This is a genomic window from Blautia caccae (assembly GCF_040095955.1).
In the GTDB taxonomy this organism is placed as follows: Bacteria; Bacillota; Clostridia; order Lachnospirales; family Lachnospiraceae; genus Blautia; species Blautia celeris.
This window is the reverse complement of record NZ_JBBMFP010000004.1, coordinates 1-115343: the sequence shown is the minus strand read 5'-3', so window position 1 is coordinate 115343 and position 115343 is coordinate 1. Positions and strand designations below refer to the sequence as shown.

General features: G+C 48.3%; 111 protein-coding genes and 1 riboswitch (1 of these 112 running past the window's edge). Of the genes, 90 read left to right on the top strand and 21 right to left on the bottom strand.

Annotated features, from left to right (window positions below; all coding sequences use genetic code 11):
* From WMO65_RS05700 to WMO65_RS05585, 24 genes are all read left to right on the top strand, one after another.
* On the top strand, positions 1-785 hold the 3' portion of the coding sequence (locus WMO65_RS05700) for an arylamine N-acetyltransferase family protein (protein ID WP_187370571.1). It extends 1 nt beyond the left edge of the window; only the last 785 of its 786 coding nucleotides appear in the window; the start codon is cut by the window's left edge — 2 of its three bases fall inside, at positions 1-2; it ends in the stop codon at positions 783-785.
* A gap of 175 nt (positions 786-960) precedes the next feature.
* Positions 961-1926, top strand: coding sequence for a serine/threonine protein kinase (locus WMO65_RS05695; protein ID WP_148392314.1), 966 nt, complete (start codon positions 961-963; stop codon positions 1924-1926).
* A gap of 12 nt (positions 1927-1938) precedes the next feature.
* The gene (locus WMO65_RS05690) at positions 1939-4845 is read left to right on the top strand and encodes a protein kinase domain-containing protein (RefSeq protein ID WP_349063823.1); all 2907 of its coding nucleotides are present in this window, start codon (positions 1939-1941) and stop codon (positions 4843-4845) included.
* 254 nt (positions 4846-5099) lie between these two features.
* Positions 5100-5633 carry a phosphatase PAP2 family protein gene (locus tag WMO65_RS05685; protein WP_103732213.1) on the top strand — a complete coding sequence of 178 codons (534 nt, stop codon included), beginning with the start codon at positions 5100-5102 and terminating at the stop codon, positions 5631-5633.
* A gap of 13 nt (positions 5634-5646) precedes the next feature.
* On the top strand, positions 5647-6474 hold the full coding sequence (locus tag WMO65_RS05680; protein WP_148392315.1) for a Cof-type HAD-IIB family hydrolase: 828 nt from the start codon (positions 5647-5649) through the stop codon (positions 6472-6474).
* Between the two features lie 15 nt (positions 6475-6489).
* Positions 6490-8412, top strand: coding sequence for a DNA gyrase/topoisomerase IV subunit B (locus tag WMO65_RS05675; protein WP_103732210.1), 1923 nt, complete (start codon positions 6490-6492; stop codon positions 8410-8412).
* Between the two features lie 10 nt (positions 8413-8422).
* Positions 8423-10669, top strand: coding sequence for a DNA gyrase/topoisomerase IV subunit A (locus WMO65_RS05670; protein ID WP_148392316.1), 2247 nt, complete (start codon positions 8423-8425; stop codon positions 10667-10669).
* Positions 10670-10714: 45 nt separating this feature from the next.
* On the top strand, positions 10715-11635 hold the full coding sequence (locus WMO65_RS05665) for a magnesium transporter CorA family protein (RefSeq protein ID WP_054352795.1): 921 nt from the start codon (positions 10715-10717) through the stop codon (positions 11633-11635).
* A 12-nt stretch (positions 11636-11647) separates the two neighbouring features.
* Complete coding sequence (locus WMO65_RS05660) at positions 11648-12871, top strand: transglutaminase domain-containing protein (RefSeq protein ID WP_054352796.1); 1224 nt, start codon at positions 11648-11650, stop codon at positions 12869-12871.
* A gap of 194 nt (positions 12872-13065) precedes the next feature.
* Entirely contained in the window at positions 13066-13530 is a 465-nt protein-coding gene (gene rimP / locus WMO65_RS05655) for a ribosome maturation factor RimP (protein ID WP_033143299.1), read from the top strand.
* A gap of 45 nt (positions 13531-13575) precedes the next feature.
* On the top strand, positions 13576-14757 hold the full coding sequence (gene nusA, locus WMO65_RS05650; protein ID WP_033143298.1) for a transcription termination factor NusA: 1182 nt from the start codon (positions 13576-13578) through the stop codon (positions 14755-14757).
* An 8-nt stretch (positions 14758-14765) separates the two neighbouring features.
* The gene (rnpM, locus tag WMO65_RS05645) at positions 14766-15044 is read left to right on the top strand and encodes an RNase P modulator RnpM (RefSeq protein WP_033143297.1); all 279 of its coding nucleotides are present in this window, start codon (positions 14766-14768) and stop codon (positions 15042-15044) included.
* Entirely contained in the window at positions 15001-15345 is a 345-nt protein-coding gene (locus tag WMO65_RS05640) for a L7Ae/L30e/S12e/Gadd45 family ribosomal protein (protein ID WP_390424989.1), read from the top strand. Before rnpM ends, WMO65_RS05640 begins: the two co-directional genes overlap by 44 nt.
* A 15-nt stretch (positions 15346-15360) precedes the next feature.
* Complete coding sequence (gene infB, locus WMO65_RS05635) at positions 15361-18405, top strand: translation initiation factor IF-2 (protein ID WP_349063817.1); 3045 nt, start codon at positions 15361-15363, stop codon at positions 18403-18405.
* A 10-nt stretch (positions 18406-18415) separates the two neighbouring features.
* On the top strand, positions 18416-18811 hold the full coding sequence (gene rbfA, locus WMO65_RS05630) for a 30S ribosome-binding factor RbfA (RefSeq protein ID WP_033143294.1): 396 nt from the start codon (positions 18416-18418) through the stop codon (positions 18809-18811).
* Positions 18792-19757 carry a DHH family phosphoesterase gene (locus WMO65_RS05625; protein ID WP_033143293.1) on the top strand — a complete coding sequence of 322 codons (966 nt, stop codon included), beginning with the start codon at positions 18792-18794 and terminating at the stop codon, positions 19755-19757. The genes rbfA and WMO65_RS05625 overlap by 20 nt, the downstream gene beginning before the upstream one ends.
* Positions 19750-20670: a tRNA pseudouridine(55) synthase TruB gene (gene truB / locus WMO65_RS05620; RefSeq protein WP_033143292.1), complete on the top strand. Its 921-nt coding sequence runs from the start codon at positions 19750-19752 to the stop codon at positions 20668-20670. Before WMO65_RS05625 ends, truB begins: the two co-directional genes overlap by 8 nt.
* Positions 20667-21593, top strand: coding sequence for a bifunctional riboflavin kinase/FAD synthetase (locus WMO65_RS05615; RefSeq protein ID WP_033143291.1), 927 nt, complete (start codon positions 20667-20669; stop codon positions 21591-21593). Before truB ends, WMO65_RS05615 begins: the two co-directional genes overlap by 4 nt.
* Before the next feature lie 66 nt (positions 21594-21659).
* The gene (locus WMO65_RS05610; protein WP_349063813.1) at positions 21660-23318 is read left to right on the top strand and encodes a Na/Pi cotransporter family protein; all 1659 of its coding nucleotides are present in this window, start codon (positions 21660-21662) and stop codon (positions 23316-23318) included.
* 167 nt (positions 23319-23485) lie between these two features.
* A complete protein-coding gene (locus tag WMO65_RS05605; RefSeq protein WP_033143289.1) occupies positions 23486-24238 on the top strand; it encodes a C40 family peptidase in 753 nt (250 codons plus the stop codon).
* A 133-nt stretch (positions 24239-24371) separates the two neighbouring features.
* Entirely contained in the window at positions 24372-24638 is a 267-nt protein-coding gene (rpsO, locus tag WMO65_RS05600; RefSeq protein ID WP_033143288.1) for a 30S ribosomal protein S15, read from the top strand.
* A gap of 153 nt (positions 24639-24791) precedes the next feature.
* Entirely contained in the window at positions 24792-26888 is a 2097-nt protein-coding gene (locus WMO65_RS05595; protein WP_033143287.1) for a polyribonucleotide nucleotidyltransferase, read from the top strand.
* Between the two features lie 103 nt (positions 26889-26991).
* Positions 26992-27483 (top strand): anaerobic ribonucleoside-triphosphate reductase activating protein, encoded by a 492-nt coding sequence (gene nrdG / locus WMO65_RS05590; RefSeq protein ID WP_033143286.1) that lies wholly within the window; start codon positions 26992-26994, stop codon positions 27481-27483.
* A 25-nt stretch (positions 27484-27508) separates the two neighbouring features.
* Positions 27509-28021, top strand: coding sequence for a dCTP deaminase/dUTPase family protein (locus WMO65_RS05585; protein WP_033143311.1), 513 nt, complete (start codon positions 27509-27511; stop codon positions 28019-28021).
* A 90-nt stretch (positions 28022-28111) separates the two neighbouring features.
* On the opposite strand, the gene WMO65_RS05580 is transcribed toward WMO65_RS05585, so the two are convergent.
* The 3 genes from WMO65_RS05580 to WMO65_RS05570 all read right to left on the bottom strand — a co-directional run bounded on the left by WMO65_RS05580 (position 28112) and on the right by WMO65_RS05570 (position 31083).
* Positions 28112-29485 (bottom strand): GGDEF domain-containing protein, encoded by a 1374-nt coding sequence (locus WMO65_RS05580; protein WP_033143285.1) that lies wholly within the window; start codon positions 29483-29485, stop codon positions 28112-28114.
* 243 nt (positions 29486-29728) lie between these two features.
* Positions 29729-30493 carry a nucleoside phosphorylase gene (locus WMO65_RS05575; RefSeq protein WP_148392321.1) on the bottom strand — a complete coding sequence of 255 codons (765 nt, stop codon included), beginning with the start codon at positions 30491-30493 and terminating at the stop codon, positions 29729-29731.
* A complete protein-coding gene (locus WMO65_RS05570) occupies positions 30490-31083 on the bottom strand; it encodes a TetR/AcrR family transcriptional regulator (RefSeq protein WP_148392323.1) in 594 nt (197 codons plus the stop codon). Before WMO65_RS05570 ends, WMO65_RS05575 begins: the two co-directional genes overlap by 4 nt.
* Before the next feature lie 206 nt (positions 31084-31289).
* Here WMO65_RS05570 and fabV point away from each other — a divergent pair, with 206 nt between their 5' ends.
* Positions 31290-32468, top strand: coding sequence for an enoyl-ACP reductase FabV (gene fabV, locus WMO65_RS05565; RefSeq protein ID WP_033143282.1), 1179 nt, complete (start codon positions 31290-31292; stop codon positions 32466-32468).
* Between the two features lie 486 nt (positions 32469-32954).
* Complete coding sequence (locus WMO65_RS05560) at positions 32955-33845, top strand: hypothetical protein (protein WP_148392325.1); 891 nt, start codon at positions 32955-32957, stop codon at positions 33843-33845.
* 293 nt (positions 33846-34138) lie between these two features.
* On the opposite strand, the gene WMO65_RS05555 is transcribed toward WMO65_RS05560, so the two are convergent.
* Together WMO65_RS05555 and WMO65_RS05550 are read right to left on the bottom strand one after the other, a co-directional pair.
* On the bottom strand, positions 34139-35032 hold the full coding sequence (locus WMO65_RS05555; RefSeq protein WP_052099679.1) for an amidohydrolase family protein: 894 nt from the start codon (positions 35030-35032) through the stop codon (positions 34139-34141).
* Between the two features lie 43 nt (positions 35033-35075).
* Positions 35076-35471, bottom strand: coding sequence for a DUF1292 domain-containing protein (locus tag WMO65_RS05550; protein WP_033143280.1), 396 nt, complete (start codon positions 35469-35471; stop codon positions 35076-35078).
* A gap of 204 nt (positions 35472-35675) precedes the next feature.
* Between WMO65_RS05550 and WMO65_RS05545 the strand changes: the two genes are divergently transcribed.
* The 7 genes from WMO65_RS05545 to WMO65_RS05515 all read left to right on the top strand — a co-directional run bounded on the left by WMO65_RS05545 (position 35676) and on the right by WMO65_RS05515 (position 43464).
* Positions 35676-37250 carry a ClC family H(+)/Cl(-) exchange transporter gene (locus tag WMO65_RS05545; protein ID WP_148392326.1) on the top strand — a complete coding sequence of 525 codons (1575 nt, stop codon included), beginning with the start codon at positions 35676-35678 and terminating at the stop codon, positions 37248-37250.
* Positions 37251-37260: 10 nt separating this feature from the next.
* Positions 37261-39162: a glycogen operon protein GlgX gene (locus tag WMO65_RS05540; protein ID WP_243128801.1), complete on the top strand. Its 1902-nt coding sequence runs from the start codon at positions 37261-37263 to the stop codon at positions 39160-39162.
* A complete protein-coding gene (locus tag WMO65_RS05535) occupies positions 39162-39716 on the top strand; it encodes a DUF5662 family protein (protein WP_033143277.1) in 555 nt (184 codons plus the stop codon). The genes WMO65_RS05540 and WMO65_RS05535 overlap by 1 nt, the downstream gene beginning before the upstream one ends.
* A gap of 87 nt (positions 39717-39803) precedes the next feature.
* Positions 39804-40808, top strand: coding sequence for a TMEM198/TM7SF3 family protein (locus WMO65_RS05530; protein ID WP_256139114.1), 1005 nt, complete (start codon positions 39804-39806; stop codon positions 40806-40808).
* Positions 40809-41011: 203 nt separating this feature from the next.
* On the top strand, positions 41012-41974 hold the full coding sequence (locus tag WMO65_RS05525) for a beta-ketoacyl-ACP synthase III (RefSeq protein ID WP_148392330.1): 963 nt from the start codon (positions 41012-41014) through the stop codon (positions 41972-41974).
* 127 nt (positions 41975-42101) lie between these two features.
* Positions 42102-42581 (top strand): LURP-one-related/scramblase family protein, encoded by a 480-nt coding sequence (locus tag WMO65_RS05520; RefSeq protein WP_033143274.1) that lies wholly within the window; start codon positions 42102-42104, stop codon positions 42579-42581.
* A 31-nt stretch (positions 42582-42612) separates the two neighbouring features.
* Positions 42613-43464, top strand: coding sequence for a class I SAM-dependent methyltransferase (locus WMO65_RS05515; protein WP_349063806.1), 852 nt, complete (start codon positions 42613-42615; stop codon positions 43462-43464).
* Positions 43465-43607: 143 nt separating this feature from the next.
* On the opposite strand, the gene WMO65_RS05510 is transcribed toward WMO65_RS05515, so the two are convergent.
* Both WMO65_RS05510 and WMO65_RS05505 read right to left on the bottom strand, forming a co-directional pair.
* Positions 43608-45107 (bottom strand): tagaturonate reductase, encoded by a 1500-nt coding sequence (locus WMO65_RS05510; RefSeq protein WP_349063805.1) that lies wholly within the window; start codon positions 45105-45107, stop codon positions 43608-43610.
* 63 nt (positions 45108-45170) lie between these two features.
* Positions 45171-46652 (bottom strand): UxaA family hydrolase, encoded by a 1482-nt coding sequence (locus WMO65_RS05505; protein WP_349063803.1) that lies wholly within the window; start codon positions 46650-46652, stop codon positions 45171-45173.
* Positions 46653-46930: 278 nt separating this feature from the next.
* Between WMO65_RS05505 and WMO65_RS05500 the strand changes: the two genes are divergently transcribed.
* From WMO65_RS05500 to uraA, 6 genes are all read left to right on the top strand, one after another.
* On the top strand, positions 46931-47932 hold the full coding sequence (locus WMO65_RS05500) for a LacI family DNA-binding transcriptional regulator (RefSeq protein ID WP_148392338.1): 1002 nt from the start codon (positions 46931-46933) through the stop codon (positions 47930-47932).
* A 76-nt stretch (positions 47933-48008) separates the two neighbouring features.
* Complete coding sequence (locus WMO65_RS05495) at positions 48009-49031, top strand: TRAP transporter substrate-binding protein (protein ID WP_148392340.1); 1023 nt, start codon at positions 48009-48011, stop codon at positions 49029-49031.
* Positions 49032-49535: a TRAP transporter small permease gene (locus tag WMO65_RS05490; RefSeq protein ID WP_148392341.1), complete on the top strand. Its 504-nt coding sequence runs from the start codon at positions 49032-49034 to the stop codon at positions 49533-49535. It begins immediately after the preceding gene.
* Positions 49536-49558: 23 nt separating this feature from the next.
* A complete protein-coding gene (locus WMO65_RS05485) occupies positions 49559-50866 on the top strand; it encodes a TRAP transporter large permease (RefSeq protein WP_103732854.1) in 1308 nt (435 codons plus the stop codon).
* Positions 50867-50887: 21 nt separating this feature from the next.
* Positions 50888-52303: a glucuronate isomerase gene (uxaC, locus tag WMO65_RS05480; protein WP_148393774.1), complete on the top strand. Its 1416-nt coding sequence runs from the start codon at positions 50888-50890 to the stop codon at positions 52301-52303.
* Between the two features lie 1227 nt (positions 52304-53530).
* On the top strand, positions 53531-54793 hold the full coding sequence (uraA, locus tag WMO65_RS05475) for a uracil permease (protein WP_148393772.1): 1263 nt from the start codon (positions 53531-53533) through the stop codon (positions 54791-54793).
* A 63-nt stretch (positions 54794-54856) separates the two neighbouring features.
* Here uraA and WMO65_RS05470 read toward each other — a convergent pair whose 3' ends face one another.
* Positions 54857-55315, bottom strand: coding sequence for a GNAT family N-acetyltransferase (locus tag WMO65_RS05470; RefSeq protein WP_148393766.1), 459 nt, complete (start codon positions 55313-55315; stop codon positions 54857-54859).
* A 259-nt stretch (positions 55316-55574) separates the two neighbouring features.
* On the opposite strand from WMO65_RS05470, the gene WMO65_RS05465 reads away from it, so the two are divergent.
* A complete protein-coding gene (locus tag WMO65_RS05465; RefSeq protein ID WP_148393765.1) occupies positions 55575-56024 on the top strand; it encodes a hypothetical protein in 450 nt (149 codons plus the stop codon).
* On the opposite strand, the gene WMO65_RS05460 is transcribed toward WMO65_RS05465, so the two are convergent.
* Genes WMO65_RS05460 through WMO65_RS05445 form a run of 4 tightly spaced genes read right to left on the bottom strand, consistent with a single transcriptional unit; the run spans position 56025 to position 59076 of the window.
* Positions 56025-56780, bottom strand: a complete 756-nt coding sequence (locus tag WMO65_RS05460; protein WP_148393764.1) for an ABC transporter permease — start codon at positions 56778-56780, stop codon at positions 56025-56027. It lies immediately after the preceding gene.
* Positions 56777-57745 (bottom strand): ABC transporter ATP-binding protein, encoded by a 969-nt coding sequence (locus WMO65_RS05455; protein WP_148393763.1) that lies wholly within the window; start codon positions 57743-57745, stop codon positions 56777-56779. Before WMO65_RS05455 ends, WMO65_RS05460 begins: the two co-directional genes overlap by 4 nt.
* 6 nt (positions 57746-57751) lie before the next feature.
* Complete coding sequence (locus WMO65_RS05450) at positions 57752-58207, bottom strand: GyrI-like domain-containing protein (protein WP_033140923.1); 456 nt, start codon at positions 58205-58207, stop codon at positions 57752-57754.
* 2 nt (positions 58208-58209) lie between these two features.
* On the bottom strand, positions 58210-59076 hold the full coding sequence (locus tag WMO65_RS05445) for an AraC family transcriptional regulator (RefSeq protein WP_148393762.1): 867 nt from the start codon (positions 59074-59076) through the stop codon (positions 58210-58212).
* 501 nt (positions 59077-59577) lie between these two features.
* Between WMO65_RS05445 and WMO65_RS05440 the strand changes: the two genes are divergently transcribed.
* The 11 genes from WMO65_RS05440 to WMO65_RS05390 all read left to right on the top strand — a co-directional run bounded on the left by WMO65_RS05440 (position 59578) and on the right by WMO65_RS05390 (position 70977).
* Positions 59578-60618 carry a CapA family protein gene (locus WMO65_RS05440; protein ID WP_148393761.1) on the top strand — a complete coding sequence of 347 codons (1041 nt, stop codon included), beginning with the start codon at positions 59578-59580 and terminating at the stop codon, positions 60616-60618.
* A 37-nt stretch (positions 60619-60655) separates the two neighbouring features.
* Positions 60656-61342 carry a hypothetical protein gene (locus WMO65_RS05435; RefSeq protein ID WP_054352907.1) on the top strand — a complete coding sequence of 229 codons (687 nt, stop codon included), beginning with the start codon at positions 60656-60658 and terminating at the stop codon, positions 61340-61342.
* Between the two features lie 129 nt (positions 61343-61471).
* Positions 61472-62146, top strand: a complete 675-nt coding sequence (locus tag WMO65_RS05430; protein ID WP_148393760.1) for a response regulator transcription factor — start codon at positions 61472-61474, stop codon at positions 62144-62146.
* A 17-nt stretch (positions 62147-62163) separates the two neighbouring features.
* Entirely contained in the window at positions 62164-63657 is a 1494-nt protein-coding gene (locus WMO65_RS05425) for a sensor histidine kinase (protein ID WP_148393759.1), read from the top strand.
* Positions 63658-63801: 144 nt separating this feature from the next.
* Positions 63802-64530 (top strand): polyphosphate polymerase domain-containing protein, encoded by a 729-nt coding sequence (locus WMO65_RS05420; RefSeq protein ID WP_148393758.1) that lies wholly within the window; start codon positions 63802-63804, stop codon positions 64528-64530.
* Positions 64523-65212 carry a DUF4956 domain-containing protein gene (locus WMO65_RS05415; RefSeq protein ID WP_103731276.1) on the top strand — a complete coding sequence of 230 codons (690 nt, stop codon included), beginning with the start codon at positions 64523-64525 and terminating at the stop codon, positions 65210-65212. Before WMO65_RS05420 ends, WMO65_RS05415 begins: the two co-directional genes overlap by 8 nt.
* A gap of 5 nt (positions 65213-65217) precedes the next feature.
* Positions 65218-66996, top strand: a complete 1779-nt coding sequence (locus tag WMO65_RS05410; protein WP_148393757.1) for a carbohydrate-binding domain-containing protein — start codon at positions 65218-65220, stop codon at positions 66994-66996.
* A gap of 138 nt (positions 66997-67134) precedes the next feature.
* Positions 67135-68073 (top strand): cysteine synthase A, encoded by a 939-nt coding sequence (cysK, locus tag WMO65_RS05405; protein ID WP_033140929.1) that lies wholly within the window; start codon positions 67135-67137, stop codon positions 68071-68073.
* Positions 68074-68101: 28 nt separating this feature from the next.
* Entirely contained in the window at positions 68102-69409 is a 1308-nt protein-coding gene (locus tag WMO65_RS05400) for an O-acetylhomoserine aminocarboxypropyltransferase/cysteine synthase family protein (RefSeq protein WP_148393756.1), read from the top strand.
* 65 nt (positions 69410-69474) lie between these two features.
* Positions 69475-69909 carry an RrF2 family transcriptional regulator gene (locus WMO65_RS05395; protein WP_033140931.1) on the top strand — a complete coding sequence of 145 codons (435 nt, stop codon included), beginning with the start codon at positions 69475-69477 and terminating at the stop codon, positions 69907-69909.
* A gap of 189 nt (positions 69910-70098) precedes the next feature.
* Entirely contained in the window at positions 70099-70977 is an 879-nt protein-coding gene (locus tag WMO65_RS05390) for a helix-turn-helix transcriptional regulator (RefSeq protein ID WP_148393755.1), read from the top strand.
* A 13-nt stretch (positions 70978-70990) separates the two neighbouring features.
* Here the strand turns inward: WMO65_RS05390 and WMO65_RS05385 are convergent, their stop codons facing one another.
* Together WMO65_RS05385 and WMO65_RS05380 are read right to left on the bottom strand one after the other, a co-directional pair.
* Positions 70991-72010 (bottom strand): WYL domain-containing protein, encoded by a 1020-nt coding sequence (locus WMO65_RS05385; RefSeq protein ID WP_148393754.1) that lies wholly within the window; start codon positions 72008-72010, stop codon positions 70991-70993.
* 12 nt (positions 72011-72022) lie between these two features.
* Positions 72023-73282 carry a WYL domain-containing protein gene (locus tag WMO65_RS05380; RefSeq protein ID WP_148393753.1) on the bottom strand — a complete coding sequence of 420 codons (1260 nt, stop codon included), beginning with the start codon at positions 73280-73282 and terminating at the stop codon, positions 72023-72025.
* Between the two features lie 514 nt (positions 73283-73796).
* On the opposite strand from WMO65_RS05380, the gene WMO65_RS05375 reads away from it, so the two are divergent.
* The 4 genes from WMO65_RS05375 (at position 73797) to WMO65_RS05360 (ending at position 76168) form a co-directional block, all read left to right on the top strand.
* Entirely contained in the window at positions 73797-74891 is a 1095-nt protein-coding gene (locus tag WMO65_RS05375; protein WP_033140936.1) for a slipin family protein, read from the top strand.
* Between the two features lie 198 nt (positions 74892-75089).
* Positions 75090-75446, top strand: a complete 357-nt coding sequence (locus tag WMO65_RS05370; protein WP_148393752.1) for a DUF2089 domain-containing protein — start codon at positions 75090-75092, stop codon at positions 75444-75446.
* A gap of 37 nt (positions 75447-75483) precedes the next feature.
* A complete protein-coding gene (locus tag WMO65_RS05365) occupies positions 75484-75888 on the top strand; it encodes an SHOCT-like domain-containing protein (protein WP_033140938.1) in 405 nt (134 codons plus the stop codon).
* A gap of 16 nt (positions 75889-75904) precedes the next feature.
* Positions 75905-76168: a hypothetical protein gene (locus WMO65_RS05360; protein WP_033140939.1), complete on the top strand. Its 264-nt coding sequence runs from the start codon at positions 75905-75907 to the stop codon at positions 76166-76168.
* A 41-nt stretch (positions 76169-76209) separates the two neighbouring features.
* Here WMO65_RS05360 and WMO65_RS05355 read toward each other — a convergent pair whose 3' ends face one another.
* Positions 76210-76806 (bottom strand): cytidylate kinase-like family protein, encoded by a 597-nt coding sequence (locus WMO65_RS05355; RefSeq protein ID WP_148393751.1) that lies wholly within the window; start codon positions 76804-76806, stop codon positions 76210-76212.
* Between the two features lie 678 nt (positions 76807-77484).
* Positions 77485-77655: riboswitch (Lysine riboswitch) on the top strand.
* A 136-nt stretch (positions 77656-77791) separates the two neighbouring features.
* On the opposite strand from WMO65_RS05355, the gene WMO65_RS05350 reads away from it, so the two are divergent.
* Positions 77792-79405, top strand: a complete 1614-nt coding sequence (locus tag WMO65_RS05350) for a Na+/H+ antiporter NhaC family protein (protein WP_033140942.1) — start codon at positions 77792-77794, stop codon at positions 79403-79405.
* A gap of 265 nt (positions 79406-79670) precedes the next feature.
* Complete coding sequence (gene gnpA, locus WMO65_RS05345) at positions 79671-81839, top strand: 1,3-beta-galactosyl-N-acetylhexosamine phosphorylase (protein WP_033140943.1); 2169 nt, start codon at positions 79671-79673, stop codon at positions 81837-81839.
* 185 nt (positions 81840-82024) lie between these two features.
* On the opposite strand, the gene WMO65_RS05340 is transcribed toward gnpA, so the two are convergent.
* Entirely contained in the window at positions 82025-83056 is a 1032-nt protein-coding gene (locus WMO65_RS05340) for an ABC transporter substrate-binding protein (RefSeq protein ID WP_349063791.1), read from the bottom strand.
* Between the two features lie 183 nt (positions 83057-83239).
* Between WMO65_RS05340 and WMO65_RS05335 the strand changes: the two genes are divergently transcribed.
* Positions 83240-84109 (top strand): helix-turn-helix domain-containing protein, encoded by an 870-nt coding sequence (locus WMO65_RS05335; protein ID WP_033140984.1) that lies wholly within the window; start codon positions 83240-83242, stop codon positions 84107-84109.
* A gap of 52 nt (positions 84110-84161) precedes the next feature.
* Here the strand turns inward: WMO65_RS05335 and WMO65_RS05330 are convergent, their stop codons facing one another.
* Entirely contained in the window at positions 84162-84500 is a 339-nt protein-coding gene (locus WMO65_RS05330) for a helix-turn-helix domain-containing protein (protein WP_349063789.1), read from the bottom strand.
* Between the two features lie 162 nt (positions 84501-84662).
* Here WMO65_RS05330 and WMO65_RS05325 point away from each other — a divergent pair, with 162 nt between their 5' ends.
* Positions 84663-84875: a hypothetical protein gene (locus WMO65_RS05325; protein ID WP_033140946.1), complete on the top strand. Its 213-nt coding sequence runs from the start codon at positions 84663-84665 to the stop codon at positions 84873-84875.
* Between the two features lie 75 nt (positions 84876-84950).
* Here the strand turns inward: WMO65_RS05325 and WMO65_RS05320 are convergent, their stop codons facing one another.
* Together WMO65_RS05320 and WMO65_RS05315 are read right to left on the bottom strand one after the other, a co-directional pair.
* Positions 84951-85211: a hypothetical protein gene (locus WMO65_RS05320; RefSeq protein WP_033140947.1), complete on the bottom strand. Its 261-nt coding sequence runs from the start codon at positions 85209-85211 to the stop codon at positions 84951-84953.
* A gap of 101 nt (positions 85212-85312) precedes the next feature.
* Positions 85313-85798 carry a DUF6512 family protein gene (locus WMO65_RS05315; protein ID WP_033140948.1) on the bottom strand — a complete coding sequence of 162 codons (486 nt, stop codon included), beginning with the start codon at positions 85796-85798 and terminating at the stop codon, positions 85313-85315.
* Between the two features lie 169 nt (positions 85799-85967).
* Here WMO65_RS05315 and proC point away from each other — a divergent pair, with 169 nt between their 5' ends.
* A complete protein-coding gene (gene proC / locus WMO65_RS05310) occupies positions 85968-86762 on the top strand; it encodes a pyrroline-5-carboxylate reductase (RefSeq protein ID WP_148393957.1) in 795 nt (264 codons plus the stop codon).
* Between the two features lie 126 nt (positions 86763-86888).
* A complete protein-coding gene (locus WMO65_RS05305) occupies positions 86889-87098 on the top strand; it encodes a hypothetical protein (RefSeq protein WP_033140950.1) in 210 nt (69 codons plus the stop codon).
* 22 nt (positions 87099-87120) lie between these two features.
* Here WMO65_RS05305 and WMO65_RS05300 read toward each other — a convergent pair whose 3' ends face one another.
* Positions 87121-87579, bottom strand: coding sequence for a CYTH domain-containing protein (locus WMO65_RS05300; protein WP_148393958.1), 459 nt, complete (start codon positions 87577-87579; stop codon positions 87121-87123).
* A gap of 156 nt (positions 87580-87735) precedes the next feature.
* On the opposite strand from WMO65_RS05300, the gene WMO65_RS05295 reads away from it, so the two are divergent.
* The 17 genes from WMO65_RS05295 to WMO65_RS05215 all read left to right on the top strand — a co-directional run bounded on the left by WMO65_RS05295 (position 87736) and on the right by WMO65_RS05215 (position 104713).
* Complete coding sequence (locus WMO65_RS05295; RefSeq protein WP_148393730.1) at positions 87736-88281, top strand: DJ-1 family glyoxalase III; 546 nt, start codon at positions 87736-87738, stop codon at positions 88279-88281.
* A 140-nt stretch (positions 88282-88421) separates the two neighbouring features.
* Positions 88422-89732 carry a trigger factor gene (gene tig / locus WMO65_RS05290; RefSeq protein WP_148393731.1) on the top strand — a complete coding sequence of 437 codons (1311 nt, stop codon included), beginning with the start codon at positions 88422-88424 and terminating at the stop codon, positions 89730-89732.
* Between the two features lie 51 nt (positions 89733-89783).
* A complete protein-coding gene (clpP, locus tag WMO65_RS05285) occupies positions 89784-90365 on the top strand; it encodes an ATP-dependent Clp endopeptidase proteolytic subunit ClpP (protein ID WP_033140954.1) in 582 nt (193 codons plus the stop codon).
* 80 nt (positions 90366-90445) lie between these two features.
* Complete coding sequence (gene clpX, locus WMO65_RS05280) at positions 90446-91741, top strand: ATP-dependent Clp protease ATP-binding subunit ClpX (protein WP_148393732.1); 1296 nt, start codon at positions 90446-90448, stop codon at positions 91739-91741.
* Positions 91742-91770: 29 nt separating this feature from the next.
* A complete protein-coding gene (gene lon / locus WMO65_RS05275; RefSeq protein ID WP_033140956.1) occupies positions 91771-94086 on the top strand; it encodes an endopeptidase La in 2316 nt (771 codons plus the stop codon).
* A gap of 22 nt (positions 94087-94108) precedes the next feature.
* Positions 94109-94702, top strand: coding sequence for a ribosome biogenesis GTP-binding protein YihA/YsxC (gene yihA / locus WMO65_RS05270; RefSeq protein WP_148393733.1), 594 nt, complete (start codon positions 94109-94111; stop codon positions 94700-94702).
* Between the two features lie 118 nt (positions 94703-94820).
* Positions 94821-96005 (top strand): GNAT family N-acetyltransferase, encoded by a 1185-nt coding sequence (locus tag WMO65_RS05265; RefSeq protein WP_148393734.1) that lies wholly within the window; start codon positions 94821-94823, stop codon positions 96003-96005.
* Between the two features lie 67 nt (positions 96006-96072).
* Positions 96073-96918, top strand: a complete 846-nt coding sequence (locus WMO65_RS05260) for an energy-coupling factor transporter ATPase (RefSeq protein WP_033140959.1) — start codon at positions 96073-96075, stop codon at positions 96916-96918.
* Positions 96909-97766, top strand: coding sequence for an energy-coupling factor transporter ATPase (locus tag WMO65_RS05255; protein ID WP_054352918.1), 858 nt, complete (start codon positions 96909-96911; stop codon positions 97764-97766). Before WMO65_RS05260 ends, WMO65_RS05255 begins: the two co-directional genes overlap by 10 nt.
* The gene (locus WMO65_RS05250; RefSeq protein ID WP_103731917.1) at positions 97763-98563 is read left to right on the top strand and encodes an energy-coupling factor transporter transmembrane component T family protein; all 801 of its coding nucleotides are present in this window, start codon (positions 97763-97765) and stop codon (positions 98561-98563) included. The genes WMO65_RS05255 and WMO65_RS05250 overlap by 4 nt, the downstream gene beginning before the upstream one ends.
* Positions 98564-98573: 10 nt before the next feature.
* Complete coding sequence (truA, locus tag WMO65_RS05245; RefSeq protein WP_033140962.1) at positions 98574-99332, top strand: tRNA pseudouridine(38-40) synthase TruA; 759 nt, start codon at positions 98574-98576, stop codon at positions 99330-99332.
* Position 99333: 1 nt separating this feature from the next.
* On the top strand, positions 99334-100815 hold the full coding sequence (gene malQ, locus WMO65_RS05240; protein WP_033140963.1) for a 4-alpha-glucanotransferase: 1482 nt from the start codon (positions 99334-99336) through the stop codon (positions 100813-100815).
* Between the two features lie 60 nt (positions 100816-100875).
* The gene (locus WMO65_RS05235) at positions 100876-101385 is read left to right on the top strand and encodes a flavin reductase family protein (protein WP_033140964.1); all 510 of its coding nucleotides are present in this window, start codon (positions 100876-100878) and stop codon (positions 101383-101385) included.
* Positions 101386-101390: 5 nt separating this feature from the next.
* Complete coding sequence (locus WMO65_RS05230; protein WP_148393735.1) at positions 101391-102335, top strand: AEC family transporter; 945 nt, start codon at positions 101391-101393, stop codon at positions 102333-102335.
* Positions 102336-102354: 19 nt separating this feature from the next.
* Positions 102355-102576: a hypothetical protein gene (locus WMO65_RS05225; protein ID WP_033140966.1), complete on the top strand. Its 222-nt coding sequence runs from the start codon at positions 102355-102357 to the stop codon at positions 102574-102576.
* Between the two features lie 67 nt (positions 102577-102643).
* Positions 102644-102904 carry a hypothetical protein gene (locus WMO65_RS05220; protein ID WP_054352920.1) on the top strand — a complete coding sequence of 87 codons (261 nt, stop codon included), beginning with the start codon at positions 102644-102646 and terminating at the stop codon, positions 102902-102904.
* Positions 102905-103042: 138 nt separating this feature from the next.
* Positions 103043-104713, top strand: coding sequence for a sensor domain-containing diguanylate cyclase (locus WMO65_RS05215; protein WP_187370697.1), 1671 nt, complete (start codon positions 103043-103045; stop codon positions 104711-104713).
* Between the two features lie 63 nt (positions 104714-104776).
* On the opposite strand, the gene WMO65_RS05210 is transcribed toward WMO65_RS05215, so the two are convergent.
* A complete protein-coding gene (locus tag WMO65_RS05210; RefSeq protein ID WP_018596689.1) occupies positions 104777-104977 on the bottom strand; it encodes a cold-shock protein in 201 nt (66 codons plus the stop codon).
* Between the two features lie 335 nt (positions 104978-105312).
* Here WMO65_RS05210 and WMO65_RS05205 point away from each other — a divergent pair, with 335 nt between their 5' ends.
* From WMO65_RS05205 to purE, 12 genes are all read left to right on the top strand, one after another.
* A complete protein-coding gene (locus tag WMO65_RS05205) occupies positions 105313-106611 on the top strand; it encodes a dihydroorotase (RefSeq protein WP_148393737.1) in 1299 nt (432 codons plus the stop codon).
* Between the two features lie 27 nt (positions 106612-106638).
* Positions 106639-107568, top strand: a complete 930-nt coding sequence (gene pyrF / locus WMO65_RS05200) for an orotidine-5'-phosphate decarboxylase (protein WP_033140970.1) — start codon at positions 106639-106641, stop codon at positions 107566-107568.
* A 10-nt stretch (positions 107569-107578) separates the two neighbouring features.
* Complete coding sequence (locus WMO65_RS05195; protein ID WP_103732413.1) at positions 107579-108355, top strand: dihydroorotate dehydrogenase electron transfer subunit; 777 nt, start codon at positions 107579-107581, stop codon at positions 108353-108355.
* Positions 108355-109257 (top strand): dihydroorotate dehydrogenase, encoded by a 903-nt coding sequence (locus WMO65_RS05190; protein WP_181014480.1) that lies wholly within the window; start codon positions 108355-108357, stop codon positions 109255-109257. Before WMO65_RS05195 ends, WMO65_RS05190 begins: the two co-directional genes overlap by 1 nt.
* A 29-nt stretch (positions 109258-109286) precedes the next feature.
* The gene (gene pyrE / locus WMO65_RS05185) at positions 109287-109964 is read left to right on the top strand and encodes an orotate phosphoribosyltransferase (protein ID WP_103733261.1); all 678 of its coding nucleotides are present in this window, start codon (positions 109287-109289) and stop codon (positions 109962-109964) included.
* A gap of 44 nt (positions 109965-110008) precedes the next feature.
* Entirely contained in the window at positions 110009-110161 is a 153-nt protein-coding gene (locus tag WMO65_RS05180) for a hypothetical protein (RefSeq protein WP_181014597.1), read from the top strand.
* 93 nt (positions 110162-110254) lie between these two features.
* Positions 110255-110743, top strand: a complete 489-nt coding sequence (locus WMO65_RS05175; RefSeq protein ID WP_118743540.1) for a VanZ family protein — start codon at positions 110255-110257, stop codon at positions 110741-110743.
* Entirely contained in the window at positions 110724-111044 is a 321-nt protein-coding gene (locus WMO65_RS05170; RefSeq protein WP_033140976.1) for a DUF6142 family protein, read from the top strand. The genes WMO65_RS05175 and WMO65_RS05170 overlap by 20 nt, the downstream gene beginning before the upstream one ends.
* A gap of 9 nt (positions 111045-111053) precedes the next feature.
* Positions 111054-111644, top strand: coding sequence for an HD domain-containing protein (locus WMO65_RS05165; RefSeq protein ID WP_148393738.1), 591 nt, complete (start codon positions 111054-111056; stop codon positions 111642-111644).
* Positions 111637-113688: an aminopeptidase gene (locus WMO65_RS05160; RefSeq protein ID WP_148393739.1), complete on the top strand. Its 2052-nt coding sequence runs from the start codon at positions 111637-111639 to the stop codon at positions 113686-113688. The genes WMO65_RS05165 and WMO65_RS05160 overlap by 8 nt, the downstream gene beginning before the upstream one ends.
* A 196-nt stretch (positions 113689-113884) precedes the next feature.
* On the top strand, positions 113885-114466 hold the full coding sequence (locus WMO65_RS05155) for a hypothetical protein (RefSeq protein ID WP_146051786.1): 582 nt from the start codon (positions 113885-113887) through the stop codon (positions 114464-114466).
* 290 nt (positions 114467-114756) lie between these two features.
* Positions 114757-115257, top strand: a complete 501-nt coding sequence (gene purE, locus WMO65_RS05150) for a 5-(carboxyamino)imidazole ribonucleotide mutase (RefSeq protein WP_033140980.1) — start codon at positions 114757-114759, stop codon at positions 115255-115257.
* The last annotated feature ends 86 nt before the right edge of the window (positions 115258-115343 follow it).

The following is a 115343-nucleotide window of genomic DNA, read 5'->3' as shown; positions in this document are numbered from 1 at the left end:
TGTATGAAGCACTGTATGCGTCTGTTCCCGATGCAGACGCCTATCTGAAACGGATTCAGCGAAAGCGCAGGGATGTGCTCACAAAGGAATACCTGGATGACCTGATCTACGGGCATCAGCTCCATGTGCCGTTTGAAAATCTGGATGTCTGGATGTTTCAAAAGGACATTCCGTTGGACATTGAAGCAATCTATGAAAAGGTGGTGACAAAGCACAGAGGCGGCTACTGTTTTGAACTGAATGCCCTGTTTACCGCCCTATTAAAGGACCTGGGGTTCCATGCCAGCTCCTGTATGTGCCGGATTACCAGGAATAAGAATTATGTGCCGCTTGTGCTTCACAGGGGAATTATTGTGGAGCTGGATGGCATAAAGTATTTCTGCGACGTGGGCTACGGCGGTCCCATGCCCCCGGGAGCAGTACCGGTGCAGGACGGAGCAGTGGCGGATATGAGGGGAGAGCGGTACTATATGTATAAGGATGAAGTCCCCTGGTGGACCATGAAGAGAAGGACCGGCAGCGGGGAGATTGAGTCCATGCTGCAGTTCTATACCATGCCCCAGGAAGCTGTGGATTATATCCCCATGAATGAATACTGCTCCAAGAACGAAAATTCCGTGTTCCGTCAGAGGCTTTATCTGAATAAGAGGACAGAGCGTGGGAGTGTGTCGGTGATAGGGAATCGGTTTACGGAAGTGGAGAATGGGGTAGTGGTGCAGGAGATGGAGATTGGGGAGGAGGAGATGAAAGGGGTTTTGGAGAGGTATTTTGAGATTGTTGTATAGAGTGGTCTTCATCTGTTAGAAGTTCGTTTACAAGAAATATGAGAGGAAATTATGGTGGAATTCTTTATGTGAATTTTTAGTTGACATTATCATTAGTTGATAATTGCATAATGTTGAGAAATAGATAAGATATATGAATAAAATATAAATTCTGCCAGATTACAGGTGAATATCTATGCTTGAGATTGGTTCTTTAGTAGATGGCAAATATAAAATTTTAGCAGAGATTGGCCGAGGGGGTATGAGTGTAGTATGGCTGGCGATTAACGAAAGGCTTAATTTGATTGTAGCAATTAAGGAGATTAGATATACAGGGACTGCACGTGATGAAATTTTAAGAAGAAGTTTTAGAATGGAAGTCGATATGCTGAAGAACCTGAATCATCCTGGCTTGCCAATGATCTTTGATGTAATCGCTGAGGATGATACGTTTCTTGTAGTGATGACATATGTTGATGGAGAAACACTTAGCGAACTCTTAAAGAAGCAGGGAGCACAATCGCAGGAATTGGTAATTGAATGGGGAAAACAGCTTTGCGATATTTTGATCTTTCTTCACAGCAGAATACAGCCAATTGTATATGGAGATATAAAACCCGCCAATATTATGTTACGACCGGATGGACAACTGGTGTTGATTGATTTCGGTATTGCTGGTGGATGCAAGTTAAATGATATGTTAGCTTTAGGTACCAGGGGTTATGCTGCTCCAGAACAGTATTCAGCAGGTGCTCAGATTGATGCTAGAACTGATATTTACGCACTGGGCGTAACACTGTATCAACTGGTAACGGGAGAGAATCCGGCCAAGCCGTCTTATGAATTAAAGCCCATACGACAAATTGATCCAACATTATCTTCAGGTTTAGAACAGATTATTGAAAAATGTACGAATATAAATCCTGACCAGCGGTTTCAATCGGCACAGGAACTAAAAAATGCATTAAATGCATATTGTACGATGGCACGCTCTTCAACTGGTACACGTATTAGGAATTCTTTTAATGTGTGGAAAAAAAAGTGGATTTTTGCGAAGGAAAGCGAAACCATATCATATACAACAGAGAATATGGAAATGATTTACTACAATGCGGAGTTACTGATACATCTGTACAGCAATTTAGAAGATACAGAGATATAGAGGAGTGTCCCTATGACTATAAACAAGAAAAAAGTATTAGAAGAACTTTCTTATCGAAGACTTCATCTCTATTCTGACTATAGAATAGTCAATTCCAATCATATTTTTGGGCAGGGGACGCTTCCATATATTGGTCATAGACCCTATCGCAAGCAGTTGGAAGCATTTCTATCCAACTCTGATGGCGGTGCAGTCTTGATTACCGGATTCCGGGGTGTGGGAAAATCGACAATGGTACATAATGCAGTTTCTACGTTAAATCGGAATGGTTTGTTTAGAATCATCCCAATTTCTGTAGTCCTGCCGGCGGAGAAGACGTATGGTCAAGTGTTAGTTGAAATTATTCGCAAGCTTTATGAAACTCTGTCCAAAGAAACATTTTGGAACAAGTTGAAGATTGAAACACAAGAGCGTATCTGTCTTGCTTATAATCGTACTATGTTGAATATTAAGCATTCAAGTAATATGTCAGCAGAGTCAGAACTTTCTATACAAAATCCATTAGGGTGGCTGCCTGCCTTCAAGACAAAGAGTGGCGTGCAAGAGGCAGTAGAGAGGAGTTATCTGGCTTTTTCAGAGCATGATGTTGAATACGAACTTATACAGTGTATCGAGGCACTGTATGAATCAGACGTTAGGAACAAAATTGTTATCATAGTAGATGAAATAGATAAGATAACAGCTACACAAGAGGGGATGTGTTGTTTTGATAATCTGTTGGAACGGATGAAAAACATCATTAGTTCAAGTAATGCATTATTTGTATTTGTTGCGGGGATTGACATATATATGCGTTGGGAGAGTGATAGTCAAAAAATCAATGGTTTATATGATAGTTTGTTTGATCATCATATCTATTTGCCCTGTATATGGGATTCTGTTGAGGAGTTATTTGATGTAATTAATGATAAAAAGTATGTGTATAAACCTATAAAACATGAATTCCTGAGTTTGGTAGAAACAGGATATACAACAATTTTAGAGGAATCGTTCCGGATGATTGAGGATTATATTCTATTCAAGGGTAAGGGATTGCCTCGAAGGATTTTAGGCACTTTTAATGATTTTGTAGTATGGGATGATAAACAGCCATGTTTTCTACTGACAGAAAACCGAATACAGGCAATTCTATTGGTTGGCAAACTACTCGAAAAATTTCGTAGTTATATTTTTTCGGCTAAAATCACAACGATATATGAACGGGATATTTATTACACATTGTTCTTTTCTATGCTGGAATTTCTATTGTTCCAGGGAAATACAACATTTACGAACGGGCAAATTAAAAATATCCTTTTAAAAGAGCAGGGCACCTTGGGGTTGTATTTTGATAATGCTTTGGATGAGCTTCTTGGCGAATTTGAGAAATTGGCTTTCATTAAAAAAACGGGAGCAGGTTATGAAGTAATTGATGATACGCTTTTGAAGCAAGATCAGTCTTTAAGAATACTGGATCAAGATTTGCTGCTTAGTACCCAAAGTATTGGTCAATTACCAGATCGAAATGATGCTTCTATAGATGAACGGTTTCATGATCAAATTAATCTGCTGCACAATGCAGAATTAACGGATTTCTGGAATGACTATAAGGCGATGCAGGTAATTGCTAATTCAAAACGAATGATGATGTTCAGCGTCATGCTCAAGCGTTTTGGTTTGAAAAGATTTGCCATAGTCTATAAAGATAAAAAACAAATAGATATAGAAGGCGGTAGCAGAGTAATATCTGATAACTTGTACTCAGTTGGCTCATATCAGTTCAGTGGGCCATATTTTTTAGACACAGTAGATTATATTGAGAACGGTATACCAGTGACTTCTCTTCGTACCGCAGCAGATGGATATGCATTAGTACATTTAATTGAAGCAAAATTAAAGAATATAGCAATCTACCAGATTATCTGTCAAGTTTTGTCTTTACTAGATTATCTGCATAAAAGAGGATTTGGAAATATCAGACTGAAGCCTGATAATATTATGATCTGCAAGAATGCAGCAATCAAAGTTCTGGATTTAAAGCATATATGCAGACTGGGAAAAGATAAGAGGCCTTGTGTGACCCGTATTTATTCAGCCCCTGAAGTTTATCTATCAGTATGCAGTGCAGCAACAGATTATTATTCTGCAGGTATCCTGCTGACAGAAATGGTTGTTGGTAAATCATTGAGCAGATACTATACTGAACGGCATATTGATGTAAAAACCGTTATGGCAAATTTGCCATGTTCAAAGAAATTGAAGAATATACTTGTGAAAGCAACTGCTTTTGATCCGGAAGATCGTTATACACAAGGAAGCGATTTGATAAATTCGCTAGATAAATGCCCGGAATTTTGGAGAATGAAAAAAATTCCGATTCCAAAAGGTAAGGATGGTACAGTGATTGGAAGCAATATTAAAAATATGATGTCAGTGATACAAGCTGATACTATTGATGATAACGTGGAGGAAACAATTAAATCAGATACAGTATCCAAAGCGAAAAAGGATGTTAGATCTAAGAATCCGTATTTGGCATCTCCGAATCTTGAAGATATAGATGTTGCGCATACAGGAATCCTTGGAGGGGCATATTTTGATGATAAACATTCAGGGATACTCTCGGATTATACGGAACGATGGGTAATAGAGGCATATTTAGTCCGTCTGAGCAATAACGAACGGATTGTTTTAAAAAAGCCTGTGTTTCGAGTTGGTAGAGATGAAACAAAGGTAGATTACTGCATTAATAATACAGGTGTAAGTTTAATACATATTGAATTTAGACAAATTGATGAGAAATTTTATGTTAAGGATTTGAATAGTACGAATGGAACTTATATCAATTCCGAAAGAATTGAATCTGATATGTTTTATAAAATCATACACGGGGATTTTATTAGGATTGCAAATGAGGAATTTGTTTTTAATGAGCGTTAAGTTTAGCAATAGCCTGATTATAAGCAGGGAAGATAGTTTTGGGTTTTAAATAGTATAAGCTCTGCGATAGAAAGAGGGTTATTGTAGAGTCATATACCTTATAGTGAAAGATTTGAAGAACCTCTGCTCCCATCCCGGGAGCCGGAGGTTTTTTGCCGTCACCCCACATATTTACCGAATTACAGAATAGATTTGAAAAAATCCCCAAAATAAGTTATGATATAGGACGAATCCGAAACAGAAAGGAAAAAGATATGGGTTGGGAATTTACGATATTGGATGCTTTGCAGCAGATACATACCCCTCTGCTGGACAAAATTTTAGTATTTATCACATCCCTTGGAAACGCAGGATGGTTCTGGATCGTACTTGGTCTGGTGCTGCTCTGTGTGAAGAAATACAGAAAGTATGGCGTTCTTGTGCTGGGGGCGCTGATATTATCCGCTTTGTTTGGAAATATTATATTAAAGCCGCTGGTGGCCAGGCAGCGTCCCTGCTGGATCAACGACACCGTGGAGCTGCTGATCCGGGTGCCGAAGGACTATTCCTTTCCGTCAGGTCACACGCAGGCCTCCTTTGCCGCGGCCACAGCGCTGTTTACGGGCAATAAAAAGGCCGGCATCTGCGCCTATGTGCTGGCGGCCCTGATCGCCTTTTCACGCCTGTACCTGTATGTGCATTTCCCTACAGATGTAATGGCGGGCATTGTCATCGGCATCTGCTGCGGGCTGCTGTCTGCGTATGTATTTGGCTGTGTGAAAAGCCGTCGAATGAATCCGAACAAATAACAGGAGAACCAAGATGAGAAAAGATTTAAAAATGATAGCCATTGACCTGGACGGTACGCTCCTTCGGGACGACTGCACCATCTCAGAGAGGACCAGGGAAGCTGTGGAGGAAGCGGGAAGAAAAGGATACCTGATCGTGCCCACAACAGGCCGCTCCTACCGCAATGCCCGGTTTGTTTTAAAAGATTTCAGGGAAATTTCCTATTTCATAAACGGTAACGGCTCCGTTATCACCGACGGCAGGACAGGAGATGTCCTGTATTTTCATGAAATGGATATGGACAATGTCAGGAAGATCTGCGAGCTTGCGGCACAGTATGATACATATGTGGAAATCTATGCGGGACAGGATGCCTATATGGATGCAAAGGGGCAGGAAGTTATAAGAAGGTGCGGTCTTCCGGCAGAATACTGCGACCAGCTTCTTGCCACCAACAAAATGACAGCAGACTACAGGCAGCTTCTTGCAGAGGATGGAATCCGTGTGGGAAAGGTACATATTTTAGTATCCAAAATGGAAGAAAAGGATAAGCTGATAAGGGAAATAGATATGCTCCCCGGTGTACATCCCATTTCCGTCATCCCCAATAATATAGAAGTGGTGCACGGAAGATGGAGCAAATGGAATGCCATTGTAAAGCTGGCCGACATGATCGGGGTCAGACAGGAAGAGATCATGGCAGTCGGTGACAGCAATAATGATTATGAAATGCTTTTAAATGCCGGATACTCTGTGGCTATGGGCAATGCCTGCAGCAGAGTGAAGGAGATCAGCAGCGCAGTGACAGACACCAATGAGAATGACGGTGCTGCAAAAGCGATTGAGAGTATACTGAAATAGAAAGGACGAACAGGAATGGCAAAAAAAACAACCTATGATGCCAGCAGCATCACAGTTCTGGAGGGACTGGAGGCTGTAAGGAAACGGCCCGGTATGTATATCGGCAGTGTTTCCCGGAAGGGTTTGAACCATTTGATTTATGAGATTGTAGACAACGCGGTGGATGAGCATCTGGCCGGATTCTGTACGGATATCCGCGTGACGCTGGAGCGGGACGGCTCTGCCACTGTGGAGGATAACGGACGTGGAATCCCTGTGGGCATGCATGAAAAGGGGATGTCAGCCGAGAGGCTTGTATTCACCACACTGCATGCAGGCGGAAAGTTTGATGACTCCGCGTATAAGACAAGCGGAGGCCTTCATGGTGTCGGCTCCTCTGTGGTCAACGCTCTGTCCACATATCTGGATATCAAGATCAGCCGGGAGGGGTATATCCATCACGACCACTATGAGCGGGGAATCCCCACCATTGAGCTGGAGGAGGGCCTGCTTCCGAAGCTCGGAAGGACAAAAGCCACAGGTACGCTGGTGAATTTCCTGCCGGATGCGGAGATTTTCGAGAAGACACGATTCTCTGCCACGGAGGTGAAGAGCCGTCTTCACGAGACTGCCTATCTGAATCCTGAGCTGACCATTGTATTTGAGGATAAGAGAGGGGACGAACCGGAGAGCATCACCTTCCATGAGCCGGAAGGTATCGTGGGCTTTATCAAGGATCTGAACAAAAAATGTGAGATCCTCCATGAGCCTGTCTATTTTAAGGGAGAATCCGAGGGCATCACCGTGGAGGTTGCCTTCCAGTATATCAATGAATTTCGGGAAAATGTGCTGGGCTTCTGCAACAACATCTACAATGCAGAGGGCGGCACCCATCTGACCGGTTTTAAGACCACATTCACTTCGGTGATGAACAACTATGCCAGGGAACTCGGTGTCTTGAAGGAAAAAGACCCCAACTTCACAGGGGCGGACATCCGAAACGGAATGACGGCGGTGGTGTCCATCAAGCATCCCTCCCCCCGGTTTGAGGGACAGACCAAGACTAAGCTGGACAACCAGGATGCGGCAAAGGCAACCGGAAAAGTGACAGGGGAAGAAGTTGTCTTATTTATGGACAGAAATCTGGACACCCTGAAGAACATTCTGTCCTGCGCGGAGAAGTCCGCAAAGATCAGAAAGACGGAGGAGAAGGCCAAGACCAATCTGCTGACCAGGCAGAAATACTCCTTTGACTCCAACGGCAAGCTGGCAAACTGTGAAAAAAGAGACCCTTCTCTGTGTGAGATCTTCATTGTGGAGGGAGATTCCGCCGGGGGAAGTGCCAAGACAGCCAGGGACAGAAGCTTCCAGGCCATCCTTCCCATCCGCGGTAAGATCCTCAACGTGGAGAAAGCCACCATTGACAAGGTGCTGGCAAATGCGGAGATCAAAACCATGATCAATGCCTTCGGCTGCGGATTTTCCGAGGGATACGGCAATGACTTTGACATCAGCAAGCTGCGCTATGATAAGATCATCATCATGGCCGATGCCGACGTGGACGGTGCCCACATTTCCACCCTGCTTCTGACTTTGTTCTACCGGTTCATGCCGGAACTGATCTATGAGGGACACGTGTACATTGCCATGCCGCCCCTCTATAAAGCCATGCCCGCAAAAGGGAAAGAGGAATACCTCTATGACGACAAGGCTCTGGAACGTTACAGAAAAAGGCACAAAGGCCCCTTCACCCTGCAGCGGTACAAAGGTCTCGGTGAGATGGACGCGCAGCAGCTCTGGGAGACAACCCTGAACCCGGAGACCAGGCTTTTGAAGCTGGTGGAGATCGAGGATGCGCGTATGGCATCCGACGTGACAGAGGTACTGATGGGAACGGAAGTGCCTCCCCGGAAAGCATTCATCTACGAGCACGCCCAGGATGCGGAATTAGACATATAGGAGGAGCAAAATGGCGAACGTACAGGATAATATTATCAGAACAGAATATTCGGAGATCATGCAGAAGTCTTATATTGACTATGCCATGAGTGTTATCGTCGCCCGCGCCCTTCCGGATGTGCGGGACGGCTTAAAGCCGGTGCAGAGGAGAACCCTTTACGATATGTATGAGCTGGGGATCCGTTATGACAGGCCATACAGGAAATGTGCCCGTATCGTAGGCGATACCATGGGTAAATACCATCCCCACGGAGACAGTTCAATCTATGAATCCCTGGTGGTCATGGCCCAGGAGTTTAAAAAAGGCCAGACCCTGGTGGACGGCCACGGCAACTTCGGCTCCATAGAAGGGGACGGGGCGGCTGCCATGAGGTACACAGAGGCCCGTCTGGAGAAAATAACCCAGGAGGTATATCTGGCAGACCTTGACAAGAATGTGGTGGATTTTGTTCCCAACTTTGATGAGACGGAAAAAGAGCCTGCAGTGCTTCCCGTGAAGGTCCCGAACCTGTTGTTAAACGGAGCGGACGGCATCGCCGTAGGTATGGCGACCAGTATTCCTCCCCACAACTTAAACGAAGTCATTGACGGTGTCATCGCCTATATGAAGGATAACACCATCACCACCCAGGGTCTGATGAAATACATCAAAGGCCCTGATTTCCCCACAGGCGGAATCGTGGTCAACAAGGATGACCTTCCCGCCATCTATGAGAGCGGGAGCGGCAAGATCAAGCTCCGCGGCAAGGTGGAGGTGGAGAAGGGAAAAGCAGGAAGAACCCTTCTGGTCATCACAGAGATCCCATACACAATGATCGGCGCCAACATCGGCAAATTCCTGAACGATGTGGCAACCCTTGTGGAGACAAAAAAGACCACGGATATTGTGGATATTTCCAACCAGTCTTCAAAAGAGGGAATCCGCATTGTACTGGAACTGAAAAAGGGCGCGGATGTGGAGAACCTGACCAACATGCTGTACAAGAAGACAAGGTTGGAGGACACTTTCGGCGTAAATATGCTTGCCGTTGCGGACGGAAGGCCTGAGATCTTAAGCCTGAAACAGGTCATTGAGTACCATGTGGATTTTCAGTTCGAGGTGGCTACCAGAAAGTATCAGACACTCCTTGCAAAAGAGCGGGAAAAACAGGAGATACAGGAAGGTCTCATAAAGGCCTGTGATGTCATAGACCTGATCATTGAGATCCTCAGAGGAAGCAAGAACAGAGAACAGGTGAAAAACTGCCTGGTCAGCGGTATCACAGAAGGGATACGCTTTAAGACAAAGACAAGCGAGCGGCAGGCAGGAAAGCTGCGGTTTACGGAAAGACAGGCGGCTGCTATTCTGGATATGCGTCTCTATAAGCTTATCGGCCTGGAAGTGGAGGCACTTATGGCAGAGCATGAGACCACGCTGAAAAATATTGCCCGCTACGAGGATATCTTAAACAATTATGACTCCATGGCAGCTGTTATCATTGACGAACTCAGAGCCGTGAAAAAGGAATTCGGAAAGAAGCGTCTCACTGCCATTGAAAACGCAGCAGAAGCTGTGTATGAGGAAAAGAAAATAGAAGAGATGGAAGTTGTCTTTCTCATGGACCGTTTCGGATATGCCAGGACCATCGACAAGGCAGCCTATGAGCGGAATAAGGAGACTGCGGACAGTGAGAATAAATATATTTTCTCCTGTATGAACACGGACAAGATCTGTGTGTTCACAGATTCCGGCAGAATGCATACCATCAAGGTGCTGGACCTGCCCTACGGAAAATTCAGAGATAAAGGCACACCCATTGACAATGTGAGCAACTATGACAGCTCTGCGGAGCAGATGGTATTTGTATCCAGCCTCTCCGGAATCAAAGATTCCATGCTGTTCTTTGCCACGAAGACAGGTATGCTGAAACAGGTGGCAGGAACAGAATTTGATGTGTCCAAGCGGACCATAGCAGCCACAAAGCTGGCAGAAGGCGACCAGTTGGTACTGGTACAGATCGCCGACCCCATGGAATATGTGGTGCTGCAGACAAAGAACGGCATTTTCCTGCGCTTTCTGAAGGAAGAGGTTCCGGATAAGAAGAAGACAGCCATCGGCGTGCGCGGTATCCGCCTTGCCGGGGACGATGAGGTGGAGCACGCTTACCTGCTGGAAGGCCGCACAGAGTATACCGTTACCTACAAGGAGAAGAGTGTGGCACTGAACCGGCTGAAGCTGGCAAAACGTGATACAAAAGGTACAAAGGTAAGGCTGTAGCAGGCCGGTATGGCCGCAGGGAACAGCGCCGATACGGGAGGGCCTATGAGATATCGTTTGAATAAGAAAATGTCAGGCCTCGGGGAAAAGGAAATTTTGGCTCCCGGAGACTGCCTTATTGAGATACTGACAGTGGAATCCTACAAAAGAAAATACGGGGACAGCAGTCCGGGGCGTTTGCTTTTAAGAAGCCTGGAGCACGTGCATTTCTGCAAGGCGGAGCTGCAGAAGGACTGCGTAGTGGGAACTTTTTCCGTGCCCCAGAAAGAAAAACTTCTGGAAAAACCCATCTCCTTCGGGTATTATATGGATAGGGAGAAGCTGTTGTTTGTGGACGAATCCGGATTTGTGGCCCATATAGTAAAAGAGATGGAGGAGATCCGGTTCCAGGAGCAGAGTTATGTGGCGCATTTTCTCTTTGAATTTATGGAGCGCCTGTTAGAAGATGATGTCCGTTTTCTCCAGGCGTATGAACTCAGGATGACAGACTTGGAGGACGGGCTGTTCCGTCGGGAGATCAAGGACTGTCCGGCAAGGATGCTGACTGTGCGCAGGGAGCTTCTGCGCATGAACACCTACTATGACCAGCTTGCGGACTTCTGTGAAATGCTGGAGGAAAATTATACGGGATTTCTCGGGGAGGAGGACTGCCGCCTTTTCCGAGTAATGGCAAAAAGAATAGAGCGCCTTGCGGACAACACCAGAAACCTGCGGGAATATACCCTTCAGATCCGGGAAATGTATCAGGCCAGAACTGCGGAGCGGCAGAACAAGATCATGCAGTTCCTCACCGTCGTCACCACTATTTTCATGCCCCTGACGCTGATCACCGGCTGGTATGGCATGAACTTTGTGAATATGCCGGAGCTTTACTATAAAGGCAGCTATTTTATCATTATCGGTGTGGTGCTTCTGATCGTTATCATAGAGATTTTGTATTTTAAACATAAGAATTGGTTTGACTAGGAGAAGATGCCTATGAGAAAAAGAGTATACAGCCTGCTTCTGTGCGGGACGCTCCTGGTCTCCTTTCTGTTTTCCGGCTGCGGCAGGGGGATAGAGACGGAGGCGGAGACAAAAGAAAGTGTGACCGAATCCGTACAAAAGAAGATCTATCAGGTCTTTGAGCCGGAGAAGGAGAAAATTGCGGAGGCGGATGCCCTTCAGTATATAAACGGCGAATACATACCCTATGGTTATGAGAGCCTGACAGAGGACCAGCAGAAGTTATACCGACAGCTTTTGAACGGGATTCTGGAATATAAGGATATCGTCACTGTGGATGCCTGTACGGAGGCAGATATCAACCGGGTCAACAATATGGTGTTCGTGGACCATCCGGAATTTTTCTGGCTGGACCAGCAGTCCTACACCTTCCAGGGAGACGGCAGCGCGGAGGCGGCCGGCAGTGTGGATCTGCAGCTTGTGTACAATATAGATAAGGCAGAGATAGAATCCACAAAAGCCGGCATTGAGGCGGCAGCAGACCAGTGGATCGCACAGGTACCGGCAGATGCGGATACATATGGGAAAATCAAGTATATTTACGAATTTTTGAGCCAGAATACAGCATATGACCAGTCCTGCCCAAACAACCAGAATATTCAGAGCGTCTTCTTAAACCAGGTCACGGTATGTGCCGGATTTTCCAAAGCGACCCAGTACCTTTTGGGAAAGATGGGAATTTTCTGTACGCTGGTCACCGGAAAAGCAGCGCCAAATGATGAGGAACATGCATGGAATCTGGTGAAGATAGGAGAGAATTATTACTATGTGGATACCACCTGGGCAAATCCGGGATTTTCGGAGAAACAGGAAGGGGCCGTGCAGGAGATCTCCTACACGTATCTGTGCTGTGATGCCGCCACACTCCTTGCCACACATACACCGGACGACCTTCTGCCGCTGCCGGAATGCACAGATGACAGCTATAACTATTACAAAATGAACGGCACCTGGTACTCATACTATGAGGAGAACGAATTCTACAATATACTCACTGCATCCATATCGGAAGGAAGGGAGCGGGAAGATTTCAAGTTTGCCGATCCGGACAGTTACCGGCAGGCTGTAGCCGCCATGGTGGACGGTGATCTGATCGAGCGGGCTGTGCGGGATGCCTATCCGTTCCAGGAGGGGGAAACCTATCAGTGGAACATCGGATACAGCGATGAGGACATGCTCCTCACGGTCTATTGGTAAAAAACACTTGCAACTTTACTGCTTTAGTGGTATTCTGGTATAGAACTTGATAATCACGATAACATAAGAGTGGGCCTTCGGTCCACTCTTATTATGTAGTGGGAAACTAAGTACCCATAAAGTTGCCACGAATATAAATGTTCCGTTATAACTTTATCGAATAGCGGACAGAAAATGCGGAAGAAGGTGAAAGAATGAGTCAGAGAGAAAAATACGAGCAGAAAGCAGAAGCCCTGATAACACCCATACTGGAGAGCAATGGGTTTGAGCTTGTGGATATGGAATATGTGAAGGAAGGCAGTAACTGGTATCTGCGTGCCTACATTGACAAAGAAGGCGGCATTACTGTAGATGACTGTGAGGTTGTCAGCAGAGCATTTTCTGAAAAGCTGGATGAAGAAGACTTTATCGACACTGCTTATATTATGGAAGTGAGTTCCCCGGGTCTTGGAAGACCACTGAAAAAAGAAAAGGACTACTTAAGAAACATGGGCAAAGAGCTGGAAATCAGAACTTACCGTGCCATTGACCGGGAGAAGGAATTCTACGGTATACTGAAAGCCTACGATGCGGACAGCGTGACCATTGAGAATGAAGATGGGGAGCGCACCTTTTTGAAGGCTGACATTGCACTGATCAGGCAGGCATTTGACTTTTAACAGCAGTGGATATTATATAGAAGAAATTCAGGAGGATGTAAAAAAATGAATACAGAGTTATTAGAGGCGCTGGATATTCTGGAAAAAGAGAAATCCATCAGCAAAGATACGCTTTTGGAAGCCATTGAGCAGTCCCTGATCCAGGCGTGCAAGAACCATTTCGGCAAGGCTGACAATGTGCACGTAAATATCAACCCCGAGACCTGTGATTTCGGCGTGTACGCGGAGAAGACTGTGGTGGAGGAAGTGATGGACCCGGTCATGGAGATCAGCCTGGCAAATGCCAAGATGATGAATTCCCAGTATGAGCTGGGAGATGTGGTGAATGTGGAGATCAAGTCCAAGGAGTTCGGAAGGATCGCCACCCAGAATGCCAAGAACGTAATTCTGCAGAAAATCCGTGAAGAAGAGAGAAAAGTGATCTTCAACCAGTATTACGGAAAGGAAAAAGATGTTGTGACAGGTATCGTACAGAGAAGCCTGGGCAGAAACTACAGCATCAACCTGGGCAAGGCAGATGCCATCCTGACAGAGAACGAACAGGTGAAGACAGAGGTGTTCCGCCCCACAGAGAGGATCAAACTGTATATCCTGGAGGTAAAAGATACCCCCAAGGGACCGAAGATCCTTGTGTCCAGGACACATCCGGAACTGGTGAAACGTCTTTTCGAGGCGGAGGTCACAGAGGTGAAGGACGGCACGGTGGAGATCAAGAGCATTGCCAGAGAAGCGGGCTCCCGTACGAAGATCGCTGTGTGGAGCAATGACCCGGATGTAGATCCCGTGGGTGCCTGTGTTGGTATGAACGGCGCCAGAGTCAATGCTATTGTGGAAGAGTTAAGGGGCGAGAAGATTGATATTATCAACTGGAGCGACAACCCGGCACTTCTCATTGAGAATGCGTTAAGTCCCGCAAAAGTCATCTCTGTTATGGCTGACCCGGATGAGAAGACAGCTATGGTCATTGTTCCGGATTACCAGCTCTCCCTGGCGATCGGCAAAGAGGGACAGAATGCCAGACTTGCAGCCAGGCTGACAGGATTCAAAATCGATATAAAGAGCGAGACACAGGCCAGAGAGTCCGGTGATTTCGATTTCTATGAGGAAGAGTTTGAAGAGGAAGAGTTTACAGAAGAAGGCTACGACGAGGAAGCATACGGGGAAGAGGACATAATAGAGAACTATGAAGAACCTTCCGATCTGCCGCTTCCCGGTGAAGAAGAGTAGGTGAGAGTATGGGTACGGTCAGGAAAGTCCCTATGCGGAAATGTACCGGCTGCGGTGAGATGAAGAGTAAGAAGGAAATGCTCCGTGTTCTGAAGACACCGGAGGATGAGATCATTCTGGATGCCACAGGCAGAAAGAACGGCAGAGGGGCATATCTGTGTTTTGACAAGGAATGCCTGCAGAAGGCCATCAAAAACAGAGGACTGGAGCGCTCTTTAAAGACAGCGATTCCGGTATCTGTATATGAGAGCCTGGAAAAGGAGTTTGATAAGCTTGAGCATCAGTAAAGAACTGTCCCTTCTGGGACTGGCGGCTAAAGCCGGAAGAGTGGTAAGCGGCGAGTTTGCCACGGAAAAAGCAGTGAAGGCAGGAAAAGCGCGCCTTGTCCTTGTGGCAGGCGATGCATCAGATAATTCAAAAAAAAAGTTTTCCGACATGTGTACTTACTATAAGGTGCCGCTGTATGTTGTCGGAACAAAGGAGGAGTTGGGAGGTGCCATTGGAAAGGATTACCGCGCGTCTCTGGGTGTGACGGATGATAATTTCGCAGTGGCGATGAAGAAAAAGCTGGAACAGATGGGAAAATAAAAAGGAGGGCAATATATGTCAAAACTGAGAGTGCATGAAATTGCAAGGGAATTAGATAAAACCAACAAGGAGGTCATGGATTTTTTGAAATCCAAAAATATAGATGTAAAAAGCCACATGAGCAGCCTTGAGGATGACCACGTGAGCATGATACGAGCAAACTTGAGAAAGGGAAATATGGCAGCAGCCAGCACAGATTCTGCAAAGCCGGCGGCGTCAGCAGAAGAGAAACCAAAGAAAAAGCTGATCCAGGTCTTCAGACCGCAGAACGCCAGTCATATGCCTGAGAGAAAACAAAAACCACAGAATCGTCCTGCAGAAGCAGGCAGTGTGCACAGCAGCAGCCAGCCGGGGAATAATCGTCCGGCACAGGGAGGAATGAAAACGGAAAGTACAGCAAATACTCAGAACAGGACGGATAATCGTCCAAACAGCGACAACAGAAACGGAGACCGTCCGAATCGTTACAATAACGATAACAGAAACAGTGATAACCGCCCAAGAACCAGCAGCGGAGACGGCCAGAACCGTTATAATAATGACAACAGAAACGGTGACAGCCGCCCGAGAACAAACACAGGCGACCGTCCGCGCTACAACAGCGACAACAGAAACGGTGACAGCCGCCCGAGAACAGGCACAGGCGACCGTCCGCGCTATAACAGCGACAACAGAAACGGTGACAGCCGCCCGAGAACAGGCACAGGCGATCGTCCGCGCTATAACAGCGACAACAGAAACGGTGACAGCCGTCCGAGAACAGGTACAGGCGACCGTCCGCGTTACAGCAGCGACAACAGAAACGGTGACAACCGTCCGAGAACAAACACAGGTGATCGTCCGCGCTACAACAGCGACAACAGAAACGGTGACAACCGTCCGAGAACAGGTACGGGCGACCGTCCGCGCTACAGCAGCGACAACAGAAACGGTGACAACCGTCCGAGAACAGGTACAGGCGACCGCCCGCGCTACAGCAGCGACAACAGAGGCGGTGATAATCGTCCGAGAACAGGCACCGGTCCGAACCGCTTCGGTGATAACCGTCAGAGAGGTACGGATAACCGTCAGGGCGGCGGATTTAACAGAGACAAAGGCGGCAAAGCAGATGCTCCCAAACTGGAATTTGTGGAGAAGGACAGCCGCAAATTAAACCGTGAGAATAAGAAGAAGGATGTCAAGAAAGACGATTTCAAGGCAGCCGGAAAACGCCCGAACCAGGGAGGCGGAAGACGTCCGAACCAGAGACTGCCGAAAGCGCTGCAGAGACCGAGCACCCAGCCTAAGGTGGAGGAGAAGAAGGAAGTTGTAAAAGAGATCACGCTTCCGGAGAAAATGACCATCCGCGAGCTGGCTGAGAAGATGAAAATGCAGCCCTCAGTTATCGTCAAGAAGCTTTTCATGGACGGTATCATGGTCACTGTGAACCATGAGATCGATTTTGAGAAGGCACAGGAGATCGCTCTGGAGTACGATATCATCGCAGAACCGGAAGAGAAGGTAGATGTGATCGCGGAACTTCTGAAAGAAGATGAAGAAGATGCCTCCTTACTGGTTCCGAGACCTCCGGTAGTCTGCGTTATGGGCCACGTTGACCATGGTAAAACATCTCTTCTGGACTGTATCAGAAACACCCATGTGACAGACAGAGAGGCAGGCGGTATCACACAGCACATCGGTGCCTACGTGGTTACCATCAATGATCAGAAGATCACCTTCCTTGACACACCGGGCCATGAGGCGTTTACTGCCATGCGTATGCGCGGTGCCAATGCTACAGATATTGCGATCCTGGTAGTTGCCGCTGATGACGGTGTGATGCCTCAGACAGTGGAAGCGATCAACCATGCCAAGGCTGCAGGCGTTGAGATCATTGTTGCCATCAACAAGATTGATAAGCCGAGTGCCAATATTGAGAGAGTAAAACAGGAATTATCCGAGTATGAGCTGATTCCGGAAGACTGGGGCGGAAGCACCATCTTTGTACCGGTATCCGCACATTCCGGGGAGGGTATCGAGACCCTTCTGGAGATGATCCTTCTGACTGCGGAAGTTTCAGAGCTGAAAGCCAATCCGAAGAGAATGGCAAGAGGTCTCGTGATCGAGGCAGAGCTTGACAAAGGAAAAGGCCCTGTTGCCACGATCCTGGTACAGAAAGGAACCCTGCGTGTAGGTGACTTCATTGCCGCCGGCGCATGCTCCGGTAAAGTCCGTGCCATGATGGATGACAAGGGAAGAAGAGTAAAAGAGGCAGGTCCGTCCACTCCGGTAGAGATCCTGGGTCTTAGTGACGTGCCAAACGCAGGAGAGATCCTGGTTGCAACAGAAAATGACAAAGAGGCAAAACACTTTGCTGCTACCTTTGTTTCCGAAAATAAAAACCGTCTTCTGGAAGAGACAAAAGCCAAGATGTCCCTGGATGATCTGTTCACACAGATTCAGGCAGGTAATCTGAAAGAACTTCCTCTGATCGTAAAAGCCGACGTACAGGGTTCTGTGGAAGCAGTGAAACAGAGTCTTGTGAAGCTTTCAAACGAGGAGGTTGTGGTGAAAGTCATCCACGGCGGTGCGGGTGCCATCAACGAATCTGATGTTACCCTTGCAAGCGCATCCAATGCCATTATCATCGGCTTCAATGTACGCCCGGATGTTACGGCTAAGGCCATTGCAGAGCAGGAGGGTGTTGACTTAAGACTGTACCGTGTCATCTATCAGGCCATCGAGGATGTGGAAGCTGCCATGAAGGGTATGCTGGACCCGGTATTCGAGGAGAAAGTCATCGGCCATGCGGAAGTACGTCAGACATTCAAGGCATCCGGAGTGGGTACCATTGCCGGCGGCTATGTTCTGGACGGTATGTTCCAGAGAAACTGCAAGGTCCGCATCACCAGGGGCGAAGAACAGATTTACGAAGGTGTTCTGGCATCTCTGAAACGCTTCAAAGATGATGTAAAAGAAGTAAAAGCAGGTTATGAATGCGGTCTCGTATTCGAGGACTTCAACGACGTTTTGGAAGAAGACAGGGTAGAAGCTTACATTATGGTGGAAGTGCCGAGATAGGAGAGCTTTTATGAGAAAAAACAGTATTAAAAATACACGGGTGAATGCTGAGGTTCACAAAGAACTGGCAGAGATCATCCGCAACGGTATCAAGGACCCGCGCATCCAGCCGATGACAAGCGTCACGGCAGTGGAAGTTGCGCCGGACCTTAAAACCTGCAAGGCATATATCAGTGTGCTTGGCGATGCAGAAGCGAAAAAGGACACCTTAGCAGGGCTTCGCAGTGCGGAAAGCTATATCCGCAGGCAGCTTGCCAAGACGGTGAACCTGAGAAATACGCCTGAGATCCGGTTTATTCTGGACGAATCCATTGAATATGGCGTAACCATGTCTAAGCTGATTGATGAGGTCAGCAGAAAAGACACAGCATCGGAGGTGCATGAGGATGGAGAAGATAGCGAGTGAACTGAAGGGAATCAAGAGGGCAGCCATCGCCGGACACGTTCGTCCGGACGGTGACTGTGTAGGCTCCTGCATGGGGCTTTACCTCTATCTGCGCGAAAATTATCCGGAGATTGAGACAGATGTCTATCTGGAACAGCCCAGGGATGCCTTTTCCCTGATCTCACATCTGGATGAGATCAGGACCGTGTGCGGCGGGGATGAGGTGTATGATGTGTTCTTTCTCATTGACACCAGCACGTCGGACCGCATCGGTGTGGCATCTGAAGCGTATCAGAAAGCGCGGAAACGAATCTGCATTGACCATCATGTGAGCAATAAGGGCTTTGGTGATATCAATGTGGTGAAGCCGGATGTAAGCTCCGCGTCAGAGGTGCTGTTTGGCCTTCTGGATGAGGAAAAAGTGTCAAAGCAGGCGGCAGAGGCCATCTATATGGGGATGGCCCATGACACCGGTGTGTTCAAATTTTCCTCTGCCACTCCGGAGACCATGCGCATTGCCGCAAAGCTCATGGAAAAAGGGATTGATTTTACAAGGATCATTGATGAGACCTTTTACCGGAAAAGCTATGTGCAGAACCAGATCCTGGGCAGATGCCTGATGGAGAGCATTATGCTGCTGAACGGAAAATGCATCATCGGGTGTATCAGAAAGCGCGATATGGAATTCTACGGTGTGGAACCAAAGGATTTAGACGGTATTGTTGACCAGCTCCGCATTACAAAAGGTGTGGAAGTTGCAGTCTTTTTGTATGAAGTAAAGACACAGGAATTTAAAGTGAGCATGCGCTCCAACGGTCCTGTGGATGTCAATATGGTAGCCAGCTATTTTTCAGGCGGCGGCCATGTGAAGGCAGCGGGCTGCACCATGCAGGGCTCTGTCTATGACGTGATCAACAATCTGACCGGACATATAGAAAAACAGATAAAGGAAAAATGCTGTGATTAACGGAGTTATTAACATATACAAGGAAAAGGGGTATACATCCCACGACGTTGTGGCAAAGCTTCGGGGCATTTTAAGACAAAAGAAGATTGGCCATACAGGTACGCTGGACCCGGACGCGGAGGGTGTTCTCCCGGTATGTCTGGGAAAGGCCACAAAGCTGTGTGACCTTCTGACAGATAAGCAGAAGACATATGAGGCGGTGCTGCATCTGGGGATCACCACAGATACCCAGGACATGACAGGCACTGTGCTGGAGGAAAAAGAGGTCTGTGCCGACCCTTCGGGCGTGCGCGCCTGTATCGAGAGCTTTCTCGGAGAGCAGCAGCAGATCCCTCCCATGTATTCTGCTTTAAAGGTAAACGGCAGGAAGCTTTACGAGCTTGCCCGTGAGGGAAAAGAAGTGGAGAGAAAGCCGCGCCGCGTGGTATTTTACGGGATTGATATTCTCGAGATGAATCTTCCGCTTGTGCGGTTTTCGGTTACCTGCTCCAAGGGTACTTATATCAGGACCCTGTGTCATGACATCGGTCAGAAGCTGGGCTGCGGCGGCTGTATGGAAAGTTTGCTGCGCACCCGTGTGGAGCGCTTTGACGTGAAGGATGCCCTGAAGCTTTCAGAGGTGGAGAAGGCGGCAGAAGCAGGCACGGTCCTGTCTCATGTTGTCACAATTGAGCAGATGTTTTCCCAATACGGAGAGATACAGGCACCGGCGTGTTTTGACAAAATGCTCCGCAACGGAAATGCGGTTCCCGCCAAATGCGTCATGGAGGACGGCACCAGAGTCCGCATGTACGACAGCAGCCGGCGTTTTATCGGCCTGTATGAATTTGAAGAGAAGAAAAAACAGTTTCGGCTGATTACCATGTTCTGCACCCCGGAGGATTTTGCGGAGAGCAGAAAGGAGACACCATGATATATACAACAGATGTGCCACGGCTTGGCGAGGGGGAGACAAGTGCAGTCACCCTCGGAAAATTCGACGGGCTGCACAGAGGACATCAGAAGCTTATGAACTGCATACGGGAGAAAAAAGAAGATAACTGTAAGGCGGTTATCTTTACTTTTGACGTGTCGCCTGTGGTGAGGCTTCTACATACCCCTGCAAAGGGACTTCTGACCAACGAGGAACGGGAGGAGCTGGCCTGTGAGCGGGGAATGGATATTCTGGTGGAGTGTCCTTTTACCGATACGCTCATGCACATGGAAGCAGAGGAATTTGTAAAAGAGTTCCTGGTGAACCGCATGCATGTGAGGTATCTGGCTGTGGGCCCTGATTTCAGATTCGGGCACGACAGGGCAGGTTCCCCCGAACTTTTGCGAAAAATGGGAGAAACTTACGGATTTACCGTTGACGTAGTGGAAAAATTAAAAGACGGCAGCCGGGAGATCAGCAGCACCTATGTGCGGGAAGAACTGGAAAAGGGAAATATGGAAAAGGTCAACGAGCTTCTGGGATATGTGTATTTTACCAGAGGTGAGATCGTGCACGGGCGGCAGCTTGGGCGTACCATAGGCGTCCCCACTGCCAACCTGATCCCTCCGGTCTGTAAGAAACTGCCGCCCAACGGTGTCTATATCACCCGTTCCCGTATTAGTGACAAAATATACCAGGGAATTACCAACGTAGGGTATAAGCCCACAGTTGCGGAACATTTTCTGGGTGTGGAGACATACCTTTTTGACTGTGACGAGGACTTGTACGGACAGGACGCAGAGGTGCGTTTTTACCGCTATTTGAGGCCGGAGAGAAAATTCGCCTCCCTTCAGGAATTAAAGGGACAATTGGATGTGGATGTCCAAAAAGGTCGAGATTTTTTCAAAGCGTTTGACAAATAATGATGGACAAACCTCAGATTTTCTATTATAGTTTATAACGAAATCTTTTTTACCAAGGAGATAAGAATGAACGTAGGAAACATTTTGACGCTGATAGGCGGTTTAGGGTTGTTCCTGTACGGCATGCGGGTGATGAGTGACAGCATTGAGAAGGCCGCGGGAGCAAAGATGCGTAGTTTTCTGGCTTTCTTTACAAAAAACAAGGTTGTGGGAATGCTGTTCGGTATGATTTTCTGTGCCATCATCCAGTCATCCAGTGCAACCACAGTAATGGTAGTCAGCTTTGTAAATGCAGGGCTTATGAATCTTTACCAGGCGGCAGGCGTGATCATGGGTGCCAATATCGGTACCACCATCACATCACAGCTTGTAGCTTTTAACCTTTCCCAGATTGCCCCGGTATTTTTGATGCTGGGCGTGATCATTGTCATGTTCTGCAAGAAGGAGAAGGTGAAAAAGGTCGGTGAGGTCATTCTGGGCTTTGGCGTGCTGTTCATGGGACTTTCACTCATGTCGGGAAGCATGGCGGGCCTGAAGGAATCACCATTTATCATCAGCCTGCTCTCCAATCTGAAAAATCCGTTTTTGGGTATTTTCATCGGATTTCTCATCACTGCCATTATCCAGAGCTCATCGGTAACGGTCAGCATACTGCTTTTGATGGCGCAGCAGGGTCTGCTTCCGCTGGGAATCTGCTTCTACATCATTTTGGGATGTAATATCGGTGCGTGTACTTCCGCACTGCTGGCAAGCCTCAATGGAAACAAAGACGCAAAACGCGCGGCGCTGATCCACTTTCTGTTCAACGTGATCGGTACAGTGATCATGGCGGTAATGCTTCTGCTGGGAGAGAGCTGGGAAGAGAATATGATCACCACACTTTCCGGAGGCAACATAGGACGGAGCGTGGCAAATGCCCACACCCTGTTCAAAGTTTTCCAGGTGTTGATTTTACTGCCGTTCTCCGGTGCCATTGTAAAGATGACCTATCTCTTCGTTCCCGGAAAGGACGAAGAGGCCACAGACGGCGGCTTCAAGCTGGAATACATAGGTCCCACCAATGTATTCTCACCCAGTACGGCTGTAGTGGAAGCTACAAAAGAGCTGGAGAGAATGGGTAATATGGCTATCACCAATTTAAACAGAGCGATGAATGCGCTGATCACAATGGATGAGGAGGAGATCGCAGAGGTCTACCGGGTGGAAAAACATATTGATTATATGAACCACGCCATCACGGATTATCTGATCGCCATCAACCAGAGCACGCTGCCCATTGATGATATCAAGAGCATCGGCGGCCTTTTCCATGTGGTGAACGATATTGAGAGAATCGGAGACCATGCGGAGAATGTGGCAGACGCAGCCATTGAGCGCAGGGAGAAAAATATCGAGTTCAGTCCGGCGGCCCAGAAGGAGCTGGCTGAAATGATGGACAAGGTTATAAGGATCATGACTTACTCCATGGACATGTTCTCCCATAACAGCCAGAAGCATCTCCAGGAGATCCTGGAGCTGGAGGACAGCATTGATGAGATGGAGAGACATCTCCAGGAGACCCATATACAGCGTCTTACCAGAAATGAATGTACACCCGACGCCAGCATGATCTATTCAGACCTGATTTCCGGTCTGGAGCGTGTGGCTGACCATGCAACAAACATTGCATTCTCCATTCTGGACGAAGAACCGGAAGAAGATAAGAGAATTGTAATGAAATCGTAATAAAATCGTAAAATACAGGCAATACTCTATAATACAATAAAAGATATGCTTTTATTGTCCTGAATACCAAAGAAAAAGCCTGCGGCAGAAGCGCCGCGGGCTTTTTGCGTCCGGCCCGGCAAAGTACGGCCGGAAGGAATGATGGTTTCTTTGAAAAGGAGTATTTTATGCAGAATTTTATGAAAAAAATCAGTTATACACTGGCAGGTACCGGTATGCTTCTGGCAGCAGTGCCAGTTATGGCAGAACCGGCAGAGAACGTTCCCACAGAGCAGTGCTGTGCCGTGGCAGATGTGGATAGCTGCCTGAATATCAGGGAGGGGGCAGGTACGGATGCTGCCATCATCGGCAAACTCCCCAAGGACGGGCTCTGTTATGTGGAGAGCACAGAGGGAGAATGGTCTTATATCAGCTCCGGGGAGATGACAGGGTATGTGTGCAACCTGTATCTGGATATGCTGGGCACCAATGAGGCGGATTATCTGGAGATGACAGGGCTTACAGAGCCGGTGCTGGCATATCCGGTGGATGACCCGGAGCCGGTGCCTGTTATCAACCCCTCGGACGTGCGCACGTCTTTGGTCAATTATGCCCTTCAGTTTGTGGGGAATCCCTATGTCTGGGGTGGGACAAGCCTGACAAACGGCGCGGACTGCTCCGGTTTTGTACAGACCCTTTACAATGATTTTGGCGTGGATATCCCCAGGGTGGCAGCAGACCAGGCAAACGCGGGACAGAGAATATCCGTGGAGGAAGCACTTCCCGGGGACCTGATCTTTTACTCGGAAAACGGGTATATTTATCATGTGGTCATGTACATCGGCGATGGACAGGTGGTCCATGCCAGCAGTTCCGCCACAGGTATAAAAGTGTCTGATCTGTACAGGGAACAGGCTGTCTGGGGCGTGCGTTTTTTCTGAAAATGCATCTTTACAACTACGGACTGTTATGCTATACTAAACCAGTATGAGCACAGCCCTGATTCAGGAATTGGAAACTCCGACCGTTTCTTAATCAGAGGCGATTATAAAAAAGAATATGGAGGAACATACAATGATTTCTAAAGAAAAGAAACAGGCTATCATGGCAGAATATGCAAGAACACCGGGCGACACAGGTTCACCGGAAGTGCAGGTTGCAGTTTTAACAGCAAGGATTGAGGAACTGACAGAGCACTTAAAGACAAACCACAAAGATCATCACTCCAGAAGAGGTCTTCTGAAAATGGTAGGTCAGAGACGTGGTTTACTTGCTTATCTGAAGAAAACTGATATTGAGAGATACCGTACTTTGATCGAGAAGTTAGGTCTTAGAAAATAATCAGTCAAACCTAGGGGCGGAGTATTCCGCCCCATTTTATCACGGCGAAGATACTGGAACCGAGACCACTGAAAAGGGTATTTCCTTACAGGGAAATGCATTTTTCAGTTGTTTCGGACAGCGCATCGCCGAAGAATGTAAAGGAGAAATAATATGTACAAGAGTTTTACCATGGAACTTGCAGGCAGAACCCTGACGGTTGACATTGACCGTGTGGCTAAGCAGGCAAACGGCGCAGCATTCATGCATTACGGAGACACCACCGTATTATCTACGGCGACAGCTTCTGACAAACCGAGAGAGGGAATTGATTTCTTCCCGCTGAGCGTTGAGTACGAAGAGAAATTATATGCAGTCGGAAAAATCCCGGGAGGATTTAACAAGAGAGAAGGAAAGGCCAGTGAGCATGCCATCCTGACTTCACGTGTCATTGACCGTCCTATGCGTCCTCTGTTCCCAAAGGATTACAGAAATGACGTTACCCTGAACAACATGGTAATGTCCGTAGACCCTGAGTGCAACCCTGAGGTCGTTGCTATGCTGGGTTCTTCTATCGCTACCTGTATTTCCGATATTCCTTTTGATGGTCCCTGTGCGGCAACCATGATCGGAATGATCGGCGGGGAACTGATCGTGAACCCCACACTGGCACAGAAAGATATCTCAGACCTGCAGCTTACCGTTGCATCCACAAGAGAAAAAGTGATCATGATCGAAGCCGGAGCCAACGAGATTCCGGAAGACAAGATGATCGAGGCAATTTTCCTGGCTCATGAAGTGAACCGTGAGATCATTGCATTTATAGATAAGATCGTGGCAGAATGCGGAAAAGAAAAACACACGTATGAGAGCTGTGCAGTTCCGGAAGAACTGTTTGCGGCGATCAAAGAGGTGGTGACACCGGAAGCCATGGAAGAAGCTGTGTTTACAGATGACAAGCAGACAAGAGAAGGCAACATCCGCGCGATCACAGAAAAGCTGGAAGAGGCTTTTGCTGAGAACGAAGAGTGGCTGGCACTGATTCCGGACGCTGTTTACCAGTACCAGAAAAAGACAGTCCGCAAGATGATCCTCAGAGACCATAAGCGTCCGGACGGCCGTGAGATCAGACAGATTCGTCCTCTGGCAGCAGAGACAGACCTGATTCCGCGCGTTCACGGTTCCGCTATGTTCACCCGCGGACAGACCCAGATCTGTACCATCACCACTCTGGCTCCTCTTTCCGAGGCACAGAGACTGGACGGACTGGATGAGTTTGAGACAAGCAAACGCTATATGCACCACTATAATTTCCCGTCCTATTCTGTAGGTGAGACAAAACCATCCAGAGGTCCGGGACGCCGTGAGATTGGTCATGGTGCTCTTGCTGAACGTGCGCTGGTACCGGTGCTTCCAGCAACAGAGGAGTTCCCGTATGCGATCCGTACCGTATCTGAGACTTTTGAGTCCAACGGTTCCACATCACAGGCAAGTATCTGTGCATCCACCATGTCCCTGATGGCAGCAGGTGTTCCCATTAAGAAACCGGTAGCCGGTATCTCCTGCGGTCTGGTGACAGGCGACACAGATGATGATTATATTGTTCTGACAGATATCCAGGGTCTTGAAGATTTCTTCGGAGATATGGACTTTAAGGTAGCCGGTACACATGACGGCATCACAGCGATCCAGATGGATATTAAGATCCACGGACTGACAAGACCGATCATTGAGGAGGCCATTGCCAGAACAAAAGAAGCCAGAGAGTACATCCTGACAGAAGTTATGGAAAAATGTATTCCGGCTCCGAGAGACCACGTGAATGAGTACGCACCGAAGATTATCCAGATCCAGATCGATCCGGAGAAGATTGGTGACGTGGTAGGCCAGAGAGGAAAAACAATCAACGCGATCATCGACGAGACAGGCGTTAAAATTGACATTGATGATACAGGTGCAGTTTCTGTCTGCGGCACAGACCAGAAGATGATGGATAAAGCACTTCACTATGTGAAGGTCATCACCACAGACTTCGTGGAAGGCCAGATCTATTCAGGCAAGGTTGTAAGCATCAAAGACTTTGGTGCATTCCTGGAATTTGCTCCGGGCAAAGAGGGTATGGTTCACATTTCCAAAATTGCCAAAGAGAGAATCAACCGCGTAGAGGATGTCCTGACACTTGGAGACAAGGTAAAGGTAATCTGCATGGGCAAGGACAAGATGGGAAGAATCAGCTTCAGCATCAAGGACGTGCCGAAGGACGCACAGTAATTCGTAAAAATATTGAGGGGAGAGCCAGGCAGCCTGTATCCGGACTGCCGGTCCTCTCCTTTTTTCATGAGAATAGAAACGGTTACGGCAGGAGGGAAGTTTCATGAGATATCATAACATCACAAAAGATGACATGCTGAACGGGGATGGCCTGCGGGTAGTCTTATGGGTATCCGGCTGTTCCCACTGCTGCAAGGACTGCCAGAATCCCATCACCTGGGACCCGGAGAGCGGTCTTGCATTTGATGAGGCAGCGAAAGAAGAGATTTTCGAGCAATTGGGTAAAAGCTACATATCCGGAATCACATTTTCCGGCGGGGACCCGCTGTATTTTCAGAACGAGCCGGAAGTGACGGCATTTGCAAAAGAGATCAGGGAAAAATATCCGGCCAAGACTATATGGCTTTACACCGGATACCTGTGGGAAGAACTACAGGGAAAAGAGATTCTGAGATACCTGGACGTGCTGGTGGACGGCAGGTTTGTGGCGGAGAAGAAGGATATTGCCCTGAAATGGAAAGGCAGTTCCAACCAGAGGGTGATTGATGTGCAGAGATCCCTGGAAGAGGGAAATGTGGTACTGCATGCAGATTAAAATAAAAAACATACAGGAGATGACTATGAGAAGAATTGCAAAATTTCATAAAGTGAGCAGAGAACAGTTCGCAGAGGGATGGAAAGACACCTTTGGTGAGGTGACAGAAGAGGAGATCAATACCGTATACGACAGCATAAAACTCCCAAAAAGAGCAACCGCAGGAAGTGCGGGCTATGATTTTTACAGCCCCCTCTCCTTTGAGCTGAAACCCGGTGAGACGGTGAAGATCCCTACCGGCGTGCGCGCGGAGATGGATGAGGGATGGGTCCTTAAATTGTATCCGAGAAGCGGACTGGGATTTAAATATCGTCTGCAGCTAAACAATACAGTTGGTATCATAGACAGCGATTATTTTCATTCAGACAATGAGGGTCATATTTTTGTGAAAATAACAAATGATTCCAATGAGGGAAAAACCGTATGCGTGGAAGCAGGTACCGGATTTGCGCAGGGAATCTTTGTGGAATACGGGATTACCGTGGATGACGACGTGTGTGAGATCCGAAACGGAGGATTTGGAAGTACAACCAAATAAATAGACTGAGTAGTTTACTCTATACCCCCTTAAGCAGACAAGACAAAGAACCAAAATCTGTTTAAGGGGGAGTTTTTATATATTGTATTATCAGAAAAATGTGATCTGGTTTTTGCCGTTTTGCTTTGCGCGGTACAGGGCATCGTCTGCATTTTTATAAATTTCCTCAATACTCCTCTTATCGTCGCAGAACGTCACGCCGATACTGCAGGTCACATTTGACGGAGCCTTATTGCACTGTTTTACGCTTTTGACCTGTTCCAGTACCTGTTCCAGCCTTGCGGTAAGTGCATCCTGTGTATGAGTACCCGGAAGGAAAACCGCGAACTCGTCGCCTCCCAGACGTCCAACAATACCATCAGCGGCAAAAATATCCTTCAAAATACCGGCAATAGCCATCAGCACCAGGTCCCCTGCCGGATGGCCTTTGGTGTCATTGATGGATTTAAAATTGTCGATGTCCAGCATGACAAAAGCAGGAGTTCCTGTACTTAAGAGAAGAGAATCTGTGACAGAACGGATAAATGCGGCCTTGTTGAGAACGCCTGTCATCACATCCCTGTCTGCTTTTTCAATCATCTCCAGCTCTCTTCGTTTACCGGCGTCAATGTCCTTTACGTACATGATGCCTTTTTTGTCGCCGGTCACTACATCTGTGATAAGCCGTACAGTGGTGACCATCCAGAGCACAGAGCTGTCAGGACACAGAAAGCGGTATTCGCAGCTCAGTTCTTTTTTTTCGGCTTCAAAAGCAGCCTTTATACTTGCCAGCGACAGGGTTTCCAGAAAATGTGCCCGGTCTTCCGAGGCCACATACTGCGGCAGTTTATCACATATAAACTGCTCATAGGGAGTCTGCGGCTCCACAAAAGCGCATAGATCACCGTTTAACTGGCATTTTTCAAAGACGTCCTTGGAAAAATTGATGATGTAGAAAGCTACAGTATCAGCCAGCACAGCCTGCCGGTACTGCTCCTCAGCCAGATATGCCTCCTCACCGATTTTTTCTTTCAGGCTCTGCAGGGTTTTTTCGGCAAATTTCAAGGGATATGCCTCTACACTCTCCTCTGTTACGATGGGAGAGGAGGCATGGAGGGCACAGATTTTCCAGTCTTTTCCTCTGCGGACTAAAGTCAGTGACTGCAGGAACTGACTGATGGACACGTTATTTTCCTTTTCAGCCCTGACAATGACCTTTGCACAGAGGTTGGCAAAGCCCTCCTCGTGTATCAGAACATGAATCTGTTCAAAGGACAGAGAATGCTTTGTATCGGTATTATTTTTCAGGCCGGTGGTAAAGACCTGACGAACATCCTCTTTGGAAGTGACAAATCCCTGTTCTCCGATTCCGATGCCTATCAGAGTTTCATCCAGGCAGTTCAAGATTTTGTTCAGATCCAGGGAAACAAGACCTCCATCCTCATAATCATAGAACACCTGTATTATCTTTTCTCTATCCGTCATTGCATTCCCTTTCTTTTCAGGCCGGACAGGTAAGAATCCTGTGCAGCCTGCCCGGTTTTTATCGGGTCATACATAACATTTTCTTTTATTCTAATAGTTAAGATGGCATATGTCAAATAGGAAAGGGAAAGATTTAGTACAGCAGCGGCAGGAAACGGATTGCTGCTGTACATTCATGCGGTCATCCCCATGGATGTGCCGAATTTTTTAGACGGCTGCGGCATCAGAACAGATATCCGTTCATTACATAGTCAGTCCGCATGCAAAGGCAAGGGTCATGTATGTTTCTGCGCCTGAAAGCCCCCAGTCGGTCAGGTCCCGGGGCTGCCATGTGGGATTATCCAGGCTGTCTGCTCCATAGAAGAACTGGATAAGCGGCAGATTCCGGTATGCTGCGGCTGCCAGCAGGGCGGAATACTCCATCTCCACACCGATGCACCCGGCTTCTTTCCAGGCGGCTATCTCCTGGGGCGTCTCCCGGTATATAGCATCTGTTGTCCAGATTTTGCCGCAGGCGTAGGGAAATCCGTATTTTTCCATGCAGCTTTTTAAGACTTCCGTGGAATGGCTGTCAGGCTGCAGTTCCTCTGTGGGAGGAAGGTAGTGGTAGCTGGTCCCCTCATCGCGTATGACTCCTGTTGGTATGATAAGCCTGTTTTTTACGGCCTCATCATTCAGAATGCCGCAACATCCGAAGAAAACAAATTTTTCAGCACCCATGGCTGCTGCCTCCTCAAAGCAGCTCACACATGCAGGTGCGCCTACCGGCGACATATAAAATGCGATTTCACTGCCGCCGTAAGGGATTTTATAGATGGGTATGGCTCCATTGGCTGTATACAGATGCGAAATGACTTCCACACCTTCCAGGGCAGCGAATTTTTCAATGATTTTCCGGGAGTATGTGGATACGCAGATGTTCGGAAAATCGGATACGGGGACAACGGTATCTGTCGGGTTGATAAATGCCCGGCCGGGGCGTTCCTTTCTGTAAAAGACTGTTTTCATTTCTTTTCCCTTTCTTTTAATAACAGAGATTTGATCTGGCTGGTAATGTGTTTCGGTATGGTCTCCTCTATTTCCATGAGCCTGCTGTACATGCGGACACCCTGGTAAGAAAAAACGATCAGGTCATAGACCGCTTCCGGGCTGACCGGAGAGAACTCACCTGTCTGTATCCCGTAACGGATGAGGGCAGTCCACATCTCCTTAGAGGCCTCATACTGCTGCTGTATGGAATTGCTGCTTTTCGATACAGAAGGGCCGCTGAAAAACTCGTAGATCGCAATGCTGAGAGAATGTTCCCGGTCAAGCATTTCCGTTTCATAGCGGTCCAGCACATGGAGCAGGATTTCCCGCGCAGGGACCTTTGCTTTTATTTTCTCTTCAAATTCGTTCTGCTGGTCTGCCATCAGTGTGTGGATGAGTTCCAGAAATATCTGGCTGGTGCTGTCATAGTGGCGGTACAGGCCCCCGCGGCTGAGCCCGGTTTTCTCGCAGATATCTTTCATAGTTACATCTTTGAAACCCTTTTCCGCAAAAAGCCGGAATGCGGCTTCACAGATAAAATGTTTTGTTTTTTCACCTTTTGTTCCCATTGGATATTACCTCATTTGCGACACGCGTGTTGCTTTTATTATGCGACATGCATGTCGCTTTGTCAATAAGGAAACAGAATATAATTACCGGGTTGCATTTCATGTGTATTTATGATAATATACTTTGGTAATCAAACTATTAGAAGATAAAAGTAAGTAGAAAGAAATTTCAGCTTTCAGATAATAAAAAGTCGGAGGATAGGATAATGATCGTTGAACCTAAGGTAAGGGAATTTATCTGTACAACAGCACATCCGGAAGGATGCCGGGAAAATGTGAAAAGGCAGATTGCATATGTGAAGGAAAAGGGCCAGGTATGCGGACCGAAAAAGGTACTGGTAATCGGTGCTTCCACAGGATATGGACTGGCAAGCAGAATTACGGCGGCTTTTGCATGTCAGGCAGCCACCATTGGAATCATGTTTGAAAAGCCGTCCAACGGCAAACGGACAGCAACGCCGGGCTGGTACAACACGGCAGCCTTTGAGGAGCTTGCACAGGAAGAAGGACTCTATGCAAAATCCATCAATGGAGACGCCTTCTCAGCGGAAGTAAAACAGCAGGCAATTGACATGATCCGGGCGGACCTGGGACAGGTGGACATGGTGATCTACAGCTTGGCGGCACCGAGAAGGACGACTGCGGACAACAAAACATGGTCCTCCACTCTGAAGACGACAACAGGTGCTTTCACGGAGAAGAGCCTGGATCTGAGAAACAATACAATTGTGACCAAGACAGTAGAGCCTGCAAATGAGGAGGAGCTGGAGGGAACCATCAAAGTTATGGGCGGTGAGGACTGGATGGACTGGATGGATGCCCTGACAGATGCCGGCGTGCTGGCTGACCATGCTGTGACAGTGGCGTACTCCTACATCGGTCCGGAACTTACTTATCCTATCTATACAGAGGGAACCATCGGACAGGCCAAAAAGCATCTGACAGAGACAGCAGGCAGGATACACGAGAAACATCCGGGTATTCAGGCATATATTTCTGTGAACAAAGCCCTTGTGACACAGGCCAGTGCAGCTATTCCTATCGTGCCTCTTTATTTTGCCATTCTGTATAAGGTGATGAAGGAACAGGGCACACATGAGGGATGTATTGAACAGATTTCACGCCTGTTCCATGACAAACTTTTTGCTGCGGAGATTCCCACAGACCCACAGGGCCGTATCCGCATGGATGACTGGGAGCTGGCACCTCAGGTACAGGGCGCTGTCATGGACTGCTGGAAAGAAGTGAATACGGAGAATGTGGAGAAACTTTCTGATATCGAAGGATACTGGGAAGACTTCTACCATATGTTCGGTTTCCATTTGGACAATGTGGATTACAGCAGAGATGTGGAGATACAGGTGGAAATTCCGAGCTTGGTATAGGCTGGACGTTCCCTTGGCACCCGGCAGTACGTTTCGTGCTGCACAGATATGGAGCAAGCTGCTCCATATCGCGCTGGCTGCCGCGGGAGTTACATGCCTATGGCCTGAAAAGGCCTTGTGGAAAATAACACTTGCTTTTTTCCGGATAATTTCATATACTTTATAACTAACAGCACCTGCAGTATGCAGCTCATGGACAACTCCTTTTCTATGGTGATTCAGCATTGGGGGACAGTGGTACTCTCTGTAAAGAGGATCCGCTTTGACCTGTTTTTTATTTCCTTATCTTATAAAAAAGTCTTATATGTCCTATTCAGGACGAAATTTCCCAAAATATAAAAAAATCATGGTAAAACCATTGCCTGCAAAATGATAATTTGCTATAGTATAAAAAAGAGATGCAGTCTGTCTGTATACATTTACAGATGCAGCGAATGCAGTGCTATATAAGCGGATGTTTTTTCAGAGTGCCTGTAAGGAGGTACAGTGAAAAAATCCAGGCCGCCTGCTGTGCGTGAGAAGTTCCCGGCACATTCGGAACATGAGGACAAGGCCATGAAGACCGCCGTGTCCTTCTTCGCCAGGGAACTGCTGCCCATGGCGGGTGTGAAACAGAAGGTCAGAAGGATAGCTCATACAGAGAGTATCCATCTGGAACTGAAAAAATTTTATGAGGATTTAAACCTCATTATGGAGGATGATACCTGCGGTCATCTGGAGTTTCAGAGCAGGGATGGGGGAATCGAGGATATGAGACGGTTCCGGCTATATGAGAGTATTATCAGCTATCAGTATGGGATTCACGTTGTGACCTATGTTATATACAGCGGCAGTGTAAAACATCCTGTTACCAGCATGAAATGCGGTAAAAATACTTACAAAGTGGTTCCTGTGATGCTGTCTGACAGAGACGGAGACAAACTTTTGAAAAAGTTGGAGAAGAAACAGGGAGAGGGCAGGAAACTCTCAAGAAAAGATCTGGCAAAGCTTTCCCTGCTTCCGTTACTGGGAGGCGAGATATCCCAGAAAGACAGGATGGAACGGGCCTTTCGCCTAACGGCCAGCCAGGAGGTCACGCAGGAGGTTAAGAAGACAGAATCTATTTTGTACACACTGGCGGAAAAATTTCTGGAAAAAGAGGAATTGGAAGAAATTAAGGAGGTGTTGAGTATGACGTGGCTGTACAGTATGCTGACGGAAGATGCAGAAAGGGAAGGAGAACGAAAAGGTGAGAAAAGAGGTGAAAAAAGAGGTGAAAGGCGAGGAAAACAGATGGGACTGGAAAAAGCGGCGGTCAGTTTTCTTGATGTTCTGCCCCCGGAGGTAATAGCAGAAAAGCTGGATATCCCACTGGAGAGGATCAAAGAACTGAAATAGAAATCCATGCTGCGAATACCTGCCGCCACTACTCTTTTGCACGGTCAGCGCAGTAAATGCGCAGACCTGACTGAACAGTTACCAAAAACAACATAAAAAAGCCAGCCGGATTCTTCATGCGCTTTGCCGCAGTTATCTTTATCCAACTGCGCAAATTTCATGAAGTCCCGGCTGGCTATACCATATCCCTGCTTCCGTACAATGAAAGCCTCATTTCTTTAAAAATCAGACTTATGTAAGGAACCCACAGGATTCATCACATCATTAACCCATCCTATCATTGACCATCCGCATCATTCCAGAAAACGAATCAGATTACCGCCCATCACATCATGCCACTCTTCCTCCGTAAGCCCGGCGTTTGACCGGATATCCTCCACAAACATGGAAAAATCCATCTCCCTGCATTTGGAGGGATAGAGCAGCAGCGGAAAATCACTTCCAAACAGCAGCCTTTTACTGCCGATCATGGAGATGACGGAGCGAAAACTGCGGATGTGGTACAACAGGGGATTGGCGGCTGTGTCATAGCAGACATTTTGGAATTTGCCCTGATATTTTGGGTTCATTTCATAGAAGGGAAGTCCGCCGCCCATGTGGGCCAGGATGAGCTTCAAATCAGGATATTTCTTCACCAGTCCGGGTATAGGGGCCAGACTGGTAAAGTCCCTGCCCGGATAGGCATGTCCCACCGGTTCCCCGCAGTGGATGCATACGGCAAGACCATAGTGCTGTGCGCATTCCAGAACATCTATAAAATCAGAATCCTCAAAATCATATCCATTTCCCCCGGGGCCAAGTTCGCCTATGCCGGTAAAGCCAAGCTTGGCACACCGTTCAATTTCGGCGATGGCTTTTTCCCGGAATTTGGGATTAATGGAAAGAAAGCCTTTCAGCCTCTTGGGATGACGTTTCATCATATCAGCCATATAATCATTGTGCAGGGTCATGAGTCCCTCATCATTCCAATACCATCCCTGCATGACAAGGCCGTAAATACCGGCTTTGTCTGCGCATTCCAGAGCTTCCTCGGCGTTGGCCCAGGCCTCCTCGGTCCCCTTGCCGTTTTCCGGCTTCTTTGTGAGAAGGGCAAACCAGTTGTCCCTGGCAGCGTATTTCTCCCAGTTCTCATAGACCTCAGGGGGAAAGAGATGGACATGGCTGTCCCAGATCTTAAAATCATGCATGGCAGATCCTCCCCATGAAAAATATTTAATTACAGAACCCTGATCATTTTTCTTCCATATCCTGCTCGCTTGGAAGATTGGCGATAAATTCATGGAAGCTCTCAGCAGCAGCCATGTATTCATCCTCCCGCTCGATATTGGTCACCACAGGGTTGCCTTCCTCGTCCTCCGCATAGCGGAACAGATAAGTCTCCCCGGATGTACTTTTGCCATCCTTGTCAAGGGGAACAAGAGCAATGAACTCACCGAAGTCCTCCACCGGGAAAGTGGTGAGAACGGCACACTCCAGGACTGTGTTATCCTCCAGAGTCAGTTTGATGGTTGGGTTCGGAACCCTGGGAATAGAACCTTTGCCGGCGCTGGAGCAGTTGGAGCTGCAGGTAGCGCAGTCGCTGGGGTCGCAGCCGCCGATATTTGCTGTGAATGTTTCTTCACTCATATGTGTTACCTCTCTTCTTTTCTATCAGTATTCAAAATACGGCCAAGAACCGCATTTTGACTGCTTTCATACTATCAGATTAGGGAAAAGATTGCAACAGTTACGAATTGGCGATTGCAATTTTATGGGGTCACACGTATAATGAGAGTAGTCTTCAGAAGAAGACCAGTGTAACAGTAAGGTACCAAAGAGGGAGGAATCATTGTGAAGCGGGACACTTCCTATGTGATCAAGAGAGCAGAGCATTTTAAGTCCATTCTGACAGCAGAGGGATTCCTGGTGGGAATCGTAGCCGGACTTGTGGTCCTTTTATACCGGGTACTTCTGGAGTACGCGGGCAGGGGCATGAACGTTGTCCTTGCATATGGAAGAAAATATCCACTGGCTGCGGGAGGCTGGTTTGTTGTTTTATTCATTCTCGCCTGTGTTGTAGGGCGTCTTGTAAAATATGAGTCATTTATCTCCGGGAGCGGTATTCCCCAGGTGGAAGGAGAGATGGCAGGTAAATTAAATCAGGTCTGGTGGAGAGTGCTGCCTGCAAAATTTCTGGGCGGCTTTTTGTCACTCTTTGCGGGGCTGTCTCTGGGAAGAGAGGGTCCGTCCATCCAGATTGGGGCCATGGCAGGAAAGGCAGTATCAAAGGTACTGGACAGGAGCAAGACAGAAGAAAAATTCCTGCTCACCTGTGGCGCAAGTGCCGGACTTTCGGCTGCGTTCCATGCACCTCTGGCAGGTGTGATGTTTTCACTGGAGGAGATCCACAAGAACTTTTCTGTATCTGTGCTGGTGTCTGTCATGACAGCATCCATCACGGCAGATTACATATCCTCCAGATTTCTGGGATTCCGTTCTGTATTTCAGTTTGAGATAACAGGCTCTATTCCGGCAAAGTATTACGGACATATTATTGTGCTGGGGATCATTCTGGGACTGATGGGTGCCTTCTATAATAAGCTGACCTTGTTTGTGCAGTCCCTGTTTGGGAAAATCCGGGGGAAGAGGGCTGAGACGACCAGGCTTCTTATTCCCTTTCTGCTGGCCGGGGCGCTGGGCCTTATCATGCCTGAAATCCTGGGCAGCGGGCATAATATTATTGATATTATCACAGAGGGCAATGTGATGCTGAAGACCATCCTTCTGCTTTTTGTGATGAAGCTTTTATTTTCTGCCATTTCCTTTGGTTCCGGCGCGCCGGGAGGGATTTTCTTTCCGCTGCTGGTACTGGGGGCTTTGATCGGCGGGGCATACGGAACCTTTGCCGTGCAGTTTCTGGGACTTGATGCCCATTATCTGAACAATCTGATCATGCTGGCCATGGCCGGGTATTTTACTGCGATTGTGCGGGCGCCCATTACAGGTATTATCCTGATCTTTGAGATGACAGGCAGTGTCAGCCAGATGCTGTCCCTGTCCCTGGTGTCCATCGTGGCTTTTCTGGTGGCAACTGCGGTGAAATCGCAGCCTATTTATGAGAGCCTTCTGGAAAATCTGCTGAGAAAGCGGGGCGAGCCGGTGCCGGAGAAAACAGGTGAGAAGATTTTACAGGAATTTGTGGTCCGCCATAACTGTGAGCTGCAGAATAAAATGGTGCAGCAGATCGAATGGCCCAAAAACTGCCTTCTGGTGGCAGTGCAGAGAAACGGTGCAGAGCTGATTCCAAAGGGGCGCACCATATTGATGGCAAGTGATACCATTATCACCATGACAGATGAACAGGACGCGCCGGGAGTACATGACAGGATGGAGGCACTGTGTTCGGAACAAGAGAGATTGAAATGAGGTGAACAGCTTGACGAAGAGAATGGACGAGGCATCAAAGGAGATACAAGCTTTGCCAGTATATCCGGGCAAACCGGGAGTCATAAGGACGGAAAAGGGATATCAGTTTACTGTTTCTGTCCCGGACGGGGAGGAGGCATTTCTTCTTCTGTACCATACAGGGGAGAAAAAGCCGGTAAAGGAAATCCCTTTGTCAGAAGAAAAGAAGACGGGGAATTTGGTTTCTGTCTGCGTGACAGGCATTTCCCCTGATAGGTATGAGTATAATTACCGTATCGGAAATGAAGTGATACAGGATCCCTACGCGGTCTATCTTTCCGGTGCAGAAAAATTCGGACAGCCGCAGACAGAAGATACGGACATCATCCGGTGCGGGTTCCGGAATGAAAAATACAGATGGCAGGATAATTCCTTTCAGCCCTGTTCCCTGTCGGATTCTATTATCTATAAGCTGCAGGTACGGGAATATACCATGCAGAAAAATTCCGGGGTCCGTTTAAAAGGAACCTTTAAGGGGCTGGAGCAGAAGATCGCATATCTGAAAGATATGGGTGTCACGGCAGTGCTTTTGATGCCGGCCTATGATTACAGGGAGATTGAGAGGAAGCGCAGCGCCGGAAGGCGGCCGGAACCTGCCTATGCTTATAAGGAAAGTGCGCCCGGTAAGATAAACTGCTGGGGGTATACAGGCGAGGCCTGCTATTTCGCTCCAAAGGCATCCTTCTGTGCCACAGACCGTCCGGTGCGGGAATTTTCACATCTGGTGGATACTTTGCACCAGGCAGGGATGGAGTGTCTGATGGAATTCTATTTTGACGGTTCTGTAAGTCCTTCGGTTATGCTGGATATTCTGCGTTACTGGAAGCTTAAGTACCATGTGGATGGATTTCATCTGATGGGGAGCGGCATCTGCCAGGAAGTCCTGGTAAGGGACGCGCTCCTTTCCAGAACAAAGCTCTTCTTTCACGATGTGGACGGCGGATATCTCTATCAGGGAAAAATACCGGCATTTAAAAATGTGGCGGAGTACAACGAAGGGTTTCTCTACTGTATGCGCCATCTGTTGAAAAGCGATGAGAACATGCTGGAGGATTTCATTTACCGGAACCGGAGAAATCCCAAAGAGACGGGAATCATCAATTACCTGGCGGACCAGGACGGCTTTACCATGATGGATATGGTGTCCTATGATGAGAAACACAATGAGGACAACGGTGAGGACAACAGGGACGGCATGGAGTACAACTGCAGCTGGAACTGTGGGGCAGAAGGTCCCACCAGGAAAAGAACAGTGCGGGAACTGCGGCTGCAGCAGCTTAAAAATGCGTTTTTGCTGCTTCTGCTGAGCCAGGGCACGCCTCTGATCTTTCAGGGGGATGAGTTCGGCAATTCCCAGAAGGGCAACAATAATGCCTGGTGCCAGGACAATGACATCGGATGGGTGGACTGGAGTGCGTTCAAATCCAACCGGGCACTCTATGAATTTGTTAAAGAAGCCATTGCCTTCAGAAAAAAATACTACATTCTGCATATGCAGGAAGAGTTAAAAGGAGTGGACTACAGGGCACTTGGCTATCCGGATCTGTCTTACCACGGAGCGCAGGCCTGGTATGCGCCCTGTGAGAGAAATCTGCGGCATCTGGGAATGATGTACTGCGGAGATTATGGGAAGCAGGAAAAAGAGTTTTTGTTTGTAGCATATAACCTGCACTGGATGCCTCATGAATTTGCACTGCCCAATCTGCCGAAAGGGTCTGTATGGAAATTCGTGGCCAGCACCAGCAGGCAGGAAGGAAAGGTTTTTACAGAAGAAGAGGTAAAGACGGCAAAGCAGAAGGGGAAGGGTAAAAAAGCTGTGGAGGTGCCGTCGAGAACTATAGCAATATTAATCGGAAAGCAGGAAACAGCGTAATGCATATATGGGCACATTTCAAGACAATTACCAGCCATAAGCTGCTGGTCATGCGCTACTGTTTTAAAATAGGTCTGTACCGGCAGGGGCTGCTGCATGACCTGTCAAAATATTCCTGGACGGAATTTTCCGTTGGATGCAGGTATTATCAGGGAAACAGAAGTCCCAACAATGCGGAGCGGGAAGACACCGGGCTGTCCACATCCTGGATTCACCACTATGGAAGGAATAAGCATCATTTTGAGCACTGGGTGGACTACGGTGTGGACTGTGACACAGTCATTCAGGGTGTTCCCATGCCCAGGAAATACATTGCGGAGATGGTCATGGACCGGATCAGCGCTTCCAGGGTCTATAATCCGGGGACTTATACGGATCAGGCGCCTCTGGCCTATTTTCTGAAGAGCAGAGACAGACTTTGGTTTGTGCATGAGAAGACCAATGAGGACCTGGAATTTCTGCTGCGCATGCTGGCGGAAAAAGGGGAAAAGGAAACCCTCAGGTATATCAAAAAAGTATATTTAAAAACCACTTTCAGGGGAGAGAGTGTGTGATGCTGCAGTTCCCTTTCTGTAAAGGGCAGAGAAGGGACTGCAGGTGAAGAACAGTTACATAAACAGATAAGGGGTAAGGTGATCAAAATGAATCCGGCAGATATTTTAAACATTGTGACTTCCCAGTACGGGAATGTTGTGGAAAAGTATACGACGGGAATTATGCTGGCAGGGCTTATATTTGCACTGCTGAACTGTTTTATGGGCTATAAGCTCAGGAAAGTCTGGGGCAGTATCCTCGGGCTTGTGATCGGTGCCGCAGCGGGCGGTATTGCAGGGTATTATTTTCTGCACGAGGCAAAATATGTGGTGATCGCGGGACTTGCCGGAGCGGTGGTGCTGGGTGCGCTTGCATGGGTATTTTATAAACTTGGAATTTTTGTGCTGTGCGCAGGCCTTGTATATGCGCTGGCAAACTCTTTTTTCAGTGCGCCTACGGACACGGGCAGGATCATCTGTATTGCCATAGGAATCTTTGCGGCCACCATGGCTATCGGATATGAGGAGTATGTGATCATCGGCATCACGGGTATCTGCGGCGGTCTTGGCGCTATCAGGATTCTGTTTTCCATGACAGGCAAAGACGGCGGCGCGGGTACATGGCTGCTGGGTCTGATCCTGGCTTTTCTCGGAATCGCGGTGCAGGCAGCGCCTCTTCTTCGAAACAGGGAGAAAAAGCAGAACAGCAAAGGCAGCAGCCGGGAACCGCTTTTCAACCGGAAGAAACGGAAGTTCAGCCTTCCCACGCTGCCGGGCAGGAAAAAGAAGACCAGGAAGAAAACGGTATATAAGACCACAGAGAAGAGCAGAAATAATACGGCCCAGAGCCGGACATCTTCCGGAACAGGAAGAAGCGGGGGCGGCAGCCGCAGCCAGACGCCGCGCAGCCAGACACCGCGCAGGCCGGCAGAGGAGCCGGGAGAGAAGACAAGAGAGATTCCCGATATGGCAAAGCTGCGGGAACAGGACTATAACCGCAGACCGGAGCCGGATAATGCCCCATACCGGGGTGTGGGAACGGGAATTGACCTGGATGATCTGAGCCGGGAGCTTTCCCAGGAAATACAGAAAATTTATAAAGAGGATGAATAGATACCGGGAGGCCGTTTGTGTAGTTGACAAACGGTCTCTTTCTTAGTATACTTTGAAAGAAAAGATTTGATAATCAAACTATTTGAAAGTTTAAATGAATTCCCGGATGTGATTCTGTGAAGTAATGATTCAGCAGGTCTGCGCATTTACTGCGCTGAACAGTTATCCGGTGAAAATATGATGGAATAAGAGGTAGGAAGAATATGGTAGCGAGGATAGTCGGAACAGGCAGTGCAGTTCCCGAAAATATTGTGACAAATGATGATCTGTCCAGGATTGTGGATACAAATGATGAGTGGATTTCCACACGGACCGGAATCCGGGAGAGAAGGATTGCAAAAGAGGAAAATACAACCATTCTGGCATGCCGCGCCGCCAAAAAGGCTTTGGAGAATGCGGGAATGGATGCCGCGGATGTGGAGCTGATCCTAGTGGCTACCTGTACACCGGATTCATTTTTCCCAAATACTGCCTGCCGGGTACAGAAGGAAATCGGTGCTTGGAACGCCGTTGGATTCGATTTAAGTGCAGCGTGTTCGGGGTTTGTATTTGCCTTAAGCACGGTTCAGGCGTATATAAAAAGCGGAGTTTACAAAAATGCGCTGATCATCGGAGCGGAAACTCTGTCAAAGCTTCTCAACTGGGAAGACAGAGGTACATGTGTGCTGTTTGGGGACGGGGCAGGAGCCGTCGTGGTAAAGGCTCATGAGACAGGATTCATGGATATGGTCCAGTGGTCAGACGGCAGAGGGGACAGTGTTCTTACTTGTGGTGCCCGCCAGATGAAGAACGTTCTGGCACCCGGTGCCCAGGAGGCGGATTATGTTGCCATGGAAGGACAGCCTGTTTTTAAATTTGCCGTAAAAAAGGTGCCGGAGTGTATTACACAGGTACTGGAAAAGACCGGGACAGAGAAAGAGGAGATCAGGTATTATGTTCTGCACCAGGCCAACAGCAGAATCATCCAGTCAGTTGCCAAAAGACTAAAGGAGGCGGAGGAAAAATTTCCCATGAATCTGGAACGTCACGGCAATACATCCGCCGCCAGTATTCCCATTTTGCTGGATGAGATGAACCGTGAAGGAAAGCTGCAAAAGGGGGACAAGATCATCCTGTCAGGATTCGGAGCTGGGCTGACCTGGGGAGCCGCGCTGCTTGAATGGTAAGCACTGTCCCGCGAAGCGTGCTGCCGGGCAAGCAGTGAGCAGTAACGATTTCTGTTCCATAAAGTACAGGTATTGTGGTAAGATATAAGCATACAGGCAAAGGAAAAGGAAAAACGGAGGAGGATTTATGAAATTACTGATAAAACAGAGGGTATTTTCCTGGACAGACACCTATGATGTGTACGATGAATACGGTAACCCGAAGTATTTTGTCAAAGGAGAGTTTCTGTCTATTGGCCATAAGATACACATTTACCGTCACGATACCGGTGAGGAAGTAGGCATGGTGAGAGAAAAACTGATGACTGTCATGCCCCGGTTTGAGCTGATTGCAGGGGGCAGGGCTCTGGGGAGTATCCAAAAACGCTTTGCATTGTTTAAGCCCAAATATGAGATCGACTATAATGACTGGAGAGTGGAAGGCGATTTTTTGGAATGGGATTACGATGTCTATCAGGAATGCTGCCCGATCATGCATATCAGGAAAGAGCCCTTTCACTGGGGGGACACGTATGTGATCGACTATGCCTGCCAGGACGATGAGCTGATCGGCCTGCTGACGGTGATCGCCATTGACGCGGCAAACTGCAGTGATGGAAACCGGTAGACACGGCAGAAACAGGACAGGGAGAAAACATTTGGAAAATAGCAGCAGCAGGAAACTGATTGAGTATATAAAACAAAAACCGCAGGTATATGAAGCCAGCTCCTCCGCTTTCTGGGATGATGAGAATATTTCCGGATATATGCTGGAGGCGCACTTGGACCCGGATGCGGAAGGCGCAACCAGGAAGCATGAATTTATACAAAGATCCGCGGACTGGATTGCAGAGCGTTGCGGGGGAGGAGCGGGAAAGAAGCTTCTGGACCTGGGATGCGGACCGGGACTCTATGCAGAGCTGTTTGATGACAGGGGATTTCAGGTGACAGGTCTTGATTTTTCCAGACGGTCCGTCCAATACGCCAGAGAACATGCTGCCGGGACAAAGAGGGACATCCGGTATGAATATAAGAATTATCTGGATATGGATGAGGAGAATGCATTTGATGTCGTAACTTTGATCTATTGTGATTTCGGTGTACTGCCTCCAAAGGACAGGAGGATTCTGCTGGGGAAAATAAAAAAGGCACTGAAACAGGGTGGAATCCTTATTCTTGACGGATTTACCCGTGCTCTGCCTTTTGAAAAACTGGAGACGGTTCAGTATCAGGATGAGGGATTCTGGTCAGCCGGACCTCATGTGGTCATTCAGCGCAATTACAGATATCCCGAGACAGATAACACTCTGGAGCAGTATCTGGTGATCACAGAGGAGGACTGCCACTGTTATAATCTTTGGAACCAGCGGTACACCAGGGAAACCTTAAAAAAGGAAATAGAGAGTGCAGGGCTGTGCTGCACGGAATTTTATGATAATGTGGCAGGAAAGGCGTTTACAGGCCGGGATACGACAATCTGTGCTGTCGCAGAGAAACAGGCGGAGGGATAAGCGGCGGACATGTATTTTATGCGGCGGTGTCCTCCGGATTCAGAATACAGCGGGTGAGAAATGCGGAACAAAATAAAAGTGCCTCATATGGAAAACCGGAAATTTACAGGCTTCCATATGGGGCACTTTTATTTTTTAAAGAATCAGCAGACGGATTTCATCATTTCATATGCGCCGTCGCGCTGGATCTTGTTCAGCATATCTGTGACAGCGGCTTCAAATCCGGGCATAGAGCACAGATCCATATCCCAAAGTGCTTCATTGCCACAGACCGCGTGCACGTATTCCTCTGTGGTATCATCCTTATGTGCTGCAAAAAAGGAGAGAACATTTCTGTCGTCCGACACAGTATAAGCACCACCGTCCGGACGTACGGCAGCAAGACCCGCGTCTGTCAGTTCCTTCCCCCGGTAAAACGCCAGATAGAAGGCAAAGGAGGCTGTGAGACAGAGAGGCAGTTTTCCTGTCCTGTCCATATACGCCTTCAGGGACGGCAGGACCCTGGCTTTCCATTTGGAGGTGGAATTCAGGCAGATGGACAGCAGTGCATGGTCGATAAACGGGTTTTTAAAACGCTCTGTGACGGCGGAGGCGAAACTCTCCAGCTCCTCTTTGGGAAGAGACAGTGTGGGGATGATTTCCTCATGGACTGCTTTATTCATAAAGCCGCAGACTACATCATCCTCCATACAGTCCCGCACGATATCGAACCCGGCCAGATATGCCCCCATGACCATGGAGGTATGAGCGCCGTTTAAGATTCGGACCTTGCGCTCCTTGTATGGTTTGTGGTCATCTGTGATGAGGACCGGAAGTCCGGCCTTCTCAAATGGAAGTTCCTGTTTTAAAGCAGCAGGTCCCTCAATGACCCAGAAGGCAAAGACTTCACCGGTATCCATGGCGGCGTCCAGATAGCCGTTTTCCTCATTCAGCGCATCCTCTTCCCCTTTGGGAAAGCCGGTGACAATGCGGTCCACAAGCGTGGAGCCGAACATGTTCTCCTCCTCCAGCCATGTAAGGAAGCCTTCCTCCAGATTCCACTGTGCGGCATACGAAAGCACACATTTTTTCAGCTCTTTTCCGTTTTCCGCAATAAGCTCACAGGGAAGAATAACGAATCCCTTTCCTTTTTCGCTGCCGAAGATTTCATAACGGCGGTAGAGAAACTGGGTCAGCTTGCCCGGAAAGCTGGAGGCCGGTCTGTCCTGAAACCTGCAGGCAGGGTCGTATACGATTCCGGCCTCGGTGGTGTTGCAGGTGATAAAGCGCAGATTAGGATTTTCGGCGCAGGCCATGACCGCGTCGTAATCTTCATAGGCATTCAGGCAGCGGCTGACACAGGAGATGACACGCTTGTCACTGACCTTTCTTCCGTTTTCAAAGCCGCGCAGATATAAGGTGTAAAGCCCTTCCTGGGTGTTCAGGTCATCAGCTAGGCTGTGGCCGGGGCGTTTTGGCCGGGGCTGGACAAGAACTGCCTTGCCGTTGAAACCTGTCTTTTCATTCAACATATCAATAAAATGGTCTGTAAAGGCCCGCATAAAATTTCCTTCCCCAAATTGGAGGACACGTTCGGGAGCCTCCCGGAGAAGATAGCCTTTGTAATTCTGTTCTTTTAATATCTGATAACTGAGTTTTTCCATGATTTTTATTCCCCTGTTGTTATATTTACATTACCATCCACAGGCGCTGTCACGCGAAATGTGTTAAAGCGTAACACCCTGTTTGAAAATAGCCATGTCATGAAAACCGGCTTTCTCTGCTTTGACTTTCTCACCGGAAGCGACCTGCAGCACATACTCAAAAAGCTGACTGCTCAGCTCCTCTAAGGGCACACCCTCTGTCATGGGACCGCAGTTGAAGTCAATCCAGTTTTTTTTCTTCTCATAGAGGGCAGTATTGCTGGAGATTTTCACGGTGGGCACAGGGGAGGCGAAAGGGGTGCCTCTTCCTGTGGTGAACAGGACAATATGGGCACCTGATGCAGCCAGGGCTGTGGAGGCCACCAGATCATTGCCCGGGGCGCTGAGCAGGTTCAGACCCTTTTCCTTTACCGGTTCCCCGTAGGCGAGAACACCTTTTACAGGCGCGCTGCCTGATTTTTGTGTGCATCCCATGGATTTGTCTTCCAGCGTGGAGATCCCTCCCTTTTTATTGCCGGGGGACGGGTTTTCATAGATGGTCTGGTTGTGGCTTTTGAAATAATTTTTAAAGTCATTGATCAGTTCAACGGTCCTGTCAAACAGCGCTTCATTGGCGCAGCGATTCATAAGCAGTGTCTCCGCGCCGAACATTTCCGGTACCTCGGTGAGAATCGTAGTGCCTCCTTTGGAGATGAGCAGGTCTGAGAAACCGCCCACGGTCGGGTTGGCTGTGATGCCGGACAGACCGTCGCTGCCGCCGCATTTCATGCCGATGACAAGTTCCCTGCAGCTTATGGGTTCTCTTGAAAAACTGCCTGCATATTCTGCAAGTTCCCGGATGACGGCAAGTCCGTCGCGGATCTCATCCTCAGATTCCTGCGCCACCAGGATACGAACTCTTTTGGGATCGTAGGAACCGATATATCGCTTCAGTTCCTCTATATTGCTGTTCTCACACCCCAGGCCCAATACAAGGACGCCCCCTGCATTGGGGTGGTTGATCAAGTCTGCCAGTATCCTGCGTGTGTGTTCCTGATCCTCCCCCATCTGGGAACATCCGTAGGGATGAGGAAAGGCTGCGATGTCATCAATGGTGCCGGTCTTATAGATCTGTGCCTGTTTTTCAATGGTTTCTGCCACGTTGTTGACGCAGCCGACGGTTGGAATGATCCAGATTTCATTGCGGACACCGGCCTGGCCATTGCTTCTTCTGTACCCGTGAAAGAAGCGCTCCTCAGTGGGGGCAAGCTCTGCCGCATCTTTACGATAAGTATAGGTAAGAAGATCTCCCAGGCCTGTTTTCATATTATGGGTATGAATCCAGGAGCCTTGGGCGATGTCCTCCCTGGCCTGTCCGATGGGAGAGCCGTACTTTATAACTGCCTCCCCTGCCCGGATGTCCTTCAGGGCAAACTTGTGACCCTGGGGGATATCTTCTGATAACAGGATTTCCTTATGATCCAAATGGACAGAGGTGCCTGCTGCAAGCGGAGCAAGCGCTACGGCAACACTGTCATCCGGATGAATCTTCAGATAAGTCTGCATGGGAATATTCATCCTCCTTTATAAAATGCGATTCCATATAATAGCTAAGTATGAAATGTAAGGGCTTACACTAAATCTACAACTTGGCGGGGAGTTCGTCAACATGAATTTTAAAAATTGGACAAAAAACAAGAATTTTATTAATATTTCACAAAAATAAAAGAGAAAACTTGTGAAAAATATCGCAGCAAAAAGAATTGCTTTTTTGTTTTCCTGTCTGTATAATGAAAAATAAAGTGTAAGGGCTTACACTTCCACAGCGAAAGGAACGTGGGATTATGAACATATACGATATCGCGAAGCTTGCAGGGGTTTCCATTGCCACCGTATCACGAGTGGTCAATGACAGCCCAAAGGTGAGTGAAAAGACAAAAGAAAAGGTACGGGCAGTCATGGCAGCAAATGACTATATACCCAATGTATTTGCCAGGGGCATGAGCCTGAACTCCATGAAGACAGTGGGAATCATCTGTCCAAGTGTTTCAGACCATTATATGGCATCTGCTGTGGCATATCTGGAGAAGAACCTGAGAAATTACGGTTATGACTGCATTTTATACTGCAGCGGATATGATCAGGAGGATAAGGAGATCTCTGTGCAGATGATTCTGCAGAAACGCATTGACGCGCTGCTTTTAGTGGGCTCCTGCTACGCGGGGGACAAGGAGTACGGGGAAGACATTACTTATATTAAGAAGGCTTCCGAAGAGATTCCTGTGTTTATTATGAACGGTTTCATTGACGGGGAGAATATCTACTGTATGCTCACAGATGATTACCAGTCCGTGTTTGATGCCGTTTCCGCTATGATCGCCTCAGGCAGAAAGCAGATCCTGTTTCTCAGTGATTCTTATTCATACAGTGCCATGCATAAGCTGCAGGGGTATGAGGATGCCCTGAAGGCTGCAGGCATTCCGGTGTTCGGGGAGCGCAAGGTCTACATCAAAAATGAGATCCATCTGGTGCGGGACATTCTGCTGGCCAGAAGAGATCTGGTGTTTGACGGCGTCATTGCCACAGATGACGGTCTGGCAGTGGGCGCAGTAAAATACGCCAAGGCAAAGAAGCTGTCCGTACCGCAGGATATCAGTATTATAGGTTACAATAATTCAGAACTTTCCATTGGATGTGAGCCGGAGCTGACATCCATAGACGGCAGGGGTGACTTGCTGTGCAAGATGACAATTGACTCCCTGATGGAGGTCTTAAAAGGAGAAAGCGTGGAGCACAGAAAATATGTGCGGTGCCGTCTGGAAAAACGGTGCACCACAGATTTTTGATAAAAAGCCCATCGCCAAAGGCGGTTTTAAAATTTCCGCATAAACGTAGCGGAAAAAGAGTGAAAGGAAAAGAATCATGAGAGGATTAAAGAAAGCCTTTATACTTGCTTTATGTGTCACTGCAGTTCTGGGACTTGGCGGCTGTTCTTCCATTAAAAGTGAGAAGAGAATCGTTCGGATTTCCCATGCCCAGTCTGAGACACATCCGGAGCATCTGGGACTTTTAAAATTTAAGGAATATGTGGAGGAGAATCTGGGAGACAAATATGAGGTTCAGATTTTTCCAAATGAGATACTGGGTTCCGCGCAGAAGGCCATAGAGCTGACGCAGACAGGAGCCATTGACTTTGTTGTGGCGGGCACAGCCAACCTGGAGACTTTTGCAGATGTATATGAGGTGTTCAGCATGCCGTATCTGTTTACTTCCGAGGAAGCCTATCATGAGGTGATGGGCGATACGGACTATATGAATCAGGTATATGCGTCCACGGACGAGGCAGGTTTCCGGGTACTGACCTGGTACAATGCGGGAACCAGAAGCTTTTACGCAAAAAAACCGATTCATACACCGGAGGATCTAAAGGGCCTGAAAATCCGTGTACAGCAGAGTCCGGCCAGTGTAAACATGGTAAAAGCTTTCGGCGCGGCTGCCTCCCCTATGAGTTTCGGCGAGGTTTACACCGCCATACAGCAGGGTGTCATTGACGGTGCGGAGAACAATGAGCTTGCCCTTACCAATAACAAACACGGGGAAGTGGCAAAATACTACTCTTACAACAAGCACCAGATGGTGCCGGATATGCTGATCGGAAACCTGAAATTTTTAAACGGACTGAGCAGTGAAGAACGTGAAGTATTTGAACAGGCTGCCCTTCTGTCCACAGAGGTGGAGATGGAAGAGTGGGACAAGCAGGTGGAAGAGGCAAAAGATATTGCGCAGAACCAGATGGGTGTGGAGTTCATTGACGTGGATGTGCAGGCATTTAAGGACAAGGTGTCCAATGTGCAGCAGGATATGCTGGATGATAACCCGGACATTCAGGAATTGTATGACCATATCCAGAAAATCAATGAGAAATACGCAAAGGAGGAAGAGTAAATGAAAGCCTTACATTCAATCCGAAAAGTTATCAATACGATCTTAAGCTCTGCCTGTGCTGTTATTTTTGCGTTTATGGTATGCATCGGAACCTATCAAATCGTGATCCGTTACTTCTTCAACAGTCCCAGCACCGTTTCCGAGGAGCTTCTGACCTACAGCTTTACCTGGATGGCGCTGCTTGCCTCCGCTTATGTGTTTGGTAAAAGAGACCATATGCGTATGGGATTTTTAGCAGATAAGATCACAGGGACAAAAAGAAAAGTCCTGGAAATTGTGATTGAAATCCTGATCATGCTCCTGGCCGGAAGTGTTATGATTTACGGCGGAGCTACGATCATGAACCTTACCATGACCCAGAAGACGGCTTCCCTGGGAATCCCCATGGGTATCATCTACACGGTCGTACCGCTTTCCGGCGTGCTCATTGTGCTGTACTCCATTTTCAATATTGTGGATCTGTGCAGCGGATATGAGCAGGAGCACCGGGAAGTGAAAGAATAATCTGAGGAAAAGGAGTTTCGATTATGAATACAGCATTAGTTTCAGGATTGATCATATTGGTTCTGCTGGTCATCATGCTGCTGGCAGGTGTGCCCATTGCAGTAGCGCTGGGAATCTCTTCCGTATGCGCCATTCTGCCGGTTATGGATACAAGTGTTGCGGTTCTCACCGGCGCGCAGAGGATTTTTTCCGGTATTTCCGTGTTCAGTCTTCTTGCCATACCGTTTTTCATTCTGGCCGGAAATATCATGAATAAGGGCGGCATAGCGGTCCGTCTGATCAATCTGGCAAAGCTCATCACAGGACGTGCACCCGGTGCGCTGGCCCAGACAAATGTCATTGCAAACATGCTTTTCGGAGCCATTTCCGGTTCCGGTACAGCGGCAGCCTCAGCCATGGGGTCCATCATCGGCCCGATTGAGAAGGATGAGGGATATGACCCTAACTTCTCCGCGGCTGCCAATATTGCCACTGCCCCAACCGGGCTTTTGATTCCGCCAAGCAATGTTATGATCACCTTCTCCCTGGTCAGCGGCGGAACTTCTGTGGCAGCGCTCTTTATGGCGGGCTACATACCCGGGATTTTGTGGGGACTGGCATGTATGCTGGTGATCTATTTCATTGCAAAGAAAAAAGGATACCGGGCAAAAACAAAATTTACGTTTAAAGAAGCCATGAAAATTGTTTTACAGGCTCTGCCGTGTCTGCTGCTTATCATTATTGTGATCGGCGGTATCATCGGCGGTATCTTCACAGCCACAGAGGGGTCTGTGGTGGCGGTTGTATATAGTCTTGTTTTATCCCTGTTCTTTTACCGTTCCATCAGCTTGAAGGACCTGCCCAAGATTTTCAAGGAAAGCGCTGAGATGACAGGTATTATTATTTTCCTGATCGGTGTTTCCAGTATTATGTCATGGGTTATGGCATTTACCAATATCCCCACAGCCGTTTCCAATGGTTTGCTGGCCATCAGCAGCAACAAGATCGTTATCTTCCTGTTGATCAATGTGATTCTGCTGATCGTAGGAACTTTCATGGATATGACACCTGCCTGCCTGATCTTCACACCGATTTTCCTTCCGGTGTGTACGGCGCTTGGCATGAATCCTATCCATTTTGGTATCATGCTGATCTTCAACCTCTGTATCGGAACCATCACACCGCCTGTGGGCACCACACTGTTTGTGGGCGTCAAGGTGGGAAAGGTGAAGATAGAGACGGTGTTCAGACAGCTTTTGATCTATTTTGCAGCGATCTTCGTTGTACTTATGCTGGTAACTTATATCCCGCAGCTCAGTCTCTGGCTGCCAAGTCTGATGGGATATGTGTAAAATAAAAGGAGGTAATGTTTTATGAAACAGTTTATGGACAAAGATTTTCTATTGAGCACCCCCACCGCACAGGAATTATATCATGACTTTGCGGCAAAGGTGCCGGTTCTTGACTACCACTGCCACATCAATCCGCAGGAGATCGCAGAGGACAGAAAGTTTGAGAACATCACACAGGTATGGCTGGGCGGAGACCATTACAAATGGCGCCAGATGCGTTCCAATGGTGTGGAGGAGCGTTATATCACCGGAGACGCACCAGACAGAGAAAAATTCCAGAAATGGGCGGAGACACTGGAGAAAGCCATCGGCAATCCTCTGTTTCACTGGAGTCATCTGGAGCTGCAGCGGTATTTCGGATATACAGGTGTGTTAAACGGGGATACTGCGGAGGAAGTATGGAATTTGTGTAATGCAAAGCTTCAGGAGGCTTCCATGAGTGCAAGAAATCTGATCCTCCAGTCAAATGTTACGCTGATCTGCACCACCGACGATCCGGCAGATGACCTGAAATGGCACAAAATGCTGGCAGAAGATGAGAGTTTCCCGGTACAGGTACTTCCTGCATGGAGACCGGATAAGGCCATGAATCTGGAAAAACCGGATTACGGTCAGTATCTGGAGACACTGGCAGAGGCGGCTAATATGGATATCCAGTCTTTTGAGGACTTGAAAGCAGCGCTGAAGTCCAGAATGGCATTTTTCAATGAGATGGGCTGCCGGGCGTCAGATCATGGGCTGGAGTATGTCATGTATGTTCCGGCTTCTGATGAGGAGGTTGAGGCTGTCTTCCAGAAGCGGTTGAATGAGGAGACGGTTACCAGGGAGGAAGAGCTGAAGTTTAAGACAGCGTTCATGCTTTTTGTTGCCGGGGAATATGCGAAGATGGGCTGGGCTATGCAGCTTCATTATGGATGTAAGCGTGATAATAATACGGATATGTATGAAAAGCTGGGTCCGGATACAGGGTTTGACTGTATCAATAATTATGCACCGTCAGGTCAGATCGCGGATTATTTAAATGCGCTGAATGCAGAGGGGAATCTTCCGAAAACGGTGATTTACAGTTTGAATCCCAATGATGATGAGGCGATTGGAACGATCATCGGTTGTTTCCAGAATTCAGATGCTGTTGGAAAGATTCAGCAGGGGTCTGCATGGTGGTTCAATGACCATAAGACAGGAATGACAAAGCAGATGACATCTCTTGCAAACTTAGGTCTGCTGGGGAACTTTATCGGAATGCTGACGGATTCCAGAAGTTTTCTTTCTTATCCGAGGCATGAGTATTTTAGAAGGATACTTTGTGAGATGATCGGTAATTGGGTGGAAAATGGAGAGTATCCTAAGGATATGAAGATGCTGGAGAGGATTGTGAAGGGGATTTCTTATAATAATGCGGTGCGTTATTTTGGGTTTGAACTGGAAATGAAATAGAGATAGGGGAAAAGAGTCTGTGTGGAAGTTGCATGCGGGCTCTTTTTTTTGTGGCAAAGGGGACGGGATGAGGCGGTGTGCAGCCGGGGACGGCGGGCGGGGGTCTGTTTGTGTCCGCTCGACGTTCCAGGACTGTGAACTAACCTCCAACTGCAACTAAGACGCTCGCCGGAGGGCTCGCGCCTAAGTTTCCGTAGGAGGTGGATTTCACAGACCCTTCCACTTAACCTCGCTGACACAAACAGACCCCCGCCCGCCGTCCCCGGCTGCACACCGCCTCATCCCTGGTTTTCTCAGGGCAGAGTTATGGATTAGATATCATTTGGGTAATAATGAGGTCTGTTAGTTTGAAAATTTTGGATTTACGTATGGATTCTAAAGATTTTTCTTGAATTATATGTAAAAATAGGTGAGTTAGCGGTGAAAATTTCTTGGATTACATACGAAAGGTAAGAAGGGATTTCAAATTATCCGTAAAGAGAAGAAAAACCACGGCGAAACATCTTAAAATTACCTACAAAAGTCAAATGATGCTTTCAAATTATCTGTAAAGAGAGGAAAAACCACGGCGAAACACCTTAAAATTACCTACAAAAGCCAAATGCTGCTTTCAAATTATCTGTAAAGAGAGGAAAAACCACGGCGAAACACCTTAAAATTACCTACAAAAGTCAAATGCTACTTTCAAATTATCTGTAAAGAGAGGAAAAACCACGGCGAGGCATCTTAAAATTACCTACAAAAGCCAAATGCCGCTTTCAAATTATCCGTAAAGAGAGGAAAAACCACGGCGAAACACCTTACAATTACCTACAAAAGCCAAATGCTGCTTTCAAATTATCCGTAAAGAGAGGAAAAACCACGGCGAGGCATCTAAAAATTACCAACGAAAGCTAAACATCTTTTTCCAATTATCTGTAAAGCAGGAAAAATCTGTGTTCATCCTTTGTTACCAACTGTAAAATAAAGAAAATCTGCAGTCATAATATATGCCGGTTCTGTATATCACCAGGTGTTTTCATTCTGCAGACATGAAAAAGCAAGGCAGCCAGCCATGGTATGAAGCAGAATGTACCATATCGGTACTGCGTAAATCATATTACTTGGCACGGAATGTTCTGGGGACAGGGGAGGATGAAAGAAAGGAAAAACGGCGATTTTTGTATGGAAGATTGTAGCTTATTGTGTTAAAATAAACCGAAAAGGAATTTAGAGAGGAGAAATATTGTGGAAAATCGAAGAATTATCCAGGTGGAAGAGAAAGTTCCGCCAAAGCTTCTGATACCGCTCAGTATTCAGCATATGTTTGCCATGTTCGGGGCGTCTGTGTTGGTTCCGTTTTTGTTTGGAATCAATCCGGCGGTGGTTCTGTTTATGAACGGTGTGGGGACGCTGTTGTTTATACTGATCACTAAGGGGAAGGCGCCGGCCTATCTGGGGTCCAGTTTTGCTTTTATTGCGCCGGCCAGTATTGTGATCAGTAAGTTTGGATATGCCTATGCGCTTGGCGGGTTCGTGGCAGTGGGATTTTTGGGGTGCATCCTGTCTTTCATTATTTATAAGTTTGGGTCGGATTGGATCGATGTTGTGCTTCCTCCGGCAGCTATGGGGCCGGTTGTGGCGCTTATCGGTCTGGAGCTTTCTTCTACGGCGGCCAGTAATGCGGGGATGCTGGATGAGGTGGTCAATCCGAAGAATGCCATTGTGTTTTTGGTGACGCTCGGTGTCGCTGTGATCGGGTCGGTGGTGTTTCGGAAATTTTTGTCCGTGATTCCTATTCTGATCGCTATTCTGGCAGGATATGCGGCAGCACTTCTCTGCGGGATCGTGGATTTTACGGAGGTGGCGAATGCCTCAATTTTTGCACTGCCGAATTTCTCTGCGCCGAAATTTAATCTGCAGGCAATCCTGATCATTCTGCCGGTTATTCTGGTCATCGCCTCAGAGCATATTGGACATCAGATCGTAACAGGGAAGATTGTAGGAAGGGACCTGATCAAGGATCCGGGTCTGCACCGTTCTCTTTTTGCGGATAATTTTTCTACTATGATCTCCGGGTTTATCGGTTCTGTGCCGACTACCACTTACGGAGAGAATATTGGGGTTATGGCTGTGACAAGGGTTTACAGTGTGTATGTGATCGGCGGGGCAGCGGTGCTTTCAATCATCTGCTCTTTTGTAGGTAAACTGTCAGCCCTTATCAGTACCATTCCGGGACCGGTCATCGGGGGAATCTCCTTCCTTCTGTATGGTATGATCGGTACTTCCGGTATCCGTATTCTGGTGGACGGACGCGTGGATTACGGACGTTCCAGGAACCTGGCACTGACCTCGGTTATTTTTGTGACCGGGTTGTCGGGAATTTCGGTGAAATTTGGACAGATTGAATTGAAGGGTATGGTTTTGGCCTGTGTAGTGGGTATGCTTTTAAGCCTGCTGTTTTATGTACTGGACAGATTTAAACTGACCAATGATCTGGAAGAAGAGTAAGAGAAGAGATGAAAGAAGGGGGCTGTCGGAAAGCAGTCCCCTTTTTTCGTCCGCCAAAGAAAATCAGGGTTGTATGCTGCGTTCAAAGAAAGAGATAGCAATACCTCCGTACATATATTCTTTTGTTATTTTGAAATTGAATTTTTTATAAAAATAGTGATTCTGTGTTTTATCGGAAGGTGTCTCCAACGCCCAGTGTCTGGCGTTGGGGTATTTTTTATCAAGAAAACGCATGGCTGTCTGTCCAATGCCTTTGTTGGCGTATTTGGGTATGACACAGAGAGCGCCAAGATAGTAGGACTCATCCCCATCCGGCCTGACAGAGACTGCACCAACAATGGCGCCATCAGCGATTATCTTATATACATCACGTTTTTGTAAGTTATCCAGAATGTCATTTTCTGTTTTGTTATATCCCGGGCATTCCCCGTACTTTAAATAGTCGCTGTAAAAACTCATATTATAAACTTCGGCAAGCCTTTTAGCGTCGCTGCGGCATGCTTTTTCTATTTTAATTATCATGGGATAACTCCTTTTGGCTGTAATGGATTATGGATTGATTACTCTATTTTAAACATTTGGTACATAAGTGTCAATTATTTTGAAGCAGCAGGGCAGCAATCAGAAGACAGGTGGCAATTACGGCCGCATTTATCCTGACAGGTGCAGCATGAAAATGGATGTAAGAACAGGAATATACGGCCTTGACTCTCACATAATGTCATCGTTTATACTTATTAAAAAGAGAAACTGAAGTAAAAAGAGGAGGGACATGTTTACAATGTGCAAAGAATGTTATATTGACAACAGCCGAATCACACCGCTGCTGAATCCCGTAGACTGCCTGAGTCATCATACCCAATATATCTGCGGAACATGCGGGCGCTGTATTTGTATAGAACGGGATTTGAGAAGAGGGCTGCAGAGATGGAATTTCCCCTTTCAGTCTCTGGAACAGGCAAAGCTTTATCTGCGCACAGCGGATGTGACCATGAAAAAGTCTTGCGGCATCTATGAGATAAAGAGCAGCCGGGGAAGAATTTCGTATAAAATTTTCCCCGGTGAAGAAGAACTGCAGAGTTACCTGAAAAAGAACAGAAACAAAATATGTGAAGCCATGTCACCTGTCTTTTCCGTGAAAGAATACCGGGAGTACCCATTTACCCAGGAGCGGAGGCTGACGCATGAAGAAATAGAGAGGTACATGCAGGAGAAAAATAGGCAGAAATGATCACAGATCTGTTTCCCTGTTCAGTCTGACGGCAGCAAAGCAAAATCCCAGTCCGCCCATGAGCAGAAGCAGACATATGGTGAAGACTAACTCACGGCCTGACATCGCTTTGCCCAGCAAAATGGAGCGGATGCTGTTGATCACATGGGTAAAGGGATTGCCGCTTACCAGGATTTTCAGTATACCGGTGATTCTATCCACAGGAAACAGCGCAGAGCTTAAAAAGAACACGGGCAGCACAATGGCGTTCATCACAGACTCGTACACCATTTCATTGGGAAGGATCAGGCTGATGCCGTAACAGATTCCGGACATAAAAAAGGCAGTCAGAAAGATCAGAAGCAGAATGATGCAGAAGCCTGATATACCGGTATGGAATCTCACGGAAAAGAAAAGGCTGATGAGCCCCATAAGGCCGACTTCCAAAAAAGTGCAGAGAACACCTTCCAATATCTGCCCCAGTATGACGGAGGTTCTTTGGACAGGAGCGATGAGAATCCGGTAGAAGCTTCCCTCTGCCTTCAGCATATAATTCATGATTCCGCTGCTGCTGCACACAGAGAAGGAGACCAGCACCATGAGGCCGGGCAGGATAAATGCCGTGTAATTTCCTATCTCTGTGCCCTGCAAGGTCTGTCCTGCCACGGCGCTGTATAATATCAGCCAGAGAACTGGCTGCGTCAGGGTGATGATAATGGTGAGCTTGTTGTGAAAGCGCCATTTTATATTTTTCCATAAGATCGTAAAGACTGTCATATGCATGCCTCCTGTTTGCTCTCCTCTGTGAGTTTCAGAAAAATATCATCCAGGGACGGCTGTTTTATCTCAATGCCCAGAAAGGGAATCTGATTCTTTAACAGAAACACATTGGCAGTTTCCATATCGCGGCGGATATCTTCCGTAAAGAGCAGACAGCAGTTGTCCTGTATTCTGATTCTGTCCGGCAGAAAGAGACCGGACATCCGTTTTACAGAATCCCCGGCGGCAGATTTGGAAGAAAAGGTGATCCGGATCATATCCTGTCTGATATACTGCCTCAGGGCAAAGGGGGTTCCCTGGGCCACTTCTTTTCCCTCCTTCATGATACAGACCGTATCACTCAGACTGTCAGCCTCCTCCAGATAATGTGTTGTGAGAAAGACAGTGGTGCCGAATTCTTCCCGGATCTTCTCCATCATCTTCCACATAGCCATGCGGGACTGGATATCCATGCCCACAGTAGGTTCATCCAGAAACAGGATTTCCGGTTCTGACATAAGGTTCAGGGCAATGTCCAGCCGCCTTTTTATGCCGCCTGAATAGGAGGAGACGGGATATTTCAGATATTGTGTCAGGTCAAATGCGTCAATCAGCATGTCCATGCGTTTTTTTGCCGCGGCTTTCGGAATTCGGTATAGACGGCTCTGAAACATCATATTTTCTCTGAGAGACAAATGCATATCAATAGAGGTCTGCTGGGAGACACAGGCAATTTTTGCCCGTATGCGGTCCGCGTCCCGGTTAAGGTCCAGGCCCAGAACAGATACCTTTCCGGAACCGGGTTTCAAAAAGGTGGTCAAAATTCGTATGAGTGTTGACTTGCCGGCGCCGTTCTGCCCAAGAAGGGTAAAGATCTCGCCCCTTTTTACTGTCAGGCTGAGGCCGGACAGGGCCTGCACGCCGTTTTTATATTGCTTGTACACCTGTTCGGCACAGATGGCGTAAGGTGATGTCTGCTGCATGGCCTATCAATCCTCCTCAATGGGAAACTGGATTTCCGTAATGTATTTATCCGGGTTTCCTTTTATGATCATGCCCGGTCCTTTGAGGAAAATCTCCCGGAAGGGAGGTCTTAGAACCAGGTGGTGCTCTGCGGCAAAGTGATCGATTGCGGCATATGCCTGAAAAAGTGTATCATAGGAACCGGTATGTGTGACGCAGAGCGCTCGTATGCGGGGGAAAACTTTCACATTTACACTGCTGCCGGCCGGTGTTTCCTGCGTGGGGACACACAGTTCCATATTCCCCATTTTCGTTTCCGGGTCCATGCTGAGATAGGAGAAGAAAGGAGACCCGTTTGTCTTTCCGCGTACGGATTGAAACACTTTGGGGAACATGCGGTTTGCTTTTGCGGCGTCTCCCCGATATTTCATGTATGCAGCCCGTATGGGCTCGATTTCTCTGATTTCTACTTTGTGATCCATGATCATTCCTCCTTATTCTTTGTGATTGCGATCCATACCTGAAAATGTCCGTTCTCCGGCTGTTTTTCATATATGGGATAGACTTCCACATCCGGCAGATAGGCGTACTCGTAACCGGAGAATGGAAGCCATTCTGTCATAAAGCGGCGGAAAATGCTCTGCACCTGTTCTTTCAGGCTGCCGTCACTTTCAAACACCACCCATGTGGCAGCGGGGATTGTGTAGTCCAGCATATCTTCCGGCACCGGCCCTTCTGTCTGGGCAGCAATATAATAGAAGATATTCTGTGGGTCCCGGTAAGTGCTGACGCCCAGTATATTCCGTGGTTCCCGGTCAGCAAGTGCGCAGATTTCCCGGAATTTCGGGCCTTCCATGGTTTGTTTCCAGAAGGCGGGAATGCGTTCCATATTTTTCTCCATGTTTTCTGTCAGGGGTATGCGGATACCTGCAATGCGCATAGGACCCTTCTGTTCAATCCGGTAGGCCATGGGCGTTTCTCCTGTCACGGTCACGGAAAACGTGACGGCAGGATAGGCATGTAACACACATCCCTCATTTCTGGCAGCGGTGGGGGGAATGCCATGGACACTTTGAAAGGCGCGGTTAAAGGAAGTTGGGGAAGTATAGCCGTATTTTAAGGCGATATCCAGAACCTTATGGTCTGTGCGCTGCAGTTCAAAGGCAGCCTGGGTCATTCTTCTCTTCCTGATATAGTCAGACAGGGGAATACCTGCCACATAGGAAAACATTCGCTGAAAATAATAGGTGGAGCAGCAGGCAATTTCCGCTGCTTTGTCATAGGAAATTTCCTTGTCCAGATTTTCCTCAATATATGCGATGGCACTGCTCAGTTTTTTTAACCATTCCATTTTTCTGCCTCCTTGCTTACAGCATAGCTTATGAAAAAAGTATAATCCTCTCTTTTTATGTCCTGTTTTGTAAAGGGATATACAGGAGTTTGGGATGACAGCAGAAAACGTTTGTGCATATACGATTTACGTTGGTGCTGTTATCGCGCAAAACCTATTATAGTCTGATAATATAGAACCGGAACCTATGGTGCAGCAGAATGTTACACATCTATAACGCGTTTTGTCATAGATTACATCCGGAATCAGGCTTAAACAGTGGATTGAAAGAGGAAATTTTACATAGTTGCTACGGGACATGTTAAGAATTTATTTTTTATTGTACATAGAAACGCAAAAATAGTCACAAACTTTGTCAGTTCATTAAAAAAATAGTCATGAGTTTGTTCTATTAAAGTCGTGTAAACGTAAAACAAGATTGCTTATATTAGTAACATCTTTTCTATATAATACCAAACATGGACAGCAAATCCAGTTTTTTGCTGCAAAAGAGGGATTATTATGGATAAAAAGATAAGAAGGAACCGAATCAGGCGGGCACGCAAGGTCAGACGCATGAAGAAAATGCTGACATCAGGAGTTCTTCTGCTGGCAGCCCTGCTTTTTCTCTCCCTGGTGTTTGTACCAAAGGTATCTGCAGAGAGGGAATTAAAGGCCAAATCAGCCCGGGAGGCGGAGCTGGAAGCCAAGATGACAAAGGTGACAATAGGAGCGATCGGTACCTGTATCTTTGGCGATGAGCGGGGAACAGGTATAAAAGGCAGTTTCCTGGAGACATACGAGAAGAAAGAAAACCCTGCCTATTTTTTTCAGAATGTGAAAACAGAGCTTGAAAAGGCGGATGTAAATGTCACGAATTTTATCGGTGATATGTCAGAGGAAACGGCGGCAGGCAGGAAGCATCCCATCAAAGGACAGAAAGAATACGCGGAAATCCTCAAAGAAGGTTCCATCGATCTGGTGAACCTGGCGAATGACAGAACAAAGGACTATGGACAGGACGGATATTATGACACGGCTATCGCGTTAAATGAAGCGGGAGTCGGAGCTTTCGGACATGACCGTGTCTCTTTCAAAAATATAAACGGGATTCAAATTGGCTTCATCGGCATTGATGTGCTTGACAGATCCATGGATATGCAGGCACTGCTGGTTAAAAATATACGGCTTGCTGAGGGTGCAGGCGCACACATGATCGTCGTGTGCATGAACTGGGGCAAAGAAGGGGCCCAAAAGCCCGGCAAAAGTCAGGAGGAGTGGGCACACAGAGCCGTTGAAGCGGGGGCAGATCTGGTGCTGGGGTATCACCCATCCCATGTACAGCAGGTAGAGAGATATGAGGGGAGTTATATCATATACAGCCTGGGAGTATTTTGTAATGGGGCAGATAAGAACCCTGAGGTTTGGGACAGCGTGATATACCGCCAGACATTCGGGTTTTTGGATGGAAAGCTTGTGAAGGCCTGGGAACCGGAACAGATTCCATGCAGGATATCATCCGATTCCGGAGAAAATAATTTTCAGCCGGAATTGGATGTATAGACCCACCCCTGAAAGAAATAAACAAAGGAGAAAAATAATGAGAACAGGAAAAATTATGGTTTTGGCGGCAGCGGCAATCTTATCGGCAAGTCTTCTGGCAGGTTGCGGCAGCAGCAATGAGGACAAAGAAACAAAGACAAAGACAGAAGACACAGCAAAGAAGGATAAGACTGCAGAAAATGACAAGAACAAAAAGAAAGAAGAAGCAAAGGTCATAGAACCAAAAAAGAAGACAGAAGACGTAAAGGTATCGGACAAAAGTGATAATTCCGGCAGCCAGGAAACTGCCGGTGGAGAGGAGAACAGCAATCAGGATAAGACAGCCGGCCAGGAGCAGACAGACAGCCAGGAGCAGTCAGAGGAGAGTAATGAATCCGGCACCCAGGAGAATACAGACGAAAGCAGTGAAAATCAGGATGCGTACACAGATGAAGAAGGACATTACGATCCTTCAGGCGGCAGAGAGACATACGAAACTGCAGGATATGTGCTTGATGTGAATGGCAATACCATGCGGATTGATGAAGAGAACATAGGCGGACGTACTTATGGAGGTGAAGGAGAAGACAGAGCAGTCGAATATAATATAGGCATGGCGATTGTGGATTGTCCTGTTATTATAAAATCGGGCCTCAGCGTGGAAGTGGAGTATTATGTGGAAGATGGCGTGAATTATGCAGTACATATTTACAGTGACGGCGATGAGAAGGAACCCATTGGATAAAAAAATATATAGTTCCCGGAGCTGCAGAAGATCATCTGCGGCCCGGGGACTTTTTTAGCTTCTTTTAAGGTTTTTATGATAAGATAAAGGATAACAAACAATCTTATCACAAAAACAGGAGGGGAAAACATGCGTTTACTGCTTGCAGAGGATGAAAAGGAACTGGCGAATGCGCTGGCAGCGGTGCTGAAACACAACAAGTATTCCATAGATGTGGTTTACAACGGGGCAGATGCCTATGACTGGGCCCAGGCGGCTGAGTATGACGGTATTATCCTGGATATCATGATGCCGAAGATGAGCGGGCTTGAAGTGCTTGAAGCGCTCAGAAAGCAGGGAAGTACCGTACCGATCCTGCTTCTCACCGCAAAAGGAGAGATTGAAGACCGTGTGACAGGCCTTGACATGGGAGCAGATGATTACCTGCCAAAGCCCTTTGCCATGAAAGAACTGCTTGCCAGGATCAGAGCCATGACCAGAAGAAAATCAGAATTTTCCGCAAATATACTGGATTTTGAAGGTCTGACCCTAAACAGGGAGAATTTCGAGCTGGCTTATAAAAGCCAGTCTCTCCGCCTTGGAAATAAGGAATTCCAGATGATGGAAATGCTCATGAGAAATTCCGGCCAGTTCATCTCAGCAGAACAGTTTATGGAAAAGATATGGGGCTTTGAGGCGCAGGCAGAGGTGAGTGTGGTGTGGGTCTATCTCTCCTATCTGAGAAAAAAGCTGCAGAATCTGGAGGCGCCCATAGAGATCAGGGCAGCCAGGGGAATCGGCTATAAGCTGGAGAAAAAAGTCTGAGCCGGAAAGGTATGCATATGATTAAAAAATTGCAGAGAAAATTTGTCATGATCACCATGATCTCCCTGCTGGCTGTTCTGCTGCTGGTGGTAGGGGGAATCAATGGCTTGAATATTTATCAGATCACGGGGAAATCCGATATTCTTCTGGAAATGCTGGCTGAAAATGGAGGGAGTTTTCCGAAACAATGGGATAAGGGCAGCCATCCGCCCGGGATGACGGAGGAGACAGTGCCAAAGGACGCGGAGGAGACAGTGCCGAAGGACGCGGAGGAGACAATGCCGAAGGACGCGGAGGAGACAATGCCGAAGGACGCGGAGGAGACAGTGCCAAAGGACCCCGAGGGGCAGACCGGGGAAGGACGGAAGCAGGAGGAAGCCTTTGCGGAACCGCAGGATAAGGGGATACGCGGAAGAGGCGGTCTGTTTGGCTATCGGATGTCAGAGGAGACACCATTTGAGACACGATATTTTTCCGTAACGATCCCGGCAGCAAAAGCGGGGTCTGAAAATGCAGCAGATGTCTCACAGATGCAGATAGATCTGACCCATGTGGCAGCAGTCACAGAGGAGGAGGCTGCTTCGTTTGCCGGTGAGGTGCTTAAGAAGGGCAGGGAAAAGGGCTACTGCGGACAGTATAAATACCAGAAGACCGTTAAGGAGGACGGGCAGACCCTATTAGTGTTTGTGGACTGCGGCAATGATCTGCAGTCCATCCGGAATTTTGCCGTTATCTCCCTGATTGTGGCTTTTTTCTGTCTGGTGCTGGTATTGTTTTTGGTAAGCGTACTGTCCGGGCGGGCGATCCGGCCTGTGATCGAGAGCATGGAGAAGCAGAGGCAGTTTATCACAGACGCGGGGCATGAGATCAAGACACCCATTGCCATAATCCTGGCCAACGCGGAGGTGATTGAAATGTGTGAGGGGGAGAGCGAGTGGACCAGAAGTATCCGAAACCAGGTGGAGCGCCTGGGAGAGCTGGTCAGGAACCTGCTCACACTCTCCAGACTGGATGAGATGCAGGACAGGCTTCAGACTGCAGATTTCTCCTGTTCCGAGACTGTGAGGGAGTCTGTGGATGCCTTTGCTCCCATGGCGCAGGCAAAAGGTCTGAAGATGGAAAAAAACATACCGGAAGGCCTTTATATGAACGGATGCGAAGCCAATATCCGCCAGCTTGTCACCATCCTTATGGACAATGCAGTCAAATACAGCCCGGAAGAGGGCAGTGTAAGGGTATCTCTGGAGAAAAAAGAGCGGTATCTGGAGCTTTCCGTCTGCAACGACTGCCAGGAGATTCCGGAGGGGGATCTGAACAGGCTGTTTGACCGTTTTTACCGGGCCGACAGTTCCCGGTCCCGGGAGACAGGAGGCTATGGAATCGGTCTGTCCGTGGCCCAGGCCATTGTTAAGGCCCATAAAGGAAAGATTACAGCCAGGGCAGAAGACAGAGGCATCTGTTTTACGGCAAAGCTTCCGGTGAATGAAAAAAAGAATATGACCCTGAAATAGCGGATACTGTGCAGAAGCAGTACACGTGATACAGGGAAGGCAGACAGCAGAAATAAAATTTGCTGTCTGTCTTTTTAAGTTCATTTAAGGTTTGGGCGTTATACTGAGGTGGTAAGAAAGAACAGAATATCAAGGAGGAACATGATGGGCAGTAATCAGATGACATTTGAACGCTACGAGAAGAAATACCTGCTGGACGAAATCCAGTATAAAGAGTTTATAAAAAGGACCGGGGGAAGGATTGTCCCGGACGAATACGGGACAACCACCATATGCAATATCTATTTTGACACACCGGACGCCCGGCTTATCCGCGCATCTCTTGAAAAGCCGGTCTATAAAGAAAAGCTGCGGCTCCGCAGTTACGGGACACCCGGAAAGGATGGGCCTGTATTTCTGGAACTGAAGAAAAAATATAAGGGAATTGTATACAAACGCCGGGATAGTATGGTGCTGTCCGAGGCGGAGGGGTATCTTCTGCGCCATGAGGCGCCCGGAGTGGAGACACAGGTGCTGCGGGAGATTGACTGGTTTTTAAAGTATTACAGAGACATCAGGCCAGCCATGTACATAGCCTATGACAGGATCGCGGCTTATGATACGCAAAAGCCGGAACTGAGAGTGACCTTTGACTGGAATATCCGCTTCCGGAATCAGGAACTGGATCTGAAAAAGGGAACCTGGGGACAGCAGATCCTGGAGGAGGGGCAGCAGCTTATGGAAATTAAGATTCCCGGTGCCATGCCGGTATGGCTCTGCGAACTTCTGGACCAGCTTTGCATTTACCCTGTATCCTTCTCAAAATACGGCAAAGCCTACCGGATGCAGCAGGCAGAGGAAAGAAAAGACGAAGGAGGAAAATACTGTGCTTAATTCATGGTTTCAGTCCATTCTTGTAAATGAAACAACCGCCGCATTTTCTCTTGGCACATTTCTGGCATGTACAGCAGCTTCTCTGGTGCTGGGAATCGTGATCGCGGTAATCTATATGTACCGCAATACCTATACAAAAGGGTTTGTGGTGACCCTGGCGCTGATGCCGGCCATTGTACAGATGGTGATCATGCTGGTCAACGGCAATCTGGGCACCGGCGTGGCGGTGATGGGCGCCTTTTCCCTGGTCAGGTTCAGGTCTGTGCCGGGAACGGCCAGGGAGATCAGCAGTATTTTCCTGGCTATGGCAGTGGGACTTGCCACCGGAATGGGGTATATCGGTATTGCGGCACTTTTTGTAGTGGTGATCGGCGCGGCAGATACCATATTTACAGTCAGCCGTTTTGGAGAGAAGCAGACCCGGGAACGGGCGCTGCGCATTACCATTCCGGAGTCACTGGATTATACAGAGGTATTTGAGGAAATATTCGAGCAATATCTGAAACGCTGGGAGTTGGTCCAGGTGAAGACCACCAACATGGGCAGCCTGTTTCGCCTGGATTATCAGGTTGTGCTGAAAAATCGGAAAGAGGAGAAAAAAATGATCGATGACCTGCGCTGCCGAAACGGGAACCTGGAAATCTTATGCAGCAGGACTGCAATTGTAAGAGAGGAGCTGTAAAACAGATGGATAATAAGAAAATGACAGCAGTGCTTCTGAGTATTTTTCTGGCGGCAGGCACCCTTGAAGGATGCGGCAGCGGACAGGCAGCCGGTGAAAATACGGCTGAGACATCATCCGAAAGCAGCGGCAGAGGCGGCATGATGGAGGGGAACGGCAGTACAGAGGGTGTGGACCAGAACCTGGAACTGACGGAATCGGAGGTGGATACGGAATTTACGGATCGGGATAAAGAGGGGACTTATGACGCGGAGGAGGAGGTTATGATAACCCTTGACGGGGATTCCATCCGGGCAGAGAGCGGCAGCGTGGAGATTACGGAAAATACACTGACAATAACCGGGGAGGGCGTTTACCATATTACGGGAACGCTCAGCAGCGGACAGATCGTGGTGGATGCCGGGGACAGTGACAAGGTACAGATTGTCCTTGACAATGCGGCGGTCCACTGTGAGACAAGCGCTGCCATCTATGTGAAAAATGCGGATAAGGTGTTTCTCACGCTGGCAGAAAACAGCGAAAACAGTCTGAGCGGGGGCAGTACCTATACCCAGACAGATGATAACACGGTGGACGGGGTGATTTTTTCAAAGGATGACCTTACCGTCAACGGAAGCGGTGCCCTGGATGTGACAGCCGCTTACAAACACGGCATTGTCTCCAAGAATGATCTGGTCATTACGGGAGGTGAGATTACGGTCAGCGCAGTGGAGCACTGCATGACAGGAAAGGACTGTATTAAGATACTGGACGGAACCTTTCATCTGACTGCCCAGGGCAAAGGGATGAAGTCAGAGAATACGGAGGAATCCGAAAAGGGGAACATCTACGTGGCAGGCGGCACCTTTGTCATTGACACAGAGGATGATGCCCTTCACACCGGAGGCAGTATTGTTCTGGACGGAGGCAGCTTTACTGTGGATGCAGGAGACGATGCCTTTCATGCGGACCTGGATATGGTTGTAAATGATGGGGCAATTGCCGTAAATGCCTGCTATGAAGGGCTGGAAGGCCGCAGAGTTGTGGTAAACGGCGGTGAAATCAGTCTGACAGCCAGCGATGACGCGGTAAACGCGGCAAAGGCTAAGACAGAAGAGGAGGAGGGGGATGTACCCGGAGGAAGAGGAGACGGCAGTATGGAGAATGACACGGAAGCCTACATCAAGATCACAGGGGGAACTCTGGAAGTGGACGCAGAGGGGGACGGCCTTGACTCCAACGGCAGCATCTTCCTGTCAGGCGGAACGGTGTATGTGAACGGGCCGGTGTCTGACGGGGATGGTGCCCTTGATTATAACGGAGGTGCGGATATTACAGGAGGTACCATCATCGCTGTGGGAAGCTCCGGCATGGCCCAGGGATTCAGCGATTCATCCGCCCAGTGCTCCATCCTGCACAATCTCACCAAGACCCAGGAGGCACAGACTGCTGTGACACTGCAGGACGAAGACGGAAAGGAGCTTCTTAGCTTTACACCAAAGAAAAAGTATTCCTCTGTGCTGGTGAGCTGTCCGGAAATGCAGGAGGGAGAAACGTATACCCTCTCAGCGGGAAGTGAAAGCAGTGCGCTCACCCTGGAATCTGTGGTCACCTCCAATGGTTCGGCGGGAGGCATGGGAAGAATGGGCGGCGGCATGAAAGGAGATATGCAGAAAGGCCGGAAACCTGGAGATGGCAGCCAGGAAATGCCGGAAGGAATGGAACCGCCGGACGGGGAAGTGCCGGAAGGAATGGAGCCGCCGGATGGAGAGATGCCAGAAGGAGAGGCCCCACAAGCCCTTTAAGGCTGACAGCACATACAGCAAAATCCCATATTGCATCCGAAAAAAATCGGGCAATATGGGATTTTTTTCTTGACATTAGAATCAAACACAGTTATAATTCCTATTAATTCGATAGGAAATATATGAAAGGAGAAAATGATGAGCAGAAATCATATTTATAGAAGTGCATCAGAACTGGTAGGCAGCACTCCCCTCATGGAGATGCGGAACATGGAAAGGGAGGAGGGGCTGCAGGCAGTAGTTCTCGCAAAGCTGGAGTATCTGAATCCCGCCGGCAGCGTAAAGGACAGAATCGCCAAAAACATGCTGGACACCGCGGAAGCGGCAGGGCTAATAGGACCGGGTACGGTTCTCATAGAACCTACTTCCGGCAATACAGGCATAGGTCTTGCCTCTATGGCAGCAGCCAGAGGTTACCGCCTCATACTCACAATGCCTGAGACCATGAGCGTGGAGCGCAGAAATATTCTGAAAGCATACGGTGCAGAGCTGGTACTGACAGAGGGCAGCAAGGGGATGAACGGAGCCATTGCCAAAGCGGAGGCGCTCAGCCGGGAAATTCCGGGCAGCTTCATTCCGGGGCAGTTTGAGAATACCGCCAATCCGGAAATGCACAGAAAGACAACAGGCCCGGAAATCTGGAAGGATACAGAGGGCAGAGTGGATGTCTTTGTGGCAGGGGTAGGTACAGGCGGAACTATCACGGGAACGGGAGAGTATTTAAAATCCCAAAATCCCAATGTGAAGATTGTGGCGGTTGAACCCACTGATTCCGCGGTTCTCTCAGGAGGCAGACCGGGCCCGCATAAGATTCAGGGCATAGGCGCAGGCTTCATTCCGGCTGTGCTGAACACAGACATATATGATGAGATCATGCAGGTGGAAAATGACGCAGCCATTGAGACTGCAAAGAAGATCGCGAAAAAAGAGGGCATTCTGGTGGGAATCTCCTCCGGTGCAGCTATGTACGCAGCCATGGAACTGGCTAAAAGAAAAGAGTACGCGGGAAAAACCATTGTAGTGCTTCTGCCGGACAGCGGAGACAGGTATTATTCCACACAATTATTCCAGAACTAAAATATCAGAAAAGGCGAGGGTGACAAGTATGAAGAAAACAGAGAGAAAAGACAGGAACTTTAAATTCGAGACGTTACAGCTGCATGTGGGCCAGGAGGCTCCGGACCCGGCGACAGGTGCAAGGGCAGTACCCATCTACGCTTCCTCCTCCTATGTATTTGATGACTGCGCACATGCGGCGGCACGTTTTGATCTGTCAAATGCAGGCAATATTTACGGCAGGCTGACCAATCCCACCCAGGATATCTTTGAACAGAGGATCGCGGCGCTGGAGGGCGGTGCTACGGCACTTGCCGTTGCCTCGGGTGCAGCCGCCATCGCCTATACATTCCAGAACCTGGCAAAACAGGGCGACCACATAGTCTCCGCAAAAAACATTTACGGCGGCTCCTATAATCTGCTGGAGCATACACTGCCGGACTATGGAATTGAAACTACATTTGTGGATATATTTAATAAGGAAGAAGTGGAGGGCGCAATCCGGGAGAATACAAAGGCTGTTTTTATTGAGACTCTCGGAAATCCACGCTCTGAGGTCGTGGATGTGGAAGCTATAGCGAAGATTGCCCACGCCCATAAAATCCCTCTGGTCGTTGACAACACATTTGCCACACCTTTCCTGGTGCAGCCCATCGCGTTCGGCGCCGATATTGTGGTGCATTCCGCTACAAAATTCATCGGCGGCCACGGCACGGCTCTCGGCGGCGTGATCGTGGACAGCGGCAGATTTGACTGGGAGGCATCCGGGAAATTTCCCTCTCTTGTGGAGCCCAACCCCAGCTATCACGGGGTCAGCTTTACGAAAGCGGTGGGTCCGGCAGCCTTTGTCACGAAGATCAGAGCCATTCTATTGCGGGATACAGGAGCCACCCTGTCACCCTTCCATGCCTTTTTATTCCTTCAGGGATTGGAAACCCTGTCCCTGCGGGTAGAACGCCATGTACAGAATGCGCTGAAAGTGGTAGAATATTTGCAGAAGCATCCGCTGGTGGAGGAGGTTCATCACCCATCTGTCAGCACGGATCCCGAACAGCAGAGGCTGTATAAAAAGTATTTCCCCAACGGGGGTGGTTCTATATTTACATTTGAGGTGAAGGGAGATGCCGGAAAAACCAAAGCGTTTATCGACAATCTGGAACTTTTCTCTCTGCTTGCAAATGTGGCTGATGTGAAGTCACTTGTCATCCATCCGGCTTCCACCACCCATGCCCAGCTCACCGAAACAGAACTTGCAGAGCAGGGAATCCGCCCCAACACGGTCCGCCTGTCCATAGGGACGGAGAATATTGATGACATCCTTCAGGATCTGGAAGAGGCGTTTAACGCTGTTTCCTGACGGATCCGGGAGGGCACAGGGGACAGTATCTGCCTTCGGACAGTAAGAAAAATCTGGAGGTAACCATGAAAATATCAACAAAAGGACGTTACGCACTGCGTATGATGCTGGACATAGCCATACACGATGAGGGCGGCCCGGTGAGGGTAAAAGAAATAGCATCAAGGCAGGAAATCTCCACAAAATATCTGGAGCAGATCGTGTCCATCCTGGCCAGGGCCGGCTATGTGAAAAGCATCCGGGGTCCCCAGGGCGGCTACCGTCTTGTGAAAAAGCCGGAGGAATATACCGTGGGTTCTATTCTCCGCCTGACAGAAGGCAGCTTGGCCCCTGTGGAGTGTCTGGAAGGAGATACGAACCAGTGCCCCAGGGCAGAAGCCTGCCCCACCCTGGTCCTATGGCAGGAGCTTGACAATGCCATCAAAAGTGTAGTGGACAAATACACCCTGGCGGATCTGGTGGAATGGCAGAAACAATGTTCCCTGAATTACGTGATTTAAAAGATACCATGAGACAACCAAAACCCGCAGCTGCCTGCAGATGTCCTGACAATTCGGCCGGCAGTGCAGGCAGGCGGCAATGTAAATGCGGGAATCCTCACACAGGATTCCCTTTTATATTTGGCAAAAATAGTCGAGAACAGTCCGGGGAAAATCTGATAGGATGGCAGTAGACAGGAGGTGACAGAAATGACAGAGCAGATACTTGCTGTTCAGCGCATGCAGGATTACATTGAACAGCATTTGAGTGAAAATATTACGCTGGCAAAGCTTTCGGAAGTATCTCTTTACTCCCCGTGGTATTCCTACAGGCTATTTAAGGAGCACACCAATCTCACCCCGGCAGATTACATCCGCCGCATGCGTCTGTCCAGATCCGCCCTGCGCCTGCGGGATGAGAAATGCAGGATCCTGGATGTGGCGCTGGACATGGGGTTTGGAAGTGTGGATGGTTATCAGCGGGCTTTTTTCCGGGAATTCGGCTGCAATCCCAGAGAGTACGCGGCAAGCCCCGGGCCTCTGCTTCTGTTCATCCCCTATGGTGTAAAATACAGAAATCTGCGGAAGGAGCCAGAGGAAATGGAAAACGTAAAAAGTGTGTTTGTTCAGATGACGGAGAGACCGTCCAGAAAAGTTATTATAAAGAGAGGTGTGGACGCGGAGGAGTATTTTCAGTATTGCAGTGAAGTGGGATGCGATGTCTGGGGGATTCTCTCCAGCATAAAATCCATAAGCGGTGAGCCGGTATGCCTCTGGCTTCCGGATTCCCTCCGCACGCCGGGCACATCCAAATATGTGCAGGGCGTGGAGGTGGCGGCAGACTATCAGGAACCGGTGCCGGAGGGCTTTGCGTGTATTGAACTTCCCGTGGCAAAATACCTGATGTTTCGCGGGGAACCCTTTGCGGAGGAAAATTACTGCCAGGCGATCACAGAAGTGCAGCAGGCGATCGAAAAATATGATCCCGCTGTCATCGGCTGCTGCTGGGATACGGAGAATCCGCGCATACAGTTGGAACCTGTGGGCCGCAGAGGGTATATTGAGCTGCTGCCGGTGAAGGAAATCTAGAGCACCGACACGTTCATTCCGGCAGATTTCGGGAAGCATGTGTTTGGCTGTTCAGCATTTCATACTGGCGCCTCACTCTCTGCTTCACCTGGGAGAGAAAAGAGGCGGGACCAAGCACCTTTATGACAGGCCCGAAGGACAGCACATCTATGAGCAGTTCCGTCTCATCGGCCAGGTCATAATAAATGCTGCAGTAATAGACATCACGCTCCTCATCATATTCCGTGTGCTTTTCATAGTTGGCAAAATGAAGCATACAGCGCTCCAGAGAATTTCGTTCTTTGCTGATTTCCAGAAGAACGGGTTCTCTGGATTTTTGTATGGGAGAAAAGCGCAGCGCCAGAGCCTTTTTGGGTACTTTAACGGATGTGAGGCTGCAGCCGGCTATTTTGTTCATGTTTAATGTTGTATTGAGGGAAAAGCGTCCCCCTGTCTTTTTCAGACAGCAGAGGCGGAATTTATCATCTTTTTCCGAGTATTGAAGCTGATAGGGCGCAGCTTCAAACCGGGAGACCGCGCCCTGTCTGCCGCAGTAAGAGATCCGCAGGACCAGACCCTGTTCCAAAGCTTCCAAAACTGTGCGGAAATGCTTTTGGTAGGTTTTCAAGCTGTAAGTATCCCCGTCCAGACAGCGGTCAAAATAGTGGAAATCCGCCTGCCCAAAAAGCGGCTCCACGTCCCGCAGGGAATGTGCTGCTTCTTTTTGCTCCTCCGGGGTGAGAAAACAGGATATTCTTCTGTCAGCGAGAAGGGCTTTCAGCCAGGAGCGCTGCAAAAGGGTAAGGGGAAGCCTGCCGGGAACGGTTTTCGGGGCAAAGGTTTTTCCATCCTCGGTGCGCAGCAGGTCCCATTCTCTGTTTAACAGCTTCGGGACAATGGTGAGGGCGCTCTCCCCGTATCCGTAGGCAGCAGCGATCGTCTCCATATCCTTTCTGGTGATAGGATGGCTTTTGGCCTCCTCCAGAATCTTTTGGACAACTCTGTAATAACAACTGTAAACTTTATCAAAGATATCAAAACGTATTTCACCCATTATAAACTCCTGTCATACTTCGCTTTCTTTGGGAGCGCAGTACATTTCATACATGCGCGCCCAGTCATCGGTGACTTTGCGGACGGAGGCGGGGGCGCTGCCCCGGATGTCCAGCACCCTGCCGGTAAAGGTCTTTACCCATGACAGCATCTCATTGGTATCATAAAAATATCCGCTGTACAGATATCTGTTTCTTCCGATTTTCTTAATCTGGCCGCCCCGCCCTTCCCTGGACAGCCGGTCCAGCACATAAGACTCTTTTGGCTCATGGATATACAATTCCATATGGAGCTCCTCCATGCGGCTGCGGCCTCCGAAAGAGACGCCGAAACAGCGGGGCATGTTTTTCTCCAGTTTTTTCTGCAGGTCCCTATATTGTGGAAAAGGCTCCAGAAGCTTTATATCTGTCAGGCTGTCAAGGCGGACATTTTGAAAACGGTGCCTTGCTGTGAGATACAGGCACAGGTAACGTCGTCCGGTGCGTGTACTTACAAATATTTTCAGGGGAACGCCCCAAAAAGTGACGGAGGATCCATTTCGGTGGCTGTTGTTTTGAAAGGACACAGCTCTTTTTTCATGCATGGCAAGGAGCAGGTCCAGAAGGACTTCATCCTCCAGCGTATGTACGAGAAACTGGTGCTTATACTGGAAAAAGCAGTTTCGTTTTTCTTCCCTGTCAAGCAGAGTACTTCCCACAATGCCGAAAGGGGATACGCCCTGGTAAAAAGCAGCGGCCCGGATCATATGATTCCAAAGTCCTTTGTGGGAAGGGGACTCCATGGGCAGCGGCGGGGCGATAAAATAGCGCAGCTCCCTGCCTTCCTTCCGGGATGTGAAGATACCCAGTCTTTCATATTCTTTCAGCTTCAGACGGACGGTCTGGCTGTCAAAGACAACCTGAAAGACAAGGGAAATCTGTTCCGCGGCTTCACTGCTGGTAAGTCCATTTGGGCTGTCCTTTATAAGAGCAGGCAGGAAAAAGTGCAGCATAATATCATTGTCTGTAAAGCTTTTGGACTTCCAGGCAGCGTACAGGGGATTTTCCGGTATGGTTTTGCTGTCCACATTGATATATATTTTCTTGCCCTTGGCGGTATATTCCGATCTGGTGTAACCGGTCAGAAAACTTTCTATGCGCCTTCTCTCGTTGTCATACGTGCGGGCGCTTTTTCCTTTATAATCCCCGCGGACCTTAAAACCATACACGAAAAACTGCCGCATATAGTCCCGGATCCTCTCAAAATTCTTTATAAGCTCCTGATATTCCGACATGGCACACCTCCTGTGTATCTCTCTATTCTACTATCTGCAGTCTGCAAAATCAACTTCGCATCTTTTTTTAAATGATTCTTCCAGAAATTCCCGGTATGATAACGGTGTATCAGAGATACAAAAACTTCCTGCTTTCCATCAGCACAAGGTTTTCCGAAAAAAGGAGCCTTTGCGGTGCCGCCGCCGTAGCGGAAGAGGTATGCCGGATACCGGGAAGAACTGATTTGTCGCGGGTTCGACTCCCGCCATGATGACACATGTAGCTAAGCTGGTATAGCAATCACACGAAAAAACCATGAAATGAGAAAAGAAAAAGTCCCGGCTTTGGCCGTCCGCGGCAGTCCAAAAGCGGCATGAACTTTTCCGGATACCGTTTTTCGGAACCTGCAGCCAGACGCAGGGGTCTTGTGCGGCCTGCCTGTACGGGAAGAAAAACTGAAGGAAGAGTCCGCTGCCATAGGATGAAGCGGGACATTTTCTTTTCGGAATCCAAAAAAGAAAAGAGGCAGAAGAGATGAAATATTTGATCAAAGAACAGCAATGCGGATATCTGATGAAAAACGGAAAGTTTATAAAACTGCTCACAGCGGGAAAATACCGCTATCCGAGGGCTTTGGGATATGAGGTACTGACTGTGGACATGACAGGGGAAGTAGATTGCTGCGGCATTCCCTGTGAGGTCTTGATGCAGCATGAAGCATTTTCAAGCCGCGTGGTGAAAATACAGCTTCCGGACACCAGCATAGCCCTTCACTTTGTGAACCAGGCATATCAGGATGTGGTGGTGAGACCGGAAACTTACTACTGGAATGTTTTCCAGGAGAACACTTTTCGGATCCTTGATATCACCAATCCCTACATGCAGGAAAGCCTGCCGAGAATGTACATAGACCTGCTTCCGGTAAAATATTACAGGAAGATAGTGATAAGAGATGGGGAGGCCGGACTTCTCTACTTTGACAACCGGTTTGAAAGGAAGCTGGAACAGGGCACATACTTTTTCTGGAATTACGGAAAAGAAGTGACCTGCAGGGTATACGATCTCAAGATTCAGCAGTTGGAAATCAGCGGTCAGGAAATCCTCACGGCAGACAAGGTGTCCGTGCGCCTGAATGTGACAGTCAATTACCGGATCACAGACCCGGAACGGCTGGTGAATCGGATGGATGAGGTGGGAAAGCTTCTGTATACATTTGCCCAGCTTACCATAAGAGATTACATAGGACATTTCCGGCTCGATGAACTGCTGGCTCAGAAGGAAGAAATCGGGGAGTTTATCTTCAGAAAGCTTCAGGAGGCGCAGGAGCAGTATTGCGTGGAAGTGCTGAGTGCGGGAATCAAGGATATCATTCTTCCCGGTGAGATACGCGACATTATGAATACGGTTCTGGTGGCGGAGAAGAAGGCCCAGGCCAATGTCATCATGAGAAGAGAGGAAGTGGCATCCACCAGAAGCCTTTTGAACACAGCACGGCTGATGGAGGAGAATACGACACTGTATAAGTTAAAGGAGATGGAGTATCTGGAGAAAATATGCGACAAGGTGGGAAATATCACCCTGGGCGGCGGGCGGAGCGTTCTGGAACAACTGGCGGAGCTGGTACATTAAAGTACCGGCTCCGTTTTTTGTATAAGACAGAATGCAAAAAGAGGAGTGTAAGTTGATATTATGAAAGAATCAGTTTGAAGAAATTAATATATTGAATATAGATATTAAAATAATTAAGTATATAATTGAAAATATCAATATTTATATTGACATATACGAAAAAGAGGTTTATGATATAAAACATAAGGAGGAAAACAAATGTATAAAGTAATCAGCCAATGTCCTGTCTGCGGCGGCCGGCTCAAGGTGATCAAATTAAAATGTGACAAATGTGATACGGTCATCGAAAATGATTTCCGCCTGAACAAATTTGATTACCTGTCCGAGCAGGAACTTTTCTTCATTGAGACCTTCATCCGCTGCCGCGGCAACATCAAAGAAGTGGAAAAAGAACTGAAAATCTCTTACCCCACCGTCCGTTCCCGTCTGGATGAGGTCATAGAGAAACTGGGCTACAAACCGGCGCCGTCGCCTGACAACAAAAAGAAGGAAATCCTGGACGCCCTGGAGCGGGGAGAGATCACACCGGAGGAAGCTCTGGAACAAATGAAATAAAAATTGAAATAAAATGAGAGAATAAAAGGAGAACGTTATGGAAGAACAGTTGAGAATCTTAAAAATGCTGGAAGAAGGAAAAATCACGGCAGAACAGGCGTCAGAATTTCTCACGGCCCTGACACCGCAGAAGGAGACAGAAGCCGCGTCCTATGAAGTGGCAGAGACGGAGCGGGTCAATCTGGAGTATGACAAGCGCATGGTGCGTATTGTAGTGGACAGCAGTGAAGGGGATAAAGTGAACGTGCAGCTCCCGGTAACAGCCATCCGCCAGATCTTAAAAGTGACAGGAAAGCTTCCTGCTGTCAGTGAGAGCCTGCAGGGGATCGAGCTTACGGAGATTCTGGATACTGTTGTGGACTGCTTAGATGCTGAGGCTATCGGCGATATCGTGAACGTGGAATCGAAAAACGGTGATATCGTAAAGGTTTACGTGGGATAAGCAAAGGGGAGAGAAGATGAGGATCATTATACGCTCTAAGGATGTACGCCTTTTTATACCGGTACCGTTAAGGTTTGGTGGAATCGCCATAGCCTGCATCCCGGAGCGTACAATCCGGGAAATGCAGAGTGCGCTGCCTGCTCTCTGCGGAAAAGAGGTGGACAAGAAATTCCTCCGCCGGGCGTACCGGGAATGCTATCATGCACTGCGGCAGTTCAAGGGCTTGGAAATCGTAAATGTCACAGGTAAGGACGGAACCTATGTTTCTGTCAGGCTGTGAAAAAAGGGACATCCTGGGATGTCCCTCAAAGCATTTCCTGTTTACATATCCCTGTAGACAGCTTCCAGCATATCCAGAATGTGTTTCTCGGAGAACTTGCTGCTGTCAATACAGAGGTCATAGTGAGTCATATCCAGCCACTTTGCGTCTGTAAAATATTCGTAGTAAGAACGTCTCCTTTTATCCATTTTCTTTACCAGGGAGCGGGCGCTGCGCTCCTCCCTGCCTATCCGTTCCATGATATTTTTTACCCTGCGCTCAAAGGGGGCGAAAATGAAAACGCTTTTGCATCTGCCCTCCAGGATCTGGTCCGCACAGCGTCCCGCGATGATACAGTCTCCTTTTTCTGCCAGGTCATGGATGATTTTAGATTGGGATTCAAAAAGCACGTCGTTCATCGGCTGAAAGTGGTACTTCGGTTCCATCTGCATAGCGTCTTTGATGGGCAGATGCCATTGGTTTGCTTTCTTCTCATCCACTTTTTTCAGTTCTTCCAGGGGAATATCATTTTCCTGGCTTGCCAGGGTAATGAGTTCTTTGTCGTAAAACGGAATATCGAGCCTCTCAGCCAGCGCTTTTCCGATAAGCCGTCCATTGCTTCCGTACATCCGGTTGATCGTTATAATACGGTTCGCCATATCCATCCCTCCTATATGAAACTTTGATGCTGTCGGGTGTCATTAATCCTTTATTCTTACAGTCATTATAACATGTTTTCTGAAAGCATTCTATATATATGGGAAATTAATCGCAATAGTTCAGAATCCGTCAGGCCGGCAGAGGCAGCCGGTGTGATATGGAGCAGAATGCAACATATCTGTGTATCACGAAGCGTTTTGCTGGGCACGCAGTGATTTGATTTACATATAGATTCCAAGAGCTTTTTATGAATTATCTGTAGAAAAAGGAGAATCAGCAAGCAAATTCCATAAGATTACATACGAAAGCTCCAGATTTTTTCAGTATTATCTGTAAAACAAGAGGATAATATGATGGGGCCTTTTAAAATTACATAATAAAATGAAAGGTCCCTTTTAAATTATATGTAAAGCGGGAAGAAACCGTAGTCAGACTCTTTAAAATTACATACAAAACCCCAAATATTCCTTTAAATTATCTGTAAAGCAGGGAAAAGCTGCGGCCACCCTATGTGCCTGTCTCGTGGGAGTCAGACGTAAAGGATCACCATTGGGAGTGAACCGTACCAATCCGGGGGAATGAGGAAGAAAAATGTCAAAAAATACTTGGATTTCTGAGAGAATAATGTTATGATAAAAAAGATATAAAAACGGTTTCTGACGAAGTGTCAGGAACGGCAGAATGATAGAGGTGCAGGTTTCAAGAGTATTTCCGCGAAAAAGGGCCGGGCGGCCGCCGGAGAGAAAGGGGAAACTGCCGAAGGGATGGATACCCGCCCGGGTGTCTGTTTCTGGGACGCCGCATAAGATGCGTCGTACTGTCACTGGAAGTGGAGCGCTATCATCTTGGACAGGAAAAGAGATTTTACTGCCATGAACGCGTTCCCGTAAGGGATTGCCGTTCATGGCTTTTTGTTATCCTAAATAATGGAAAGCACTGCAGTACAGGGCAGAAACCGGGAAAAGAAAGAGAGGATGTTTTCTAATGCGAAACAAGAGAAGAAGATGGGCCATGTGGGTGTCCGCGGCGCTTGTGGTGCTGCTGTGCGCAGTCACGGTATTTGCCGGGGAAGGCGAGACAGAGTATGTGCCGAAGATGTACGCCACCTTCTGGGCTTTGGTGCCGCCCATTGTGGCAATTGCGCTGGCACTGATCACCAAGGAGGTATACAGTTCCCTGTTTATCGGTATTTTAGTGGGTGCTGTATTTTACTCCAACTTTTCCTTTGAGGGAACTGTGACACAGATTTTCCAGGGAGGCATTATTAGCGTGCTTTCCGATAGTTACAATGTGGGTATCCTGGTATTCCTTGTGATACTGGGCGTTATGGTATGTCTCATGAACAACGCGGGAGGTTCTGCGGCCTTCGGACGCTGGGCAGGCGAACATATCAAAAGCCGTGTGGGCGCGCAGCTTGCCACGATCCTGCTGGGTGTGCTGATCTTTATTGATGACTATTTTAACTGCCTTACCGTGGGCAGCGTTATGCGTCCGGTCACGGACAAGCAGCAGGTTTCCAGGGCAAAGCTGGCTTACCTCATTGACGCCACAGCCGCTCCGGTCTGCATCATCGCTCCTATTTCCTCATGGGCTGCTGCAGTCAGCGGATTTGTGGAGGGAGAGGATGGTCTTTCCCTTTTTGTGCGGGCTATTCCCTATAACTTCTACGCCCTTCTTACCATTGTCATGATGGTGGGAATGGTACTGATGAAAGTGGAATTCGGCTCCATGGCAGTGCATGAGAAAAATGCAAAGAACGGTGATTTGTATACCACACCGGGCCGCCCTTATGCCAGCGCGGAGACAGAGAAGGAAAACACGAGAGGAAAAGTCATGGACCTTGTCATTCCTATCTTATGTCTTGTAATATGCTGTGTGATCGGTATGATCTATACGGGCGGTTTCTTTGAGGGAGCCGGCTTTGTGGAGGCATTTTCACAGAGCGATGCATCTGTAGGCCTTGCGCTGGGCAGTTTCTTCGGTCTGGTGATCACGGTGATCCTTTACATTGCGCGCCGGGTGCTCTCCTTCAGGGAGTGTATGGCATGTATCCCGGATGGTTTTAAAGCCATGGTTCCTGCTATCCTGATCCTGACCTTTGCGTGGACGCTGAAAGCCATGACAGACAGCTTAGGTGCGGCAGAGTATGTGGGGAATCTGGTGCAGTCCAGTGCCAACGGGTTTATGAACCTGCTTCCGGCCATCATCTTTTTAGTCGGATGCGGTCTGGCGTTTGCCACAGGAACCTCCTGGGGAACCTTTGGTATCCTAATCCCCATCGTGGTTTCCGTGTTCGCCAATTCCAATCCGCAGCTTATGATCATTTCCATTTCCGCCTGTATGGCAGGTGCTGTGTGCGGTGACCACTGTTCTCCCATATCCGACACCACCATCATGGCGTCCGCCGGAGCCCAGTGTGACCATGTGAACCATGTTTCCACACAGCTTCCCTACGCCATAACAGCGGCAGCAGTCAGCTTTGTATCCTACATCATCGCGGGATTTGTACAGACAGCATGGATTGCCCTTCCCATTGCGATTCTTCTCATGCTGATTGTACTGGTTGTAATAAAAGCCATAAACAGGCCGGTCTCCTAAAGAGCAGGCAGAGACGAACAGACGTACAGGATTTTAATATCCGTACGTCTGTTTTTTTAGAAAAATGCTGTATTTACCCCATCTTTATTGTTTGAATGAAACATAAAAAAGCAATATATATAATATTATGAGCAAGAAGGCGATAGACTTATGACGAAATTTTGCGTATGCTATAGATAGTGAAACGAGAGTTCCCGGAGCGCGCGGCAGTGTTCTTACGGGGAGGAAAAAGTTGAAATTTTTTACCGGATGAAAGGAGATTCTTATGAGTGAAAAAGCAGAAATGAAGGGGCGTGTTACGATTCCCACAGATGTGGATGTGGTTCCGGAGACACTGGAGCTTGTAAAGCGGTGGGGCGCAGATGCCATCCGTGACTGTGACGGAACAGATTATCCGGCCCAGCTTCGGGATGTGGATGCAAAGGTTTACTCGACTTATTACACCACCAGGAAAGACAACACATGGGCAAAAGCCAACCCGGATGAGATTCAGCAGATGTACATTATGACACCTTTCTACAACGCGGCGGGAAATGAGCTCAGCATCCATCTGATGAATCATCTGTATCCGGATATGCTGAAAGTCAATTCCAGAGATGATATCACCCGCTGGTGGGAAGTGATTGACCGTACCACCGGTGAAGTGGTTCCCCCTGCACAGTGGGAGTACAGTGAGGAGACAGGGGACGTGACCATCCATGAGACGATCGCATTCCATGATTACACTGTGAGTTTTCTTGCCTATATCATGTGGGACCCGGTACATATGTATAACGCGGTGACCAATGACTGGAAGGACGTGGAAAAGCAGATCACCTTTGACGTACGTCAGCCGAAAACCCATAAATTCTCCATGGAGAGGCTGCGCAGATATATTGAGGACAATCCTCACATTGATGTGATCCGCTACACCACCTTTTTCCATCAGTTCACCCTGATCTTTGATGAGCTGGCAAGGGAAAAATATGTGGACTGGTACGGTTATTCCGCGTCTGTAAGCCCATATATCCTGGAGCAGTTTGAGGCTGAGGCAGGCTATAAGTTCCGCCCGGAATACATCATTGACCAGGGCTATATGAACAATACATACCGCATTCCGTCAAAAGAATTCCGGGATTTCCAGAGATTCCAGAGGCGTGAGGTTGCCAAGCTTGCAAAAGAAATGGTGGATATCACACACGAGTGCGGCAAGGAAGCTATGATGTTTTTGGGCGACCACTGGATCGGTACCGAACCGTTTATGGAGGAGTTCAAATCCATCGGCCTGGATGCGGTAGTGGGAAGTGTGGGAAATGGTTCTACTCTGCGACTGATCAGCGATATTGAGGGCGTAAACTATACAGAGGGACGTTTTCTTCCCTACTTCTTCCCGGATACCTTCCACGAGGGCGGTGACCCGGTGAAGGAGGCAAAGGTAAACTGGGTGACAGCCAGAAGAGCTATCCTTAGAAAGCCCATCGACCGGATCGGTTACGGCGGATACCTGAAGCTGGCTATGCAGTTCCCGGATTTCATCGACTATGTGGAGAGCGTCTGCCAGGAGTTCAGGACCCTGTACAACAACATAAAAGGAACCACACCTTACTGTGTAAAACGTGTGGCTGTACTGAACAGCTGGGGCAAAATGCGCGCCTGGGGCAACCATATGGTACACCATGCGATCTATTACAAACAGAATTATTCCTATGCAGGCATCATCGAGGCATTGAGCGGTGCCCCCTTTGATGTGAAATTTATCAGCTTTGATGATATCAGAGAGAATCCGGATATCCTGAAAGATATTGATGTTATTCTCAATGTGGGAGGCGCCTACACGGCATATTCCGGCGGGGAGAACTGGGCTGATGAGAAGATCCTGACAGCCGTGAAACGCTTTGTATACGAAGGCGGCGGATTCATCGGCGTGGGTGAACCTACAGCCTGCCAGCGGGAGGGACGTTACTTCCAGCTCTCCGGTGTCATGGGAGTGGAGAAAGAAAACGGATTCACCCTCAATGTGGACAAATACAACTGGGAAGAGCATGAGCACTTTATCACAGAGGACTGCAGAGGGGAAGTGGACTTCGGTGAGGGACAGAAGAGCATCTTCGCACTCCCGGAAACCACCATCATCAGGCAGGTGGATAAGGAAGTACAGCTTGCGGCCAATGATTTCGGAGAGGGCAGAAGTGTGTATATCAGCGGACTGCCTTACAGCTTTGAGAACAGCAGGCTTCTCTACAGGGCGATCCTCTGGTCATCCCACGATGAGGAGAATCTGCACAGATGGTTCTCTGAGAACTACAATGTGGAAGTACACGCCTATGTAAAGAACGGAAAATACTGTGTAGTCAACAATACCTATGAACCGCAGGATACTGTGGTATATAAAGGGGACGGAAGCAGCTTTGCGCTGCATCTGGATGCCAATGAGATCATCTGGTACGAGATCTGATGAAAAGATAATGCGAAAAAGCGGCTGGGCTGTCAGTGAAGATGCTGACAGCACAGCCGCTTTTTACAGCAAGAAGTTCAAAGGATTTATATCACCTTTTACACGTATCAGATATAAAATGTGATATAATGATATAATATCAGATTAAAAACGATATTGCAAGATGTTACGGGAAATTATCGGAATTACTTTGCAGCCGTCTCGGCATAATCCGTGATGACCAGATCCGAATAGGCGACTCTTGCTTTTAATTCCCCGGCGCTGTCCAGAATGTCCTGCAGAAGGTCAAAGCTATCCTTTTCAAAGATCAGGTTATCCTTCCAGGTATCCTGGTCCTTGTAACGTTTTACAATGGTGGTGATGGTATCCAGGTCATTTTCCTTGAACTGGGGTTTGATGATCTTGGCGATTTCTTCCGCGGTGTGGGTATTCACATAGTCCATACCTTTTTGCAGGGCATTGACGAATCCCTGTACGATCTCCGGGTTCTTCTCCATAAAGCTTTTTTTGGCACTGTAAGCCGTATAGGGGACATAACCGGAATCCACGCCGCAGGAGGCTACCACATGACCGGCTCCTTCTTTTTCCAGGGCAGTGGCACTTGGTTCAAATTCCACAGTGAAGTCACCCTGTCCTCCGGAAAAAGCGGCAGCAGTGGAGCCGAAATCAATACTCTGGTCAATGTTCATATCCTTCTGTGGGTCAAGACCGTTCTGTTTCAGGATATATTCAAATACCATTTCCGGCATGCCGCCGGCGCGCCCGCCCAGAATATCCTTACCCTTTAAATCACTCCACTTGAAATCCGGCATCTCTTTTCTGGCTACCAGGAAATTTCCGGCACGCTGTGTAAGCTGCGCAAAGTTGACGACTGCGTCATTGGCACCTTCCTGGTAGGCATACACGGATGCCTCCGCGCCCATAAAGCCGATGTCTGCGTCACCGGAGAGGACAGCAGTCATGGTTTTGTCAGCGCCGAAACCTGTCACGCACTCTAACCGGATACCTTCCTTTGTAAAGTATCCCTCCTCAATGGCCACATACTGCGGCGCATAGAAGATGGAATGGGCAACTTCATTCAGTTTCACATCCACCAGTTCTTTTTCCGTACCGGAATCTTTGGAATCTTTCCCACTCTTTGCTGACTTCTGGCAGCCTGTAAGACACATGGAAGCGCAGAGTGTGACTGCGAGTAAAACGGATAAAATCTTTTTCATAGTTCCCTCCTGTTATTTGGTGCAATAAAATATTCCCAAAGGCCGCAGGGTGCTCCGGGACATATAATAAGGTATGAAAAAGGCTTGCCAGAAGTTCCGGGACCGGTGTTAAAAAACAGGCTTGTTCCCAAAGCAGAAAAATTTTATAATGGAGTTACAAAGAGAAAACGGGAGGAACCCTATATGAGCAACCAGCGATATTCCATGGAGCCGCCTCCTCTGTCACTGCCTGTTCAGCTTTTGTATGTGACCTGCGCCAGGTCTGACAAGGACTGGCACAGTATGGAGCATTCCCATTATTTTGCAGAGCTTTTCTTCATCACAAAGGGGGAGGGGAGCTTTATCATAGACAATAAGAGAGTACCTGTGCGGGAAAATGATCTGGTTTTAGTAAACCCGGGTGTCTCCCACACGGAACTGGGAAATAAAAAAAGCCCCTGGGAATACATTGCCCTGGGCATAGAGGGGCTGCAGTTCCATTCCGGGGAGGAGAGCGGACCCTATGACTACAGTGTCCATTACCTGGGACAGCGCCACAGGCAGATTTCAGACTGCCTGGCGCAGATGGTTGCGGAGGCGCGTCTGGAAGAACCGGACAGCGGGGTGATCTGCCAGAAGCTTCTGGAGCTGCTCCTTCTGTATATTACCAGGCATACCCGCCAGAACCTTCTGGCAGCGCCGCCCAAGAAAGCCACCAGAGAATGCCGTTTTGTGGAGCAGTATATCAATGAACACTACTTTGAGGAGATCACCCTGGAATCCCTGAGCCTTCTGGCCCATATCAATAAATACTATCTGGTCCATGCGTTTAAGGCCTATAAGGGAATCTCTCCCATCAGCTATCTGACACAGAAACGGCTGTCAGAGGCCATGCATCTTCTGGAGACCACCAACTATCCGGTCACGAAAATATCGGGTATGGTCGGATACTCCTCCCAGTCTTACTTTTCCCAGGCATTCCGGAGAATGACTTCCATGTCGCCGAATCAGTACAGAAAGAGAAATGAAAAAAAGATGCTGGAAAGCAAACAGGAAACCGGCCGGCAGAATTAAAAAAGCCGTGGGCTGCAGCGTATCTTACTGCAGCCCACGGCTTTTCTGCGTCTTATTTTTGCAGACGTTTTGTCAATGTCCACAAGAGCTGGAGATCATCACGGTCCAGTTCCTGCATATCCTGGTACAGATTCTTGAATTGTTCAGGACAGACAATGCTCTCGTCAAAAAATTCTTTTGGTGTAACATTCAGATAGTCACAGATATAGAAAAATACCGTCATGGAGGGAAGTCCTTTTTTATTTTCCAATCCGTTGATGTATCCCGGGTTCTGTCCAATGGAAAGACTCATGTCTCTTGTAGAGACCTTCTTCGCTGACCGAAGCTGCGTAAGACGGTTATAAAACAATTCTTCGTAGCTGTTTTCTTCAAAAGTATTCTCGCTGTACATATTTTTCACCACCTAATATATAATATTGTACATGATACTATGCCCAAAAATGTCGTTTTTAATGCGTAATCTGTCTTGAAATATCGTATTGTATCTGATATCATAAAAAGAAATATTAGATTCATTAAGATATTATTAAATTTACAGGGAGCGGGAGTGAAGATGACAAGAAATGAAAGAATACATGGACTGGGATACTGCAGGTCGTGCCTGAATGAGACATACGGACTGAAGCTGAAGCGGGAGGATGTGCTGGTATATGATTTTATGGGACAGTGTATGAAATGCGGAAAAACCCGCCATATTGTGCATAGAGTTAAGAAATATAAGACCTGGAAACTCATAGGTTCCCGTAAACTGGGAAAAGAGTGCTGAACAGCAAAAAAAGAGGGGACCGCACGCATGACAGCATCATGCGTGTGGTCCCCTTTTTCGGATCAGGGCCAGGGCTTAGAGCCTGGGAGTTTTTATTTCCCTGTTTTTCAGATATTCTTTTACGCCCTCCACATCACTGTAGGCAAAGTGGCGCAGTTCCTTTTCTGTCATCTGTCCCAGCTCTTCTAAGTCCGAGCTGCCGGTGACCGGACAGATGGGAAGAAGTTCCTCGGCGGTCAGGCCGAATTCCTCCATCTGCTGTGGAGATATGTACTGTGTCACTTCTATTTTATTGCAGGATTTGCAGTGGTACACAGAAAATACTTCATTGCTCATATCTTTTTCTCCTTTGTCAGAATAACAATATCATAATACAAGACAGGGAAAAAGTACAGGGGAGTTTTTACGGTACGGGAAAGTTCTCTGTGCCGTACCTTTTATTTTATCATAAAGAAGACGGAGACAGCCGTAAAGACAGCCAGTAAAAGATAGAGGACAGCATAAAGGATGCGGCACAGGGAATCCGATAGCTTCGTTTTTCTGAGGGCATAGGCCAGCAGATAGGTGGTCAGGACGCTGAGAATAAATACCGTGATATCAGCCCACAGGTAATTCTTTTTTGTGAACAGCGTATACCCGTAAAAGAGCGCGGGCATGGCGGCCAGCCCGGCATACAGACCTGCCAGGTTTTTGCAGAACAGGTCAGGACAGCGGTAGGAGAGCAGGCGCCGTTCTGTAAGCATAAAGAGAAGTGCAGGGAAGAACAGCAGTTTGAGATGTTCCCACACACTCTCGTTTACCGGGCTGAACAGTCCGACCAGGAAAAAATCACCGGACCATCCGTAAAAAAAGTGGGACAGGGAACCAAGGATCATGGTGAACAGGATACCGATCACGGTAAAGACTTTAAAAGATTGCTGCATAGGGAGACCTCCGGGGATTAACATGCATTATGTTTAAAATTATGCTGGGAATTGAAAAAATATATGTATGACACTTGAAAAAATAGAGGCAACGGAGGATAATGGGGAGGAAAAGTAAATACAAGGTAATGGTTCCGGCTGAGCTGTTACGAAACGAGGAGGATTACAGATGAAACTTGGATTTATCGGATGCGGCAATATGGCTTCTGCTATTATCGGCGGCATTTTGGAAAAAAAGATCGTAGACAGGGAAGATATCACAGCGTCCACAAAGTCAGAGGAATCTGCTGCAAAGATAAAAGAAAAACTGGGCATCGCCTGCAGTACGGACAACAGGGAGACAGCGAAGCATTCCGACATGGTGTTCCTGGCAGTAAAGCCGCAGTTTCTGGAGGGCGTGATCGCGGAGATAAAAGATGTGCTTGGCAGTGACCAGGTGATCATCTCCATCGCTGCCGGCAAGACCATGAGCTGGCTGGAGGAACGCATAGGCGGGGACAGGAAGATCATCCGCACCATGCCAAATACACCGGCTCTGGTAGGCGAAGGAATCACAGGTGTCTGCAGGAATGCACTGGTGGAAGAAAAAGAGCTGGAGGAGGCCCTGGTGCTGCTCCGCTCCTTCGGAAGGGCAGAGGTAGTGACAGAACCCATGCTGGATGTGGTGGGAGCTGTCAGCGGAAGTTCCCCGGCCTTTGTTTTCATGTTCATTGAGGCCATGGCTGACGGCGCTGTTGCTGAGGGCATGCCGAGGAAAAAAGCTTATGAATTTGCGGCACAGGCAGTTCTGGGCAGTGCAAAAATGGTCCTTGAGACAGGGATGCATCCGGGCGAGCTCAAGGATATGGTGTGCTCACCGGCAGGTACCACTATTGAAGGGGTGGGCATTCTGGAGCAAAAGGGCATGCGCAGTGCTGTGATGGACTGCATCCGCGCCTGTGTAAAGAAGACCAGAGAACTGTAGAAACGGGCAATGTCTTGACGGGAATTAGCAATATTTCTCATTGCAATAAATGCGAACTGCTGGTAGAATATAAGAAAAGGCAAAAAGCACCTGTGTGCTGCTTGGCCGAGACAGAAGGGGTTGCTTATGGACCATATTTTTGAAATCAGTGTATGGCTGCTGGACAGTGGCAATGCGTTTCTGCGTTTTTTGGGAAAACTGCTTTACAAGATTCCCAGGGCATATACTAAGAGTCTGGAGAAAACAAGAAAAGGGGAAGAGGCACTGGAGGAAGAGATTGAGAAACGCCGGGAAGATACCTGGCACAGAATCATGAAGAGCCTCGGTGAGGAGTGAATCAAAAGCGGACAGGCCGGCATCACTGCGGCCTGTCCGTTCCTGTTGAGAGGGTGCTGTTATGGTATTGTGATGAGTATGTGACATCTTCCCCAAACCAGTCCGGTGGTGTGAAGGAATTGGCTGACTCCACGTCCGGGAATTCCACCTCTGCCAGAAAAAGACCCTCATAAGGCGCCTGAAAGACATCCAGCTCAATGGTGAGTTCTCCCTCAAGGGGCAGCAGATATCTGATCTTGGACAGAACGATGCCGTCCGCCTTTTCCTTCAGATGATAATAGGACGTCTCATTCAGCGGCAGGTTATACTCTTCCCGCACCATATGGCCCTCTCCCTTATAGGTGAGGATATAGGTGTCGTCCTGTCTGCGTATGCGGACAACCGGGTTGGTGTTCAGATACGCCTGCTCGATCACATGACAGGGATAGTTCTTCAAATCAGCGGGCAGCTCTTTAATAAGAAATTTTCTTTCGATTTCCATTTCTGTAAGGACCTCCTTTTTCTATATAAACAGGTATATCATATTTTTTATAAAAAAGAAACGGAAGTTTTAGAATTAACATGTAATCCTATGGTATAATAAACGGGTAGGCAGGATTTTATACGTGTTTTGAATTTATAATAGGGAGGTACTCATATGGCAAAAGTTTGTGTATTTACCGCAGATGGTTTTGAGGAAGTGGAAGGTCTGACTGTGGTGGACCTTTTAAGGAGAGCCGGCGAGGAAGTGCTCATGGTATCCATCTCCGACAATCTGAGTGTGACCGGTTCCCATGGAATTGAGATAAAAGCAGATGTTTTTTTTGAGGATGTGGACTACAGCACAGTGGACCTGCTGGTGCTGCCCGGAGGCATGCCGGGAACCAAACATCTGGGAGCGCATCAGGGGCTTGCGGATCTGCTGAAAGAATTTGCCGCATCAGACCGGAAAGTGGCGGCAATCTGCGCAGCACCCAGTGTCCTGGGCGGTCTCGGGATTTTAAGGGAGAAGAAGGCGGCCTGCTATCCGGGATTTGAGGAGAAGCTGGAAGGCGCGCTGGTCTTTACCGATTCGGTGGTAAAAGACGGAAATATCACCACCAGCAGAGGCCTGGGAACAGCTATCCCCTTTGCGCTGGAGCTGATTTCACAGCTTGAGGGAGAAGTGAAGGCCCGCCAGATCAAAAAATCCATTGTTTCATAAAAAAATGCTGGTATTTTTAAATTCCTTGTGCTATACTGTGATAATGACTGTAAGTATGATAAAGTGTCCGTTTTGGGCAGGAATGCATGAATACTCAAAATGCATGAATACATATAGAATTCAAGGAGGAATCATTTAAAATGAGCGTACAGGTAGAAAACTTAGAGAAGAACATGGCGAAGCTTACTATTGAGGCTTCCGCTGAAGATTTTGAAAAAGCAGTACAGGCTGCTTACCAGAAAAACAAAAATAAAATCACTATCCCGGGATTCCGTAAAGGAAAAGCTCCGCGTGTAATGATTGAAAAAATGTATGGAGCAGGTATCTTCTATGAAGATGCAGCAAATGCCCTGATCCAGTCTGAGTACCCTAAAGCAGCAGATGAGTGCGGTCTGGAGATCGTTTCCCAGCCGGAGATCGATGTGGTACAGATCGAAAAAGGCAAACCGTTTATCTTCACAGCAGAAGTAGCTGTAAAACCGGAAGTGACTCTGGGTGATTACAAAGGAGTAGAGGTTGAGGTTACAAAAGCGGAAGTGACAGAAGAAGAGATCGCAGGCGAGCTGAAGAAAGAGCAGGAGAACAACTCCAGAACCATCGACGTGGACGACAGAGCAGTGGAAAACGGCGATATGATTACGCTTGACTTCGAGGGATTCGTAGACGGAGAGGCATTTGAAGGCGGAAAAGGCACAGATTATCCTCTGACCATTGGTTCCAACTCCTTCATCCCCGGATTTGAAGAGCAGCTGGTAGGCGCTGTGATCGGCGAGGAAAAAGATGTCAATGTGACATTCCCGGAAGATTATCACGCAAATGACCTGGCCGGAAAAGCAGCAGTATTCAAATGCAATGTAAAAGCCATCAAAGTGAAAGAACTTCCTGAACTGGATGACGAATTTGCAAAAGATGTCTCTGAGTTTGATACTCTGGAAGAATACAAGAAAGACATTGCGCAGAAGCTGAAAGAGCGCAAAGAAGACGTTGCAAAACGTGAAAAAGAAGATAAAGTAGTTGACGCGATCATTGAAAACGCACAGATGGATATTCCGGAAGCAATGATCCAGAACCAGATCCGCCAGTTAGTGGATGACTTCGTAAGAAGACTGCAGTCCCAGGGCTTATCCATTGACCAGTATTATCAGTTCACAGGTCTTGACAATGCCAAGATCCAGGAGCAGATGAGACCACAGGCCCTGAAGAGAATCCAGAGCCGTCTGGTACTGGAGAAGGTTGCAGAGGTTGAGAACATCCAGGTTACTGATGAAAAAGTAGATGAAGAAATCGCAAAAATGGCTGAAATGTACAAGATGGAAGCCGACAAATTAAAAGAATTAATGGGCGACTACGAGAAAGAGCAGATGAAGAAAGACATCGCTGTTCAGGAAGCTGTTACCTTAGTAGTTGACGCTGCAAAAGTGACAGAGGTAGTGGAGAAGACAGAGGAATAACGAACAGAAAGTTCGTTTCTTACGCCCGCGTGACAGAATAGGAGGAGTTTCATGAGTTTAGTACCATACGTCATCGAACAGAACAGCAGAGGAGAGAGGAGTTATGACATCTACTCCAGGCTGTTAAAAGATAGAATCATATTTCTGGGAGAAGAAGTGAATGACACAACAGCAAGTCTGACTGTGGCACAGCTTCTGTTCCTGGAATCAGAGGACCCGGGAAAGGACATTCATCTGTATATCAACAGTCCGGGCGGTTCTGTGACAGCAGGATGGGCTATCTATGATACCATGCATTACATTAAATGTGATGTGTCCACAATCTGCATTGGTATGGCTGCGAGCATGGGTGCATTCCTGCTGGCAGGCGGTACAAAAGGAAAGAGATTCGCGCTTCCAAACGCGGAGATCATGATTCACCAGCCGTCCGGCGGCGCGAAGGGACAGGCTACGGAAATTCAGATTGTTGCCGACATGATTTTGAAGACCAAGAAGAAACTGAATGAGACTCTGGCCGCCAACACAGGTCAGCCTTTTGAAGTCATTGCCAGAGATACGGAAAGAGATTATTATATGTCCGCAGAAGAGGCAAAGGCTTATGGTCTGATTGACAGTGTGATCGAGCACAGGTAAGAACGAATGATAAGACTCCTGCGGTGTTAGCTGCGGGGGTCTTTCGGCATTAATACGGAAATCAAGAAAGGAATAGAAGAATGGCGATAAAAGGAAACGAGCCAAAAATCCGCTGCTCTTTCTGCGGAAAGACAGAAGAACAGGTACGGAAACTGATTGCAGGACCCAGCGGAACTTATATCTGTGATGAATGCGTGGAAATCTGTGCGGAGATCATAGATGAGGACAGTACAGGGTACACGGAAGATGGCGGCGGGGAGATCAATCTGATGAAACCACAGGAGATCAAGACATTTTTGGATGATTATGTGATCGGGCAGGATGAGGCGAAAAAGGTGCTGTCTGTAGCCGTTTACAATCACTATAAGCGCGTTATGGCGGGAAAAGATTCCGACATTGAACTTCAGAAGAGTAATATCCTTATGCTGGGACCCACCGGTTCCGGTAAGACACTGCTGGCACAGACACTTGCCAGACTTTTGAATGTACCTTTTGCCATTGCAGACGCCACAACCCTCACGGAGGCCGGATATGTAGGCGAGGATGTGGAGAATATTCTGCTGAAGATCATTCAGGCAGCTGATTATGATATTGACCGTGCGCAGTACGGCATTATCTACATTGATGAGATCGACAAGATAACAAGAAAGTCGGAGAATGCGTCCATCACAAGAGATGTATCCGGTGAGGGTGTCCAGCAGGCGCTTCTTAAGATCCTGGAGGGCACAGTTGCCAGCGTTCCGCCTCAGGGAGGAAGAAAGCATCCGCACCAGGAATTTCTGCAGATCGATACCACCAATATTCTCTTTATCTGCGGCGGTGCGTTTGAGGGACTCAATAAGATCATTGAAAACAGAAAAGATACAAAAGCCATCGGTTTCAATGCTGTTGTGACAGATAAAAAAGACAGAAATGTGGGAGAGATCCTGAAAGAGGTAATGCCTCAGGACCTGGTAAAATTCGGCATGATACCCGAATTTGTGGGCCGTGTTCCTGTAGTGGTATCCCTGGATGCCCTGGATGAGGAGGCACTGGTGAAGATCCTGAAGGAGCCAAGAAACTCTCTCATCAGACAGTACAAGAGACTTTTTGAGCTTGACGGCGTGGATCTGGACTTTGACGATGATGCCCTGGTGGCCATTGCCAAGAAGTCCATGGACAGAAAGACAGGAGCCAGGGGACTGCGCGCCATTATGGAAAATACCATGATGGACCTTATGTATACAGCGCCCTCTGATGAGACCATACGCTCCTGCAAGATAACAAAAGATTTGGTAGAAGGTAAGGGCCAGGCCTTAATTGAACATGGGGAAATGCAGCCGCCCACAAGGAGAAACAAGGGCGGACGCAAGAGGGGGACACCAGAAACTGCATAATTATGCATAACGATTAAGGAGGCGCGGGAATGAGTGACATAATCTATAATCTGCCAGCCATCGCCCTTAGAGGTACAACGATCCTTCCTGACATGATCGTCCACTTTGACGTGAGCAGGGAAAAATCCATCCAGGCCATTGAGAAGGCCATGATGCAGGACCAGAGGGTGCTTCTGATCACTCAGAAAGACCCTGCAGTGGAGGACCCGGGACAGGAGGATCTATATAAAATAGGAACCGTTGCGGAGATCAAGCAGCTTGTAAAGCTGCCGAAGAATATTGTTCGTGTCCTGGTAGAGGGAATGGAGCGGGCAGAGCTGATCCGTTTTACGGAAAGTGAATACTATCTGAACGCCGAGGCAGCCACATTCGATGAGGAGGAGCTGAGGCAGGTGGATGAGAGCGTGGAGGAAGCCATGCTCCGGGGGATTAAGGAGATTTTTGTAAAATACTGCAGTGTAAATCCCAAGATGAGCAAAGAACTGGCAGGACAGATCCTGGAGCTTGACGATGTGAGCAAAGTCATTGACCAGATATCCATCCATCTCCCCATGAAGTATGAGGACAGGCAGAGTGTTCTGGAAGCGGTATCCCTGGAGGCGCGCTATGAGGAGCTGGGCATTATTCTCACCAATGAGATAGAAGTCCTGGAAATCAGCGCGGAGCTGCAGAGCAAAGTAAAAGAACGGGTGGATAAAAACCAGAGGGAATACATCTTAAGGGAACAGCTCAAACTGATACGGGAAGAGCTGGGGGAAGATGATACCCGCTCCGAGGCGGACCAGTTCCGCGAGGATGTAAAAAAACTGAAGGCTTCCCGGGAAGTAAAAGAGAAGATATTAAAAGAGGTGGAGCGTTTTAAAAACACTGCCGGCAGCCAGGCAGAGTCCAGTGTAATGCGCAGTTATATCGAGACGCTTCTCTCCCTGCCCTGGGACAAGCTGACCAGGGACAATAAAAACCTGAAGGAGGCCAACAAGGTTCTGGAAACAGATCACTACGGCCTGCACAAGGTGAAAGAGCGCATCATGGAATTTCTGGCGGTGCGCACACTCACTAAAAAAGGCGAGAGCCCCATTCTCTGTCTGGTCGGCCCTCCCGGAACAGGAAAGACATCCATTGCCAAATCCGTGGCACGGGCGCTTCACAAGGAGTATGTCCGCATCTGCCTGGGCGGTGTCCGGGATGAAGCGGAGATCCGCGGCCACAGAAGAACTTATATCGGCGCCATGCCGGGCAGAATTGCCAATGGACTGATACAGGCAGGTGTCAAGAATCCCCTGATGCTTTTGGATGAGATTGACAAAGTGAGCAGTGACTATAAAGGTGACACCTCCTCCGCACTTCTGGAAGTGCTGGATTCTGAGCAGAACAACAAGTTCAGGGACCACTATGTGGAGATTCCTCTGGATCTGTCTGAGGTACTGTTCATTGCCACGGCCAACGACCTGCAGACTATACCAAGGCCCCTTCTGGACCGTATGGAGATCATTGAGGTGAGCAGCTATACGGAAAATGAAAAATGGCACATCGGCAGGGAACATCTGGTTCCCAAGCAGATGAAGATCCATGGACTGAAAGAGGGACAGCTCATCCTGGATGATGAGGCTCTGCGGGAAATGATCACCGGCTACACAAAGGAAGCCGGAGTCAGGGAGCTGGAGCGGAAGATCGGTGAGATCTGCCGGAAGACGGCGCGAAAGATCCTGGAGGATAAGCAGGAATCCGTGACGGTGAATCCGGAGAATCTGGAGGAGTTCTTAGGCAGGGCGAAATACACCTACCAGAAAAAGAACAGCTTTGATGAGATCGGAATCGTTCGCGGGCTGGCCTGGACCAGTGTGGGAGGTGATACCCTGCAGATCGAGGTAAACCTCATGCCCGGAAAAGGCGAGTTCATGCTGACAGGGCAGCTCGGAGATGTGATGAAAGAGTCGGCCCAGACCGGTGTAAGCTACATCCGTTCCATTGCTGATAAGTATAATATAAAACCTGAATTTTTCCAGGAACACGATTTACATATCCACATTCCTGAAGGTGCTGTTCCGAAGGACGGCCCCTCTGCGGGAATTACCATGGCTACAGCCATGCTCTCCGCGGTGACGGGAACTCCGGTGAAGGCCAATCTTGCCATGACCGGTGAGATTACCCTCCGGGGCAGGGTCCTGCCCATCGGCGGCCTGAAGGAAAAACTTCTGGCAGCCAAGAGCGCAGGCATTGAGACCGTACTGGTCCCGGCGGAGAACAGACCGGATATTGAAGAAATGGAACAAGAGATCACAGACGGCCTTTTAATCCTATTCGTCAGCACAATGGAAGAGGTGCTGGCGCAGGCTTTTGTCTGAAACCATATTCGGAGGATGAAAGATGGTAATTAAGAATGTATCACTGGATATTGTCTGCGGTGTCACCAGCACGCTTCCAAAAACGGAGCTGCCGCACATCGCATTTGCGGGGAAATCCAACGTGGGGAAATCATCCCTGATCAATGCGCTTATGAACAGGAAATCCCTGGCAAGGACCAGCGCATCCCCCGGAAAGACACAGACTATAAATTTTTATAATGTGAACGATGCGCTGTACCTGGTGGACCTGCCGGGTTACGGATATGCAAAGGTGGCCCAGGCAGTAAAGGAACAATGGGGAAAGCTGATCGAGAGATATCTGCAGAATACCAAAGAGTTACGAGCAGTGTTTCTTCTCATTGATATCCGCCATGACCCATCTGCAAATGATAAAACCATGTATGACTGGATTGTGCACAACGGATATGAGCCGATTATCATAGCAACAAAAGTGGACAAATTAAAGAGAAGCCAGGTGCCCAAGCATGTGAAAGCCCTGAAAGAAGGGCTTGTGCTGCGTCCGGGTACTGCCGTGATCCCTTTTTCTGCCGAGACAAAACAGGGCAGGGAGGAGATCTGGGAGCTGGCGGAAAGTTTGCTGTTTGAGCCGGCGTAGAACCGTGTAGAGATACGAGGGAGTGTCGCTTTGACAGCGGCACTCCCTGTTTTTCGTTACAGCGCTTTGCCGCAGAGATTCTGAATACAGGGTAAAGTTCCGTTAAAAGGGAGATAGTATGTTAAAAGGAATTATTTTCGATATGGACGGCGTGCTTATAAACAGTGAGCCGGTCCACTACAGAGTCTGGAAACAGACGCTTGCAGCGCGGGGGATTGAACTGGATTACGAAATTTACAAACCATGTATCGGTTCCACCAATGGTTTTTTAATGGATATACTGCACGACAACTACGAGATTTCCAGGGATGACGAGGAACTGGTAAAGACCATGAAACAGATAAAGGAACAGGTCATAAAAGAGGAAGGATTCCCCATGATCGAGGGGGTACCCCAGCTTCTGAAACGCTTAAAAGACGGTGGATACTGCCTGGCGATCGCGTCCTCCTCTCCCCTTTCCTACATCCGGCAGGTGGTGACAACCCTGGGAATCGACAGCTATTTTGACATTCTGGTGAGCGGGGAGCAGGTGAAGAACCCAAAACCGGCGCCGGATGTATTTCTGGAGACGGCAAAGCAGATGGGGCTGGATCCGGAGGAGTGTCTCATACTGGAGGATTCCGCCAACGGATGCAGGGCTGCAAAGGCAGCGGGCATCGTCTGTATTGCCTACTTCAATCCTGATTCCGGAAAACAGGATCTCAGTTCTGCAGATATGGTCATAGAGGGATATGAAGAGATTGACACAGCTTTTTTGGAGAAAGTGTACTGTCATGGCAGACATCTTCCCGCAGTGGTCTGTGAGACAGAAAGACTGCGCATCCGGGAAATGTCTGAGCGGGATATCCCCAAAATGATGGAGATCACAAGCCAGGGCACACCCGACACTGCGGAGGGCGTGGAAAAAAGCCTGGAGGAGGAACTGGAGGCATTTCCTTCATACCGCAAGTACATGTACGAAATGTGTGATATGGGATACTGGGTTCTGGAGGAGAAGGAGAGCGGCACCATCGTGGGCCGCGCCGGTGTAGAGCCGAAGATCTGGAACCACAACAGCTCTGTGGTAGAGCTGGGATATCTGATCGATGAAAAACACAGAAGAAAAGGTTTTGCCTATGAAGCCTGCCGCGGCATCCTGGAGGAGGCAAAGAAAAGAGGGGCTGTGTATCTGTACTGCAGAATACGCAGTGCCAATCTGGCTTCCAAAAAGCTGGCGCGCAAGCTGGGCTTTTCCAAGATTGATTACCGTCTGGAGGATGACTGCGAGGATATGGAGGTTTACAGATATACCTGCAGTGACTAGCTGCGGGCAGGAGTAACGATTCAGTTGACTGGATAGTTACAATCAGGTACAATGGAAAGGATATAAAATGGGAATTGTAAAAGCCATTAAACTGGTGCATGACTATTATAAATACGATGAAAGCGGCCATGTGGAGGGCACGTACAGAGCCCTTGACAATGTGGAGCTGGATATCGAGGCAGGACAGTTTATTGCTGTCCTGGGACACAACGGCTCCGGAAAATCCACGCTGGCGAAGCATATCAATGCCCTTTTGTTTCCTACGGAGGGTGCGCTGTGGCTGGACGGCATGAACACCACGGAGGAGGAGGATATCTGGAAGATCCGCCAGAAGGCAGGAATGGTCTTCCAAAATCCCGACAATCAGATCATCGGTACCGTGGTGGAGGAGGACGTGGGCTTCGGCCCTGAGAATATGGGAATCCCCACGGATGATATCTGGCAGAGAGTGAATGAAAGTCTGGAGGCAGTGGGTATGACTGCCTACCGCCACCATTCACCAAATAAGCTGTCAGGCGGACAGAAGCAGAGGGTTGCCATAGCAGGTGTCATGGCCATGCATCCCAAATGCATTATTCTGGACGAACCCACAGCCATGCTGGACCCAAACGGCAGAAAAGAAGTGCTCCGGGCAGTAAAGGAGCTCAATGAAAAGGAAGGCATCACAGTGGTTCTGATCACGCATTATATGGAGGAAGTGGTGAACGCGGACAAGGTGTTCGTCATGGACCAGGGAAAAGTAGTGATGCAGGGAACACCCAGAGAGGTCTTTTCCAGGGTGGAGGAGCTGAAATCCTACCGCCTGGATGTGCCCCAGGTCACACTTCTGGCCTATGAGCTGAAGCAGGCAGGGGTGAAGATACCTGCGGGAATTCTGACGACAGAGGAATTGGTGAACGCATTATGTCAATAAAATTAGAGCATATCACATACACATACAGTCCGGGAACAGTCTATGAGATGCACGCCTTAAAGGATGTGGATATGGAGATTCCGGACGGCCAGTTCATGGGCATCATAGGACACACGGGAAGCGGAAAATCCACACTGATACAGCATTTCAACGGCCTTATGAAACCCACATCAGGCAAAGTCCTCTACAACGGCCAGGATATATGGGCGGAAAAATATGACAGGCAGAAACTGAGAAGCAAAGTGGGACTGGTGTTCCAGTATCCGGAGCATCAGCTCTTTGAGGCGGAGGTTCTTGAGGATGTCTGCTTCGGGCCGAAGAATCTGGGTCTTTCCAAAGAGGAAGCCGAGGAGAGAGCTGTCAGGGCGCTGACCCAGGCAGGGCTTTCCGAAAAGTTTTATAAAAGCTCCCCCTTTGAGCTGTCGGGAGGGCAGAAGCGGCGGGCAGCCATTGCGGGTGTGCTGGCCATGGAGCCGGAGGTGCTGATCCTGGATGAACCCACGGCAGGCCTGGACCCCCAGGGGCGGGATGAGATACTGGACCAGATCGCATCCCTGCACAGTCTGCGGGGAATCACTGTGATCCTGGTATCCCACAGTATGGAGGACATTGCCAAATACGTGGAGCGCATGATCGTAATGAATAAAGGGGAAAAGGCATTTGACGGTGTGCCGAGAGAAGTCTTTTCCCACTATAAGGAGCTGGAGGCCATGGGGCTTGCGGCGCCTCAGATCACTTACATCATGCACGCTTTGGGGGAACGCGGGCTGCATGTGGATACCTCAGCCACCACGGTGGAGGAGGCAAAGGCAAGTATATTACAGGCACTGGAGAGATTGGACAAATGATAAGAGATATAACCATCGGACAATATTACCCTGCGGATTCCATTCTCCACAGGCTGGACCCCCGCGTGAAGTTTGTGGGAACCATCATGTTTCTGGTGTCACTTTTTGTGGCAAATTCCTTCTGGGGATATCTGCTGGCAACGGTTTTTCTGGCAGCAGTCATCATCATGTCAAAGGTCCCCGTTAAGTTTATGCTGAAAGGGCTGAAACCGCTGTTCTTTATTCTGCTGATCACTGTTGCCTTCAATCTGTTTTTAATACCGGGCAAGGTGCTGTGGCAGTTCTGGATCTTCAAGATCACACAGGAGGGTATCCTGCAGGCTGTGAAGATCGGTATCCGGCTGATCTATCTGGTTATCGGTTCCTCAGTCATGACACTGACCACTACGCCGAACCAGCTCACAGACGGTCTGGAGAGACTTATGAGGCCGCTGAATAAGATCAGGGTGCCGGTACATGATATCGCCATGATGATGTCCATTGCCCTCAGATTCATTCCCATCCTTATGGAGGAGACAGATAAGATCATGAAGGCACAGATCGCCAGAGGCGCTGATTTTGAGAACGGGAATCTGATCCAGAAGGCTAAGAACCTGCTGCCGCTTCTGGTTCCCCTTTTCATCTCCGCGTTCAGAAGGGCAGATGATCTTGCTATGGCCATGGAGGCACGCTGTTATCACGGCGGTGAGAACAGGACATCTATGAAGCCTCTCAAATACCACAGCAGGGACACCTCAGCTTACCTGTGCATCTTTTTGTACCTGGCCGCGGACATCGCGATCCGCGTGCTGATCTAGGAGGCGCCGTATGAAACGTGTAATGCTGGAAGTGGCCTATGACGGCACAAATTACTGCGGCTGGCAGGTACAGCCAAACGGGATCACCGTACAGGAGGTGCTGAACCGCCATCTGGCGGAGCTGTTAAAGGAGCCTGTGGAGACCATAGGCGCCAGCAGAACCGACGCAGGCGTCCATGCCCTGGGCAATGTGGCTGTGTTCGACACCAACGCCAGAATGCCGGGGGAGAAGATTTCCTACGCCCTGAACCAGCGGCTTCCTGAAGATATCCGGATCCAGCGGTCAAGGGAGGTCAGCAGGGATTTTCATCCCAGGTACCGGGTCAGTGAGAAGACATATGAATACCGGATACTGAACAGAAGATTTCCGGTGCCAACAGAGCGCTTTTACTCCCATTTTACTTATATCCCCATGGATATTGAGAAGATGAGACAGGCAGGGGCGTACCTGCTGGGCGAACATGATTTTAAAAGTTTCTGCGGTGCGGGAGCGCAGGTGAAGACAACCGTCAGGACCATCCACAGCTTTTCGGTGGAACGTGAGAATGACCTGATCACCATACGCATCACGGGCAGCGGATTTTTGTATAATATGGTGCGGATTCTGGCCGGCACGCTGATGGAGATCGGCGGTGGAGCCTATCCGCCGGAAAAGATGCAGGATATACTGGCTGCCAGAGACAGGAAGGCAGCCGGCCCCACCGCCCCGGCGCGGGGGCTGACCCTGATAAAAATTGACTATAAAAACGGCAAGGAAGAGGAATTGTGATATGAGAAGAAGTGGAATGCTGCTGCCAATAGCCAGTCTGCCGTCTCCATACGGCATTGGAGCATTTTCTAAGGAGGCATATGAGTTTATTGATCTTTTAAGAGATACGGGTCAGAAACTCTGGCAGATACTGCCGCTGGGACCTACCAGCTACGGGGATTCCCCCTATCAATCCTTTTCCACCTTTGCAGGCAATCCCTATTTCATCGATCTGAACGTCCTGATCGGGAAAGGATGGCTGACAAAGGAAGAGTGCGACGCCTGTGACTGGGGAGATCATCCCTCCTATATTGATTACGGAAAAATATATGAGAGCCGTTTTCCTCTTCTTCGGAAGGCCTTTGAAAGGAGCAAAATCCTGTCTGACGGGAATTTTCTTACCTTCTGTGTGGAGAACAACCACTGGCTGGATGACTATGCCCTGTATATGGCTGTGAAAAACAAATTCGGCGGCAAAAGCTGGATCGAGTGGGATGAGGAAGTGCGTCTGAGAGAGCCGGCTGCCCTGAAGAGATATCAGGACGAGCTGCGGGAGGACATTATCTTTTACCAGTATCTGCAGTTCGAGTTTTTTGAGCAGTGGAAGAATGTAAAGAACTATGCCCATGAAAAAGGGATTCAGATCGTTGGGGACATTCCCATCTATGTGGCCTTTGACAGTGCGGATACCTGGGCGAATCCGGAGCTGTTCCAGTTGGATGAGAACAATCTGCCGGTGGCTGTGGCAGGCTGTCCGCCGGACGGGTTCTCTGCCACAGGCCAGCTCTGGGGCAATCCCCTGTACCGCTGGGATTACCACAAGAGAATGCACTACGGCTGGTGGATGCGCAGGATTGCCCACTGTTTCAAGCTTTTTGACATTGTGCGGATTGACCATTTCAGGGGATTTGATGAGTATTATTCCATTCCCTACGGAGATGAGACCGCACAGAACGGCCACTGGGAAAAGGGACCGGGCATGGACCTGTTCCATACCATGAAAGAGGAGCTTGGGGAGAGGAACATCATTGCTGAGGATCTGGGATTTCTCACGGAGACCGTTTACAAGCTTCTGCGGGACAGCGGGTATCCGGGCATGAAGGTGCTGCAGTTTGCCTTTGACACCAGTGAGAACAGCGACTATCTCACCTACAAGTATGACAGAAACTGTGTGGTCTACACAGGAACCCATGACAATGACACCACTGTGGGCTGGTATGAGCACATGACTGACTGGGACAGGGATGTGGCCCTTAGATATATGAACAGCTTCCATACACCGAAAGAGGAGCAGCACTGGGATCTGATCAGCCTTGCCATGCGCAGTGTGGCTGATACCTGCATCATACCCGTGCAGGATTATCTGGGGCTCGGCAGCGAGGCCAGGATCAATACGCCATCCACATTAGGGGACAACTGGAAGTGGAGAATGAGCAAAAATGCATTTTCGGATGAATTAAAAGGCAGGATCTGGCATATGACAAAATTATACGGCAGATTATAGTGTCCGTTCAGACGTCTGAACGGCTGCTGAATACAGGCCGGGAGAAAGGAAGGAATTATTATGGCATTTAAAGAGGTAAAAGCAGAGGAATTACAGTTCAATCCATTTACAAAGATAGGAAAAGAGTGGATGCTGATCACAGCAGGTACAGAGGAAAAATATAATACCATGACTGCAAGCTGGGGCGGCGTTGGTGTGATCTGGGGCAAAGATGTGGTGACAGCCTATATCCGTCCCCAGCGCTACACAAAGGAATTTGTGGACGCAAATGACACCTTTACCATCTCCTTCTTCCCTGAAGGGTACAAAAAAGCATTAAGCTTATGCGGCAGCGTGTCAGGCCGTGACAGAGACAAGATCAGTGAGGCCGGACTTACTGCTTGTTTTGTGGACGGCGCTCCCGCGTTTGAGGAGGCCAGCCTGGTGTTTGTCTGCAAAAAGATGTATCACGGAGACCTCTTCCCGGAAAACTTTGATGCTCCGGAGAATGATGAAAAATGGTACCCTGAGAAAGATTATCACACCATGTACATCGGTGAGATCCTGAAGGTACTGGTGAAGGAAGGCTGAGCTCATTGGAGAATCTTATATTCAGCCTGAATGCCACACTGCCCATTTTCCTCACCATGCTTCTGGGCCTTCTGTTCAGGTATCTGGGGCTGATGAATGCTGACTTTGTGGCAAAGCTCAACCGTTTTGTCTTCGTGGCAGCCATACCGGCCCTGGTGTTCCGGGATATATCCTCTGTGGATGTGCGGAAAAGCTGGGACGGCGGTTTTGTACTGTTCTGCTTTCTCGCCACGCTGGTGAGTATCACCGTGATCGCCCTCCTTGCCAGGCTGCTGGTGGAGGAGGAGATCCGCGGGGAGTTTGTGCAGGCTTCCTACCGAAGCAGCGCAGCGATCCTGGGGATTGCCTTTATACAGAATATCTACGGCAGTTCCGGTATGGCCCCCCTTATGATCGTGGGGACAGTTCCCCTCTACAACGCGGCGGCGGTGGTGATTCTCTCCCTTATGAAGCCCGGGAGAAAAAAGCTTGACCGAAAACTGCTGCTGAAAACAGCAAAGGGCATTGTCACCAATCCCATCATACTGGGAATCCTGGCAGGGATTCTGTGGTCTGTCCTTAGGATCCCGCAGCCGGAGATCATGCAGAAGACAGTGAAGAATGTGGCAGTTCTGGCAACCCCTCTCGGTCTTATGGCTATGGGTGCATCCTTTGAGGGAAAGAAAGCACTGGCAAAGCTGCGCCCCTCCGTGCTGGCAAGTCTGATCAAACTGGTGGTGCTGGCTGCTGTATTCCTTCCCCTGGCTGTCCGGCTGGGCTATACGAAGGAGCGGCTGATCGCCATACTGGTCATGCTGGGGTCAGCTACAACGGTGAGTTGTTTTGTCATGGCGAAAAATATGGGCCATGAGGGAGTGCTGACTTCCAGTACGGTAATGCTGACTACCTTTTTTTCCGCATTTACACTGACCGGCTGGCTGTTCTTATTAAAAACCCTGGGACTGGTATAAGAGAAAGGATCGTGGTTCTGTGTTTGGCAGGAAAAAGAAAAAAGAGGTCATTCCCTTCGACCGCACAGCCGTGAAGCCTGTGCTCAAATCCAGCATCTGCACCGGAGAGCAGGTGGCAGGATTCAAGGATCTGAAGACAGGAAAATTCCAGGAAGTGTGTCTGATCAAAAGCAGGGCAGACCTTCAGGAATTTATGGAGCAGTACGGAATCAGGGAAGAAGAAGTCTCAAAAGAGTGGTAAAATAAAGAAAGATATGCTATAATTAAAAATCAAGGAATATTCATAACTTTACATAAGGAGAAGCATCATGAGTCAGGAAAAAGTCGATAAGTATAAAAATTATAAAAATAACCGCGACAAGATCCAGAAAAAAGAAGCACGTGAACTTTTGCTTGAGAAGATCATTGTTTCTGCGGTTTGTCTGCTGATCGTTGGATGGATTGGCTATTCTGCCTACGGTCTTGCTACAAAAGACGACGCAGAGGGAGAGGCCACAACTACAGAAATGAACGTGACAGCCATGACAGATTATCTCCAGGAGCTTACTGCAGGAGAGACAGCCGAATAGGCATACAGGGAAGGCAGAATGGGAAATGCTAAGATGCATTTCCTTTTTTCTTGTTAAGCGGGAAGGCACGGACAGCGAAAGGCGCGCAGCGCGCGGAGGATACTTCACAGCAGTATGTTTTAAATGGAGGAATTGCGGTTGAGAGAAAAGAGGGTCGGGAAGATCCGGCACTGGATTTTATTTTTTACAGTTGTGATCATGGCTGTGCTGGGCGTGTTTACGGCATTGCAGGCAGAACCGGAACCCCGGAATGTGCGGGAGAAAGGCAGCAGTGTTAATCAGTGGGATACCGGCTGGCACTATCAGGCGGATGACGGCACAGAGAAGACGTGTGAGGTCCCATCCCAAATAAAGATCCGGGGAGGGAAGATCATTCTTAGGCAGACCATCCCTGAATTTTCCGAGGAGGAAAAATATCTGGGATTTCTGAACCATTACCAGCAGGTTGAAATATACGTTGACGGTGTGTCAAGATACCGGTATACGGAACAGCAGACAGGGACATTTCACGGTATGCTGGGAAACAACTTTTGTATGACAAGGCTTGGCAGGGAAGATGCCGGAAAAGAGATAACCGTCATATTCAGCGGCTTTTATAGAGAAGGGCTGGTTCAGGTTCCCGTGATCTGTCTGGACAGCAGGGAAAGCATGCTTTTGGATATCCGGGTGCGGGAATGTCCCAGGATCATATTCTGTGTGGTGCTCCTGGTGCTGAGCGCGGGTATGTTTCTCCTCTGGCTTCTTTTGAGAGTCAGGGAGGCTGTGCATGTATCCAGCGTGTTTTATGCCTGGATCTTTATCCTGGTATCAGCAGTCTGGATCCTTACAGATTCCAAATTCATGGTATTCTTATCGCCATGGCCCAGACTGATCTGCCTGATATCCTTTTATGCGTTTTATATGATCCCCATCCCCATGCTTTCCTTTATCGGAGAAGTCTGCCAGAGGAGATCAGCCATGCTGGACTGGATGAAGACAATACTGGCCGGCAATGTACTGGTGCAGAGTCTTGTGTACCTGATGGGCGGACGTAAACTGATGCAGATGCTTCCGATCACCCATATCCTCTATGTGGCTGCCATGATCTGTTCTGTGATTTATATGGTAAAAGAGCTGAGAAGCAGTAAGGCCCAGTACGCCAGGATTTTCCTTGGCGGTGTCTTTTTCCTCATAGTCATGGCAGTGGTATCCCTGGTCTCCTTTTATACCGGGGTGGGCAGCAGGTATGCCATGTATTATCAGCTTGGACTTTTGGGCTTTGTGTGCGCACTGCTCAGGATGACGGTACGTCAGGTAAATGAAATCCTGGAGGATAGGACCGGGGACAGGATTCTTGAGGAGCTGGCCTATATGGATATTATGACAAAGCTTGGAAACCGCTCCGCATATGAGATGCGCCTGCAGGAACTGCAGGAGACGATGACCCGGGGACAGGAACTGTCAGCGGTCATGGTAGATTTAAACGGCCTTAAGAAAGTAAATGACACTTTTGGACACAGAGCCGGGGATGAGATGATCAAGGGATGTGCCCGGTGTCTGAGGGAGGCATTCTGTGGATTTGGCGAGATTTACAGAATCGGCGGCGATGAGTTCCTGATATTTTTAAAGCGTCTGCAGAGCATCCGGTCATGGGAGAAGAATCTGGAGGAAGCCCAGGAGAAGTATAATCAGGAACACGAGGTGAAGATTTCCATAGCGGCAGGGATTGCCACAGGCAGAAAAACGGGGGAATCAGATGAGTGGCTTCATGAACTGATCGGCCGGGCGGACAGGAATATGTATGAGAATAAGAAAAGCAGCAGGAAATAGAATAAAAAACGGCTGGGCAGAAGATTCTGCCCAGCCGCATTTTTCGTACAGTTTATCCGGAAATTATAATTTTTCTACGTTAGCTGCCTGCATTCCACGAGCGCCTTCAGTTAAATCATAAGATACAGCCTGTCCTTCTTCCAGGGATTTAAAACCATCTCCATTGATAGCGGAGAAGTGTACGAATACATCCTGTCCGTCTTCACCTGTGATGAATCCGTAGCCTTTTTCTGCATTAAACCATTTTACAGTTCCCTTGTTCATAGTGTTACCTCCATAAAATAAAAAATAAAAATTAGGATTGGATAAAGAAAACAGGAAGCACGCTTCGTGGAAAGTTCCCATTATTTATGAAAAATAAGCGGTCTTTAGAGAGGGTATTATAAATAAGAAATAATACAATCTCTAAAAACCGCTTAACATCACGATAACCGGAAGCTTATTAAATGCACTTTCAATTATTTATATCCAATATTCCTTTAACAAATTCAGTATATTCGCAAATCGAAAAAAAGTCAAGTAAAAATGTATAATTGACGAAAGAAATTGTGTATGTTACTATTAAAATCAAAAGATGTAAAGTCCCGGAGGAAGAATTTATGAATATTTTAATCAGGAACGGACGTATCATCGATCCGGCAACAAAGACAGACGAAATAAGCGACCTCTATATAGAGGGCGGCAAAGTGAAAAAGACAGGCAAGGGCCTTAAGCCAAAGGATAAGACAGATAAAGTCATCGACGCTTCAGGCTGCTATGTAATGCCCGGGCTCATTGACCTGCATGTGCATCTGCGGGACCCGGGGCTGACTTATAAAGAAGATATTGTGTCAGGCTCCAAGGCAGCAGCCAGAGGCGGATTCACCACAATTCTTGCCATGCCCAATACCAAGCCGGTCATCGACAGCGCGGACCGTGTGAAATACGTTCAGAATAAAGCAAAAGAATTGTCTCCTATCCATGTAATGCAGATCGGTGCCATTACAAAAGGACAGGCCGGTGAGGAACTGGCGGATATTGAGGAGATGATCGAGCAGGGCGTACCTGCCATCAGCGAGGACGGCAAATCCGTCATGAATGCCAGATTATATAAAAATGCCATGGGAATTGCGGCAAAATACGATATTCCCGTATTTGCCCACTGTGAAGACCGGAATATTGTGGGCAAGGGCTGCGTCAATGAGGACGAGCATTCCAGAGAGATGGGACTGCCGGGAATCAGCAACGCAGTGGAGGACATCATTGCGGCAAGGGACATTATCCTGGCAAAAGAGACAGGAGCCAAGCTTCATCTGTGCCATTGCTCCACCAAGGAGAGTGTCCGCATGGTAGAACTGGCGAAAAAGGAGGGGATCAAGGTGACAGGCGAAGTATGCCCCCACCACTTCACACTGACTTCTGACGATGTGGACCCCAATGACGCCAACTATAAGATGAATCCGCCTCTGCGCACAAAAGAGGACAGGGACGCACTGATCCGCGGCCTGAAGGATGATATTATGGATGTCATCAGTACAGATCATGCGCCTCACAGCCGTGAGGAGAAGACCATGCCCATCACCAGAGCGCCCTTCGGCATTGTGGGGCTGGAGACATCCGTTGCCCTCACCATCACGGAGCTGGTGGACAAGGGGATTCTGACACCCATGCAGATGGCGGAAAAAATGAGCTATAATCCTGCTAAGATCATCGGTCTTGACAGAGGCTCTCTGGAAGAGGGAAAAGCCGCTGATGTGACCATCATCGACCCGGATGCAGAATATGTTATTGATTCCATGACTTTCCTTTCAAAAGGAAAGAACACGCCATTCAACGGCCGCAGGGTAAAAGGTCTGGTAAAAGCCACGATCTGCGACGGTAAGATTGCCTATATCCAGGACGGCATGATCAGACAATAAAATAATTTCACTCACGGAGGAAAAATCATGATTAATAAACTTACAGAGAAGATCAGGAAGACCCACGCACCTATCGTGGTGGGTCTGGACCCTATGCTCAATTATATTCCGAAACACATCCAGGATGCTGCATTCAAAGAGTGCGGCGAGACCCTGGAAGGGGCGGCAGAAGCTGTCTGGCAGTTCAATAAAGCAATTGTGGACGCCACCCATGACCTGATTCCGGCAGTAAAACCGCAGATCGCCATGTATGAGCAGTTTGGTATCCCGGGTCTTATGGCTTTTAAGAAGACAGTGGATTACTGTAAAGAAAAGGACCTGGTTGTCATCGGTGATATCAAGCGCGGTGATATCGGTTCCACATCTGCCGCTTACGCAGCCGGCCACATCGGCAGGGTTCAGGTGGGCAGCAAGGAGTACGCCGGATTTGATGAGGATTTTGTGACTGTGAATCCGTATCTGGGATCAGACGGTGTGAACCCGTTTATTGATGTGTGTAAAAAGGAGAAAAAAGGTCTTTTCATCCTTGTAAAGACCTCCAATCCGTCCAGCGGGGAGTTCCAGGACCAGTTAGTAAACGGAAGACCGCTCTATGAACTGGTGGGAGAAAAAGTTGCCGAGTGGGGTCAGGAATGCATGGGCGATTCATACAGCTATATCGGTGCCGTGGTAGGTGCCACTTATCCCGAGATGGGTAAGATCCTTCGCCGGATCATGCCGAAAGCCTACATCTTGGTTCCGGGATACGGTGCCCAGGGCGGACAGGGAAAAGACCTGGTGCATTTCTTTAATGAAGACGGCCTGGGAGCCATTGTAAATTCCTCCCGCGGTATTATTGCTGCCTACAAGCAGGAAAAATACGCCGAAATCGGCGAAGCGAATTTCGCGGATGCATCCCGCAGAGCAGTGGAAGATATGATCGCAGACATTGACGGCGCTCTTAAGGCTGTAAAATAAGGAGAGGACCATGGCAAAAGCAAAGATAACAAGTACAGTGATCCGGCAGGAGAAGCTGGCTGAGGGTGTGTACAGCATGTGGCTGGCAGCAGAAGAGATTGCGGCAGTCGCCAAACCGGGACAGTTTATCTCTGTCTACAGCAGGGACCAGAGCAGAATGCTGCCCCGCCCCATCAGCCTGTGTGAGATAGACAGAGAAGCGGGAAGCCTGCGGATCGTATACAGAACAGTTGGCAAAGGTACAGAGGAATTTTCAAAAGCCTGTGCAGGTGACACTCTGGATATACTGGGACCTCTGGGCAATGGGTTCCCGATGGAGGAGATCAGGGGAAAACGCGTGCTCATGATGGGCGGCGGCATCGGCGTGCCCCCAATGCTGCAGACTGCCAAAGAGGCGGATGCGGATGTGACCATCATATCCGGTTACCGAAGCGCAGACCTCTTCCTCGTAAAAGAGCTGGAGGCAGCGGGAAGGCTTTTTATCACAACAGAGGATGGAAGTGTTGGTACGAAAGGCAATGTTATGGATGCCATCCGTGAGAACCATATAGAGCCGGAAGTCATCCTTGCCTGCGGCCCGACCCCCATGCTGCGGGCTGTGAAGGCCTATGCAGAGGAAAAGAAAATAACATGCTATATCTCCCTGGAGGAGAAGATGGCATGCGGAATCGGTGCCTGTCTGGCCTGTGTCTGTCAGTCAAAGGAAGTGGACGGACACTCCCATGTGCATAACAAGAGAATCTGCAAGGACGGCCCGGTATTTTTGAGCACGGAGGTAGAGCTTTGATGAATACAAAAGTGAATCTGGCAGGTGTGGAACTGAAGAATCCTGTTATGACAGCCTCAGGAACCTTTGGCTCCGGGGCAGAATACAGCGAATTTGTGGATTTGAGCTGCCTTGGTGCTGTTGTCACAAAGGGTGTGGCAAGTGTACCCTGGCCGGGCAATCCCACACCGCGTATCGCGGAGACTTCCTGCGGCATGTTGAACGCCATCGGCCTGCAGAATCCCGGTATTGACGTGTTCTGCGAGAGAGACATCCCTTTCCTGAAAAAATATGATACAAAGATCATTGTCAATGTATGCGGAAAGAGTACAGAGGAATACTGTGAAGTAGTGGAGCGTCTGGCCGGGGAAGATGTGGATATGCTGGAGATCAATATCTCCTGCCCTAACGTGAAGGAAGGCGGCATTGCATTCGGACAGGATCCCAAAGCAGTGGAAGCCATCACCAGGGAAGTAAAGAAGCATGCAAAACAGCCGGTTATCATGAAACTCAGCCCAAATGTGACAGATATTACAGAGATGGCAAAGGCCGCTGAGGCAGGCGGCGCGGATGTGCTTTCCCTGATCAACACACTGACCGGCATGAAGATAGATATCAATAAGAGAACATTTGCACTGGCAAACAAGACAGGCGGTATGTCAGGTCCCTGTTTAAAACCTGTGGCTGTCCGCATGGTCTACCAGACAGCACGTGCGGTGAAACTGCCCATCATAGGCATGGGCGGCATCTGCAGTGCTGAGGATGCTCTGGAATTTATCCTGGCCGGCGCCACAGCCGTGTCCATAGGAACAGCTAATTTCACCAACCCCTATGCAACAGTGGAGACAGTCCGGGGGATTGAAGATTATATGAAGAAAAATAAAATTCAGGATATTCAATCCCTGATTGGTGTGGTAGAATAAACGGGAAGAGAAAACTAGGAGGAAATTCGATGGAAGCGTACAAACAGGAATTTATTGAATTTATGGTGGACTGCCAGGTGCTGAAATTCGGAGACTTCGTCACAAAGAGCGGACGGAACACCCCGTTTTTCGTAAACACCGGATTTTATAGAACAGGAGCACAGCTTCGCAAGCTGGGAGAATATTATGCCAGAGCCATTGCGGACAAGTTCGGATTTGACTTTGACGTATTGTTCGGACCTGCCTACAAGGGAATACCGCTGACAGTAGCAGCAACCATGGCGATCAGTGAGTTTTACGGAAAAGATATCCGCTACTGCTCCAACAGGAAAGAAGTAAAGGACCATGGGGATAAGGGAATCCTTCTGGGAAGCCCTATTGAGGACGGCGATAAGGTGGTCATCATCGAGGACGTGACAACAGCAGGCACCTCCATCGCAGAGACACTACCCATTATCAGGGCGCAGGGCAATGTAAGCCCCATCGGCCTTGTGGTATCTGTGGACCGCATGGAGCGGGGACAGGGCGAGAAGAGCGCACTTAAAGAGATTGAAGAGAAGTACGGACTTGCCACAACAGCCATTGTAACCATGGAGGAGGTTGTGGAGCATCTGTACAACAAAGAGTACAAAGGAAAAGTTATCATTGATGATAAGATGAAAGCAGCCATTGATGCATATTATGAGAAATATGGCGCAAACGAGTAAACAATAATCATCTGACTTTGTCGGGACGGAAGGAAGTGTGCTGGATGAACGAAAAGATCTATAAGACTATGTCACGTGCCGGAGTTACCTCTCTGGTACTGGGAATTGTCGCTGCAGTTACAGGAATTGTCAGCGGTGTTATGCTTATTATCAACGGAACAAAACTTTTAAGAAAAAGAAGTGAGATCACATTCTAGCCGGACAGAACAACACAAAAATAGGGAAGAGGGCGTTTTAGGCGGCCCTCTTCTTCATACATAGGAGAGACTATGCAATAGGAGTTTAGAACATTGAAAAATAAAACAAAAAGGAAAATCAAAGCGGCAGGAACCGTGTTGTTCCTGATTTATATACTTGCGCTTATTTATTTCCTGTTTTTCGCGGAGCGGTTCAGCGGGGTGGAGTTTGCCCAGAGGGAATACCACTACAACCTGACGCCCTTACAGGAAATCAGAAGATTCTGGATTTACAAAGAGCAGCTTGGAGTCTTAGCAGTGGTATCCAATCTGTTTGGAAATGTAATAGGTTTTGTTCCTTTTGGCCTGATTCTTCCCATCATTTGCAGAAATGCAAGGGGATTCTTTTTTATCACTTTTTCCGGTTTTGCATTGAGCCTTTGCGTGGAAACCATACAGCTTATCACGAAGCTGGGATGTTTTGATGTGGACGATATGATTTTGAATACAACTGGTGCGGCACTTGGATATATCCTTTTTGCCGTGAGCCATTATATATATAGAAAAAACAGGAGGAAACAGCATGGCAAAGAAACGCTATAAATATTCATTTACAAAAAAAAGACATACCAGAGGCGGAGTGGAATCCTCTATTCTGGCGCTGATGTCCGGCCTGCTGTTTTTTGGAGCAGCAATCTGTTCCCTGGTCATGAGTGGACAGGGCGGCATGTATCTGGGAGCTATGGGAATCCTGGCTCTTGGCTTGTCCGTTTACGGGTTTATTCTGGGGCTGAAAAGCTTTTCGGAACAGAACCGTGCATTTCTTTACAGCAAGATCGGTTCCGTGGCCAACGGCGTGCTGATGGTCATCTGGATTGCGCTTTTTTTGGTAGGAATCTCATAAGGAGGAAATATGGACGATAGATTAAAAAAACAAATGGAATTTATGCTGGAGGTTGACAAGAGTAAATTTGTCCGCCGCCAGACTTACCTGTCAGACGGAATCCGCAGGGAGAATGACGCAGAGCACTCCTGGCATCTGGCGCTGATGGCAGCACTTCTGTCAGAGCACGCCAATGAGAAGATTGATATTGCCAGGACCATGCTCATGGTTCTCATACACGATATTGTAGAGATTGACGCAGGGGATACCTATGCCTATGACGATGCCGGCCATCTGGATAAGCGGGAGCGTGAGGTGAAGGCGGCAAAACGCATTTTCGGGCTGCTGCCGGAAGACCAGGCGGAGAAGATGATGGATCTGTGGGAGGAGTTCGAGGCTTCCGAGACACCGGAGGCAAAATTCGCCCACTCCCTTGACTGTGTGCAGCCTCTGATGCTCAATGACGCCACAGACGGCAAGTCCTGGAGAGAGCATGAGATCAAGAGATCACAGGTCATGAAAAGGAATGCGGGAACCGCACAGGGCTCTGCGCTGCTGATGGAGTATGTGAACGGCATTCTTGACAAAAATGTGGAAAAAGGAAATCTGAGAAATGAGTAGGGATACATTTTTGGAGGAACGTTTTGAACTGGTGAAGGGAAGAATCCGGGAAATGCAGCAGGAGATGGATGTGCCGGAGAGATTTTGCGGCTTTTTTCATGAGATGACATCCTACCTGAATTATGTGCTCACCCTTCATGAGAAGATCAGGGAAGGATGGCTGGAACATGCTGCCCTTTCAGAACTTCAGAAGAACAATGAGGAGCTTTACGGCAGGATACTGCCCGGAGCTTATGAGACGTCCTACGCGAATCCGGCCTATGCGGTGCGTATGCTCCAGGAGGAGTACGGAAGGCTTCTTTCCTTTCTGGCAGCAGAGGTGCGGGGGATCGTTGTCTATGCCTATGAGGACCGCCTCTTTGATATGACGGTGCTCATGGAGCTTTATGTGCAGATCTACAATTTGCTGGAGGAGCCGACAGTGCCTGCGCAGGAGATAAGAGATACCCTGTACTGGTATGTGAGTGATTACAGTGAGGAGATGGTTGGGAGAAGAATCCGGGAAGCGGTGGACCCTTCTCTTGATTTTGCTGTGCGCATTGTCTGTGACAGTGACCTTACAGATTCCAGATATTTGTATAAGTACGGGGAGTATGTGACAGAGAATGAAATCGCCATGGCAGAATATCTGAACCGTTTTTCTGAGGAGGAGACAGAGGCCATGGCCCGTACCTTTACAGAAGGTTACAGGATCGGGTTTGTCAACGGGAGAAAAGACATTTCCAAAAAGAACAGTGTGAATATCCGTTATCAGCTTGGTTTTGAGCGCATGGTAAGGGCGGCTGTCCGCCAGTTTGAGGACATGGGACTAAAGCCTGTGATCTACCGGAGCGCCGTCCATGCGGTGAATAAAAAGCAGCACCACAGGATTGGCTATTACGGGGCAATTCCAAATAAACAGTATGATTATGACCACAAGGATGACGCGGCGCTGTTTTTAAACCAGGAGTTTGTACAGCGTAAGCTCCGTGTTATGCAGGTGGCTTATGAGCAGGTAAAAGACCTTGCCAATACCCACGGAGGCCCGGCAGTTATAGAGACCTTCGGGGAAACACCTTTTACTCCCGTAAGTAAAAAGGAGGCCTTTTCCCTGTCATCCCACCAGCAGAAACTGCAGGTGGCCTATGACAATGAGGCGGGACAGATCGTGAACCGCTATATCAAGGGGGAAGAGCGCAGCTTTACCATCATTGCTTATCCGGTCTGTGAGATAGGTGAGAAATTCGGGGATATTTTCCGGGAAACCGTGCGCCTGAACACCCTTGACTATCGTCTGTATCAGGGAATCCAGCAGAAGCTTATTGATGCCCTGGATGAAGGGTGCGAGGTCAGGATCAAGGGCAGGGGCGGCAACCGGACGGATATGACGGTGCGCCTCCATGACCTTACAGATCCGGAAAAACAGACGAATTTTGAAAACTGTCTGGCAGATGTGAACATCCCTGTGGGGGAAGTCTTCACAAGCCCGGTTCTTCATGGAACGAACGGTGTGCTGCACGTGTCAGGCGTGTATCTGGACGGCTTGTATTACAGGAATCTGGAGATAACTTTCCGGGATGGGAAAGTTTCAGATTATATCTGCGCCAATTTTGAGACAGAGGAGGAGAACAGGGATTATATTAAGGAAAATATCCTGTTCCACCACGATATGCTGCCCTTGGGGGAATTTGCCATCGGCACCAACACCACGGCCTATGTGATGGCTAAGAAATACCGGATTGAGGACATTCTGCCTATTCTCATTGCGGAGAAGGTGGGACCGCACTTTGCAGTGGGTGATACTTGCTACAGCTGGTCTGAGGATACCGCAGTGTATAATCCCGACGGGAAAGAGATCATTGCCAGGGACAATGAAGTGTCTGTTTTAAGAAGGATCGATGCGGGCAAGGCCTACTTCGGATGCCATACGGATATTACCATTCCTTATGAGGAGCTGGGAGAGATCACAGCGGTGAAAAGGGACGGCAGCCGGATACCCATCATAAAAGACAGCCGTTTTGTACTGCCGGGGACGGAGGAGCTGAACCGGGTGTTGGATGAGTGATGTTTCTTTTTCATACGCCGGGCCACAGATGTCGGACCCGGCCCTCCTTTTGTAAAAAAACATGTATTTCTGTACGATTATGTCAAAAATCACGACGATTATGTACATTTTGCTTTCTGCTTTTGTTTGTGCAGTATAATGAGGAAGAAGATGTTGTGAGACAAATATTTACATGGGAAAAAGGGGAGTAATATTTATGAAGAAACGTATAGCGGCAATTGTGCTTGCAGGGCTGCTCGCAGTATCCGTACTTGGGGCAGGATGTGGAAAAAACGAAGCGGAGGATAAAGATACACAAAAAAAGACAGAGGCTGGGGTGGATGGGACAGAGAAAACGAAGGACAGAAAAGAGCAGACGGTGGTAAAGCCAGTGAAAAAGCCGGATACTTCCGGGGACGGGGAGCAAGAAGATGCATCGCCTAAGAAGGAAGAGGGGACAGATGCCCAATCCGGCGCGGGAATATCCGGGCAGCAGGAATACAATACCGGGGAGGAAGCGTCTGGACAGGTAGAAAATGTTGACAGTGAGGATAACACTGCCGGCACTGATGATACGGATGATAGTACAGAAGAACCCGGAGGCCCGCAGACCGTGACCGGTATCATTCAGGATATCAGTGGTTCCACCCTGGGAATTATGGAAGCGGACGGCGGTGTCTACGGATTTGACACAGGCATACTCTCCGGTTTTGATGATTCTTACCAGATTGGGGATACGGTTACCGTTACATACGAGGGAGATACCATGAACCCCGACAGCGCAGAGATTTCACACTGACAGGACAGAGAAAGACTTGTACTTTTGGCTGCAGCCTGTACATTTTTGGGAAGCCGGAGAAAAACGGCTTCCTTTTTATGTGAAAATCCGCCTTTTTCCCCTATAAGCTGCCATCAAAAATGAGATATGAGGTTGACAATATTTAGAACTCTATGTAAAATTGTTCTGTAAAGATGAAAGTAAGCGTTGTGGTCCGCAAATCTTCGGGGCACAGCTTGTTATCACGGGACTGCTTCTGGCATTCCCGTAATCCAGCAACAACAAAATTCAAAAATAAAGGAGATAAAGTCATGGCAAAAGTTGGAATTGTTATGGGAAGTGACTCCGATATGCCTGTTATGAAAAAAGCAGCAGACATGTTGGAAAAATTTGGAATCGAGTATGAGATGAAGATCATTTCAGCTCACAGAGAACCGGATGTGTTCTTTGAGTACGCAAAGACAGCGGAGGAGAAAGATTTCAAAGTCATCATTGCAGGTGCAGGAATGGCAGCTCACCTTCCAGGCATGTGTGCAGCGATTTTCCCCATGCCGGTAATCGGTATCCCCATGCACACCACATCTTTAGGAGGAAGAGACTCCCTGTATTCCATCGTACAGATGCCGTCCGGAATTCCGGTTGCAACAGTTGCAATCAACGGAGGAGCCAATGCCGGTATTCTGGCAGCCAAGATTTTAGCAACTTCCGACCCGGAACTGCTGCAGAAGTTAAAAGACTATAAAGAAGAGCTGAAAGACCAGGTCGTTGCAAAAGATGCAAGACTGCAGGAAGTTGGATATAAAGAATATTAGTAACTGTTTAGTCAGGTCTGCGCATTTACTGCGCTGACCGTGCAAAAGAGTAGTGGCGGCAGGTATTCGCCCCATCGCGAAGCGAT

Coding starts and splice junctions, on each gene's coding strand:
- WMO65_RS05695 (WP_148392314.1), top strand. CDS start 961: ATGCTTGAGATTGGTTCTTTAGTAGATGGCAAATATAAAATTTTAGCA.
- WMO65_RS05690 (WP_349063823.1), top strand. CDS start 1,939: ATGACTATAAACAAGAAAAAAGTATTAGAAGAACTTTCTTATCGAAGA.
- WMO65_RS05685 (WP_103732213.1), top strand. CDS start 5,100: ATGGGTTGGGAATTTACGATATTGGATGCTTTGCAGCAGATACATACC.
- WMO65_RS05680 (WP_148392315.1), top strand. CDS start 5,647: ATGAGAAAAGATTTAAAAATGATAGCCATTGACCTGGACGGTACGCTC.
- WMO65_RS05675 (WP_103732210.1), top strand. CDS start 6,490: ATGGCAAAAAAAACAACCTATGATGCCAGCAGCATCACAGTTCTGGAG.
- WMO65_RS05670 (WP_148392316.1), top strand. CDS start 8,423: ATGGCGAACGTACAGGATAATATTATCAGAACAGAATATTCGGAGATC.
- WMO65_RS05665 (WP_054352795.1), top strand. CDS start 10,715: ATGAGATATCGTTTGAATAAGAAAATGTCAGGCCTCGGGGAAAAGGAA.
- WMO65_RS05660 (WP_054352796.1), top strand. CDS start 11,648: ATGAGAAAAAGAGTATACAGCCTGCTTCTGTGCGGGACGCTCCTGGTC.
- rimP (WP_033143299.1), top strand. CDS start 13,066: ATGAGTCAGAGAGAAAAATACGAGCAGAAAGCAGAAGCCCTGATAACA.
- nusA (WP_033143298.1), top strand. CDS start 13,576: ATGAATACAGAGTTATTAGAGGCGCTGGATATTCTGGAAAAAGAGAAA.
- rnpM (WP_033143297.1), top strand. CDS start 14,766: ATGGGTACGGTCAGGAAAGTCCCTATGCGGAAATGTACCGGCTGCGGT.
- WMO65_RS05640 (WP_390424989.1), top strand. CDS start 15,001: ATGAGAGCCTGGAAAAGGAGTTTGATAAGCTTGAGCATCAGTAAAGAA.
- infB (WP_349063817.1), top strand. CDS start 15,361: ATGTCAAAACTGAGAGTGCATGAAATTGCAAGGGAATTAGATAAAACC.
- rbfA (WP_033143294.1), top strand. CDS start 18,416: ATGAGAAAAAACAGTATTAAAAATACACGGGTGAATGCTGAGGTTCAC.
- WMO65_RS05625 (WP_033143293.1), top strand. CDS start 18,792: ATGGAGAAGATAGCGAGTGAACTGAAGGGAATCAAGAGGGCAGCCATC.
- WMO65_RS05615 (WP_033143291.1), top strand. CDS start 20,667: ATGATATATACAACAGATGTGCCACGGCTTGGCGAGGGGGAGACAAGT.
- WMO65_RS05610 (WP_349063813.1), top strand. CDS start 21,660: ATGAACGTAGGAAACATTTTGACGCTGATAGGCGGTTTAGGGTTGTTC.
- WMO65_RS05605 (WP_033143289.1), top strand. CDS start 23,486: ATGCAGAATTTTATGAAAAAAATCAGTTATACACTGGCAGGTACCGGT.
- rpsO (WP_033143288.1), top strand. CDS start 24,372: ATGATTTCTAAAGAAAAGAAACAGGCTATCATGGCAGAATATGCAAGA.
- WMO65_RS05595 (WP_033143287.1), top strand. CDS start 24,792: ATGTACAAGAGTTTTACCATGGAACTTGCAGGCAGAACCCTGACGGTT.
- nrdG (WP_033143286.1), top strand. CDS start 26,992: ATGAGATATCATAACATCACAAAAGATGACATGCTGAACGGGGATGGC.
- WMO65_RS05585 (WP_033143311.1), top strand. CDS start 27,509: ATGAGAAGAATTGCAAAATTTCATAAAGTGAGCAGAGAACAGTTCGCA.
- WMO65_RS05580 (WP_033143285.1), bottom strand. CDS start 29,485: ATGACGGATAGAGAAAAGATAATACAGGTGTTCTATGATTATGAGGAT.
- WMO65_RS05575 (WP_148392321.1), bottom strand. CDS start 30,493: ATGAAAACAGTCTTTTACAGAAAGGAACGCCCCGGCCGGGCATTTATC.
- WMO65_RS05570 (WP_148392323.1), bottom strand. CDS start 31,083: ATGGGAACAAAAGGTGAAAAAACAAAACATTTTATCTGTGAAGCCGCA.
- fabV (WP_033143282.1), top strand. CDS start 31,290: ATGATCGTTGAACCTAAGGTAAGGGAATTTATCTGTACAACAGCACAT.
- WMO65_RS05555 (WP_052099679.1), bottom strand. CDS start 35,032: ATGCATGATTTTAAGATCTGGGACAGCCATGTCCATCTCTTTCCCCCT.
- WMO65_RS05550 (WP_033143280.1), bottom strand. CDS start 35,471: ATGAGTGAAGAAACATTCACAGCAAATATCGGCGGCTGCGACCCCAGC.
- WMO65_RS05535 (WP_033143277.1), top strand. CDS start 39,162: ATGCATATATGGGCACATTTCAAGACAATTACCAGCCATAAGCTGCTG.
- WMO65_RS05530 (WP_256139114.1), top strand. CDS start 39,804: ATGAATCCGGCAGATATTTTAAACATTGTGACTTCCCAGTACGGGAAT.
- WMO65_RS05525 (WP_148392330.1), top strand. CDS start 41,012: ATGGTAGCGAGGATAGTCGGAACAGGCAGTGCAGTTCCCGAAAATATT.
- WMO65_RS05520 (WP_033143274.1), top strand. CDS start 42,102: ATGAAATTACTGATAAAACAGAGGGTATTTTCCTGGACAGACACCTAT.
- WMO65_RS05510 (WP_349063805.1), bottom strand. CDS start 45,107: ATGGAAAAACTCAGTTATCAGATATTAAAAGAACAGAATTACAAAGGC.
- WMO65_RS05505 (WP_349063803.1), bottom strand. CDS start 46,652: ATGCAGACTTATCTGAAGATTCATCCGGATGACAGTGTTGCCGTAGCG.
- WMO65_RS05500 (WP_148392338.1), top strand. CDS start 46,931: ATGAACATATACGATATCGCGAAGCTTGCAGGGGTTTCCATTGCCACC.
- WMO65_RS05495 (WP_148392340.1), top strand. CDS start 48,009: ATGAGAGGATTAAAGAAAGCCTTTATACTTGCTTTATGTGTCACTGCA.
- WMO65_RS05490 (WP_148392341.1), top strand. CDS start 49,032: ATGAAAGCCTTACATTCAATCCGAAAAGTTATCAATACGATCTTAAGC.
- WMO65_RS05485 (WP_103732854.1), top strand. CDS start 49,559: ATGAATACAGCATTAGTTTCAGGATTGATCATATTGGTTCTGCTGGTC.
- uxaC (WP_148393774.1), top strand. CDS start 50,888: ATGAAACAGTTTATGGACAAAGATTTTCTATTGAGCACCCCCACCGCA.
- WMO65_RS05470 (WP_148393766.1), bottom strand. CDS start 55,315: ATGATAATTAAAATAGAAAAAGCATGCCGCAGCGACGCTAAAAGGCTT.
- WMO65_RS05465 (WP_148393765.1), top strand. CDS start 55,575: ATGTGCAAAGAATGTTATATTGACAACAGCCGAATCACACCGCTGCTG.
- WMO65_RS05460 (WP_148393764.1), bottom strand. CDS start 56,780: ATGACAGTCTTTACGATCTTATGGAAAAATATAAAATGGCGCTTTCAC.
- WMO65_RS05455 (WP_148393763.1), bottom strand. CDS start 57,745: ATGCAGCAGACATCACCTTACGCCATCTGTGCCGAACAGGTGTACAAG.
- WMO65_RS05450 (WP_033140923.1), bottom strand. CDS start 58,207: ATGGATCACAAAGTAGAAATCAGAGAAATCGAGCCCATACGGGCTGCA.
- WMO65_RS05445 (WP_148393762.1), bottom strand. CDS start 59,076: ATGGAATGGTTAAAAAAACTGAGCAGTGCCATCGCATATATTGAGGAA.
- WMO65_RS05440 (WP_148393761.1), top strand. CDS start 59,578: ATGGATAAAAAGATAAGAAGGAACCGAATCAGGCGGGCACGCAAGGTC.
- WMO65_RS05435 (WP_054352907.1), top strand. CDS start 60,656: ATGAGAACAGGAAAAATTATGGTTTTGGCGGCAGCGGCAATCTTATCG.
- WMO65_RS05430 (WP_148393760.1), top strand. CDS start 61,472: ATGCGTTTACTGCTTGCAGAGGATGAAAAGGAACTGGCGAATGCGCTG.
- WMO65_RS05425 (WP_148393759.1), top strand. CDS start 62,164: ATGATTAAAAAATTGCAGAGAAAATTTGTCATGATCACCATGATCTCC.
- WMO65_RS05420 (WP_148393758.1), top strand. CDS start 63,802: ATGGGCAGTAATCAGATGACATTTGAACGCTACGAGAAGAAATACCTG.
- WMO65_RS05410 (WP_148393757.1), top strand. CDS start 65,218: ATGGATAATAAGAAAATGACAGCAGTGCTTCTGAGTATTTTTCTGGCG.
- cysK (WP_033140929.1), top strand. CDS start 67,135: ATGAGCAGAAATCATATTTATAGAAGTGCATCAGAACTGGTAGGCAGC.
- WMO65_RS05400 (WP_148393756.1), top strand. CDS start 68,102: ATGAAGAAAACAGAGAGAAAAGACAGGAACTTTAAATTCGAGACGTTA.
- WMO65_RS05395 (WP_033140931.1), top strand. CDS start 69,475: ATGAAAATATCAACAAAAGGACGTTACGCACTGCGTATGATGCTGGAC.
- WMO65_RS05390 (WP_148393755.1), top strand. CDS start 70,099: ATGACAGAGCAGATACTTGCTGTTCAGCGCATGCAGGATTACATTGAA.
- WMO65_RS05385 (WP_148393754.1), bottom strand. CDS start 72,010: ATGGGTGAAATACGTTTTGATATCTTTGATAAAGTTTACAGTTGTTAT.
- WMO65_RS05380 (WP_148393753.1), bottom strand. CDS start 73,282: ATGTCGGAATATCAGGAGCTTATAAAGAATTTTGAGAGGATCCGGGAC.
- WMO65_RS05375 (WP_033140936.1), top strand. CDS start 73,797: ATGAAATATTTGATCAAAGAACAGCAATGCGGATATCTGATGAAAAAC.
- WMO65_RS05370 (WP_148393752.1), top strand. CDS start 75,090: ATGTATAAAGTAATCAGCCAATGTCCTGTCTGCGGCGGCCGGCTCAAG.
- WMO65_RS05365 (WP_033140938.1), top strand. CDS start 75,484: ATGGAAGAACAGTTGAGAATCTTAAAAATGCTGGAAGAAGGAAAAATC.
- WMO65_RS05360 (WP_033140939.1), top strand. CDS start 75,905: ATGAGGATCATTATACGCTCTAAGGATGTACGCCTTTTTATACCGGTA.
- WMO65_RS05355 (WP_148393751.1), bottom strand. CDS start 76,806: ATGGCGAACCGTATTATAACGATCAACCGGATGTACGGAAGCAATGGA.
- WMO65_RS05350 (WP_033140942.1), top strand. CDS start 77,792: ATGCGAAACAAGAGAAGAAGATGGGCCATGTGGGTGTCCGCGGCGCTT.
- gnpA (WP_033140943.1), top strand. CDS start 79,671: ATGAGTGAAAAAGCAGAAATGAAGGGGCGTGTTACGATTCCCACAGAT.
- WMO65_RS05340 (WP_349063791.1), bottom strand. CDS start 83,056: ATGAAAAAGATTTTATCCGTTTTACTCGCAGTCACACTCTGCGCTTCC.
- WMO65_RS05335 (WP_033140984.1), top strand. CDS start 83,240: ATGAGCAACCAGCGATATTCCATGGAGCCGCCTCCTCTGTCACTGCCT.
- WMO65_RS05330 (WP_349063789.1), bottom strand. CDS start 84,500: ATGTACAGCGAGAATACTTTTGAAGAAAACAGCTACGAAGAATTGTTT.
- WMO65_RS05325 (WP_033140946.1), top strand. CDS start 84,663: ATGACAAGAAATGAAAGAATACATGGACTGGGATACTGCAGGTCGTGC.
- WMO65_RS05320 (WP_033140947.1), bottom strand. CDS start 85,211: ATGAGCAATGAAGTATTTTCTGTGTACCACTGCAAATCCTGCAATAAA.
- WMO65_RS05315 (WP_033140948.1), bottom strand. CDS start 85,798: ATGCAGCAATCTTTTAAAGTCTTTACCGTGATCGGTATCCTGTTCACC.
- proC (WP_148393957.1), top strand. CDS start 85,968: ATGAAACTTGGATTTATCGGATGCGGCAATATGGCTTCTGCTATTATC.
- WMO65_RS05305 (WP_033140950.1), top strand. CDS start 86,889: ATGGACCATATTTTTGAAATCAGTGTATGGCTGCTGGACAGTGGCAAT.
- WMO65_RS05300 (WP_148393958.1), bottom strand. CDS start 87,579: ATGGAAATCGAAAGAAAATTTCTTATTAAAGAGCTGCCCGCTGATTTG.
- WMO65_RS05295 (WP_148393730.1), top strand. CDS start 87,736: ATGGCAAAAGTTTGTGTATTTACCGCAGATGGTTTTGAGGAAGTGGAA.
- tig (WP_148393731.1), top strand. CDS start 88,422: ATGAGCGTACAGGTAGAAAACTTAGAGAAGAACATGGCGAAGCTTACT.
- clpP (WP_033140954.1), top strand. CDS start 89,784: ATGAGTTTAGTACCATACGTCATCGAACAGAACAGCAGAGGAGAGAGG.
- clpX (WP_148393732.1), top strand. CDS start 90,446: ATGGCGATAAAAGGAAACGAGCCAAAAATCCGCTGCTCTTTCTGCGGA.
- lon (WP_033140956.1), top strand. CDS start 91,771: ATGAGTGACATAATCTATAATCTGCCAGCCATCGCCCTTAGAGGTACA.
- yihA (WP_148393733.1), top strand. CDS start 94,109: ATGGTAATTAAGAATGTATCACTGGATATTGTCTGCGGTGTCACCAGC.
- WMO65_RS05265 (WP_148393734.1), top strand. CDS start 94,821: ATGTTAAAAGGAATTATTTTCGATATGGACGGCGTGCTTATAAACAGT.
- WMO65_RS05260 (WP_033140959.1), top strand. CDS start 96,073: ATGGGAATTGTAAAAGCCATTAAACTGGTGCATGACTATTATAAATAC.
- WMO65_RS05255 (WP_054352918.1), top strand. CDS start 96,909: ATGTCAATAAAATTAGAGCATATCACATACACATACAGTCCGGGAACA.
- WMO65_RS05250 (WP_103731917.1), top strand. CDS start 97,763: ATGATAAGAGATATAACCATCGGACAATATTACCCTGCGGATTCCATT.
- truA (WP_033140962.1), top strand. CDS start 98,574: ATGAAACGTGTAATGCTGGAAGTGGCCTATGACGGCACAAATTACTGC.
- malQ (WP_033140963.1), top strand. CDS start 99,334: ATGAGAAGAAGTGGAATGCTGCTGCCAATAGCCAGTCTGCCGTCTCCA.
- WMO65_RS05235 (WP_033140964.1), top strand. CDS start 100,876: ATGGCATTTAAAGAGGTAAAAGCAGAGGAATTACAGTTCAATCCATTT.
- WMO65_RS05220 (WP_054352920.1), top strand. CDS start 102,644: ATGAGTCAGGAAAAAGTCGATAAGTATAAAAATTATAAAAATAACCGC.
- WMO65_RS05210 (WP_018596689.1), bottom strand. CDS start 104,977: ATGAACAAGGGAACTGTAAAATGGTTTAATGCAGAAAAAGGCTACGGA.
- WMO65_RS05205 (WP_148393737.1), top strand. CDS start 105,313: ATGAATATTTTAATCAGGAACGGACGTATCATCGATCCGGCAACAAAG.
- pyrF (WP_033140970.1), top strand. CDS start 106,639: ATGATTAATAAACTTACAGAGAAGATCAGGAAGACCCACGCACCTATC.
- WMO65_RS05195 (WP_103732413.1), top strand. CDS start 107,579: ATGGCAAAAGCAAAGATAACAAGTACAGTGATCCGGCAGGAGAAGCTG.
- WMO65_RS05190 (WP_181014480.1), top strand. CDS start 108,355: ATGAATACAAAAGTGAATCTGGCAGGTGTGGAACTGAAGAATCCTGTT.
- pyrE (WP_103733261.1), top strand. CDS start 109,287: ATGGAAGCGTACAAACAGGAATTTATTGAATTTATGGTGGACTGCCAG.
- WMO65_RS05180 (WP_181014597.1), top strand. CDS start 110,009: ATGAACGAAAAGATCTATAAGACTATGTCACGTGCCGGAGTTACCTCT.
- WMO65_RS05170 (WP_033140976.1), top strand. CDS start 110,724: ATGGCAAAGAAACGCTATAAATATTCATTTACAAAAAAAAGACATACC.
- WMO65_RS05165 (WP_148393738.1), top strand. CDS start 111,054: ATGGACGATAGATTAAAAAAACAAATGGAATTTATGCTGGAGGTTGAC.
- WMO65_RS05160 (WP_148393739.1), top strand. CDS start 111,637: ATGAGTAGGGATACATTTTTGGAGGAACGTTTTGAACTGGTGAAGGGA.
- WMO65_RS05155 (WP_146051786.1), top strand. CDS start 113,885: ATGAAGAAACGTATAGCGGCAATTGTGCTTGCAGGGCTGCTCGCAGTA.
- purE (WP_033140980.1), top strand. CDS start 114,757: ATGGCAAAAGTTGGAATTGTTATGGGAAGTGACTCCGATATGCCTGTT.